At 48.3% G+C, this 115343-nt stretch carries 80 protein-coding genes and 2 pseudogenes (2 of these 82 cut by a window edge); 70 read left to right on the top strand and 12 right to left on the bottom strand.

Annotated features, from left to right (window positions below; translation table 11 throughout):
* The 13 genes and pseudogenes from NNL21_RS23040 to NNL21_RS22990 form a co-directional block, all read left to right on the top strand.
* Nucleotides 1-771, top strand: the 3' portion of a protein-coding gene (locus tag NNL21_RS23040; protein ID WP_204821634.1) for an AraC family transcriptional regulator. The gene continues 1482 nt to the left of window position 1, outside the view; 771 of the gene's 2253 nt are visible here — the last part of the coding sequence; its start codon lies off the left edge, out of view; its stop codon occupies nt 769-771.
* A 117-nt stretch (nt 772-888) separates the two neighbouring features.
* On the top strand, nt 889-1788 hold the full coding sequence (locus NNL21_RS23035; RefSeq protein ID WP_256555416.1) for an ABC transporter permease: 900 nt from the start codon (nt 889-891) through the stop codon (nt 1786-1788).
* 31 nt (nt 1789-1819) lie between these two features.
* Nucleotides 1820-2716, top strand: coding sequence for a carbohydrate ABC transporter permease (locus NNL21_RS23030; protein ID WP_204821636.1), 897 nt, complete (start codon nt 1820-1822; stop codon nt 2714-2716).
* Nucleotides 2717-2740: 24 nt separating this feature from the next.
* Entirely contained in the window at nt 2741-4375 is a 1635-nt protein-coding gene (locus NNL21_RS23025) for an extracellular solute-binding protein (protein ID WP_204821637.1), read from the top strand.
* A gap of 61 nt (nt 4376-4436) precedes the next feature.
* Nucleotides 4437-5720, top strand: a complete 1284-nt coding sequence (locus NNL21_RS23020) for an FAD-dependent oxidoreductase (protein ID WP_204821638.1) — start codon at nt 4437-4439, stop codon at nt 5718-5720.
* 11 nt (nt 5721-5731) lie between these two features.
* Nucleotides 5732-7972 carry a family 78 glycoside hydrolase catalytic domain gene (locus NNL21_RS23015; RefSeq protein ID WP_256555415.1) on the top strand — a complete coding sequence of 747 codons (2241 nt, stop codon included), beginning with the start codon at nt 5732-5734 and terminating at the stop codon, nt 7970-7972.
* Nucleotides 7973-8267: 295 nt separating this feature from the next.
* Nucleotides 8268-8594, top strand: coding sequence for a DUF7832 domain-containing protein (locus NNL21_RS37020; RefSeq protein ID WP_444875341.1), 327 nt, complete (start codon nt 8268-8270; stop codon nt 8592-8594).
* 141 nt (nt 8595-8735) lie between these two features.
* Nucleotides 8736-8890: pseudogene (locus tag NNL21_RS23010) on the top strand (helix-turn-helix transcriptional regulator); the annotation flags it as partial.
* Nucleotide 8891: 1 nt separating this feature from the next.
* Nucleotides 8892-8960, top strand: a pseudogene (locus tag NNL21_RS36600) (damage-inducible protein DinB); the annotation flags it as partial.
* Nucleotides 8961-9273: 313 nt separating this feature from the next.
* On the top strand, nt 9274-11076 hold the full coding sequence (locus tag NNL21_RS23005) for a sensor histidine kinase (RefSeq protein WP_204821639.1): 1803 nt from the start codon (nt 9274-9276) through the stop codon (nt 11074-11076).
* Entirely contained in the window at nt 11073-12212 is a 1140-nt protein-coding gene (locus tag NNL21_RS23000) for a response regulator (RefSeq protein WP_204821640.1), read from the top strand. The genes NNL21_RS23005 and NNL21_RS23000 overlap by 4 nt, the downstream gene beginning before the upstream one ends.
* Before the next feature lie 62 nt (nt 12213-12274).
* Nucleotides 12275-12667: a DUF1259 domain-containing protein gene (locus NNL21_RS22995; protein WP_204821641.1), complete on the top strand. Its 393-nt coding sequence runs from the start codon at nt 12275-12277 to the stop codon at nt 12665-12667.
* 333 nt (nt 12668-13000) lie between these two features.
* A complete protein-coding gene (locus NNL21_RS22990; protein WP_204821642.1) occupies nt 13001-14287 on the top strand; it encodes a leucine-rich repeat domain-containing protein in 1287 nt (428 codons plus the stop codon).
* A gap of 77 nt (nt 14288-14364) precedes the next feature.
* On the opposite strand, the gene NNL21_RS22985 is transcribed toward NNL21_RS22990, so the two are convergent.
* Nucleotides 14365-15723, bottom strand: coding sequence for a sensor histidine kinase (locus NNL21_RS22985; protein ID WP_204821643.1), 1359 nt, complete (start codon nt 15721-15723; stop codon nt 14365-14367).
* Nucleotides 15720-16406: a response regulator gene (locus NNL21_RS22980; RefSeq protein WP_204821644.1), complete on the bottom strand. Its 687-nt coding sequence runs from the start codon at nt 16404-16406 to the stop codon at nt 15720-15722. The genes NNL21_RS22985 and NNL21_RS22980 overlap by 4 nt, the downstream gene beginning before the upstream one ends.
* Nucleotides 16407-16567: 161 nt before the next feature.
* Between NNL21_RS22980 and NNL21_RS22975 the strand changes: the two genes are divergently transcribed.
* From NNL21_RS22975 to NNL21_RS22955, 5 genes are all read left to right on the top strand, one after another.
* Nucleotides 16568-16978: a DUF6220 domain-containing protein gene (locus tag NNL21_RS22975; protein WP_204821645.1), complete on the top strand. Its 411-nt coding sequence runs from the start codon at nt 16568-16570 to the stop codon at nt 16976-16978.
* The gene (locus tag NNL21_RS22970) at nt 16975-18423 is read left to right on the top strand and encodes a multicopper oxidase family protein (protein WP_204821646.1); all 1449 of its coding nucleotides are present in this window, start codon (nt 16975-16977) and stop codon (nt 18421-18423) included. The genes NNL21_RS22975 and NNL21_RS22970 overlap by 4 nt, the downstream gene beginning before the upstream one ends.
* 29 nt (nt 18424-18452) lie before the next feature.
* Nucleotides 18453-18659: a DUF5957 family protein gene (locus NNL21_RS22965; RefSeq protein ID WP_204821647.1), complete on the top strand. Its 207-nt coding sequence runs from the start codon at nt 18453-18455 to the stop codon at nt 18657-18659.
* 202 nt (nt 18660-18861) lie between these two features.
* Complete coding sequence (locus NNL21_RS22960) at nt 18862-19278, top strand: Rrf2 family transcriptional regulator (RefSeq protein WP_204821648.1); 417 nt, start codon at nt 18862-18864, stop codon at nt 19276-19278.
* Nucleotides 19279-19374: 96 nt separating this feature from the next.
* Nucleotides 19375-20244 (top strand): SDR family oxidoreductase, encoded by an 870-nt coding sequence (locus tag NNL21_RS22955; RefSeq protein WP_204821649.1) that lies wholly within the window; start codon nt 19375-19377, stop codon nt 20242-20244.
* A 114-nt stretch (nt 20245-20358) separates the two neighbouring features.
* On the opposite strand, the gene NNL21_RS22950 is transcribed toward NNL21_RS22955, so the two are convergent.
* Together NNL21_RS22950 and NNL21_RS22945 are read right to left on the bottom strand one after the other, a co-directional pair.
* On the bottom strand, nt 20359-20943 hold the full coding sequence (locus NNL21_RS22950) for an aminoglycoside phosphotransferase family protein (RefSeq protein WP_204821650.1): 585 nt from the start codon (nt 20941-20943) through the stop codon (nt 20359-20361).
* Between the two features lie 9 nt (nt 20944-20952).
* Complete coding sequence (locus NNL21_RS22945) at nt 20953-21279, bottom strand: aminoglycoside phosphotransferase family protein (protein ID WP_204821651.1); 327 nt, start codon at nt 21277-21279, stop codon at nt 20953-20955.
* Nucleotides 21280-21605: 326 nt separating this feature from the next.
* On the opposite strand from NNL21_RS22945, the gene NNL21_RS22940 reads away from it, so the two are divergent.
* From NNL21_RS22940 to NNL21_RS22875, 14 genes are all read left to right on the top strand, one after another.
* Nucleotides 21606-24221 (top strand): S-layer homology domain-containing protein, encoded by a 2616-nt coding sequence (locus tag NNL21_RS22940; protein WP_204821652.1) that lies wholly within the window; start codon nt 21606-21608, stop codon nt 24219-24221.
* Between the two features lie 347 nt (nt 24222-24568).
* Entirely contained in the window at nt 24569-27634 is a 3066-nt protein-coding gene (locus tag NNL21_RS22935) for a hybrid sensor histidine kinase/response regulator (protein WP_204821653.1), read from the top strand.
* Nucleotides 27624-28694 (top strand): response regulator, encoded by a 1071-nt coding sequence (locus NNL21_RS22930; protein WP_204821654.1) that lies wholly within the window; start codon nt 27624-27626, stop codon nt 28692-28694. The genes NNL21_RS22935 and NNL21_RS22930 overlap by 11 nt, the downstream gene beginning before the upstream one ends.
* Before the next feature lie 251 nt (nt 28695-28945).
* Nucleotides 28946-33802 carry an S-layer homology domain-containing protein gene (locus tag NNL21_RS22925; protein WP_204821655.1) on the top strand — a complete coding sequence of 1619 codons (4857 nt, stop codon included), beginning with the start codon at nt 28946-28948 and terminating at the stop codon, nt 33800-33802.
* Nucleotides 33803-34122: 320 nt separating this feature from the next.
* Entirely contained in the window at nt 34123-35034 is a 912-nt protein-coding gene (locus NNL21_RS22920; RefSeq protein WP_256555414.1) for a glycoside hydrolase family 43 protein, read from the top strand.
* 48 nt (nt 35035-35082) lie between these two features.
* Nucleotides 35083-36564, top strand: coding sequence for a glycosyl hydrolase family 28 protein (locus tag NNL21_RS22915; RefSeq protein ID WP_204821656.1), 1482 nt, complete (start codon nt 35083-35085; stop codon nt 36562-36564).
* Between the two features lie 451 nt (nt 36565-37015).
* Nucleotides 37016-39247, top strand: coding sequence for a hypothetical protein (locus tag NNL21_RS22910; protein ID WP_204821657.1), 2232 nt, complete (start codon nt 37016-37018; stop codon nt 39245-39247).
* A gap of 26 nt (nt 39248-39273) precedes the next feature.
* Nucleotides 39274-40443: a HEAT repeat domain-containing protein gene (locus NNL21_RS22905; protein WP_204821658.1), complete on the top strand. Its 1170-nt coding sequence runs from the start codon at nt 39274-39276 to the stop codon at nt 40441-40443.
* Between the two features lie 26 nt (nt 40444-40469).
* Nucleotides 40470-41912 carry a glycosyltransferase family 2 protein gene (locus tag NNL21_RS22900; RefSeq protein WP_204821659.1) on the top strand — a complete coding sequence of 481 codons (1443 nt, stop codon included), beginning with the start codon at nt 40470-40472 and terminating at the stop codon, nt 41910-41912.
* 32 nt (nt 41913-41944) lie between these two features.
* Nucleotides 41945-42748, top strand: coding sequence for a response regulator transcription factor (locus NNL21_RS22895; RefSeq protein WP_204821660.1), 804 nt, complete (start codon nt 41945-41947; stop codon nt 42746-42748).
* Between the two features lie 28 nt (nt 42749-42776).
* Nucleotides 42777-44129: a nucleotide sugar dehydrogenase gene (locus NNL21_RS22890; RefSeq protein ID WP_204821661.1), complete on the top strand. Its 1353-nt coding sequence runs from the start codon at nt 42777-42779 to the stop codon at nt 44127-44129.
* Nucleotides 44116-45033 carry an SGNH/GDSL hydrolase family protein gene (locus NNL21_RS22885; RefSeq protein ID WP_204821662.1) on the top strand — a complete coding sequence of 306 codons (918 nt, stop codon included), beginning with the start codon at nt 44116-44118 and terminating at the stop codon, nt 45031-45033. The genes NNL21_RS22890 and NNL21_RS22885 overlap by 14 nt, the downstream gene beginning before the upstream one ends.
* Before the next feature lie 67 nt (nt 45034-45100).
* Nucleotides 45101-46459 carry a phosphoglucosamine mutase gene (gene glmM / locus NNL21_RS22880; RefSeq protein WP_204821663.1) on the top strand — a complete coding sequence of 453 codons (1359 nt, stop codon included), beginning with the start codon at nt 45101-45103 and terminating at the stop codon, nt 46457-46459.
* A gap of 91 nt (nt 46460-46550) precedes the next feature.
* Nucleotides 46551-47783, top strand: coding sequence for a copper amine oxidase N-terminal domain-containing protein (locus NNL21_RS22875; RefSeq protein ID WP_204821664.1), 1233 nt, complete (start codon nt 46551-46553; stop codon nt 47781-47783).
* A 160-nt stretch (nt 47784-47943) separates the two neighbouring features.
* On the opposite strand, the gene NNL21_RS22870 is transcribed toward NNL21_RS22875, so the two are convergent.
* Both NNL21_RS22870 and NNL21_RS22865 read right to left on the bottom strand, forming a co-directional pair.
* Nucleotides 47944-48879, bottom strand: a complete 936-nt coding sequence (locus NNL21_RS22870; protein WP_204821665.1) for a TauD/TfdA dioxygenase family protein — start codon at nt 48877-48879, stop codon at nt 47944-47946.
* A 69-nt stretch (nt 48880-48948) separates the two neighbouring features.
* Nucleotides 48949-49872 carry a TauD/TfdA dioxygenase family protein gene (locus NNL21_RS22865; RefSeq protein ID WP_305880922.1) on the bottom strand — a complete coding sequence of 308 codons (924 nt, stop codon included), beginning with the start codon at nt 49870-49872 and terminating at the stop codon, nt 48949-48951.
* Between the two features lie 438 nt (nt 49873-50310).
* Between NNL21_RS22865 and NNL21_RS22860 the strand changes: the two genes are divergently transcribed.
* The 9 genes from NNL21_RS22860 (at nt 50311) to NNL21_RS22820 (ending at nt 59836) form a co-directional block, all read left to right on the top strand.
* Complete coding sequence (locus NNL21_RS22860) at nt 50311-51285, top strand: ABC transporter permease (RefSeq protein ID WP_204821667.1); 975 nt, start codon at nt 50311-50313, stop codon at nt 51283-51285.
* A 16-nt stretch (nt 51286-51301) separates the two neighbouring features.
* Nucleotides 51302-52168 carry a carbohydrate ABC transporter permease gene (locus NNL21_RS22855; protein ID WP_256555413.1) on the top strand — a complete coding sequence of 289 codons (867 nt, stop codon included), beginning with the start codon at nt 51302-51304 and terminating at the stop codon, nt 52166-52168.
* 57 nt (nt 52169-52225) lie between these two features.
* Nucleotides 52226-53791 carry an extracellular solute-binding protein gene (locus NNL21_RS22850; RefSeq protein WP_204821669.1) on the top strand — a complete coding sequence of 522 codons (1566 nt, stop codon included), beginning with the start codon at nt 52226-52228 and terminating at the stop codon, nt 53789-53791.
* Between the two features lie 275 nt (nt 53792-54066).
* Nucleotides 54067-54942, top strand: coding sequence for an ABC transporter ATP-binding protein (locus NNL21_RS22845; protein ID WP_204821670.1), 876 nt, complete (start codon nt 54067-54069; stop codon nt 54940-54942).
* Nucleotides 54939-57062, top strand: a complete 2124-nt coding sequence (locus tag NNL21_RS22840) for an ABC transporter permease (protein ID WP_204821671.1) — start codon at nt 54939-54941, stop codon at nt 57060-57062. Before NNL21_RS22845 ends, NNL21_RS22840 begins: the two co-directional genes overlap by 4 nt.
* Nucleotides 57059-57739 carry a hypothetical protein gene (locus NNL21_RS22835; RefSeq protein ID WP_204821672.1) on the top strand — a complete coding sequence of 227 codons (681 nt, stop codon included), beginning with the start codon at nt 57059-57061 and terminating at the stop codon, nt 57737-57739. The genes NNL21_RS22840 and NNL21_RS22835 overlap by 4 nt, the downstream gene beginning before the upstream one ends.
* Nucleotides 57740-57751: 12 nt before the next feature.
* Complete coding sequence (locus NNL21_RS22830) at nt 57752-58318, top strand: RNA polymerase sigma factor (RefSeq protein ID WP_204821673.1); 567 nt, start codon at nt 57752-57754, stop codon at nt 58316-58318.
* On the top strand, nt 58311-59120 hold the full coding sequence (locus tag NNL21_RS22825; protein WP_204821674.1) for a hypothetical protein: 810 nt from the start codon (nt 58311-58313) through the stop codon (nt 59118-59120). The genes NNL21_RS22830 and NNL21_RS22825 overlap by 8 nt, the downstream gene beginning before the upstream one ends.
* A complete protein-coding gene (locus tag NNL21_RS22820) occupies nt 59117-59836 on the top strand; it encodes an ATP-binding cassette domain-containing protein (protein WP_204821675.1) in 720 nt (239 codons plus the stop codon). Before NNL21_RS22825 ends, NNL21_RS22820 begins: the two co-directional genes overlap by 4 nt.
* Before the next feature lie 56 nt (nt 59837-59892).
* Here NNL21_RS22820 and NNL21_RS22815 read toward each other — a convergent pair whose 3' ends face one another.
* Nucleotides 59893-61842: a glutaminase domain-containing protein gene (locus tag NNL21_RS22815; RefSeq protein WP_204821676.1), complete on the bottom strand. Its 1950-nt coding sequence runs from the start codon at nt 61840-61842 to the stop codon at nt 59893-59895.
* A 143-nt stretch (nt 61843-61985) separates the two neighbouring features.
* Between NNL21_RS22815 and NNL21_RS22810 the strand changes: the two genes are divergently transcribed.
* The 7 genes from NNL21_RS22810 (at nt 61986) to NNL21_RS22780 (ending at nt 72664) form a co-directional block, all read left to right on the top strand.
* Nucleotides 61986-62807, top strand: a complete 822-nt coding sequence (locus NNL21_RS22810) for an AraC family transcriptional regulator (protein ID WP_204821677.1) — start codon at nt 61986-61988, stop codon at nt 62805-62807.
* 595 nt (nt 62808-63402) lie between these two features.
* Nucleotides 63403-66435, top strand: coding sequence for an S-layer homology domain-containing protein (locus NNL21_RS22805; RefSeq protein ID WP_204821678.1), 3033 nt, complete (start codon nt 63403-63405; stop codon nt 66433-66435).
* A gap of 216 nt (nt 66436-66651) precedes the next feature.
* On the top strand, nt 66652-67305 hold the full coding sequence (locus tag NNL21_RS22800) for a M48 family metallopeptidase (protein ID WP_204821679.1): 654 nt from the start codon (nt 66652-66654) through the stop codon (nt 67303-67305).
* A 37-nt stretch (nt 67306-67342) separates the two neighbouring features.
* Nucleotides 67343-68299 (top strand): aminoglycoside phosphotransferase family protein, encoded by a 957-nt coding sequence (locus tag NNL21_RS22795; protein ID WP_204821680.1) that lies wholly within the window; start codon nt 67343-67345, stop codon nt 68297-68299.
* A 308-nt stretch (nt 68300-68607) separates the two neighbouring features.
* Nucleotides 68608-70548, top strand: a complete 1941-nt coding sequence (locus NNL21_RS22790) for an asparagine synthase-related protein (protein ID WP_256555412.1) — start codon at nt 68608-68610, stop codon at nt 70546-70548.
* Between the two features lie 30 nt (nt 70549-70578).
* Entirely contained in the window at nt 70579-70728 is a 150-nt protein-coding gene (locus NNL21_RS22785) for a paeninodin family lasso peptide (protein ID WP_204821681.1), read from the top strand.
* 142 nt (nt 70729-70870) lie between these two features.
* Nucleotides 70871-72664: an ABC transporter ATP-binding protein gene (locus tag NNL21_RS22780; RefSeq protein WP_204821682.1), complete on the top strand. Its 1794-nt coding sequence runs from the start codon at nt 70871-70873 to the stop codon at nt 72662-72664.
* Between the two features lie 290 nt (nt 72665-72954).
* Here the strand turns inward: NNL21_RS22780 and NNL21_RS22775 are convergent, their stop codons facing one another.
* Nucleotides 72955-76503, bottom strand: a complete 3549-nt coding sequence (locus NNL21_RS22775; protein ID WP_204821683.1) for a carboxypeptidase-like regulatory domain-containing protein — start codon at nt 76501-76503, stop codon at nt 72955-72957.
* A 67-nt stretch (nt 76504-76570) separates the two neighbouring features.
* On the bottom strand, nt 76571-76933 hold the full coding sequence (locus tag NNL21_RS22770; protein ID WP_204821684.1) for a hypothetical protein: 363 nt from the start codon (nt 76931-76933) through the stop codon (nt 76571-76573).
* Nucleotides 76934-77158: 225 nt separating this feature from the next.
* Between NNL21_RS22770 and NNL21_RS22765 the strand changes: the two genes are divergently transcribed.
* The 19 genes from NNL21_RS22765 (at nt 77159) to NNL21_RS22675 (ending at nt 109591) form a co-directional block, all read left to right on the top strand.
* The gene (locus NNL21_RS22765) at nt 77159-78460 is read left to right on the top strand and encodes a glucosidase family protein (RefSeq protein WP_204821685.1); all 1302 of its coding nucleotides are present in this window, start codon (nt 77159-77161) and stop codon (nt 78458-78460) included.
* A gap of 36 nt (nt 78461-78496) precedes the next feature.
* Nucleotides 78497-79552 carry a hypothetical protein gene (locus NNL21_RS22760; protein ID WP_204821686.1) on the top strand — a complete coding sequence of 352 codons (1056 nt, stop codon included), beginning with the start codon at nt 78497-78499 and terminating at the stop codon, nt 79550-79552.
* 34 nt (nt 79553-79586) lie between these two features.
* Complete coding sequence (locus NNL21_RS22755; RefSeq protein ID WP_204821687.1) at nt 79587-81365, top strand: sensor histidine kinase; 1779 nt, start codon at nt 79587-79589, stop codon at nt 81363-81365.
* Nucleotide 81366: 1 nt separating this feature from the next.
* The gene (locus NNL21_RS22750; protein WP_204821688.1) at nt 81367-83013 is read left to right on the top strand and encodes a response regulator transcription factor; all 1647 of its coding nucleotides are present in this window, start codon (nt 81367-81369) and stop codon (nt 83011-83013) included.
* A gap of 58 nt (nt 83014-83071) precedes the next feature.
* Nucleotides 83072-84004 carry a phytanoyl-CoA dioxygenase family protein gene (locus tag NNL21_RS22745; RefSeq protein ID WP_256555411.1) on the top strand — a complete coding sequence of 311 codons (933 nt, stop codon included), beginning with the start codon at nt 83072-83074 and terminating at the stop codon, nt 84002-84004.
* Nucleotides 84005-84069: 65 nt separating this feature from the next.
* Nucleotides 84070-85803, top strand: a complete 1734-nt coding sequence (locus NNL21_RS22740) for an extracellular solute-binding protein (protein WP_204821690.1) — start codon at nt 84070-84072, stop codon at nt 85801-85803.
* A 124-nt stretch (nt 85804-85927) separates the two neighbouring features.
* Nucleotides 85928-86827, top strand: coding sequence for an ABC transporter permease (locus NNL21_RS22735; protein WP_256555410.1), 900 nt, complete (start codon nt 85928-85930; stop codon nt 86825-86827).
* Between the two features lie 18 nt (nt 86828-86845).
* Nucleotides 86846-87727: a carbohydrate ABC transporter permease gene (locus NNL21_RS22730; protein ID WP_204821691.1), complete on the top strand. Its 882-nt coding sequence runs from the start codon at nt 86846-86848 to the stop codon at nt 87725-87727.
* Between the two features lie 42 nt (nt 87728-87769).
* The gene (locus NNL21_RS22725; protein WP_204821692.1) at nt 87770-88906 is read left to right on the top strand and encodes an enolase C-terminal domain-like protein; all 1137 of its coding nucleotides are present in this window, start codon (nt 87770-87772) and stop codon (nt 88904-88906) included.
* Nucleotides 88907-89208: 302 nt separating this feature from the next.
* The gene (locus NNL21_RS22720) at nt 89209-90366 is read left to right on the top strand and encodes a glycoside hydrolase family 172 protein (RefSeq protein WP_204821693.1); all 1158 of its coding nucleotides are present in this window, start codon (nt 89209-89211) and stop codon (nt 90364-90366) included.
* A 407-nt stretch (nt 90367-90773) separates the two neighbouring features.
* On the top strand, nt 90774-92204 hold the full coding sequence (locus NNL21_RS22715; RefSeq protein ID WP_204821694.1) for an SWIM zinc finger family protein: 1431 nt from the start codon (nt 90774-90776) through the stop codon (nt 92202-92204).
* A 54-nt stretch (nt 92205-92258) separates the two neighbouring features.
* Complete coding sequence (locus NNL21_RS22710) at nt 92259-94199, top strand: HEAT repeat domain-containing protein (protein WP_204821695.1); 1941 nt, start codon at nt 92259-92261, stop codon at nt 94197-94199.
* Between the two features lie 51 nt (nt 94200-94250).
* The gene (locus NNL21_RS22705; protein WP_204821696.1) at nt 94251-95342 is read left to right on the top strand and encodes an ATP-binding protein; all 1092 of its coding nucleotides are present in this window, start codon (nt 94251-94253) and stop codon (nt 95340-95342) included.
* Complete coding sequence (locus tag NNL21_RS22700) at nt 95342-97645, top strand: DUF5682 family protein (protein WP_256555409.1); 2304 nt, start codon at nt 95342-95344, stop codon at nt 97643-97645. Before NNL21_RS22705 ends, NNL21_RS22700 begins: the two co-directional genes overlap by 1 nt.
* A gap of 116 nt (nt 97646-97761) precedes the next feature.
* Complete coding sequence (locus tag NNL21_RS22695) at nt 97762-98940, top strand: VWA domain-containing protein (protein ID WP_309145348.1); 1179 nt, start codon at nt 97762-97764, stop codon at nt 98938-98940.
* Nucleotides 98941-99695: 755 nt separating this feature from the next.
* Nucleotides 99696-101324: a hypothetical protein gene (locus NNL21_RS22690; protein WP_204821697.1), complete on the top strand. Its 1629-nt coding sequence runs from the start codon at nt 99696-99698 to the stop codon at nt 101322-101324.
* The gene (locus NNL21_RS22685; RefSeq protein WP_204821698.1) at nt 101321-103288 is read left to right on the top strand and encodes a coiled-coil domain-containing protein; all 1968 of its coding nucleotides are present in this window, start codon (nt 101321-101323) and stop codon (nt 103286-103288) included. The genes NNL21_RS22690 and NNL21_RS22685 overlap by 4 nt, the downstream gene beginning before the upstream one ends.
* Nucleotides 103281-104342: a Druantia-type antiviral defence protein DruD gene (gene druD / locus NNL21_RS22680; RefSeq protein WP_204821699.1), complete on the top strand. Its 1062-nt coding sequence runs from the start codon at nt 103281-103283 to the stop codon at nt 104340-104342. The genes NNL21_RS22685 and druD overlap by 8 nt, the downstream gene beginning before the upstream one ends.
* Complete coding sequence (locus tag NNL21_RS22675; protein WP_204821700.1) at nt 104342-109591, top strand: DEAD/DEAH box helicase family protein; 5250 nt, start codon at nt 104342-104344, stop codon at nt 109589-109591. Before druD ends, NNL21_RS22675 begins: the two co-directional genes overlap by 1 nt.
* Before the next feature lie 730 nt (nt 109592-110321).
* On the opposite strand, the gene NNL21_RS22670 is transcribed toward NNL21_RS22675, so the two are convergent.
* The 3 genes from NNL21_RS22670 to NNL21_RS22660 all read right to left on the bottom strand — a co-directional run bounded on the left by NNL21_RS22670 (nt 110322) and on the right by NNL21_RS22660 (nt 111222).
* Nucleotides 110322-110651 (bottom strand): site-specific integrase, encoded by a 330-nt coding sequence (locus tag NNL21_RS22670; RefSeq protein ID WP_256555408.1) that lies wholly within the window; start codon nt 110649-110651, stop codon nt 110322-110324.
* A gap of 116 nt (nt 110652-110767) precedes the next feature.
* Nucleotides 110768-111028: a site-specific integrase gene (locus NNL21_RS36595; protein ID WP_256555407.1), complete on the bottom strand. Its 261-nt coding sequence runs from the start codon at nt 111026-111028 to the stop codon at nt 110768-110770.
* Nucleotides 111013-111222, bottom strand: a complete 210-nt coding sequence (locus NNL21_RS22660) for a tyrosine-type recombinase/integrase (protein WP_256555406.1) — start codon at nt 111220-111222, stop codon at nt 111013-111015. Before NNL21_RS22660 ends, NNL21_RS36595 begins: the two co-directional genes overlap by 16 nt.
* Before the next feature lie 311 nt (nt 111223-111533).
* Here NNL21_RS22660 and NNL21_RS22655 point away from each other — a divergent pair, with 311 nt between their 5' ends.
* The 3 genes in view from NNL21_RS22655 to NNL21_RS22645 are tightly spaced (each overlapping or abutting the next) and all read left to right on the top strand, a layout consistent with a single transcriptional unit that may run on beyond the window.
* Nucleotides 111534-113276 (top strand): type I restriction-modification system subunit M, encoded by a 1743-nt coding sequence (locus tag NNL21_RS22655; protein ID WP_204821701.1) that lies wholly within the window; start codon nt 111534-111536, stop codon nt 113274-113276.
* Nucleotides 113273-114598, top strand: coding sequence for a restriction endonuclease subunit S (locus NNL21_RS22650; protein WP_204821702.1), 1326 nt, complete (start codon nt 113273-113275; stop codon nt 114596-114598). The genes NNL21_RS22655 and NNL21_RS22650 overlap by 4 nt, the downstream gene beginning before the upstream one ends.
* Nucleotides 114595-115343, top strand: partial view of a type I restriction endonuclease subunit R gene (locus NNL21_RS22645; RefSeq protein ID WP_204821703.1) — the 5' portion only. 2383 nt of this gene lie beyond the right edge of the window; 749 of the gene's 3132 nt are visible here — the first part of the coding sequence; it begins with the start codon at nt 114595-114597; its stop codon lies beyond the right edge, outside the window. The genes NNL21_RS22650 and NNL21_RS22645 overlap by 4 nt, the downstream gene beginning before the upstream one ends.

Genomic DNA, 115343 nt, shown 5'->3' with positions numbered 1-115343 from the left:
TGCAGTGAGCTGAGGGCAATTAATCAGTCCTTTATCGAGGGGCTGGCTACGATAGAATATCGGCTGTTGTTTCCGGAAGGGCATGTGCTGTTCTTTGAAGATATAGCCAAGCTCCAGGATCAAAATCGCCAATATTCGATGGGTGACCAGATGAAATTCACCCAAAGCCTTAGAATGGCTGATCAAGCCGTTTGCTTGGATTCCTTACATGCGATGCTGGACAATATTGCGCAGATGGAGCAATCTATGCTGCTGCTTCGCTATATTTGCTTTGATCTTGTAAATGCTGTGCTGAAGGAAATGAGAAGCCTTAAGCTTGGGCTGGATTGGCCGGAAACGAAAAAGATGATGGAGTTTCAGACTTTGGAGGATTTACGGGAAAGCATGGGCCTCGTAGTGGCGCGTATTTGCGAGCATGTGGAGGCAGGCAAAAAATCGAAGCGGGCTGATCTATGCAGCAAGATTACACAAGAGATTGATAATCGGTACAGATCGGATCAGCTGAGTTTGGAAGTGCTTGCTCAGCAATTCGATGTTTCAGCTTCCTATATAAGCAGATTGATACGTGAACAGACAGGCACGTCATTTACGGAATATGTACAGCAGCTGCGGATCGACGCAGTTAAGCAGGAGATGCTGTCAACAGATCGTCCCATTAAAGAGATTATAATTGAAGCCGGATATCAGGATATGTCAAGCTTTATTAAGAAGTTTAAAAAATCAGAGGGACTAACTCCAGGCGAATACAGGAAAAAGGAACTGAATGAATAGGTCATTTATGACGGAATCAAATATGACCTATTGAGCAAAAAGCACTTATTTACAGCATCCTCCCTTCAACCCTATAGTGAGTAGCATCAACCGATGAGGGGAGGGAATACATCTCAAATGGGCACGCTTTCAAAAAATGTCCGCAAGTATTGGCAGCTGTATGCATTTCTCGTTCCAGCACTTGCCTACTTTATTATTTTTCATTATATCCCGATTTATGGTGCACAAATTGCCTTTAAAAATTATTCGGCTGTAAAAGGAATATGGGGGAGCGCTTGGATCGGCTTTGATCATTTTGAACGTTTTTTTAATTCGTACTATTTTTGGCTGCTGTTAAAAAATACGCTGCAAATAAATTTGTTCCAGCTGGCTTTATTTCCGGTTTCGATTATTGTAGCGCTTTCCATCCATGAGGTAACGAGAGCTCGCTTTAAACGTCTTGTGCAGCTGGTCACTTATGCTCCTCATTTTATTTCTGTGGTTGTCATTTCGGGCATGATTCTAGTTTTTCTTGATCCATCGTCAGGAATAGTCAATACGATTATAAAAGCTCTAGGCGGAGATCCGGTCTCCTTTATTACAGAGCCTGGATGGTTCAAAAGCATTTATGTGCTGTCCGGTGAATGGCAAAATCTAGGCTGGGGGGCCATTATTTATTTAGCGGCGCTTGCAGGCATCAACCCAGAGCTGCATGAAGCTGCGCAAATTGATGGGGCCAGCCGCTGGCAGCGGATATTTCATATTAATATCCCGGGCATTATGCCGACCATTATGATTTTGTTTATTTTAAATCTGGGAAGCTTTATGAATGTCGGCTTTGAAAAAATCTATCTATTGCAAAACCCGCTTAACATGGAATCCTCTGAGGTCATTCAAACCCATGTATACCGGAGCGGTCTTCTTCAAGCACAGTACAGTTATACTGCGGCAATCGGATTATTTAACAATCTAATTAACTTTGCGATTCTGCTTACGTTTAACAGACTGGCAAGAAGAAGCGGCAACAGCTTATGGTAACAACGAAGCGGAAGACCGGAGGGGAAGAGGAATGATAAGACAAGCTTTTGGAGACCGGGTGTTCCAAACTATTAATAATGGGTTTCTTGTAATCCTGACACTGATGGTTTTGTATCCATTGGTGTATATTGTGAGTGCATCTATTAGTGATCCGTCGTATGTGAATTCTGGGCAAATGTGGTTATGGCCAAAGGGACTAACGCTAGAAGGCTATGAGCGGGTATTTCGAAATCCGGATATATGGACGGGTTATATCAATTCAGCGTTTTATACGGTTGCCGGTGTTCTTATTAATCTGGCTGTCACCTTGCCGTGTGCCTATGCTTTAGCGAGAAAGGATTTACCGGGACGTAAAGCTGTTACACTTATAATTATTTTTACGATGTTTTTTAGCGGCGGATTAATACCAACCTATTTGCTAGTGAAAGACTTAGGCATGGTAAATACGTATTGGGCTTTACTTCTGCCAGCAGCGGCTTCGGCAATTAATATCATTGTATCGCGTACCTTTTTCCAATCGAATATTTCGCGGGAGATGGAAGAGGCGGCTGCTATAGACGGCTGTTCTGATTTTAGAATGTTATTTGTTATTGTGCTGCCTTTATCAAAAGCGTTGATTGCTGTTATGGCTTTGTTCTATGGTGTCGGTCACTGGAATCAATACTTTGGCGCATTAATTTATCTTAGCGATAGAGGTCTGTTTCCGTTACAGCTGTTTTTGCGGGAAATATTAGTACAGCAAGAAATAGCGGCGCAAATGCTTATGGACGGCGGCGATGTAGAATTAATGATGTCGGAGCAAACCCGGATATCGGAGCTGATCAAATACGCAGTTATGATTGTAGCTGCACTGCCGCTTATTATTGTTTATCCGTTTGTACAGCGCCATTTTGTGCAAGGCGTAATGATTGGATCGATTAAAGGATAATGAAAAGAAAAGGGAGGGTTTCCTATGAAAAATAGAAAATCACGCAGTATGATTGCAGCATTAGCACTAAGTATTGCCTTATTGTCGGGTTGCTCTTCGACTGGAAATGAAGGCAATACAGGTTCGGATAATAAAGGAGCTTCAGATGCCCCGAAATCGTCCGTTTCTACGGAAGCGTTTAATAAGACTGGACTTCCCATTGTCGGCAAGCCGATTAAGCTGACCATGATGGGGGCAGAGGATATGCAGCGAAACTGGGAAGATCTCTATTTCTTTAAAGGAATGGAAGCGGATACGAATATCCAATTTGACTTTACTACACTTCCAAGCTCCTCCTATATGGAGAGAAAAAATTTGGCTTTTGCCAGCAATGAGTTGCCCGATTTATTTTTTATGGGCGGACTTAGCAGTAACGATGAGGTGAATTATGGAGCGCAAGGCATGTTGATTCCGCTTGAGCAATTAATTGCAGATTATGCGCCAACCTTAACTAAGCTGTTTCAAGATTATCCGGAGATCCGCAAATCGATCACTGCGCCGGATGGACATATTTATGCACTGCCGCAAATTGCAGATCATCCGCGCGACCGTTTCCTCAGATTATTTGTTAATGGCGAATGGCTTAAAAAGTTAAATATTAGCGAGCTTCCTAAAACCGTTGATGAATTTTATGATTTGCTAGTCATGTTCCGTGATAAGGACCCTAACCAAAACGGAAAAGCAGATGAGATTCCGCTAACAGGAGATAACAAGCTTAGTTATATTCGTCCTATTATGCTGTCTTATTTCGGATATGTAAGTGATTTTATAGACGTATCGGATGATAAAGTCAGATTTGTACCGGTGCAGCAAGGCTATAAAAACTATCTGACCTTAATGAATAAGCTTTATGCCGAAAAGCTGTTGGATAATGAAATTTTCTCTCAAAATAAAGCTCAAATGACTGCAAAAGGCGAGAATGGACTTTACGGAGTTATGGGCAACAGCTTGCCGGTGTTTGGCGGGAAGGAAAAGCAGGTCGTACCTCACAACATTCTGGACAATCCACAAATGCCGCCGCTTGTGAGCGAGGCTGGCGCAACACCTATTTTCCCGGAGAGGGATACGATACGCCGCGGTTCATTCGCGATCACTAGTGCGAATAAGCATCCTGAAGCAACGATTCGCTGGCTGGATCATCTTTACACGGAGGAAGGCTATTTGCACGCACAATACGGCATTGAAGGGGAAAGCTACCGCTGGTCCGATACGGAGCCAAAGTATATTGAGTATATCGTGCCTGAGGGAATGCTGGAAAATGATTTTAAAAATATGAAGGTATCCAATCTGGGCTATGGATTTGCTAATGAAGCGTTGGAGAGAAAGTTTTTGAAATCAGATTGGCTTGGATTTGTACTGAACGATCAGGTTGGTCAATATATTGACCATGGCAAAAAGGCATTCCCGCTTACCTATTTTACGGAAGAAGAGCTGCAACGGGTAAATGCGATTACTGTAGATCTGCAAACCTTTATTGAACAAATGGAAGCGAAAATTGTTGTTGGTCAAGAGCCTGTGTCCAAATGGGAGGACTACGTTCAAACGATGAACAAAATGGGAGTAGAGGAATTGGTAAGCATCTATCAAGCCTCCTACGATCGTTGGAACAGCGCAAACTAAAATAGGAGCGGGCGAAGCGGGCTAAGCTGCGCTCGCTCCTTTTATTATAGGGGGAAGAGTTATGTTCGTGAAAGAACGCAAAGTAAAAGAGTATGATGTAGTCGTTGTTGGCGGCGGTGCCGCTGGTTTTACAGCAGCGATTCAAGCTGCTAAAGCGGGAGCAAAAACGGCATTAATAGAAAAGAACGGGCTGCTGGGTGGAACGACGACAGTCGGAGCGGTTAATTATCCAGGATTATTTCATGCTTGGGGGAAACAGGTTATAGCCGGAATCGGTTGGGATGCGGTAGTGCGGACAGCTGAGCTTGAAGGCTTGAAGCTGCCGGATTTTTCGGTAGTGCCAGAGCGGCACTGGCAGCATCAAATACGCATCAATCGCTTTCTGTTTGCTGCTGTACTCGATGATCTGTGTGTAACAACCGGAGTGGATTTGCGGCTGCATGAAATAACAGCGGCGGCAGAACAGACAGATTCCGGAATTCTGCTGACTGTAGCTGGCAAGGAGGGGCTGAGTGTGCTGCATGCCAGCAAGGTTGTTGACGCAACCGGCGATGCCGATGTGTGCGGCTTGCTCGGTTTTGAGCGCATCCAAAGCGAGCATAAGCAGCCCGGAACTTTAATTAATGAAATTGATGGTTATGAAATAAAGGATATTAATCCGCATAAGTTGAAGCAGCTATATGAAGCGGCGCTTGCAAAAGGCGAAATTCGCATTACTGATCATCCCGCAAGTGATATTCCGTTCTATCACGATTTGAAGGGCGGCGCAATAAGTATGCATGTACCTGGTATAAACGGCGGAAGCTCATCCTTGAGAACGGCGGCAGAGCTGGAGGCGCGTCAAACCTTGATGCGCATCTACAAATTTTTGCGTACAGTACCAGGCTGTGAACAGCTTAAAATTCGCTTCGCCGCGAGTGAATGCGGGATTCGGGAAACATGGCGGATTAAAGGTGAGGAAACAATTAGCGAGGAGGCTTATTTAAATGGGTATGTTTGGCCGGACGCGGTTTGTTACAGCTACTATCCTATTGATCTGCACCACCCGAGCAGCAATGTGATTATAAAAAAATATCCGGCAGAGCATGTAGTAGCAACCATTCCTTACAAGGCGCTCATTCCTGTTCAGAGTGATCATCTTTTAGTTGCCGGACGCTGTATTTCAGGCGATCAAATGGCTAATTCTGCATATCGGGTTCAAGCAACCTGCATGGCTACCGGTCAGGCTGCTGGAGCTGCTGCTGCGCTCGCCGCAAAAAATAACGTGACGGTAAAGGATTTGTCCTATAAGGAACTTTCTGATTGCTTGAAGCAGCACGGTGCAATAGTACCAAAGAGAGGATAGGAGGCTTTGAAGTGGATAAAACTTGGACTGGGCTCTGGATTACTGATGAACGATTTACAAATATGCCTAAACTTGAATTGTTTCATAAGGAACTAGAAATTAGGCAGACGCATAGTCACGAGGAAAGCATGAAGAATGTTCATATGCTCATCCATAAAACTTTTGAGCTTAACCGGGTTGGTAAGGAAGCCTGGCTGGATATCACAGCCGATGATTATTATAAGCTATATATAAACGGGCAGTTGGTTGGTCAAGGCCCGGCGCAAAGTAGTAACGATCATTATTATTATAACCGCTATAACGTAACGCCATATTTAAAGCAAGGGAATAATGTTATCGCTGTTCATCTTTATTATCAAGGACTTATCTGCCGTGCTTATAACAGCGGGGATTATCGGCAGGGCATGATCGCGGAATTGGAGATGGACGGACGTTTGATTGTGTACAGCGATCAGACCTGGCTGTATCGAATAGCTGAAGAATACAGCAGCGGAGGCATTATTGGATACAATACTCAGTTTCTTGAAGCGATAGACAGCAGAAAAAAACGGGCTGACTGGCGGGAGCCTTCTCCTACAGGCTGGAAGCCGTGTCACACGCTCAACTCCCATGATTATAAGCTGTTGTTACAGCCAACACCTCCGGTGTCGGTCTATACAATAAAGCCGCAGCAAATTGTTCCGCTGCCAGAGGGTGGCTTCTGGATTGATTTTGGCCATGAGCTGACCGGGCAGCTGCAGCTGAAGGCATGCGGACAAGCGGGGGATGTAGTGGAAATCCGCTGCGGCGAGGAGCTGCTGGAGCTTCAAGGTGGCGTGCGGGACGGGCGGGAGGGCGAGCCGCAGCGTGTTCGCTTCAATATGCGCTGCAATTGCGACTACCGGGAGCTGTGGACCTTGTCAGGAGCGGTGGATGAACCTGACTTTTATGACTATAAAGCTTTTCGCTATGCCGAAATTATCTCGCCGGTCTCGGTTAGCATAGATCTCGATAGCATTCATGCCATTGCAAGGCATTATCCGTTGGATGGGCAAGCGAGTCACTTCCACTCCTCCAATGCCATGTTGAATCAGATTTGGTCCATTTGCAGTAATGGCGTAAAATGGGGCTCTCAAGAAAACTATGTGGATTGTCCAAGCAGAGAGAAGGGGCAATATCTGGGCGACAATACGATTATTACGCATGCCCATACTTATATATCGGGAGATTTGCGATTGTTTCGCAAATCATTGCTCGATTTTCAGCTTTACTCCCAAAAAGTATGCGCAGGCTTTACTGCGGTTGCGCCGGGACATCATATGCAGGAAATTGCCGACTTTTCACTGCAATGGCCCATGCAGCTTTTGCAATATTACAGACAGAGCGGCGATGCTGGCTTTTTGCGCGATATGCTTCCAGCGGCGGAAGGAATTCTCCAACATTTTAGACAGTTTGAAAGAGATGACGGTTTGCTGGAGCGGGTAACGGATAAATGGAATTTAGTAGACTGGCCTGAAGGCATGAGAGACGGCTATGATTTTCCACTAACGCTGCCCGTTGGAGACGGCTGCCACAATGTTTTGAACGCCTTTTATTACGGTTCTTGGAGTGACGTTTTGCAAATTCGGGAAATTTTAGCCCTTGATGATGATTTGAGGGACCGGCGGCAGCAAGCCAAAAGGCGCGAGGCATTTCGAGTGCAGTTTTATGATCAGGATAATCAATGGTTTGTTGACGCGGCAGGTTCAAGCCATCACTCTCTGCATGCAAATGCACTGCCGCTGCTGTTTGGCCTTGTTGATGAAGGGAAAGAAGAAGAGTCGATTGTGCGATTGATTCGCCGAAAAAGACTGGGCTGCGGCGTCTATATGGCTTATTTTGTGCTTCAGGCGCTTGCAAAGGCGGGAGAATATGACTTGCTCTATGAGCTAATTGTATCCGATGATGCCAATTCTTGGAGCACGATGGTGAAGGAAGGGGCGACAACCTGCTTCGAAGCTTGGTCGAAGGAAGCGAAGTGGAATACAAGCTTATGCCATCCATGGGGTAGCGCTCCGATACCGCTGTTGATTGAGCATATCGCGGGCATACAGCCTGCAGAGCCCGGCTGGACGGAAGTATCCTTTAATCCTAAAATTCCAGCAAGCCTCACAGAACTGCGCTTATCTTTCAGAACGGTTGCCGGCGAGTTTGTTCTGGAGCATGGCAAAGGACAAACACAATTAAAGGTGCCTGATGGGGTACTGGTACGCGGATGCCAGAATGGCTGGTAAGCCCGCAATGGGCGCTGATCACCATTCCCTTTGATTAAAAATGTGTTGACTCTGCTAATTCGACACATGTGGAGTGCTGTGTGTCGCTGGTGAGGAAGTAATGTTTGGGGCCACATTTACGGGGATTTATTTTGAAAGCTTTTCTCGCCGAAATTGAGTATAAGTTCCCATAATCACCCAAGCAAGTGGCCGCTTATATCCCGATAAGAAGACGACATACGAGCCATATCCCACCAAGCAGGAAGCAATCGACCGGCTGAAAGAACTGGCTGATGAACTGAAAAATAAAGGTTTTGTGGAAGGACCGAAAGATGTCTTATTTCAGATCGCGGAAAATGAAATATACGTGTACGACAAAGCGAAATGGTACTATGAAGGCGACTTTCCTCAAGAACTAGATTCCACTCAAGCCTACATTCCAACGGGCATGTTCCTATTACGAAGCATTTCCGGGACTGGAAACGCCGCAAAAGCGGGAATACCCTCTCTTAACCGAGAGGGTATTTTATTTTATATGGGGACAGAAGCAGGATACCGTAAGACACCAGGGGGATACGTACTCATCGAAAAGGTGAACGACCCGGGCATCCGTTATCCAGGTTTTACGGATTCGACAGATTGATATGTTGTGGAAGTTCTCATCTGCCGCGGCACTACAAGCGGGCCAATCTCAAGATGAGCTGGAATAAATTTGTTATAATAATGACCGGCATTACGAAAAGGGATAAAGGGTGGGGATACTTATGAAATTATGTTGAACCATCAGGGAATGAATGGCGGATATGGCATGATGGACGGATATAAAATGGATAAAAGCTTGCTCGGTTCACATGATGTCGCTTCCCTGATCACCGTGATCAGCAGCCTCTCCCCTCCGTGTTTGAAGACGAGCGTGCGCAAGGAACCATTGATCGACTGTCAAGAAGTGAACAGCTAGTTTCCCACCATCGCCCATGCCCTTAGTCATATTTATGCGGTTGATAAGGTGCGGCCCAAACCTATCGGCGTGACCGTCGATCGATTTACGTAAACCCGTCCTGTCGCAAGAAAATCCTTTTCGGTTTCATGAGGAGGATTATCTCATAGCGAATTTACGATTCGAAGGTGGGAGAGTATGACGCTAACGGGGAGCCCAAGGAAAATGTCGAATAATACGACAAGTGAATTCCAACACATGGTACAATAGGTGCGGGTCCATGTACTTATGAAAGTAGAAGATACTGCGTACGATAGGCTAATAGTTATTCATTATATCGCAGAACTAGACAGGAATATCATATCTATCACCTGGGGGTACAAGAATGAGTTTCCAAATGTCTATGTTTCTGTTATTACTGGTTGCAACCATTCTCATGCTTTTCGTTTCATATCTTTCATTTCGAAAACGAAAAATAGAAGTAGCTGCGTACAACGCTCTAGTCATGCTGAGTGCTTCCTTCTATTCCTTTGGTTATGCGTTCGAAGTGATGAGTACAGACCCGGGTCGTGTGAGGCTCTGGTTAGGGATACAATATATCGGAATCCCTTTTATATCCACTTTTTGGCTGCTGCTCGTCATATTCTATACCGGGCATCGGGCTTTATTGAAAAGATGGGTCATATTGTTGTTATTTACCATCCCCGCGCTGACACTGGTTCTTCATTACACCAACGACCTGCATCACTTCTATTACAAGGACATACAGTATGATTTCAATACCTCCCATCTATCCCCGGTCCTCTTACTGAAAGGACCCTGGTATTGGGTACAGGTTTCATATAATTATGTTCTGGCTTCAGCAGGTATGTTCTTGTTTACTGTGATGTATTTGAAGGCGGTGCCTCTTGTTCGTAAGCAGGTTGTGCTGATGATGCTCGGTGGCGCGGCGCCGTGGCTGTCCAACCTCATGTACCTTGGATTTCAAGGGATTCATTTGGATTGGACGCCGTTTGGCTTTACCTTGTCCGGATTAATATACATATGGGGAATCTACCGGTTCAATCTCCTTAGACTAGGCCCTCTTGCGCTGCAAACCGTCTTTGAGACGATGCAGGATGGCGTCATTATTGTGGATTATGACAACAACATTACGCATAGTAACGAGGCGGCCAAGGGAATTTTCGGAGAGTTGCCTGCATTACCAGATAGGTTGAAATCTATCTATGATGTATTATCTGCTCATCCAGATCTATTGTCGAAGCTTAAAGAGCCCATGAATAGTGAGAACCAAATTTCGATAAGGCAAGATGAGAAGATGCGATACTATCATGTGAAGATATCCGTCATTCGTGACCGAGACCGGCATATATTGGGGAAAATGCTTATTTTGAGCGACATCACGCAAATTACCGAGTATCAGGACACGCTTCTGTCCAATGCCGAACAATTGGCGGAATTAAATGCATTTAAGGACAAGTTATTTACGGTCGTCACCCATGATATTCGTGATCCCTTGGCCTTGCTAGTAAATTTAACAGAAATCATAGAAGAGGATTTCGTAGATGCCGGAAGTGAGGAATTTAATGTCTTCCATGAAGTAAGCAGCCAGGTAAGAGATACCTACATGTTGGTGGAGAATTTATTGGATTGGTTTCGCAGCCAGAAGGGAAAGGCCAGCTTCAGCCCGCTTGTGTGGGATTTGGCACTTATTGTCCAGAAGTCTGTTGCTACCATGGAAGCCCGCAGTGAGCTCAAACACATTCACTTGATCTCCTCTGTACATGAAGGCATTCTTGTATTTGCAGACAAGGAAATGATGGATCTGGTCCTTAGGAATCTGCTATCCAATGCAATTAAGTTTACGGAGATTGGCGGGCATATTCACATAGAAGCCAGGCAGGAAGAGGGGAAGGTCACCGTCTTGGTGCGTGATTCCGGTGTGGGGGTTGATCCAAAGGTTGGTGGGTCCTTGTTCCATGACGTCCAACAGGGTTCCAAAGCGGGTACAGACGGGGAGAAAGGCAGCGGATTAGGGTTGTATTTATGTGCAAAATTTGTTCATCTGAATGGCGGTAATATCTGGTTCGAGAGCAATACTGACCACGGAAGTACATTCCTATTCACCCTTCCTGCAAAAGACACCGTACGTGCACAGCTGCGAATAGAGAAGGAGCTTGCATTATGATGAAAGTAATCATCATTGACGATGAGTTGGCGATGCATTATGTGATGAGGAAAAGTCTTGCTAAGCTTCACCATATTGAAATTGTCGGATCCTTCCAGGACACGGCCTCCGCTTCCTTGTTCATTCAGGAGAATGACGTGCACATGGCCTTTGTAGATATTAGTATGCCAGATGAGAGCGGGATGTCGTTTGCCCAGAGGATGGCAGAGCAGCGCCCTGATCTTCACATCGTCTTCGTGACCTCGCATAAAGAATATGCGATGGATGCATTCGATGTCTATGCCTTGGATTATATCGTAAAGCCGGTGTCCTTGGAACGGATTGAGAGATCGGTCAAGAGGGCGATGGCGATCCAAAGGTTCATGGAGATGGACGAGGATGACAAGGGAAATAATCAAATTGATATTTATGGATTAGGCGGGCTGGAGGTGCGAAGCGGCACAACAGGCTATGTGAAATGGCGCTCCAGAAAGAGTGCGGAGTTATTCGGGTATTTGCTGATGAATCGCGGAAGAATGATATCTAGAGCAAGGATAGTCAGCGATGTGTTCGGTGAGATGCCGCAGAAGAATGCGGTTACCTACCTCAATACAACCATTTATCAGATGAGAAAGTCGCTTCAGCCTCACGGGTTGAAATCCGTTATTTTATCGGATCATGACGTGTATGGATTGGACATTGCTCAGGAATCCATCGACTTCGTCTTATTCGAGGATGGACTGAAACGGTTTGCGGTCATTGACGCTAACAATCTTTATGCTGCCTTGGAGATTGAAGACCTCTACGCTGGAGATTTGTTCGGTGAGAAAGCATATCTGTGGGCATTAAACGATATTGAACGGTTATCCAGCCTTTATGCCGTATTTGTTAAGAAGCTGGCAAGCGTATTGCTGGAACATCAGATGGACGACACAGCAGTCCGATTGCTGAATAAACTATTAAGCTATAACGAATGGGATGAAGAGACCGTTCAACTGCTGCTCAGCGCTTACGCTGCTCAGAAGGATAAGATTTCCTTAACCCGTGTGTTCAAGAGATATGAGAAAAACCTGCGTAAGGAGCTGGATACGGCTCCTTCGAAGGAACTCGTCCATGTATATGCCCAGCTTCAAGCGGATGTAGATATTAGGCGATAATCCGGTTCAATCCTGTTCCTGTTATTCATACCATAATTGAAAAACAGGGGAGGAAAAGAAGGATGGTGCATAACGACTCGCTTTGTGAACAGTTCTCTAGAATTATTGGGGGCATACCCGGCTTTGCTGGCGGCAAATGCGTTTCGACAATCAATCGAAATCAAATACGTGCAACCATTTTGGGCAAAAGATTTAGCGTAACGTCTTCTTTTTCGTTCGAGTCCTTACATGCTAGAACTGGCAGAGCGCTTTGTGTAGGTAGAGCGGCCTTCTTGCAGAAAGAAATCAATACATTCCTTACAGCCATTCGTAAACAAGGAATAAAGGTTTCGTCTGTCCATAACGAGTGGTTATTCGAGCAGCCCCGTTTGATCTATATCAATATTGAAGCGGTTGATCGGCCACTCGTTTTTGCAAGAAAAGTTAGGCGTGCGTTAGATGCTGTTCATGAATGAGAAGAGCGGCAAGGAATGCTCAGATCAAACAATTGCGAGCATTGCAAAAAATCCATCCCCTCTATGGTAAGATGAGCAGTCTTTTACCGTGAAGGGGATTTTATGTTGGATAAGCCTATCTCGCCGAAACTGAGCCGAATTTCCCATAATCACCCAAGCGAGCAGGTGAAAAGACCGCTGCTCTTTTCGTCACGGGAATCTATAATAAAGCTTGCGGAGGAATCTGCAACCCGCATCTTGCGAGTGGTTCGGGAACCGCCGCGCGGTTATAAACGTAAATCATCCATTAACGCAGTGATGGGCATCAAGTAAAATGCCCTTAGGAGGAGCGCCATGAATATTACCCAAGATTTCATTGATGAACGTTTCAAAGCCTACGTTCTGGAAACTTTTTGCGGAAATCGCGAATCGATCCAGACGAGCGATGTGGATCGAATCGAATCGCTCCAGCTGGCTAACCATAGATATTCAAGTCTGAAAGGGATTGAACATTTTGTTTCTCTTGAGGAGCTGGATTGCTCGTTCAATAACGTGACGGAGCTCGACATCAGCAAGAATATCAACCTGAGAACGTTGGATTGCGGGGGTAACAAATTAACTTTTCTGGACACGGGTTATAATCCGAAGCTGGAGCAGCTGTCTTGCAGGTACAATGAGTTGACCCGGCTGGATATCAGCCGTAATCCGTTGTTGAAAGAGCTTAACTGTAACAAAAACGAGATTCATTCCTTGGATTTGACGGACAATGCGAAGCTGGAAACAGTGGACTGCGGGTTTAACCGAATCCGGAATTTGGACGTCAGTCAGAATGCCATGCTCGCCAAGCTGGACTGTTATTGGAACATCATTTCGGAATTGCATTTCGATCAGAATATGAACTTAACGGAACTTAACTGCAGTTACAATTCCATATTTGACCTCAAATTGGATTCAAACACGCGGCTTACATATCTCGATTGCGGAAACAATTATTTGATCGCCTTAAACATAAGGGGCTGCTCGAGCTTGATTGAAATCCGCTGCAATAACAATCATCTTACGAATTTGGATGTAACCGGAAATCCGGTCTTGCAAAGCTTAAGATGCTTTAATAATCACATCACAAGCTTGGATCTCAGCCATAATGCGCAAGTAGTCGAGCTCTATTGCTCGGAAAATAAAATCTCGAAGCTGGATACCAGCCATAATCCAAAGCTGGAGAAGCTGGATTATTCTAATAATCTTATCGTTGAGCCGGACCATACGATCAAGGGGATCGGGACTTTTCACTACGATGTCTCGCTATCTTCCTATAAATCAACGCTTCGTTATAAGGGGAATGAGCTTTCCGTTACAGTGGATGTCCCCGCCAAGGCGGATATGAAACGGCTGTCGCCCATCATCAAGAAAGCATGGGAGCACGTTGGCGAGCTGTGTGATCGAGCGCTGGACCTGATTGCCTCCATGCATCCTGACGAGGATGTGACCGAGTTAGTTCTGTCTGAGCTGGCATTTGATAGAGAAAGCACCTTTCGATTGGGTTACGATGCGGGTGATACCCCGGCTGGACAACTATATATTTACGTGACGTTTAATAATAAGCTTGAAATGAACAGCGACCTCGTGTATGAAACGTATTAAACCCTGGACGGGGATTGCGTCTATAGGGCCTTACAATATCCATTTTTGTAGATATTTTTGTGATATTCATTGGATGCTTACCTTGTCACAATGGGCAAAGTGACGATAAAGGTAGTTCCCTCTCCCAAGGTGCTGCTGACATCCATGGTCCCGTTATGAGCCAATACGAACTCTTTGGCAATGGCCAGACCCAAGCCCATTCCACCGCTGTGCCGGGTACGCGCTTCGTCCGCCCGATAGAAACGGTTGAAAATATACGGAAGATGCTCCGGGTTGATTCCAGTTCCCGTATCGGTAATTGAGATTCGCAGACTCCCGCTCTCATCCACCGGTCTCTTATCTGCTTCGATGTTAACCGTAATCAATCCACCTGACGGTGTGTGTCGAATCGCATTGACTAAGAGATTCAAGAACACTTGAGTCATTCGGTACGGATCGATCAGGATCTCCGGAACGTTGGACGTACGATGTAGAACGATGGCGACTCGTTTGCTTTCCGCATCGTCCTCAACCCGCTCGATCATACGCTGTAACAGCGCCTCGATATTGGTAAGCTTCCGATCGATCGACAGCTTCTTGGCTTCGGCAAGCGACAGCTGATGCAGATCATCAACTAAGCGCGTTAAGCGGATTAATTCATCCTGCAACGGAAGCAAAGCTTCAGGCTTGATCGAATGTCCGAATTCTTGTATCAGGTCAAGTTTGCCTCTTAGGATGGTCAGCGGCGTTCGAAGTTCATGAGAGACGTCCGCGACAAGATTACGGCGCACCTCTTCAGCGAGCTGCAGTTGTTGGGACATATTGTTCAAGGCTCGCGCCACAGTTCCGTACTCATCCTTACTTGATACAGGGGCTTGAACGCCGAGTTCGCCTCTTCCCAACCGTTCAATAGCCGGGAGGAGCTGGCCGAGCGGCCTCGTTAACCGCTTCGATAGCCAATTGGCAATTAGCAGAGAGACCAGCAGGAAGATCAAGCTGCCGATCATTAGCAGTGTCGATACCGAGCTGCTGATGCCAATCTGAATCTTCGATAAATTGGCGACTTCCGGGTCGTGATAGTACAATACGGCAATCGTTTCGCCATTGAGCCGAATATCGCTGTGTATGCCTAATCGGGTTATCATTTCGAATGAAGCCTCGCCTTGAGAATAGAGCACTTCGCCCGTGGCGGATTTCAGCAGGATGCTTGCAGTTGGCAGGTTCTTGTAGCCGTTTAAGACGATTGGATCGTCCTGAGCCCGATCCCAAGATCCTCCGCTTTGCTTGAAATAATCTAAGAATATCTCCGACAGTTCCGTCATCTGTTCGCTTCGATCCACTATTCGAATATGCTCGAGCGCTGCTTTCACAACGAATTGTGTCACCAGCACGAATATAACGCTCATCGCTACTATGAATGAGGCAATGGAGACAAACAGCTTGCGTCTGACTGTCATGTTCGGTCCCCGAAGCGATAGCCGAATCCATAAACCGTCTGAATAAATATCGGGTTGGACGGGTCGGTTTCGATTTTTCTCCGAATTTTGCTAATATGGGCGTCGACGGTTCGCTCGTCGTTCAATATATCGTCTTCAAGAGCGGCATGCAGGAGCTGCAGACGGCTGTAAACGATACCCGGTTTGGCGGCTAGGGAAAGCAGCATTTTGAACTCCGTAGGCGTCAACGGAATTTCTTGTCCACTTTTCCATACGCGGCATTGCGATTCCGAGATGGACAGCTCTCCTCGCTCGATCGTCTGCATGGCGATCTCATTGCCCTCTATCCTGCGAAGCACGGAACGTATTCGGGCAACAAGCTCCCGCAGCGAGAAAGGCTTAACCAAATAATCGTCGGCCCCCACTTCAAGGCCGATAATTTTATCCGTTTCTTCGGCTCGCGCCGTCACCATAATGATGCCCAAGTGGTTCGTCTTGCGAAGCTCCCGGCAAACGTCCAAACCGCTCATCTCCGGCAGCATCCAGTCCAGTACGACAAGCGAGGGTTTCCTCTCCCGTACCACGCTTAGAGCTTCTTTGCCCGTTCGGGCGGTAACAATCTCATAGCCTTCCTGGCGTAAAAAAGGCACCATAAAGTCCAGAACTTTCTCTTCGTCGTCTACGAGAAGTAAAGTATGCGACAATTCGATTCTCCTTCCTCCAATCCAACATTCTTCTTAATTATACAGATTCTATGAGGGCGCGGCTTAAATTCACGACAATCGCAACAGATCTTCACAGGTTCACAACATGAGATTGCTAATATAACCCCATAAGGTATTAACAAGGATGGAGGTTAATCATTTTGAAGGATGCTGCTGCTGGCGCTTACGGGCGCAGTCGATGGATAAGTTTCGTGTTTGTATGTCTCGCTTGGCTGTTCGTCGGTTGTATTGTTATCCAGACATTTCTTGCAGGTGCGGCGATTTTTGACGATCCGGGCCGATGGAGTGATCATGCCGCCTTCGTTCACTTGTTCGAATTCGTGCCGATCCTGATGCTTCTATTCGCCTTTATCGGCCGGCTTCCGAATAAGGTGCGCTGGCAGACGGCTGCGCTATTCGTTCTTATTTTTGCCCAATATTTTACCTCTCATGTCCAAATCGCAGGAGCGCTGCACCCTGTATTAGCTCTGGTATTGTTCTGGCTTTCCCTGTCTGTGGCGAGGCAGACGGCTCGATGGACCGCAGCGGTTGGAAAAGGGGAATCCCGATGAAGGCTTGGAGAAATCGCTTTAAGAGGACCTGTTCATGGCTCATCATCCTGCTCGCTTGCATGCTGGCGATTTCAGCCTGCGGATCCATTAGCGTCAAAGTTCCGGAAGAAATCGATATGGGATCGACGGAAGAACATTCGCACCTGGAACATGGCAGCCAGTCTGCCGCGGATGCAAATGCCGTGTCCTGCGCGGATTTGACTGAACCGGCATCAACCGGTCCAGTCCGAACGTTCGACCTGACAGCAGCTGCAGCGTCTTTAGAATTGAATAACGGCAAAGAACGTAAAGCGTGGACCTTCAACGGTACTACACCTGGTCCGGAGTTGCGCGTGCGCGAAGGGGACCGTGTCGTCGTAAACTTGCTCAACAAGGACATTGAAAAGGGAGTCACCATTCATTGGCATGGCGTTGTCTTGCCCTGCTCCCAGGATGGCGTACCCGGCGTTACACAAGATGCCGTATGGCCTGGCGAACGGTTTACGTACGAATTCATTGCCAGACATCCGGGTACGTATTGGTATCATTCTCATCAACAAAGCTCCGAGCAAGCGGAAAAAGGTCTCATCGGACGGTTAATTGTTGAGCCGAAAGAAGAAACCTTCCATTACGATCGCGATTATGCAGTAACGCTCCAGAAGCTTAATGATAAGGATGTATTGACCAACGGTCTCTCCGGTGGGCTTCAATTGGATGCCAAGCCGGGTGAAACGATTCGTCTGCGGCTTATCAACGCCTACAATTTAGTACAGTGGATGGGTATCGCCGGTACCGATTTTCAGGTCATTTCCATCGACGGGCAAGACCTGAACGAGCCTGATAAACTTCGCGGCGAATGGATACCGATTGGCGGAGGCCAGCGATACGATGTTCTGTTTACGATGCCGAATCAGGGTCAGGTACAAGTATACAGTAAGAAAGTATCCGGCTGGAAAATCACGTTGGGCGAAGGCCAGGCGCCGAAGAAGCTGGACAACGATGCACCCGTGTTTGACTTTACCGATTATGGCGCCCCAAAGGCTGACGGGATCTCACCCGATATGAAATTTGACCGCACGTACGATTTGGTGCTTGGGCCGGTAAACATTAACGGCAAAAGCGGCCATCACATTCCGCCCATCATGGTGAAAGAAGGAGAATGGATTAAAGTGCGATTCGAGCATCAGTTGGGATCCGAGCATCCGATGCATCTGCATGGCCATTTGTTTAAGGTATTGACGAAAAACGGCAAGCCATTAACGGGCAGTCCGATCTATGCCGACAGCATTCTATTATTTAAAGGCGATGTATATGAAATCGCGTTTCAGGCGAATAACCCGGGATTATGGATGGAGCATTGCCATAACTTGGGGCATGCCGCCGCCGGTATGACGATGATGGTCAACTATGAGGGCGTTAAGACACCTTACCGCGTCGGAACCAAGTCGGGAAATATTCCGGATTAATGGAGCTAAATAAGGAGGAAAGGATTAACTTGAAGAACGCCGGTATAACCATACTTGCATTAATAGGTGGATTAATTGGTGGGTTCGTCCTGTTTGAGCTGATCGTGCGCTTCGGTTTGCGAATGTTCGACAGCGTTCCCATCGTGTTTATTGGAATCCTGTCAACCCTGATGCCTGCTGCAGGAGCGATTATCGCATTGCTGCTGGTTCAGCGCCGTAGACGATCTGGGAAGTGAACGTGCCTGCGCTTACACAAATACCCCTATCGCTGCAACGGCGTAGGGGTATCTTGATCGTGGAAGAGGGCCGTCGGGGAAGCCGTACACCAAGGTTGTGCGGGTGGACGCATGGTCATGTATCAGATTAACTTTTCACCGGGCTAGAGATTGACATTCTGTCAGGTTGTAACTACAATGATTACAACGGTGGTGATGCTTAGTGAAACAGATTAGTAGCCGATTTTCCATTGCTGTCCACATCCTATCTCTGATCGCCATTAGCTCCAAAGATTGTACCGGCGATTTCATTGCGGGCAGTGTGAATACAAATCCGGTTATCATCCGCAGAATTATGGGGATGCTCAAGAAGGCGGGGCTCGTGGACATTCGTCCCGGAGTGGGCGGCGCTTCCTTGCTGAAGAATCTGGATCAGATCACGCTTCTGGACGTTTACCGCGCCGTGGAAGTCATCGAGGATGGTCAACTGTTTAATTTTCACGATGAACCTAATCCCCAGTGCCCGGTTGGCCGGAACATTGAAGCAGCTCTTCGCTTTGAAATGCAGGAAGCCCAATCTGCAATGGAGCAAAGGTTGGCTCAAGTGAACATAAGTCAGCTGGCAACTCAGTTTGTGTAATAAAAGCTCTTAGAGCTTTTTTTATAATTGTCGTTGTAACCGAAGTCGTTATAACGACAGGATACGATTAGATGTGATAAATAGGGAGGAATTACGATGAAAATATTGGTGACAGGCGCAGCAGGGAAGTTGGGTTCGATTGTAATTGAGACGTTATTGGAAACCGTGCCGGCAAAGGATCTGGCGGTCAGCGTTCGCAATCCGGAGAAAGCGGAAAGCCTTCGTGTCCGCGGCGTGGACGTACGGCATGGGGATTTTGACCAACCGGATACGCTAGATCAAGCGTTCGCGGGTATCGACCGCCTCTTGATCGTATCCACGGACGGCGACAACGAAACGCGGATTCGCCAGCATGCCGCTGCCGTAACGGCAGCTCAGCGCGCTAATGTCGGTTTCATTGCCTATACTAGCCTAGGAAATGCAAGCGAGAACCCGATTTTCCTTGCGCCGGTGCATCGTGCCACGGAGGAAGTCATTAAAAACACGGGGATTCCTTATTCCTTCCTGCGCAACAACTGGTACTTGGAGAACGAGATCAGCAGCATTCAAGCGGTCCTTGGAGGAGCGCCTTGGCTGACGTCGGCGGGATCCGGCAAAGTAGGCTGGGCGACCCGTCGCGATTATGCACAGGCAGCTGCTGCGGTACTGGTTGGTGAAGGCCACGAGAATTCCGTTTATGAGCTGTCCGGCAAACTTACGACACAAGAAGAATTGGCTGCGACCCTTGCCGGTGTCTTGGGCCGGGAAGTTCCCGTTCAACAAGTAGATGACACCGCTTATGCCAGCATCATGAGCAGCGCAGGCGTACCTGAACCGGTCGTTCCGATCCTGGTTGGGATTCAGAGCGCGATTCGAGATGGCGCATTGGAAGTCGAGAGCAATGATTTTCAGAAGCTGCTAGGTCGTCCGGCTACGCCGCTCGATGAGGCTCTCCGTCAAATCGTAAACGAAATTAAGTCTAATTAAACGCGCTAGCAAAGAGGTTGTCCCAGAAGGTCCTAATACGACCGGCGGGATGGCTTCTTTTTTATATGTGCATACAGAAAGGCTGGAGAAGGTTGGGGAAAGCTAACGATTGCATTATCTATGAAGCTTGTCTACTGTTTCGTTGAAGTATGCCCAAGCGTCTTCATATTGGGGAGTATGGGCATAGAAATTCAAATGATCGAGACCGATCCATACATGAAAGGTGTTTTCTAAAGCGTGGAAATCCCCTTTTGAATGTACGGTTGAGTAATGCTCAATAAAGGTATCTCTGTATAATTCATACTCATACTCGTTGTATTTCAATTTCATCCAGTAGGTCATTCTGGATAGATCTGCTATCCAATTATACGCCATCGCATCATCCCAATCGATTAACGTCAGATCACCATGTTCATCGATCATTACATTTTTGGTTGATAGATCACCATGGCACAATACAGAGGGGAGGCTTTCGCATAAACGGAGTCTGTCGATAACCGTTTTCTTTATTTCCAGTAAGCTGACTTCATTAAATAACTTCTTTTTTATCAAGCCATTCGTTATTTCATCATATTTATCATGAATGCAATCAATAAAAGATTCGTAATCTGCTATGCCACTGCCAATATAGCCGTAGTTTTCTATAGGTATCCGATGTATATTCGATAACAGTCTTGCAAATTTCGTGTAAAACTCCATCCCCGATTTTTAATCGAACACAATACGATCCGCGGTTTCACCGGGCAGACATTCCTCGAGCAGAAACCCAGTTGGAAAATGGGCATCGCTTCTGTCGAAGGCAATCATCCGTGCACAGTTAATATGATGTTTCATCAATGTACGATTTACAAACATGAGCTTGCCGTCTTCGGGCCACGTTTTCTGCTTATAGATTTTAAAAATGTAGGGCTTGTTTTCTATTGAAACTTTATAGACTGAATTATTAGGAACGTTATTGAATTTAATAATATTTTCAACTTTTGCATGTAATAAATCCTCAACTTTATTTCTAATGTGAATAGTTTGTTCTTCCATAATCACCTTTCTCCCCTCTCATATCTCCCTATTATTACCATTGACGTTATCACCCCATAATGCACGGGTCAACGTATAGTACTTCTATAATTGATATTGCCGCCCTGTAGATAGCAGGCCGTGACTTTTCAGCTAATGACGAGAGTATGAGGGGTGAATTATATGCGCTTCTCTATTGATGGAACCCAATATCACAGTATTAAGCTGGATCAAACGATCCCTTCCAGATGTCGAAGTTTGTCATTTTGCCGTCATTGGGATGGGATATACTTGTTTTTAGCTTACATGCTTCTTAAAAAATAATACTTTAGGAGTGATAAACGTACATGAAACGACGATTATCAACACGCAGTTTACTTGTTCTTTCCGCTTTGATTTTGATTTTGTTGAGCGGATGTGTAAAAAATACGGACCATATCCTATTTTCTTTTCCAAGTGATCAGTTAAGCGGGTCCGAGCAATTATTTGTAAGATATGCCGATGGAACGACCTACCAGGTGCCGGACGCGCTCGGAGTTAACTCCGTAGAAGCCGCAACGGACATAACGAAAACTATCGTAGGCGGCTATGTGAGCGACGGCGATGTGAGTTGGGTTCCAACATACAGCTATGGGTTTGATTCGGTAAGTGTAAGTGGAATTTCAGCAGGAAAGCCCACGTATGCCGCAGATCATGTGATTCAAAATCAGCCAGTGATCGACAGCGTGCATCCGGATTATGTAAGAATGACATTTGCTGTGTATGGTACGGATGGCGAACTGGTGAATGACCGTACGGAAGTATTTGCCTACTCTACGGATTCCAGCTTAACGTTCTACAACACAGACTCGCAGGATAGCAGTGGTGGAACCCATGTGCGATCGGATACGGCGAAGGGCGGGTTCTCCACTTATACAGTCAATGGCTTAGCTACATTTCTAATTAAATCCAATCTCAGTGACATCACGACACAGCCTATTTCTTTGTACTCGGGATCTAAATTAATATGGAGTAACCCTAATAATGTACATCGGATCGGAGAAGCTGCCGTATCCATTGCTGCGCCAGTACTAGGCCAAACCCCGGAGCATACAGCAGCGGTCGAAGCAGGCTCAGCGCATATCGGTTACACCGTATCGAATGTAACCTGGAATGAAGCCTTGACAGCGGACGGCAAATTCAAGGCGGGACAAGCCTACACGGCAACAGTTGAACTAACTTCAAAGAATGCGAAGGAATTCCAAGAAGCGGCATTCATTCCGGTGGTACCGCATTCAGCTTCAGTAGGAAGTACAGTGACATCGGCTCCGGGCGAAGGAAACACCGTAACCTTCACGGTAACATACCCGGCAACGGGGGCGTTAGCTGTAGACAGCATAGCCGTCACAACACAGCCAACAAAGATGAGCTATACCGAAACGGCAGACGGCATATTAGCGCTGGACGGCATGGTAGTGACGGAAACGAATAATGACGGCTCCGTTACAACGGCAGGATTCACCACTGGAACAGCCGCGGGTTATACCACCAGCCCGGCCAATGGTGCAACGTTGACAACCCTCGGACATGATGGATTACCCGTCACCATTACGCACACAGCATCAGGCCACACTGCAACAACGGGCGATTTAGCAGTAATAGAGGATGCAACGCTGACCTCTACTATAGGAACAGTAAGCACAGGCGGAACACCGAATGAAACCATTGGGAATATCCCCTATGGAACCACATTAGCGGCGTTTAAGGCTGCCATCACACCGGCAGCGAATGCAACGTTCCAAATATACGATGCAGATGGAGTTACTGTAGCTGCTGCTTTGGCAACAGGCAAGAAGGTCATCGTTACAGCTCAGAATGGAATAACGAAGGTAACCTATACGGTGACGGTGAATGCAGCAGCTCCGCCCGTTAATAATGGCGGTGGAGGCGGCGGCTCATCCATACCAATCGTTGGTGGTTCAGCAGGGCCGAGTGATGACAAAGTCGTCTCGACGGATGGGCAACTAACGCTTGCTGCAGGTAAACAGGGCGAGGTTAGTTTAGGCGATGGGGTAACCGTCTCGATTCCGGCAGGTGCAGCAGACAAAGAGCTGAAAATAACAATCGAAAAAGTGCTGGAAACTCAGAATCTTCTACGCCATAAAGAAGTTCTGGCGAGCCCGGTCTATGAGATTCTGAAAAACTTCTCGGAGAACTTCAGCCGCACGGTAATCTTGACCTTTGCTTTCGATCCTGCAAGCTTAAAGGAAGGCCAGAAGGCGTCTGTATTCTATTATGACGAAGAGAACAAGGTATGGGTGGAAATCGGCGGACAGGCAAAAGGTAACCGTATTGCTGTGGATGTGAATCACTTTACGAAGTATACGGTATTGGCCGTGGATGAAGAGGTAACCGCGCCTGTACGTCCAGTGATAAACATAAGCGATATCTCCGGACACTGGGCGGAGGCCGTCATCAAGCAGGCGATTAATGAAGGATTCGTCACCGGATATACGGACGGTACATTTAAGCCCAACCATACCGTGACACGTGCGGAGTTCGCCGTTATGCTAATCAATACCTTGAAGCCGCAAGAAGTAGGAGCGGCGCTGGCTTTCACAGATACGGCGAAGATCGACTCCTGGGCGCAGAAGGCGGTTGCGCAAGCGGTAGAGGCAGGCATTATTAAAGGCTATGAGGACGGCACTTTCCGTCCGGATGCACAAATTACACGTACAGAGATGGCCGCGATGATCGCAAACGCACTTAAGCTGTCGATCGAATGGAACGCCGCAACCAGCTTCGCCGATGACAAGAATATCCCGTCATGGGCAAAGGGCGCAGTAGCAGCAATAGAGAGGCTAGGCCTTATGGAAGGTGCGGGGACGAATACATTCAATCCTGACGGCCTAGCAACAAGAGCGGAGGCTGTAACGGTTCTGCTTCGAATGTCGGTGCCAAGCACCAATGAGCAAGTAGAGTAATAAACGAAAGGCTTGCTGGGGCAGTCGAACAAGCTGCTTAAGCGGTGGCCCTTCAAGACCTACAGGACTCAAGCCAATAAATGGCTGGAGTCTTTTTTTTTTGCCCGCGCAACCATTCCCTCCCCCTAGTCGTGTCCAATATCGGGATGATAGCAGATCGTTATACTCAAGAGAAAGCCGGAATCATCCGATATAGGGGAGAGATGTATACGGGAATGGATCCTCGTATTATGAAATGTCAAAACTCGACATTTCTTGATATCATGAAGGAATGCGAAGTACCGGGGCCGGATCGAATGTTATGAGGATAATGAGCCTAGTTCGCTCTTAAGGAGCCATCAATTGCTATGAAACGTCAATTCGCCATGTTGTTTATTTTAAGCGGATTTTTTGCTGTCTCGCTGGCTATTCTGATTCATCAATGGATCGCGCCAAAAGCAAACTATCCTGCCGCTGTGCAAGGCGCGATGGATACCGGCGACTGGTTATTTGCGCAGGATGGGGTTATTCCGCTGGGCGGGGAATGGCTCTTCTACGAGGGTGCATTGCTTGAGCCGGACGACTTCAAGGATGGAGGCGCCCTTGTCCAGCCGACCCTAAGGATGGTGCCAGGGAAATTTACAGATGAGAAGGCTGACCATCAGGGAGTCACCTACGGGACCTACCGGCTCAAAGTTAAGGTTGAGGAGAACGGCTACTACAGTATCCGAATGAAGAAGGTTCGCTTATCCAGCCGGGTGTTCATTAATGGCGAGGAGCTTGGCGGCCGGGGACAAGTCGGCACTTCCCCGGATGGGTTTGTCCCTAACAACCAGCCTTTCTTCTCGACGATTGATATCCAATCCGGCACTGCCGATATCCTGATCCAGGTAGCAAGCTTTCAGAATATTACCGGCGGCCTTGTGCAAGCTCCCGAGTTTGGACGTTCGGAAGATATGCTGGCAAGACGTGATCAAGGGCGCCTATCCGATTCGGCGTTGATTACCGCTTTTCTATTATTTGGACTCTATTATGCAGGCATGTTCCGGCACTGGCGCCGTGAGCCCCATCTAATGTATTTCAGCTTGTTCTGTCTGGTGCTCGGCTTGTTCTTCTCCATCGACAACGAAATATTGCTGTTGGAGCTGTTTCCGGGCATTCCTTTTCTATGGCTGCAAAAAATGCTGTTCTTCCTGCCTTCGCTGACGATCTACTTTTTTGGGCAATATATATTCTACTATATGGGAAAGACGAGACACCTCCTGATGCGGATTATGCCAGGGGTGGTGAGCGTTTATTTGCTGGTTGTTCTCATGCTGCCCAACGCGTATCTCGTCCATATTCTTAAGCTGAATATGCTGATTCCGATTCTATATTTTGTCGCTCTGCTGGAGGTGATCTTCAGAAGCCGCGAACGGGGAATTCTGGGCAAAGGGTATCTGATGCTTGGCGTATTTTCTCTTGTCTCCATGTGGGTGTACGCCCAGTTTCGCTATATGCTGGCGCTTGATACGCCCTATTATATGATTTTCTCACCGCTGCTGCTGGTCCTCTCGCAGGCGCTTCTGATGACGAGCCAACTGCAAGAATCGTACCTGAGCAATGAAAGGCTGAACCGTCAGCTGCTTGCATTTGACCGGCAGAAGGATGAATTTCTTGCCAAAACCTCTCATGAGCTGAGGTCGCCTCTGCATGGCATTATTAATTTGTCGCGTCTGATGCTGGACGATCGGGTGAATCCGCTGCACCAAGCGCATACCGCTAACGTCCGCCTTGTTCACGCTGTCGGAAGAAGGCTCGCTGGGCTGGTTCACGATATTCTGGACTTAAATAAAATCCGTTACGGCCAGCTGTCCATTCATCCCAAACCGGTAGATCTTCGCATGTCAGTCCGATTCGTGATCCAGACCTTATCGATCAATAAAGATAATCCGGACATCCAAATCATCAATGACGTCCCGCATGATCTGCCTCTCGCTTGGACAGATGAGGATCGTCTCCGGCAGATATTACACAACCTGGTTGAGAACGGCATCAAATATACCGAACGCGGCTCCGTATGCGTCATGGCGGAAGCAAGGGAGGACAAGCTCGCTGTTTCTGTGACCGATACGGGAAAAGGCATTCCGCCGGATCGTATCGATTCGCTCTTCTCTCCGTTCACCAGCTATGGGGATGCAGGAGAGGGCTGGCGCAGCGGGCTTGGACTGGGACTCAGCATCGCGAAGGAGCTGGTTGAGCTGCAGAGCGGCCGGCTGGAGGTCGAATCTATGGAAGGTGTCGGCACCACCTTCACCTTTACCTTGCCCCTCGCTAATGGTGCCTTCCACAGGGATGCCCGTGAAGAGGTTTCGGTTTCTGAGGAGATCGAAGAAGGGTTCTTATTGGATGATGAAACGTCTTTTCCGCTTCCAGGGTCCCCTCATTACCGTCCGGCTGACTGCCGGCTGCTCATCGTTGACGATGAGCCTGCGAACCGCAAAATACTGATGGATATTGCCGATTCGCTGCATTATGGCTATATCGCCGTTGCAAGCGGCAAGGAAGCGCTGGCTGCTCTGCGTCAGGCCCCGCTGCCTGACTTGGTGCTGCTTGATGTGATGATGCCCGGCATTACCGGGCTGGATGTCAGCCGGGAGATCCGAAGGATGTACAGCCTTGCGGAGCTTCCAGTCCTGATGCTTACGGCTTCCGGCCGGGAGAGTGACGTGATGGCGGCATTCGAAGCCGGAGCCAATGATATTCTGCAGAAGCCGTTTGAGCTGCCGGAGCTGCGGGCAAGGATGCAGTCGCTCTTGGCGATGAAGCTGTCCTTCGAGAATGCGCTGCGTCGGGAGCTGGATTTTCTGCAGGCGCAGATCACGCCGCATTTTTTGTATAACAGCTTGAATGCCATGGTAGGGCTAAGCTACAGCAACCCGGAGAAGCTGAGAGAAACGATCGTACATCTGAGTACCTATCTCCGAGCGAAATTTACGTTTGTCTTTAAGAATGAGCTGGTTCCATTCGAGAGCGAGCTGGAGCTTGTGAAGGCGTACCTTGCGATCGAAGAGCTGCGGTTCGGTGAGCGGTTAAAGGTGCATTACCGGACCGAGGAGGGGTTCCACTGCATGCTCCCTCCCCTTATTCTTCAACCGATTGTCGAGAATGCGGTCCGGCATGGGATTGGCTCCAAGCAGACCGCCGGATTGGTGGAGATAACGGCTCGAATGACAAGCCATGGCGCCGAAATTGTCGTTACGGATGACGGTGCGGGCATGGACGCTAGGCAGCTGCAGGCTTTGGAGGAAGGAATGACCGGCAGCGTCGGTGTCGCCAACGTCAACCGCAGGCTGCAGATGCTGTACAACCGCTCGCTTGATATTCACAGCGAACCGGGCAGAGGAACCCGGGTAACGCTCATCATACCGGAGGAAGAAGAAGATGAATTATAACGCGATTCTGATTGATGACGAACCTATGGCGCTGGACGTAATGGATTATTATTTGCGGGAAATCGGCGGGGTGACGGTGGCGGGCAGATTCGGCGGGGCAGCTGAGGCGCTCTCTCAAGCCCCGTCCCTTCAGCCCGATCTGATTTTTCTGGATATCGAAATGCCGGGATCAAACGGATTGTCGGCAGCAGAGCTGTTCAGGAATATCTGTCCAGCTGCGGAAATCGTATTTGTGACCGCACATGCCCATTATGCCATGGATGCATTCGACCGCCACGCGCTTGGTTATTTGTTAAAGCCGGTCGATAAGCACAAGCTGATCAAGGTGCTCGACCGTTATGCCCAGCTGCATGCCGGCCGAGGCCATCATCGAACCGAACAGGAGGCGCCTTCGCATGTCCGGTCAGCATCGGATCTTCTTAGGCTGCAAATACTGGGAAGCTTGGAGCTATATACATCTGACGGAAGATTGCTGACATGGCGGACGAAGAAAACAAAGGAGCTGTTCGCATTCCTGTGGCACCATCAGGGGCAGCCGGTCTACAAATATACCATCCTTGAGGAATTATGGCCGGACGCTCCGGCGGAGCGAAGCCAGCGGCTGCTCCACACCTCGCTCTATTATTTGCGCAGCATGTTCAAGTCGGAAGGGTATTCCGAAATTGTTATGCATGGAGATGAACGGTACTGGATAAACATATCCGTCATACAGAGCGATACCGGTCAACTATACGGCATGATGCAGCGCAGCCTTCACGGAACGGATCTGAAGAGGGCGCTCGCGATGTACAGCGGGGATTATTTGGAGAAGGAGCATTATCAATGGGCGGATGCCCGTAGAATTGACATGCGCTTGGAATTTGTGTCCTGCATGGATCAAGCTCTGGATCAGGCACCGGCCCAGGACCAGCCGCTTATTCTTCGGAAGCTGATTCAGCTGGAACCGAACAATGAAGCGTACTATGATAGGCTGGTCAACTGCCTGAACCGGCTCGGCGATCAGGCCGGCGCCCGTCAGATGGAAGCCGCGAAGAAGCGTATGATGATGGAAGACGGATAGAGATTGGTTGGAGGATAGCGCCAAGCGGCGGGGGAAATATGGAGCGGCTAGTGGAAAAGGTCTCAGGAGACAGTCCTGACGGCCTTTTTTTGTGCCAGTCCTGCTGCATTCGGGACATTCGCCGGGCATTATGAGGAAACTTGTCGTTTCAAAGCGAAATATGTTGTAAAAATGTTGAGAACCGGTTTGTTACACTAGGACCAGAAATCCGTGCATGATCCAAATTTACAAACGAGGTGAATAGTAAACCTATGGTTCTTAACACAGAAAGAAGACCGGTGTGGCGAAAATGTATCGTCTCCGTGCTCAGCTTATTGCTGGTATGGAGTCTCATTCTGCCTGCTGTCGGTTATGCGGATCCTCAGAGCGGTACCGGGTGGACCTCCATTGACGGCGGGGGGATCGGTACAGATAATTCTAACCAGCAAATTAGTTCCAATGATCCTCACGCGGTCCTATTTAACAATCAACTGTACGTGATATTTCAAGAGCAGGGCGGCATGACTTGGGCTAGTACAATTCGAGTCATGAAATGGGAGGGCGGTGAGTGGCACATCGCCGACGGAGGAACGGCGCTAAATGTTAATTCAGATATGAACGGTTCCTCCCCTTCCTTGGCAGTGTATAATGGTGAGCTCTATGCGATCTGGGAGGAGGAAATTGTCTCTTACCCCCAGATGGCGATCTATGTCAAAAAACTGCAGGGAGATACGTGGGTATCCGTAACCGGCGGCTCAACCCCGCTCAATGGACAACCGGGCAGTTATACGGGCCGATTGCCTGTCCTGCAGGGGTACAACGGCCATTTGTACGCGGCTTGGGTCGAGGGCAGTGAAACGAGGAAAGTCACCATTAAGAAATACAACGGCGTGGAGTGGACCAGTGAGACCGGTATGAATTCGATTAAGCCGGACGGTACGGCATGGTCGCCCGAATTTGCCGTGTATAATAATGAACTCTTCCTGACCTGGAGCGAGCAGCTGTACATGAGTCCCTACAGCTACTATCTTCCTGTTAGTAAACGATCGGCAGATGGCAGCTGGGTTAATGTATCCGGTGCAGAAGGAATAAGCGGCGACAATACCAAAGTTGTCGGTGTGCCACAATTACAAGCCTATAACGGGCTCTTGTATGTGGTATGGAGAAACGATTCCGGGTATAAAATCAAAGCTTACGATGGGACCGGCTGGAGCCCGGTTGGAGACGGGACCATTCCATCGGTGCCAGGTATCATTCCTCAGGGCATGAAGCTTACGGTCTTTCACAACAAGCTGTTCGCTGCGTGGGTTAACTATAATCCAATAGCCTTCCCCATGAAAGTGACTGCCGCGTTCTATGACGGTACAAATTGGGTGCCGGCCTACAGCGGCTTGGAAACGACCGAATCGAATAGTTCAGTGGATGCGCTCGTCTCTACAGAGAATCAGCTTTATATGTTTTGGGGGAATTTCAAAGTTAGAGCGTCGGTCTACCGTGAGGGCCCTCCCGCTCCTACCGGCGTACAGGTTGTAAGAAGCGGTCAGGATTCTGCCGAGCTCAGCTGGACGGTGGAAAGCGGGGTTACCGAATATAAGGTTTACATGGGAACCGAACCGGGAACCTACAGCCCTCTTCCGCTTATCACCCTTGCGGGTACGGAGGGGAGCTACACGATTACCGGCTTGGAGGAAGGAAAGACCTACTATATTGCGGTCAAGGCCAGCAATGCCGATGGGGACAGCTCCTACTCGGCGGAGGTGAGCGTTCATATCCCTGAACCGGCGCCGGCACTAACCGGTTTTACGTGGGTAACGGGCAGCACGCCGGGTACGATCAGAGCCGCACAGCTGCCGGGAGCCGGCACGTATAAGTATGCCATCGGATTCCCGGGTGCGCTGCCGCAGCCGATGGTAGGCGATGATGCTTCCACGTATTACACACAATCGGTTCTGCGGAACGTCGATTTGGCCATGTACAGCGGCAGACATTTCTTCGCCGTCGAGGTTGACAGCAGCAACCGGATTGTCAAATGGGCCGAAATTCCGATTGACGATGACCTGATCGCTGAGGCTGCACCTCCATTAACCGGCCTCACGTGGGGGACAGGCAGTGTGCCGGGCACCACCAAGGCAGCACAGCTGCCGGACGAGGGTACGTTCAAATATGCGGTTGGCGCTGCGGGATCGTATGCGCAGCCGGTTATGGGGGCGGATGCTTCTCAGCTCGGTTATACACTTCCGCTGACTACAGGCGGAGATATTCCGGTAACCAGCGGACAGCATATCTTCGTAGCTGAAGTAGACGGCAATAACCAGATTGTGAAGTGGACCGATTACACGATAACGGAAGACCACATCGCGAAGCTGGCTCCTGCTATAACCGGTTTCACATGGAGCACGGGTACAGCTGCCGGAACAACAAGAGCAGCGCTTCCGCCGGGAGATGGCACGTATAAATATGCGGTTGGAGCAGCAGGAGCATATACTCAGCCGTTGACTGGAACGGACGCGGAATCGCTGGGTTACACCCAAGCGTTGGTGCATAACGGTAACATTGCCGTCACCAGCGGCCAGCACATTTATGTCATTGAAGTCGACAGCAGCAACCGAATCGCGAAATGGTCCGATACTGTCGTGGCTGACGAACAAATTGCGGTATCGGCACCCGTCTTAACCAACTTCGTATGGACCAAGGGCAGTGCTCCGGGCACGACAAAGGCCGTTCAGCTGCCGGATGACGGCAGCTACAAATATGCGATCGGCACAGCAGGCGCTTATACGCAGCCGGTCGTCGGAGCAGACGCTGCTGAGCTTGGGTATGCGCAGACGCTGATGGAAAACAGCAACATTGCGGTGACGAATAGTCAGCACCTCTATGTTGTAGAGGTCGACAGCAGCAACCGCATTATCAAGTGGGCTGACATAACCGTAGTGGATGACCAGATTGCGGCAGCCGCCCCGGCAATCGTCGGCCTCACGTGGGGGACGGGCAGTGTACCGGGCACCACGAAGGCAGCGCAGCTGCCAGGCAGCGGCACGTTCAAATATGCGATTGGCGCAGCGGGGGCGTATGTGCAGCCAATCGTAGGCGATGATGCGGCAGAGCTTGGCTATACGCAGGAAATTGTCCTGCATGACGACATCTCGGTAACCAGCGGCCAGCATCTGTTTGTTGTAGAGGTCGACGCAGGCAACCGGATTGAAAAGTGGGCCAACTATGTCGTGGCCGATGACCAGATCGCCCAGCTGGCGCCGGAGCTAACCGGTCTCACATGGGCAACGGGAAGCATTGCCGGTACGACGAAAGCAGCCGGGCTGCAGGAAGAGAGTATGTATAAATATGTAATAGGAGAAGCCGGGGATTACGCCCAGCCGCTGCTTGGCGATGACGCCGCGGAGCTTGGCTACACCTCCCGGCTGGAGCAGAACACCAATCTTGCTGTCATAGACGGACAGCATATCTACGTGGTTGAAGTCGACAGCGGCAACCGCATTGTCAAATGGACAGATGTGGATGTCATTGCCGATCAGATCGCGGTAGCCGCCCCGGCATTAACCGGCTTCACATGGGAACCAGGCAGCGCGTATGGCACAACAAAAGCCACACAGCTACCGCCGGGAGACAGCACGTATAAGTACGTAGTTGCAAACGCAGGAGCCTACACCCAGCCCGTTGTGGGCAGCGATGCAGAGGCGCTTGGCTACACGCTGCTTCTTGAACGGAACGGCAATATTGCCGTCCGAACCGGTCAGCATCTGTATATCGTTGAGGTGGACAGCCATGATCGGATCGTGAAGTGGACGGACATTGCCGTTCAGCCGCAGCACATTATGCAGCCGCCGATTTCAGGTTCGTATGTGCCAAGTGTGCCTCCACAAGAAGGCAGCGGAGTCGCGGTTGTCGTGAACGGCGAAACCCAAGCCAATATCGCGACGGCTCATGTTACGACTGCAAACGGCAAGAAGACGACAACGGTTACTATTGACAGCAGCAAGCTGGAAGCCAAGCTTGCCGAGAGCGGCCAAGGGCTTGTCGTCACCATACCGGTGACGGATGAATCGGCCGTTGTCGTTGGAGAGCTGAATGCCAAGACCGTTAAACAGCTGGAGGACATGAACGCCGTTCTGGAAGTGAAGACGGCGAATGCCGGCTATACGCTTCCGGCCGGCCAAGTCAATGTCTCCGCCTTGTCCGAGACGTTCGGTTCCAGCGTGGACTTGTCCGACATCCTCATCCGGGTACACATCGAGAATGTGTCCGGGGATGCTGCCTTCGTGCCGGAGCAAGGCGGTTCGGTGCAGGGTATAGCGCCTGTCGTTAATTTCCGCATTACGGCCGTCTATAACGGGCGTGAAGTTCAAGTCAGTCAGTTCAACGCTTATGTGGAACGTCAAATTGCCATTCCGGAGGGCATAGACCCGAACAAGATCACGACAGGCGTCGTCCTTCTTGCCGATGGCATGCACCATGTGCCGACGAAGGTCATCCAGACCGGCGGCACCTATTACGCCGTCATGAACAGCTTGACCAACAGTGCTTACTCCGTCATTTATAACGATCGGACATTCGGGGATATTAACGGGCACTGGGCACAGGCCGGTATTAAGGAAATGGCATCCCGGCTTGTGTTGAACGGTGTGACGGAAGACCGCTTTAAGCCGGACAATGCCGTTACCCGTGCAGAGTTCGCAGCCATGATGGTCAGGGCGCTGGGCCTGCATACGGCGAAACAACCGGTTTCGTACAGTGACGTCAACACCGGCGACTGGTATTATAACGACGCAGCGATTGCTTCTTCGTACGGGCTGCTGCAAGGGCTGCCGGATGGAACGTTCCGTCCGAACCGCAGCATCACCAGGCAGGAAGCCATGCAGATCGCGGCGCGGGCGATGTCCCTCGCAGGAGCTGGTGTCACGCTGCCTGGCGACCGCCGGAACGAGCTGTTGATCGCCTTCACCGATGCTGATCAATTCGGCGGCTGGGCGCGTGAAGCGGCAGCACTGAACATCCATTACGGCATCATCGTCGGCATGAACGGGCTGATCCGTCCTCAGGACTCCATCAGCCGTGCGGAGACTGCTGTAATGATACAGCGTCTCCTCCAGAAGGCTAATCTCATTAACGAATAGAAACCTAAGAAGAACCGTAGGGAGATTGCCATATGGCAGGATCCCCTTCAAGTAGATACTCGAAAAATGCCGTTGGACATTATAGGAAGGAATACGGAAAGCCGACCCGAGGGGGTCGGTTTTTTCTATTACTGGGATATTAAGGATGCCAGAACAAGGACAATGGACCGGAAACTTCGATATTCCAAAAATAATAGATCAAATCAAAAAAGAGTGTGCGTTGTTGGCCCGAATATTGAATCCTATAATTAATGATGGGAATGAGATCATTCATCATCTTTACCATTATAAGTATAAGTCTGTATCAGGAGGACTATTCAGTGTCGAACGAAGAGTTAGAGAACAATGAACTTATAATACATGAGAATTCGAACAATGAATGGCTGCAGACATCGGACATCCTCATTCGGGATCCCTTTATTTTGCCGGTAGCGGAAGAACGCTTCTATTACATGTGCGGAACAACGGACAAGGAGCCTTGGGATGGCAAAGCAACCGGCTTCGATGCTTACCGCAGCCGGGATCTGCAGCACTGGGAGGGGCCGTTTCCGGTTTTCCGTCCTGAAGCGGATTTTTGGGCGGATGAAAACTTCTGGGCGCCGGAAGTCCACGTGTATAGGGGTCGCTGCTATATGTTTGCCAGCTTCAAGGCAGAGGGGCGATGCCGTGCGACGCAGCTGCTTGCAGCGGATGGTCCGCTTGGGCCATTCCAACCGTTATCGAATGAGCCGCTCACGCCTCCCGACTGGGAATGTCTGGATGGAACGTTCTATGTGGATTCGGACGGTATGCCCTGGCTCGTCTACTGCCGGGAGTGGCTGCAAACAACGGATGGAGAGATGTATGCCCAGCCCCTGCAGCCGGACTTGAAGGCGGTGGCTGGCGAACCGATCAAGCTGTTTTCGGCGACTGACGCGGCATGGGTATGTGAGACAACTTTCAAAGACAGCACAGGTTATGTTACGGATGGGCCTTATTTATTCCTTTCGCCGCATAACGAGCTGTGGATGCTGTGGTCGAGCCATGCCAAGGATGGCTATGCCATGGGGCTGCCAGATCAGCTTCCAACGAAATTCAAGGACCATGGATACAGGAAAGCGAGCCGTTCTTTCGCAAGGATGGCGGGCATGGCATGCTCTTCCAAACGTTTCAAGGACAATGGAGGCTCAGCCTGCACCAGCCGAATACAAGCCCGCAGGAGCGGGCGGTATTTCTCAATGTCGAGTGGATAAATAGAAGCGATGATAAACATGACCGTTTGCATATGGAGGATAACAACGATGACGGAGCCGTTATTAGTCGAGATTGATCATGTGCTGCTGCGCATTTACCCGAAACCGCAGGAAATCGGCTATGCTGCCGATGAAGAGCGGCTGTCTGTACAGGGTAACGATGCTTACGGCGCGGACCCGGAGGGGCTTGTACTGTCGCGGGACTGGCAGCTGTCTGCGGGCGGCCATGCCATTCCGGTCTATGCAGTTCCGGTGACAAGCGGAGGACCGCTGTCGTTTGCTTCCTTCGAGTATGTTGAAGGTGAGGGAACCATCATGCTTAAGGCGACAAGCGCGCGGGCCGTGCACAGTGCAGAGGTACGACCGGCTTCTCTTGGCGTCACTGCAGAGGTAGAGGGACAGGAGCTGCGGATTCCCATAAGCGGGCCAGGCAAATACATCGTGGAGACGAATGAGGATATGGAGCGTCCGCTCTTTATTATGGTGCATGCGCCTGAGCGGGATGTGCCGGCAGAGGGAGATTCCCATGTTATCTATTACGGACCGGGGCTGCACGTGGTCAGCACGCTGGAATTGAAGTCCGGACAGACGGTCTATATCGCCGGTGGTGCGATCCTGCGGGTAACGGTGCCGGAAGGAGAAGTGCCGGATGTTTATAGCGACTGGGCAGGCAAGAAGCTGTATCAGGATACATTGACAGCCCATCATGCAGCCGATATCACGATCCGCGGCCGTGGCATTATCGATCTCTCCATGCTTGACTGGCACGCCCGAAAAGCGGTATTCTTTCAGAATTGTGAGCGGGTGTGCGTGGAAGGCGTCACTTGTGTCGGCACTTCGCATTGGACCATTCATTTGTCGCAATCCACAGATTGTGTTATCCGCGATCTGATGCTGATCGGGTACCGGGAAAACAGCGATGGAATCGATATTGTCAATTGTGAGCATGTGCGCGTCGAGAATTGTCTCATTCGTACCGGGGATGATGCCGTTGTCGTCAAGGCAATGGCCGCACCTCCAGCGCTGGGAGGCAGAGATATCCGCGTGCACAACTGCACGGTATGGAATGATAAAGTGCGCTGCTTCGGCATTACGGGCGAGACGCGCACAGACATTACCGATGTTGTGTTCGAGAATTGCGATATCGTGCACAGCCGGGCCGTCTGGACCGAGGAGCTGGGCTCACTCTGCATCATTGTAGGCGATTCGGGAACGATTGAGAATATTCGCTTCGAGAATATGCGGATCGAGGATGAACAGCGATACGCGATGGCTTGTCTGATCTTCAAGGACCGCTGGTCAGTGGATCAAGCTGCAGGCCGGATTCGCAATATTGTTTTCCGCAGCATTCATATTCCGGCCGGAGTGCCGTCTTTATTCCATGGCTTTGATGAACAGCATATCATCGAGCAGGTCGTTATGGAAGGACTCTACGTGGACGGACAGCCAGCGGAGCATGTTGAGCAAGCTAACTTATGTATGAACGATTTTGTAAAAAATATTAGCGTTTCAGCAGGTGCCAGGGCTTAATGAACGAAGCAGCTTGGGGATGTAGAAGAAACGGCAGAGATTCTCCGGTTAAGGAGCGTCTTTGCCGTTTCGCATTCCCAAATGGAAGCGGATACGTCTCTTACATTGTAAGCGCATTCTTCGGTCATTTTGCATGAAGGAAACACCTGCTTAAACATAGGTATTGAGGCTGCAAAACATTGTCGTGCAATTGGCAATTATTAAAGTTCTAAGAAATTATTAATGTTGGCAAGGCCCGGATTTATTTGAATGGGCTTGTAGCATTATGCTATCTTATTGGGGGCGCAGCATACGGCTGGATGCAGCGGCTTCAAGTTGTAGTGCGCTCCTAATAGAATAAAAACGCGAGCTGACGACGATTTCGGGTTAACCCCCTGAAATAAAACTTCACTCCGAATGATATAACCATTGCCAGACATACAACAAGATTACAAACATGAGGAAGAGTGCAATGAAAAAGCTATTCAAAAGTGGTTTTGTCAAATTGGGACTTGTTATCGTAATCGCGGGCGGAGCATTCGCTTATTGGCTGATGCCGCCTGTTGCTAAGGTGGAAAGCGCCGAAATAGATAAAGGATTTCAGGTGAAATTTAAAACGAACGGGACTCAAATGGAACAATTTCAAAACCAATCATGGAAACCTTATTTTGCTAAAGGGGTCAATATGGGAGCTGCTGTTCCAGGACATTTCCCCGGCGAACTTGAGATTTCGAAAGATGACTATATGAGATGGTTTGAAATGATTCAAGAGATGGGTGCCAACGTCATTCGCGTATACACCATTCTAAAACCGGAGTTTTACGAATCTTTGGTCCGATATAATGCGAAGCATCCGGATAATCCGCTCTTTTTCATTCAAGGGGTATGGAGTCCGGAAGAACAATTGATAGCAGGTCAAAACGCCTTTGATCCGAAAATCAAACAGAAGTTTGAAAAAGAGGTTCGAGAGGCTGTAGAAGCGGTGTACGGAAATATCGACCTTGAAGCCGAGGCGCATTCCGGAAAAGCCAGCGGTAATTACGTATTTAATGCAGGGCCTTATCTCATGGGATGGATCGTCGGCACAGAATGGGATCCTGTTATGGTGGATAAAACGAATAAGAGCAATCCGGGTGCAGCTGATTATAAAGGCGTACATTTTCAAAGCAAACCAGGGGCTAGTCCCTTTGAAAAATGGCTGGCCGAGATGGTCGACATAACAGCCGTAACAGAAGCTAAGCACGGATGGCAGCATCCGATCGCATTCTCGAATTGGGTGACCACCGACCCTCTTGAACATCCAGGCGAGCCATTGGTTGCTGAAGATATGGTCAGTGTCGATCCGACGCATATCGCAGCCGTAGATTGGGATGCCGGTTATTTTGCCTCCTATCACGTTTACCCCTATTACCCTGATTTCTTTACCTTCGACAAATCGTTTCAAACGATGAAAAACGATCAAGGTGAAGTGGATAGCTACAAAACCTATCTTCACAAGCTGAAGAAATACCATAACGATATGCCGGTTATGATTACCGAGTTTGGCGTTCCCGCCTCGCAAGGCGTTGCCCATACTGGCATGCTGGGACGCAATCAGGGAGGGCACGACGACAAGACACAAGGGGAAATGGATGCGGATATGTTCCGTCAAATCCATCAGGAGGGATACTCCGGCGCGATCTTGTTTACATGGCAGGACGAGTGGTTCAAGAAAACCTGGAACACGATGCACTACGACATTCCTGACCGACGGGCTTATTGGTATAACACGCTCACGAACGAATCCCATTTTGGAATACTCGGCATGTATCCAAGTAAAGATGATGTGATTCACATTAACGGGGATGCTTCGGACTGGGGCAAGCTCGATAATGGGGATAAGATGAAGCTTGATATGCATATCGAAGGCTTTAATGAAATATGGGCCACGCATGATGAAGGATATCTATACCTTCTGGCAAAATTATCAGAAGATTTCGATTTTTCCAAAAATTCCATCTATTTCGGATTCGATACGTTAAAAGGCGGCAATCGCCATGCGCCGCAGCTCCAAGGAAAGACGCTGGATGAAGGATTGGAAACCTTAATCGAGCTCGGAAACAAGGATAAAGGGCAGATGATGATTGCCTCCAATTATGACTTCCATACCCGATTCTATGGAAAGCTATCGAACATATTAGCTTATGATCCCAAAGAATTGCAGGACGATAGCGGACTCTTTAACCCCTGGAAATTGGTCGTGAATTATTTGCTCGAATATCCGGATTCCCGCGTCGATCATCCCTTCGGCGATATCGGAGTAGGAGACTTGCTGAGAGGAACCAGCGATCCGCAAGATCCGAACTATAATTCAAAGGCGATGTGGCAGGCAAAAGGCAATGTTTTGGAAATTCGTATTCCGTGGATGCTGCTCGGTTTCAGTGATCCAAGTTCACTCAGCGCCATTAGTTACAAAGATACGGGAACGAAAGAATTTGAATCCGTGAAAGTCGAGGGCGTTCGCATTGTTCCATGGATGGTCCCCAAGGATTCGAAGGAAATCATCGGACTCGAAGGCAACGACCCCTATCCGGTATCGAAGCTTCCGCTTTACAGTTGGAAAAGGTGGGAGGATATCGACGTCAACTATGTGGAGCGCCCAAAACAAAGTTATTCGATTATGCAAAAAGCGATGCGTGAAGTGAAACAACCGGTATCCGAGTAAAATGAAATGAAGGAAGGATTTTATTTGTGTATATCAACATCGAAGTGGCGATCAAATTTTTATATGTTCTCATTATTTTGAATCTTGTATTTGCCGTCGTGGTTTATGCCATGAAATTCAAAAGCATGAAAAGAACCAGAATGGAACGCAGGTTTGAGGTCAAAATCAAAGATTATTTCACCTATGTCCTAGTCAATATCGAAGGAAAAGAACCGCCACATGCACCGCCGTTTTCATTGAACAGAGTAGAACAAGAAGTGATGCAAGAACGCTTGAATGATATGATCGAAAACTTTACCGGCACGCCTCGCGAAAATTGCATGGAGCTCTGCCAACGCTTGGGACTGGTACAATATCATCTGGACCGTTTGAACAAAGGTTCTTATTCTGTGAAAATCGATGCGGCGTATCACTTAGGCTGCATGAGAGTTCAGGAAGCCGTTCCGGCTTTACTCAAGCTTCTCCAAACGCATAAACGGAATTCTTCCCTCTTTGTCATCGCCCGTTCGATTGCGAAATGCGCTCGCGATGAACAGGATGTCAAGGATATGGTGGAGATTCTTCTGAGACATAACAAAGGATTTTATGATTTGCTTGTAGACATGATTAAAGAAGCGGATATCGACCATGGGGCTCTGTTTGCCGAATTCATTCAACGGAAAAGCAATGAATTTATTCAAATCGGTTTGTGCGGATTGAAAGACTATACTCAGCCGACGGTGGCATCAGCTGTCTATCGTCTCATCGATTCTCCGGACAGAACCATTCAATATAAAGCCGTGGAAATCTATTTGAAATCGGTCCACTTTATACCTAGAAACGTCGTTCAAAAGCTGCTTCAGCATCCGATGGATGAAGTGCGTGTCCTCACGGTTCAAGCGATCGCCGATCTGAAACTGGTTGCTTATATCGATGTCATGAGAGACGCATTATTGGATGAAAGCAAGCGAGTATCCGATGCCAGTGCGAGAGGGTTATTGCTTCTTGGAGAAGAAGGAATAGCCAAATTGTGCGGAGTCACCGCAGAAGTAAGAGGGTCTGAGCAAGGGGGATACCTCCAAATGCTTATTGAGGAAGAAATTAAATCTCTTTCGATGCAGCTCCATGACCTTGATCAACTAACACGATATAATTCGCTCGCTTACCATTACGAAAAAACGCTCGGCAAGAACAAGCGGATCTATCGTGTTGTGTAGCTTATAGGTTTAGGAGGAAACAAAGAATGAGGATGCTGGATTATTATTTCGAACAAGCAATGGACTTCTTACGCGACTTTTTATTGGGATACGGCTACTTCGCCATGTATTATGCATTGATTATTACGTTCATTTATTTCCTGATCTTCGCTCTATCGATTCGTCATACTTACCCTCTTCAAAGAGGGATACAATATAATCGCATGCAGAAGCTATCCGGTTCTGAGCACGTACCGCCTGTGTCATTATTAGTCCCGGCGTATAACGAAGAATTAATGATTAAAGAAAATGTGCGATCCTTATTGGCCTTGAACTACCCGGAATATGAGGTCATCGTCGTTAATGACGGCTCAAAGGACGATACAGCCAAAATCATGATCGAAGAGTTTCAACTGAAAGAAATCAAGCCTTTTGTTACCAATCATATTAAAACGGAAAAGGTCAGAGGCTATTATCACAATCCTGAATATCCGAACTTGTATTTCATCGATAAAGAGAATGGAGGGAAAGCGGACTCCTTGAATGCAGGGATTAACCTTTCTCGTTATCCTTTGATTTCTACGATCGATGCGGATTCACTTTTGGAAAAGGATGCTCTGACAAGAATCGCCAGAGTGTATATGGAAAACCCCGAAGATACCGTGGCGGTCGGCGGAAATGTCCGAATCGTTAACAGTTGTACGGTAGAAGACGGGATGGTCAAAAACATCAGATTCCCCAAAAAAATGTGGCCTGCTCTCCAGAACGTAGAGTATAGCAAAGCTTTCTTAGGGGGGCGGATCGGCTGGAGCTCCATTAACGGATTGATCATTGTATCTGGCGCCTTCGGCGTCTTTCAAAAGGATAAAGTCATTGCCGTAGGCGGTTACCGTGGCGGATACCCTGGGGAAGACATGAATATCGTCATCAAGCTGCATCGTTATTGCCTGGAGAACAACATACCTTATCATGTCGCTTTTTGTCCGGATGCCGTTTGTTGGACACAAGCGCCGGATACGTACCGGATTCTAAGCAGCCAACGGATGCGTTGGGGCCGCGGTAACTTGAAAAACATGATCGAAGAAGGAATCCATATGATATTCCGCCCCCGGTACAAAGTGTTCGGGTTTTTAACACTGCCTTATAACATCCTGTTTGAAACCTTAAATCCTTACTTCCGCTTGAGCGGTTTAATCGCCATGATCGGTTACTGGCTGCTCAATATGGCGGATTGGAAAACAGTCGTTGTCTTCATGCTGGTGAACTTCTTCTCCTGCTTCATTCTTAGCCTTGGCGCTTTATTTATCGAGGAAAAAGCTTTTAGTCGTTATCCTAAACTGAGTGACCTCCATAAAATGATGCTCTATTCTGTCCTTATGTTTTTCGGTTATCGTCAAGTTGGCGTGCTGTGGAGATTCTTGGGACACATTGACTACTTCCGCAACAATAATTCGTGGGGAACGATGGTCAGGACCAATTTCAATAAATAGTACCACGTATATAGATTAAAGGAGTGGAGAATATGGCCGTTGTGCTTCGCAACAGCATTCAGGAAATCACGCTGCAGCTTCTACAATTCATTCATTCGGCGATCAAGAAGAGCGCTTCGTGCGGAGTCATTATGGCTCCTTGCGCGAACATGAACCAAAAAACGCTCGATCAGGCGAAAATGCTTATGAGCCAAAACGATGCCACTCAATCGGTCCACTTGTTCTATGACGTTCCGAATCAGGTTCTGTGCGCTGTTTTAGACTGCGGGACCTTAGGCAGTACCCATTATGCGTCTCTGGTATTAAAAGATTTTCTCCAAAATCAGCATCTGCTGCAAGGTCAATTAATTGTATCTAGCTTCCCGGAGAACGGAAACCCGACTGAGTCTGCGGTCGCGAAATTCATTCTACAGGCGATCCAGAGCAAAGGGAACGAAGGAGACATTCACTTCTATACGGAGGCCAATGCTGCGACGTCCGTACTTATTGCCGATACCGACGATGTCGTTCGCGAATTCATCAAGATCCGGCTGGAGTTAAAGGGGTATCGCGTATATGAGGCCAAGGATGGACAAGAGGCCTACAATATATTCGTTCGCGTATTGCCGGATCTCGTCATTACCGAATTGAATTTGCCTATCATGGATGGATACCAACTCATCCGCCAGATTCAGCGCAATGATTCGAATGAAGGCAAGGTGATCGTGTTGACGGACAAGCAGCTCACGGGAGACATGAGTCGCGCTTATGAGTCAGGGGCTTCCGACTACGTGACCAAGCCGCTTTCGATCTCTGAATTGGAATGGAAAATTAAGAGATTGACTACCAACCATTAAAATTGCGAATTCGAGGAGCGGATCTAACATGCATTACAACATTTTAAAAGAAAATCTGCAGAATAAAACGGCGAAGGTGGGCGTCGTTGGTCTGGGGTATGTAGGATTGCCGTTAGCGATGGAAATGGTGAAAGGCGGTTTTACCGTTTATGGCATTGATTCGGATAACCGTAAAGTAGAGTCCCTTCTTGATGGAGAGTCCTATATTCAAGATGTGCCAGGTTCTGGGGTGGCCGATGCCGTGGGCAGCGGGAAATTTGTACCGACGAACCGATACGAAACCATTCGGGAATTGGATACGATCAGCATTTGCGTACCGACTCCACTCAGCGAGAACCAAGATCCGGACACTTCCTTTATCGTGAGCGTTGTTAATGAGATCAAGAAATATATCAGGAAAGGAACCTTGATCGTCCTTGAAAGCACGACGTATCCTGGAACGACGGAAGAATTAATTCAATTTGAGCTTGAGGCTTTGGGATTAACGGCAGGCCGGGATTTCTTCCTATGCTTCTCTCCGGAGCGCGTGGACCCGGGTAATCCCAACTACAATACGTACAATACGCCCAAGGTCATTGGGGGAACCACCGAGAAATGCAAAGAGCTGGGGGTAACGCTTTACAACAACGTGGTCAAAACCGTCGTTCCGGTTTCTTCTCCTAAGGTAGCGGAGATGTCAAAGCTGCTTGAAAATACGTTTCGCAGCGTCAATATCGCTTTCGTCAACGAATTGGCCATGATGTGCGATCGAATGGCAATCGACGTGTGGGAAGTCATTCGAGCTGCTTCTACGAAACCGTTCGGATTCATGCCCTTTTATCCGGGGCCGGGAATCGGCGGTCACTGCATTCCGCTGGATCCGATGTATTTGTCTTGGAAAGCCAAAGAATTCCGTTTCTATAGCAAGTTTATCGAATTGGCCCAATCCATTAACGATAATATGCCGGAATATGTGTTGAACAAAACGGCTCAAGTCTTAAATGTATATGCGAAATCGATCCGCAACTCGAAAGTATTGCTGTTAGGCATGTCCTATAAGCCGGATATCGACGATCTGCGTGAATCCCCCGGCTTGGAAATCTATGAATTGTTCAAAAAAAGCGGAGCGAAGGTCGAATATTACGATCCGTATGCGACTTCGTTCAAAGACGAGCATGGCCACATCGTTCATTCGGTAAAATACGATCCGGTTGCACTTTCGGAGTACGATTGCATGGTGTTGATCACCAATCACCGAAGCTTCAGCTATCATGAGTTAGCGGAGATGGGCGTTCCGATTATTGATACGCGTAATGCTTTTGCAGATATCAAGTCGGATAACATTCACAAGCTGGGAACCGGAATCAATCAACAAGATGTGAAAGTTCTTGTCGGTGCTTAAGTTCGAATCTCCAAGAAAGGTGCCATCTCTTAAAATCATCATGATCGCCTTGCTATCCTGCATGGCGGTCGCAACGGTTCTTATGCTGAAATGGGGATTCGAAGATCCGCCTGTTAAAGCAACCTGGGTATGGGATACAACGGATTTGATGAAAGACAAGGACACCATACTCGCTTTTGCCCAGGAGCAAGGCGTGAACGTGATCTTCCTGCACATCGACCGCTCAAAAGACTTTGAACCGTATCGGGCCTTCGTCGAGGAAGCACACGGATCAGGTATTGAAGTCGAGGCGTTGGGAGGAGATCCGAGCTGGGGATTAACCGGTTATCGAGAGGAAATCGCTTCCTTTATCGAATGGATTGAAGATTATCAACGTGCTGCAGGTGGAGAAGCCGCATTTGACGGCATACACGTGGACATTGAACCCTATCTGCTGAAGGAATGGGAAGAGGATCAAGACGATGTCGTACGCCAATGGACGGGGAATATGAAATATTTGGTCAAGAAGGTGAAGCAGGGCGTATCCTTGCGGATATCGGCCGATCTTCCTTTCTGGATCCATAAGATTCCTGACCGCCAAAGCGGGAGCTTAGGCGCTTGGATGATCGAGCAGCTCGACCGCGTCGTGCTCATGGATTACCGGAATTTCGCCATCGGAAAGAACGGCATTATTGACAATGCTCTGCCGATGGTTAGAGAAGGAACGAAAGCAGGGAAGCCTGTTATCATCGGTCTGGAAACGGCCCCTACGGATGAAGGGGAGCACACCACTTTTCACGGACAGGGCACCTCCAGCTTGCATCGGCAAATGCGGTTGAGCCATATTTTCATGCGGTGGTATTCCGGCTATCAAGGCTTTTCCATCCATGACTACACAAGCTGGAAAGAAGTCTCGGAATCGTAAGAGAGAAGAAAATGAACGAGAGAGAAATCAATCCAGCCTGCAATTATAGATGGAAGGGACGATACGAATGGGGAAATATTTTGGTACGGATGGGGTACGAGGCGTTGCAAACGGGAAGCTAAGTCCTGAATTGGTATTTCGATTAGGCCGATTTGGCGGATATGTGCTGACTCGGAATAAGCAAGGGAACCGCCCTCAAATCGTAATAGGACGGGATACCCGCATTTCAGGAGAAATGCTTGAAGCGGCTCTTGTTGCCGGTTTATTATCGATCGGTGCGGATGTTATACGTTTAGGAGTCATCTCTACGCCAGGCGTGGCGTACTTGACGAAATTAAGGGGAGCGGATGCAGGGGTGATGATTTCCGCTTCTCATAACCCTGTGGAGGATAACGGGATTAAATTTTTTGGAGGCGACGGATTTAAGCTATCGGATGAAATGGAAGCGGAGATTGAATCGCTCCTTGATACGGATGAAGATCAAATTCCTCGCCCGATTGGTGCCGATGTGGGTGCGGTACAGGACGATCCCGAAGGTGGACAAGCCTATATCGCTTATTTAAAGTCCACGGTTAATAATCGTTTCGAAGGGCTCAAAGTGGTCGTGGATTGTGCCAATGGGGCGGTTTCGATGCTCGCACCCCAGCTTTTCCGCGATTTGGGTGCGGAGACGGTTGTACTGGCCCATCAACCGGACGGGTTGAATATTAACAAAGACTGCGGCTCTACGCACCCTGAAGCGGTTCAGCAGGCTGTTTTGGAACATCGGGCCCATTTGGGCCTTTCCTTCGACGGGGATGCGGATCGGCTCATTGCCGTCGATGAGAAGGGAACGATCGTTGATGGGGACCACATCCTTTTTATCCTGGCCGAATTCATGAAGAATAATGATCGGTTGAATAACAATACGGTGGTCTCTACCGTGATGAGCAACCTGGGCTTCTATAAGGCGCTGGAGAAAAACGGAGTGAAGGCCAAACAAACCAAAGTCGGGGATCGCTATGTATTGGAGGAAATGGTACAAGGCGGATATAACCTGGGCGGGGAACAGTCAGGTCATATCGTGATGCTGGACTATAATACGACTGGAGACGGCATGCTGTGCGCGATCCAGTTGATGGATGTGATGAAGTCCGTATCCGAGCCTCTAAGCGGGCTTGCCGGGTGCATGGCCAAATACCCGCAGCTGCTGGTGAATGTTCAAGTAGAGGACAAGTCGAGGCTGGCAGGGAATCCAAAAATCGAAGAAGCCATCCGATCCGTAGAGAATAAGATGGGCGGGAGCGGAAGAGTGCTGGTTCGCCCTTCAGGCACGGAATCGATTGTGCGAGTCATGGCAGAGGGCCCGAATGAGCAAGAGCTTGCAAGCTTTGTAGATCTTATTGTCGATGTCATTAAGGAAGAATTGGTATTCAATCTGGTTTAATCGAACTAATTGTAATCAGCCACTTGAATTGACGGAGTAATCGGAACCGCCAATGACGGTGGCTTTTTACTTAACCCTGAGGTGGTATGAAATGAATAAATGGCTATCTTGTATTTTGATTATAGCCCTAAGCGCTGTTATCTTCGTGCCCGCAGTTCTTGCTGCTTCCCAAGTCCAAGTCGTCGTGGATGGGCAGATGGTGGCTTTCCCGGATGAACCTCCGTATGTCGACCACAAATCCAACCGTACGATGGTACCGGCAAGATTCGTATCCGAAAAACTGGGTGCAAAGTTAAACTGGAACGGAAAATTAAACCAAGTGACTTTTTCGTTTAAAGATAAAACGATCATCTTGACGATCGGCCGAAACCATGCGCAAGTGAATGGTAAGGCGGTGACTTTCGATACGCCGGCGGTGGTCAAAAATAGCCGTACGATGGTTCCGCTTCGTTTTATCAGCGAAATCTTTCGAGCTCAAGTGGAGTGGAATGCGGAGCGCAATCTGGCCGTCGTAACAACTTCATCGAAAATTCCCAAAGGAACGTGGATTTGGGATAGCAGCATAATCGAAAAGGATCGAGATAAAATAATAAGCTTTGCAAGCGATCATGATGTGACGGCCATTTACCTTCAGATTAATAGGGATATGGACCCTAAGGTGTATCAAGATTTTATTCGAAGCGCCAAAGGAAAACAAATCAGAGTGGAGGCTCTGGCGGGCCGTCCCGAATGGGCTTTTAAGAAGAACCAGGACCAAATGAATACATTTATAACATGGACCCTGCAATACAATGCGTCCGTTGGACCCAAAGAACGCTTTGATGGCCTGCATTTTGATATTGAACCTTATCTCTTAACCGAATGGAAAACAAATAATAAGATGATTCTTGATGAATGGATACATAATTTGAGGTTTATAGAAAATAAAACGAAAGGAAGCGGCTTGAAGGTCACGTTAGATGTCCCTTATTGGATTAATAGCGTTAAGGTACCGGGCACCGAATATAGCTTTAGCGCATGGTTATTGGAGAAGTTCGACGGCCTGGTGATCATGGATTATCGCAATCATGCATTAGGGAAGAATGGGATCGTCGATAATGCCATTGCAATATTGAGAGAAGCGTCCACTCTTAATAAGCAAGTGATCGTTGCAGTGGAAACCGCTAAAAATACAGAAAGCGATCGCACTTCGTTTTATTCCAAGCGTGTAGATTTCATGGAACAAGAGCTGCGAACCGCCCATCAAAAACTTTCTCAACATGCCAGTTATGCTGGAATGGCTATTCACGACTACAAAAGTTGGACCGCAATGGGCGGGAAGTAGAAAAGGTCGTATACCGTGGGACACAGGAGTGGGGGCTGATAGGCCAAGCGCCAGCAATGCTTACTTGTCACGGCAAGCCTCTGCGGGCAGTGCCAAAAGGAGATCCCTCTTGGACAAGAGCCATGTACCAAGCTCTTGCCCAAGAGGGATCTCATACTTGTTAGGAAGCGCTGGGGACGTGATCAGGCTTTACTTTCCTTACATGGACACTTTGGCGGCCGTCCACGCTCACAGGCACATCGCCGTTTATGGTGACCCTGCGCACGACGCGATGCTGATCGCCGTAATCGAGGACGCCGTAATGTTGTGTGGCGCGGTTATCCCAGATGGCAATGTCGCCGACGGACCATCTCCAGCGCACGGTATTTTCAATTTGCGTGATATGGTTTTGTAAGAGAGAAAACAGTTGAGCAGAGTCGACTGCAGAGAGACCGATAATCTTTTTGACAAAATGACCAAGCACCAACGTACGCTCGCCAGTCTCGGGATGTACCCGGACGAGCGGATGCTCCGCTTCAATTACAGACGATACAAAGCCGCCATCCTGATAACGGGCCGGGTCCTTGTCAGTCGCCTCCAGATTATGCCGGGCTGCATAGTCAAAGTCATTGGTATGCAGCGCCCAGAGCCGATCGACAAGGCTCCGCAATTCCGCGGGGAGATTCTGATAGGCGGCTGCCGTGTTCGCCCACACGGTGTCTCCGCCTGCCGCCGGAATGACAACGCCTCGCAAGATGGAATACTTCGGATAGGCCACATCGAAGGTGACATCGGTATGCCAGGAGTTTGTGCCGCCGCCTCTGGAGGAATCAAGCTCCAGCAAGTATTGCGTTCCCTTTTTGGAATGGACCGTCGGATGAGGCACGGGCTCTCCCAGCAGGCTGGCAAACGCCTCTTGACCAGCGTCATCCAGATGAGTTTGAGCACGGAAAAAAACGACTTTGTATTTCAGTATAGCTTCCCGAATGATAGCAAGCTCCGATTCCTCCAGATCCGCCGAAAGGCGTACCCCGCTTATTTCCGCACCGATTCTGCCGGCTATGGGATGAATCTCAATGCCCTTGACCGTATCGTTATACACGTTCTCCTCGCTCATATTGCTTCCTCCTTGTTGGGTCCTTATGACCCGTGTGATAGGGGTGAACATACGCCTGCAGATTCCGCCTTAATACGGCCGGTCTCCGCGAATTGCGACTCGTTCAGCGACGCGCCGGTGAGGGTAATAGTCCGATATGGCATAGTGCTGAGTGGCCCGATTATCCCAGAAGGCAACGGAGTTCGGCTCCCAATGGAAGCGCACCTGATATTCGGGAATGAGAAACTGATTAAACAAAACCTGAAGCAGCTGCTCGCTTTCCTCCGGCTCAAGGCCGATGATGTATGAGGTGAAATCAGAATTGACAAATAGCGTTTTGCGGCCTGTCTCAGGATGAGTTCGTACGACCGGATGTATGGCTGCCGGAAATTCCTGCTGTTTAACAGCCAATTGCTCCGGCGACAAACGCCGGCCGAAATTATGGGTGAAATCATGAACGGCTTGGAGACCGTCGATACGCGCCTTGATTTCATCGGGCAGGTTATCGTAAGCGGCCGCCGCATCGACCCAGAGCGTATCGCCGCCAAGCGGAGGAACTTCGATCAATCGCAGTACGGCTCCAAGCGCAGGCGTAAGCCGCCAAGACACATCGGAATGCCAGTTGTTTGCCCCGCCCCTCCTTCGCTCGTCGGAGGTGAACCGGACGACATCCTGGGTATCGCCCGGGGGGAGAAACGGGTGAGTCTCAAGCTCTCCCCAAAGCAGGGCGAAGTCCCGCTGCTGCTTACTGGTGATCGCTTGATCGCGGAAAAAAATCACTTTCCATTCCAGAAGCGCCCTGTTCAGCTCGCTCTGCAGCTCGGGTGAGACAGGCCGACTCAAGTCGACACCTGTGATTTCTGCCCCGATGATCGGGCCGAGCGGCTTGACGTTGAACAGCGTATAAGGCTGTTCCTCTTGATTGTCCGGCAAACGCCGCAATTGATAGGTGCGATGGATGCCTCGCTCAGGCGTTTGAAGCGGTCTGTCTGTTGCAGGAATAGTTTCGGTCAATTGACAAGCTCCTTTCATACCAAGAATTTAGGCTTCAATAGGTCTTGGTGTTTCTAGAGAACTAGTCAACACACGTATATACATTATTCCAATTAGAATACTTGGAAATGATGTGGTAATGTAATCATAAGGATGAACAAAACGCTTTGTCAAGAGCGAAAATGGTTTCACCACAAAATAATTATTAGGATTGACAGGACATTTTTCTGTTGATACGATGGTAATCATTAATCCTATGAGAATAGTGAGGATTAAAGTGGTTGTCTACCGGTTAACTGGAGACACATGCAGCTTTACAGCTGCCTGTGTCTCTTTTTGTTTGGAATGAACGGATAGGGCTGTCTACCGGAAAGCTGGAGACGCAGATGCAACTTAAAGTTGCCTGTGTCTCTTTTCTTTTTGTCATTACATGTATAGACGGGAGGGTGAAATCGAAAGATGTCGCTGATTAATGAACAGCAGCTTAAGTTGTCATCTGCAGAATTTCATGCATCAACAAGGAGCGGGAAGAAATCGGCGTGGGTAATTATTTGGCGTCAACGCTACTTATATTTCATGCTGCTTCCGGTAATGGTTTATTATGCTTTATTTCACTATTTGCCCCTGTACGGTGCCACAATCGCGTTTAAGGATTTCAATATTATGAAAGGAATATTAGGCAGTCCATGGGCGGGGTTCAAGCACTTCGAGTACTTATTCGCTTTGGATAAATTTTGGGAGGTGATCGGAAACACACTCATTATCAGCTTTTCCAGACTACTCGTCGGTTTCCCGTTTCCTTTGATTGTCGCGCTGCTCTTAAACGAGGTGAGACTTGCGGTATTTAAGAAGAGTGTGCAGACCATTATCTACCTTCCGCATTTCATCTCGTGGGTGATATTGGGCGGGCTCATGTACAATGTGTTGTCGTTAGATGACGGCGCGGTTAACAACTTGATCCAATCGCTTGGCGGCGAAGCCATTGGATTCATGACCGATGAGAAGTACTTCCGCTTCACGATGGTGTTGTCGATGGTATGGAAGGAGTTCGGCTGGAATTCCATCATCTTCATGGCTGCATTAGCCGGCGTAAATCCGCAGTTGTACGAAGCCGCTACGATAGACGGGGCTAACCGCTGGCAAAAAATAGGGTCGATTACGCTTCCGTGCATCCGCAATACGATCGCCATCCTGCTGATTCTTAGACTCGGCAGCATTATGGAAGCCGGGTTTGAACAAATATTCGTCTTGTACCATCCGGGCGTTTATTCGGTTGCGGATATCATCGACACTTATGTGTACCGAATAGGTCTGGCGGAGGGCCGCTTTAGTCTCGCTGCCGCGATTGGGTTGTTTAAGTCATTAATCAATTTTATTTTACTGGTGATTGCCAATAAATTGACCAGAATGATGGGGGAAAATGGCGTTTATTAACGAGGAGGGTAGCGCAGTGAGGCTAAAATGGCGGTCAGGACTTACATTCGAAGTGTTCAACTATTCGTTTCTCGCATTTCTGGCTTTCATTACGTTGTATCCCTTTTGGGATTCGTTCATTGTTTCCATTATCCCAATGGGAGAATATCTAAGTGCGAATGTACATCTTTATCCCAAGAGTGTGACGTTCGAAGCCTACTCTTATTTATTGTCCATGAAGGAATTGTGGAATTCGTACGGAGTTACCTTGTTCATAACCGTCTTAGGTACCTTGATCAATATGCTGCTTACGATCATGGCGGCCTATGCGTTGTCCGTGCAGGAATTAAAAGGCTACAGGGTCATGATGTTCTTTATCGTGTTTACGATGCTGTTCAGCGGAGGCGTGATTCCTACTTATATCATTATTAAGGATTTAGGACTGATTGACTCGCTGTGGGCGCTGATGATTCCAAGCGCGATCAATACGTACAATTTGATTGTATTACGAAGCTTCTTTCAATCGATTCCTAAAGAGCTGGAGCAGTCCGCCAAGATAGATGGATGTAACGAGATGGGTGTCTTGTTCCGGATCGTGATTCCTTTGTCTCTTCCCGGCATCGCAACGATTACTTTATTTTACGCGGTTGCCCATTGGAATGAGTTTTTTAATGCCATCTTTTATATTTCGGACAAAAATCTTTACCCGCTTCAGCTGTTTCTGCGAGGCATGTTGTTTGAGAATGAATCCACTTACTCAGGTGGTGGAGACAGCCCTTACCTGTTAGGGCCGGCGATCAAGATGGCTGCGCTTATGGTCGCGACAATTCCGATCCTGCTCATCTATCCGTTCTTCCAAAAGTATTTCGCTAAGGGGGCGATGCTTGGCGCTGTGAAAGAATGAAGCTCGATACTGGATTTTAAGGTGTAGACGGTATCCTATCATGGAGGGGAATGCAAGATGAGAAATAGAATTCAGCTTATTTCCACGGTTGTATTAATTTCAATCTTTACGCTGTTGTTATCTGCCTGCGGAAACGATAAAGCGAATGAGAATCAGACGAACAATACGCAAGCGAGCAGCAATCAGACGGCACAAAATGGGGGAAAACAATCGAAAGCGGAAGAGCCTTACGAATTGACCTATTTGACCATCGGCGACCAGGCAGCAAAACCGCTGCAGCCGAATGACCGTATCATTGCTGAAATTAACAAGCGGCTTAACATTAAATTAACCGTAAAAATCGTGCCCGAAGGCTCCGCTGAAAAAATCAATGCCGCCTTCGCCACAGGGGATTTCCCGGATGTCGTATCGACCTATTTTCCTTCGAATTCCGTGTCCCAGTGGATTGATGAAGGCATTCTCATTCCTCTGAACGAGTATATCGACGATTTGCCTACATTTAAGCAGGATATCGAAGAGCTTAATCTGCAGTGGACGGCTGTCGACGGCAAATATTACGGCTATCCTTTTATAAGCGGCATAAACAAATCGAACTATTTGGTGCAATATCGTGGAGACTGGCTTGAGAAGCTGGGTATTAATCCGCCTGAAACCTTGGACGATTTCTACCATGCGCTCAAAGCCGTAGCAAACAAAGATACGTATGGCTTCACAACGAATAAACCGAAAGCCGGCGATCAATTCAATGCCTTCAACTTTGTGTTCTTCGCTTATGGTCTGCCATACGGTGACTATGCACTTGACGACAAGGATAATGTCGTTCCTATTTTTGAACACCCCGCATTTAAACAGGGAATGGAATACTTGCGGAAGCTTTGGGATGAGAAACTGATCGATCCGGAATTTATGGCCATTGACCGCCCGACCAAAGAGCAAAAGTTCTTTCAAGGTAAAGCCGGATTTACGGAAGGCCCGCTATTCAGACACGTGAATCGGATCGAAAGCGGCGTTCAGAAGGTAGACCCGGCTGCGAAGCTGGCCTGGATCTCACCTCCTGCAGGGCCGGATGGTAAACGCGGCATGGCGCAAAAACCGAAAACCGGGATATTGACGTCTGTAACAACGGCAGCCAAAAACCCGCAGAAAGCAGCGGAGTTTATCGAATTTCTGCTTTCCCGCGAAGGCAAGGATCTGCTTGAGCTTGGAATTGAAGGGCTTCACTATACGAAAGATGGCGAAACCATCCATTACATGGAAGCGGAACGTGCCAAAGACGGATTTGCCGAGAACGGCTGGGCCCATCCGCTGGCGTGGGGCAACGTAACATGGCCGATTGACGATGACTACTTGCCGCAAACCGAGCCGGCAAGAGATCGTGCGGTGCAATCGGTTCAACAAGCTTCGCAGTATTTCGTGCCCAATTTAGTGGAAAGAAGAACTGCGGAGGAAATCGAGCTGGGATCGATCGTCAACGATATTTACAACCAGTATTTCTTGAATCTTGTGAACGGAAAGCTGGATATTGATAAAGGGATCGCTGAACTGAGCAAGAAGTGGAGACAACAAGGCGGAGACAAAATACTGAATGCCGTTAATGAAGCTTATAAGAACAGTAAGTCATAACCAAAAGGGGGTCGTATTAGCTTGGGTTCAACTGCGCCTGGACCTACGGTCAAAGACAGGTATCCCCCCCGCATGAAATGAATCAATAAGCAGGAATGGAAATGTCTCCTTGCCTTAGTAACATCACATGCAATTGGAACGGCAGACAAACAACTCCTGAATATATCAAGACTCAGCCAATAATTGGCTTGAGTCTTTTTTTCACCCGCGTAACAATTCCCTCCCCTTAGTCGTGTAAAGATGAGAAAATTGATTAATGGGGTGAGCAGCAGCATATGAGTACGGTCAGAATAGACGGATTAAACAAAATGTATCGAAGCGTACCGGCGCTAACGAATATTGAGTTGGACATGGGAACGGGCGTATTCGGTCTTCTCGGACCGAATGGTGCAGGCAAGACGACGCTGATGAAAATCCTCAGTACCCTTCTTCCCTATGAGGAAGGGCGGGTGACGATCTATGACCTTGATTTGGCGAAGGAAGGCGATCAGGTGCGGGGATTGCTCGGTTATTTGCCGCAGCACTTCCATGTGCCCATGCAATTCACGGGCAGAGAGTTTCTGCATTACGCGGGGTCGATGAAAGGGCTGACGAATCACAAGGCAAGATCCGGTCAAGTGGAACGCTTGCTGGAGGAGGTCAATCTTCTGCCGCAGGCCGATAAGAAAATAAAAAGCTACTCGGGCGGCATGATCCGGCGGCTTGGAATCGCGCAAGCACTGCTCGGAGAACCCCGATTCATTATGCTGGACGAGCCGACTGCGGGACTGGATCCATCCGAGCGCATTCGTTTCCGCAACGTGATCGAGAAGCTGGGCGACAATCATACCGTCATCCTTTCCACCCATATCATCAGCGATATCGAAACCAGCTGCGGGCAGGTGGCAGTCTTGAACAAAGGGAGCCTGTTATATCAAGGGACGACCCAAGGCTTGGCGCAGAAAGCGGCAGACGGCGTTTGGGAGTTTCAAGTTCCTTATGCCGACTATGATAAGGTAGCCAAGGAGTTTGCGTTTATTTCCAGCCGAAGAGAAATGAACCATGCTATCTTTCGAGTGATCGCGAAGGAACCGCCGCATATTCATGCCGCGGCCGTACAGCCGACTATAGAGGATGGATATATGGCCGTGATTAACGGGGTGCTCTCATGAATCAGATCAAACTCATCTATCGCAATGAAATGCGTTTGCTATACCGCAACCCTTTTTTGGCGCTCCCGTTTGTTCTTATTTTCATCTCCTGGGGCTATGTGATTCTCTCCTACGAAATGGAATCGGTTCATTATGAAGATACGGCAGCCGTGTTCTATAACAACTTTCAATGGATCACGATGGTGAATTTATTGCTGGTTGGCTTGTATGCCGTCTATATGGCCGGGAAGGATCGCGAAAGCGAGTTTGAATCATTAGTCGCCACCTATAAGGTGAACAATACGGAATGGATAATGGGAAAATGGCTGGTTGCCCAAACATACGGCCTTGGCTTCACCGTGATGACGCTGCTTATTCAAGGGATATGGTTGCTCGGCGGCCGCATGGGAATGGAGGAATGGCTCAACCACCTCCTCTATGTTTTTGTTCAAATCGAGGGTGCCTTCTTTGTACTCGTATCCGTCGGGTTTCTGCTGGGTGTGTGGATCAAAAATACATTGTCCTATATCGGGATGACAGCCTTACTGGGTATTGTCTTCCTGCTGCAAGCAAACAGCTACGGGTTTGCTTACGTCAATCCAAGGCTCAATCTGTTTACGCCGTATGATTCCATGTATATCGCGACTCCCTATGAAAGCATATGGGGGATCGGCGGCGTGTTCGAGGGCGCCATGCTCCATCAGGCAGCCGTACTCATGGCAGGCGCAGTCGTAATACTCGCGACGATCCTTCTGTTTCGCCCCCATCGCAGGCTGAGAAGGGAGAAGCGTTCACTGGTAACGCTCGCCATCGCTTTAATGGTTCCTGCCGTTATTCTGGGCGGGATCCGGTATACACACTATAATAGCGCACTTGAACAATTTATCGATATGGGCAAGCAATACAAGTTAACCGAGGAAGCTTACTCGAAGAACCGTGTCGCTGGAGCAGAGCGGCCAAACTATGCCTTCTCGATGGACCGCACCCAGTTAGATGTGCAGCTATCGGCTGATAATCGGATTAAGGTCGCAAGCGAGCTGTCCATCACGTATAACGGGGATGCGCCGGTCAACGATGTTTCCCTCACCTTGCAGCGCCAGTTAAAGGTGACCGACTGCTCGAGCGATGCGAAGATAACGTGTTCACGCGAGGATGATTTTATTCGCATTCATGTACAGGACGGGTTGAAACGAGGGGAACGGCTCGACTTGAAATTGAATTATGAGGGCGACATGAAGCAGTATCGTGCCGATGGCTTGCTGCAGCAGGCCTTTGTTGAACCCGATCGGATCTACCTTCCCAAAGAATCGGGCTGGTATCCGTTAATCGGCGAACGTTATTTGGCCATAAGCTCGTATGGCCGGGTTGATGAGAGGTATGTCGGCTTTGAAGTGAACAGCGGAGGACTGGTCGAGGATCACCCGACTGTATTTGCTGTTACGATTAAGGGTAATGAAGACGGGCTTCCCATGGCGCTGACGATACCGCGCGGAGATGACGGCTCCTATAAGGGAACATCCCAATACGGCCTCTCCCTGATCGGCGGCAATCTTGAGGAGATTGCGGTCGATCGGACCAGGATCGTGGGGCATCCCGAAGTATTGGACGGTGCAAGGCAAACGGCAGAGATCTATCGGAACTATTGGGGTTATCTAGAAGAATGGCTGGAGGTTCCAGTGGCACCTGACGTGATTTATGTGCTCGATCATGAGCATAGTGAGCTGACACAATTTACACCCAGCCAATCATTCACCGCCTGGAGCTTCTATGACATTAAATATGTGGAGCCATCTGTGATGGTGTATGCTTTGGCCAATGATCTTATCCCTGACAATGCATCATTCGGTGAGGATGTGGAGGTGCTTCAGCGCGCCATTACGTGGGGATTGATGAAGCATGCACAGCTGGAGACGGGCTATAAACATTTTGGCCAGTGGTATGCTTCACTGGGGTGGTCATCTGAAGTGCCTGCAGAAGCGGTGAAACGAATCGATCGGATGAACCGGTATGATGAGCTTGGTGAAGAGGAATTCCTTCAAGCCGTTAAATATGTGTTTACCCAGTACGAGGGGCTCGAGGATAAAGCCGCATTCAATCTCGCAGCTGCATTGGCGAGATATGAAGGAGAAAGAAGTCCATGAGCGGATTGTCCATCAGGCTAAGACTTTGGTTGAAGCTGTGGTTTACATCGTGGCCCGCTGTGATCCTGATGCTGCTGCTTCCAGCCGCCGCGTATGTGAGCTACATGATTTTTTCGAATAGGCTCGCTTCCTTTGCCAGCATGTTCTATGAACAAGCAGCGCTGCTCGTCTATGTATTCATTGTGCAGTGGTGCTTCTCCATTGACTTTGACTCCAAATTTGCCCGCCAATTGATGACGTATCCGATTGCCAGATGGAGGCTCATTGCAGAGAGAGTGCTGCTGGCATCGCTTCTCTTTGCCGGTTTATTGTGCTTGGTCACGGTCGGGCTGACGCCCTTTGCGGGCAGTATGGTATGGAAGGTGCTTATCTTCACCTTCCCCGTGTATATCGGAGTGGGGGGGATCGTCGTCCTTGCTGTCGTCATTGGAAGACATTCTCTTGGCGGATTATTTGCGGGATTGGTTGTATGGATTATATCATTAAATAATGCAGCGCCATTGCAGGCTTACAGACCGAATTTACTAGAGCTGCCCAGCGTGTATGATTATCTGAACGGTAACCTGTTGACTGGAAGCCCGGATCCATGGATGATCTATAATCGCTTATGTTATACCGGCTTGGGCCTGCTGCTAATCGTGTTAGCGATCTTACAGTTGAACCGGAAGTCCGTGTGAGGATGGCAGGGAATGGAGGTGCGTCGAGTGCAGGATGAAGACTATATGAGCCAGCTGTCATTCGGCCATGACTCGGCTCTGGATGCGCTTGTTTTCCGGTATCATAAGCCATTGTACGGCTATGCCTATCGATTGCTGCAGGATGAGAAGCTGGCGGAGGACATTGTTCAGGAGACCTTTCTCAAAATTTATCAGCAGGGGAAGAAAGGTTACGTTCCGGACAAGTTCAAGCCATGGATGTACAAATTGGCTACGAATAGCTGCAAGGATTACTGGAAGAAGGCCTCCACGCAGCGGGAGCATAGTACGGATCAGGACCTGGAGGAAGAAGGGCAAGTCCATCACATCATCGACCGCCAGCTGGAACGCAAGTGGATGATCGATTCCTTGAACCAATTATCGTTCGATCATCGGACGGTCCTTTACCTGCGGTTTTATCAGGATTTAAAATATGCGGAGATCGCGCTGACCTTGGATATCCCCCTTAACACCGTTAAAGGCCGGATTGCGCGCGGATTAAAATATTTGGAAGGCATCTTAAGAGAAGATGAACGAAATGGGGTGGGGGCAAATGAGTGATGACCATGATCAAGAACTGTCGCGCTTGGAGCAAGAATGGAGAAGCCGGTTTGACCGGTATACATCCCCCCAACCGACGACAGAAAGCACGTTCCAGCTGCTGGCACGAATCAAAGAGATGGATGACAGGAAGCCGGCGGATTTGCGGGCTGAGCTGGAGACGGCCCAAGCCGCTCAATCCGCTTCTTCGAAGCTTGCAAATTTGTTCTTGTCCCAGTGGAATTTCTATGGAATGAGAAGCTGGCTGCTAACGGGAATCGTCATGCTTCTATTAACCGTAATGATTAACGTCAGCGCGCAGAATGAAATGACCGGTCTACTGGCATGGATGAAGTGGATTTCACTCGTGATGATTGCCGTGATGGGGTACGCCTTCCGCTCGAGGAACAAAGGGAACGACATTATCGAACAGTTGAGCTACTATTCCCTGATTCATCAAATGCTTACCCGGTTTATCATCATCATGGTCATGCAAGCCGTGGTCACGCTGCCGCTAACGATGGTTATTCTGGGCAAAGAAAGCTCGCTGCCGTCCCTATTAGGTTCCTTTATGCCGGTTCTCTTCTTTGGCGTCACCGGGTTTATAAGCGCGATGTGGCTTGGACATAAACGCGGCGTCATCCTTACGCTGCTCGTGTGGTTTAGCCAGATGCTGCTTGATCAGGGACACAAGGGCCCATCCATATTTCAGCTGCCTGGGGATGAACACTTTGTATGGATGAATGCTGTTATGGTAGGGCTTTCCTGCCTGCTGCTGGGCACCTTGCTGTACAAGAATGGAGCAAAGAGGTACCTCAGATGAGCGTAAGGATTGCATTAAATAACGTCGGGTATTCCATAGGACCGGCCAAGCTCATAAACGATATGACATGCGCGTTTACTACGGGAATCACGTATGTGGTCGGAAGAAACGGAGCGGGCAAGAGCTCGCTCCTCCAGCTCATTGCCACTGCGGTCAGGCCGGATCAGGGCAGTATTGTCTACAGCCAATTAATAAGAGACGATCAAGCAGGGATGTATCGTAAGCAGCTAAGCGTCGAGGAAGTTAGAACCATGATCGGATTCATGCCCCAGCACTTTACCGGACATTCGGACATGACGATCGAACGGTATTTAACCTATATGGCCTTTCATAAGGGAATCCCTTATCGCCTAGTGAAGGCTCTAATCGAGAAGTGGCTGCAGGGGAGCGGTTTGTACGAGCTGCGAAGAAGGAAGCTGCGGTCGCTGTCCGGGGGGCAGCTGCGTAGCGTAGGATTGATACAAGCGCTGTTGAATCAGCCGCGGATTTGTATTCTGGATGAACCGTTCGAAGGCTTGGATAATCACGAGAAGTCCATGTTTAAACATGCCTTGAATAGATTGGCATTTCATAGTGTTATTATTATGAGTACACATATGCTGGATGATATCGAGCAGTCGGACAACAATAGCCTGATCGATATCGAAGAGGGGACTTTACGCTATAGCGGCGGGGTGGACACGGTGGATCACATCTTGGAGAGGTTTCGGGATTAACGGTTCAGGTGTTGAAGGACGAGAAGGGCGACCCCTAAAGGGATCGCCCGGTTCGATTAGTTTTCTACTTTATGATAGGTCTCATTCATTCGGCAAATATTTTTGTCTAAGAGTAGTTTAATAAATAAACCGCCTTGTACCGTTCTGTTCTGGAAGCCGACCATCTTGGCCGTGCTTGTCGAGTACCAGTCGGTCATCGGAACGCGGCTCTCGGATTGATCATACGCATGCCACAGGCGGTCGACAATGGTTGTGAAGTCTTCTTGGCTGTCGCAAAGCGTGGCACTCCAAACCAGCCAGTCCGACTTGGTATAGGTGTCGCGATTGTCCAGCATCAGACCGAATTCGCCCGAACGCTTCTCGATATAGGCTTTTGTCTCCGCCTTGAAGGTATCCTTCGGAAACAAATTCAGGCCGAATATTTGATCCCACACGGCATTGTATTTCATGCTGAAGGAATCGGGCTGATCGAATGCCAAGCGATACGTACCGTCGTCATTGGCGGCCATGACCAGCCACTTGTCGACCATGGTACGCGCGATATTCATGAGTTCCTCTGACTTCCGCTCGTCTCCCGCCATACGGTTAAGAATGGAGAAGCTTGCGATGCCCATGATCGCCTTAATCGACAGGTTACAGTTATGGGCCAAGTGTCCGGCAAAGTCATCCGTACACAGCTGGTTATCGGGATCTACGCCATTATTGATTAAGTAATTGCACCACTTCTCAAGGTGGGTCCAATTCTCTTGTGCGAATGATATATCGTTCTCCGCAATTGCAACGGCTGCCGTACATACCAGCATGTTGCCGCATTCCTCAACCGGCATTTGCCAGGTAGGGCATGTTCCGTGACTGTATACCTGCCCATTAACGAGCGGATACTGACCGGCATCGTGGGGCGCAAAGTCATAATGCCAAATATCGGTTGCAGCGTATTTGAAAATAGGCCGGAGCATGCCCTTAACCAGCTCGGGATTATAGATCAGGAATTGCGGTATCGATGGATAGGTGACGTCTACGGTAGCGGCGCAGCCGTTGCTGAAATTCTCCTTGGATATAAACAGGACGTCTCCGTTGGTGTCCGCGACAATCTTATGAGCTGCCGCAGCTTGCCGGTAGGCCAGGGATACCAGCTCTGCGTATTTCTCGTTGCCGGATTCCGCAGCCTCCGCAAATAGCTTCGATGAGAACTGCTCACACTTCTCGAATAAGCTGTCATACTCTCCTAATGCCTGCTTAATGGCATCTTCGATAACTTCGCCGTCTTTCCTCCAATAGGCATCCAGCGGCTCCTTGAAATATTCAATCGCTTTAATATCATCGTAGGCGACCGCAAGCAGCGCCACGTTGTTCTTGTCTGTGTCTATTGGAATGGATAACGCTATGTTATTGCTTTCCGTACCATAGTCGTTGGTCGTGGCCACATTCGTTACGGCTGCATCATTATGATTGGATGCGAGGTACAGATAACCCCAGTTAATTCGAACGTCATCCCCGGATTTATTCAACACCTGCTGAACTTTGCTTCCGATCCTGCCGCAGGTAAACCCTGATTCGCTCAGATCGGTATAGACGATTGGGAATTCATATTTAAAGTTCTGGCACAGTTCATCATCGACTTGGATGTTAATGTTTACATGATGGGATTTGCCGTCGTTTGTTCCGGCTTGTACCTGAATATAAGATACCGGCCGGGACATCAGCTTGAGATCATCCATCAACAGAGGCGTCGTAAACGTCACATCCAGATAAATTTCTTCGCAGGCAAAACGGTACTTGGTTGAAAGCGCATTAATATCGACGCTTATTTGGTCCATGATGAAGCCGTTATCGCTAACGCCCATAAAAATATATTCTTTCCCGTCTACCTCGGCGGTTCCGGTCATGCGGTGAGGCTTGCCTGTCCAATGCTTGGTTTCCGATTCGTTAAGCTTATTTGCCATAGACCAGACAGAAAAGTAGGGATCAACGGTTAAAAGCGGAACAGCTGGAGCTCGCATATTCATTTTTTAAACTCCTCCTAATGGGGTCATAATGGAATAAAGGACTACATCTTGTATATTGGATTGACTTGCTATAATATACAATTTATCATACTGATTGCTCTATCGTAATAGAAGTTATCACAATAGATGTGAGGATTATCATCATGGAAGAAACGATATATAATTTCTGGCACCTGCATGATCCGAAGCTTCCGGTTAATATACTCCTGGCCGGAATATCGTATTGCGACAAGAATTATTGTATTGAGCGGCATGGCGACAACCTATATTCGTTCGAATATATTATGGACGGCAGCGGCGTGCTCGAGATTGAGTCCCAAACCTTTTATCCGCAAAAAAACGACGTCTATATTTTAACGAAAAACAGCCATCACAAATATTATTCCAGCGAAGAGAATCCTTGGGTGAAGATCTGGGTCGTGTTTAATGGGGATTTTGCAGAGGATTTGTTTCATCGTTTCTTGCCCGCGGACACCTATATGGTGAAGGATTGCAACATTCTTTCTTATATGAATGAGATTATCCATATCGCATCGGACAAACAAAAGAACTATGCGGCTTTAACCGATGAAATTTCCGTCATTCTGCTTAAGATCATCCTGCATTTGAGAAACCATCTGGAAAACAAAGTGCTCTCCGTACCGGAGCAGATTAAACTATGCTTGGATATCAATATTGAGAATGCGATTGAGATGAACGATATTTCCCTGCAGCTCGGGTATTCCAAAAACTATATTATCAAGCTGTTTCGTGAGTATTACGGCGTAACGCCCTATACGTATTTTCGCAACCGCAAGATCGAGCTCGCCAAGCAATATTTGCTCAACACGCATCTAAACATCTATGAAATTTCCGCCAAGCTGAGCTTCGCGGACCAGCATTATTTCTCAGGCTGCTTTAAATCGGTAGTCGGGATTTCCCCTTCCGAATATAGAAGGAATCATAGAGGCCAGAATACCGAATGACCGGGACGGTACGCTGACAGGCGGATGGAGGACGTCCGTTTCGGGCGTTCCGATACATCGTAGTTTGTTTATTGTAGCGTGACAATAGCGGCTTCAGGCCGTATCAGTAGTAAAGCCGAAGTACATGGAGAGCTCAACGGACATGTGCTTCGGCTTTTATTCTATTTAGTCTTTAAGTAACGCATTGGCGATAAGCTTATCAAACCTTCGAATATCTACGCCTTACTTGGTTTACTTGGATGTGACCCGCCTTTGTCCATAATTCAACCTCTGCGTTGAAATCGAATGTACCGGCAGGGCTATATGATGATGAATAAGGTCGAAAGTCCCAGTCAGAAACTCGCTTCAGAACATATATTCGCTGACAGCCTGCTTTCGTTCTCTCCTCGTATAATAGAGAGAAATCCGGTGAATTCAGCAGTTACAAAGAGAGAGGATGTGTTGGAGCGTGAGTTTGACGACAGAGTCTCAAAAATAAATGGAGAAAGTAGAAATAATATTTGGAAATTGAGTTTAATATATGATAGGATTTATTTCAGGAAATAGGTATAAGGTTCTAAGACTTAATACATATTTATTAAATGGAGGAGAGACCATGGCACCAAAGTTTCGCCGAGTTTCTATTGGACTTCTAGGACTAACTCTAGCATTATCCCCTGCAAGCGCATTCGCGGATCAATCGATCTCTGATTTCAAGGGGCATTGGGCCGAGCAACAGATTCAGGCATGGATCACAGCTGGCAACCTGGCAGGTTTCGATGATGGAACCGTCCGTCCGAATCAAGTTATTACGCGGGCAGAATTCATGACTATGGTCAATCGTTTATTCGCCTTACAGGGACAAGCGACTATCGACTTCAAGGACTTGCCTGCGACCAACTGGGCGTATTCCGAGATTGCCAAGGCAGTGAACGCCGGATATGCCGTCGGCTCAACCGATCATTTGATCCGCGCGAATGATTCCGTTACACGGCAAGAATCTGCGGTCATGATCGCGAGACTGCTTGGCTTGAAATCCACGCAGGAGAATACGCTGCAATCGTTCAAGGACGAGGGAGATATCGCCGCATGGAGCAAAGAGAGCGTGGCTGCCCTTGTCGAGCATAAGATTGTGAATGGCTTGCCTGGAGGGCTCTTCGCTCCCAAGAAAGCTCTCACACGCGCAGAAGCGGTTGTCATGATCGAAGCGGCACTGAATGTTAAGAAAGCTTCGGCAGCTGTCACCTATGACAAAGCGGGAACGTATGGACCGGCAAGCGGTACGGAGAAGGTACAAGGCAATGTAGTCGTCAGCGCACCAAGCGTGACGCTTCAGAATATGGAAATCGACGGCGACCTGATTCTAGCCGAAGGAATCGGTAACGGCGATATGACACTTAAGAACGTGAAGGTTCATGGAACTACTTACATTCGGGGTGGCGGCGCTAATTCGATTCACCTCGTCGATTCCGTTCTTGTACAAGTCATCGTGAACAAAAAGGATGGAACCGTCCGCGTTGTGGCGCAAGGATCTACACGGACAGAAAGCGTTATTCTTCAGTCTTCGGTTAAACTTGAAGAAAGCGGCGTGACGGGTGCGGGTTTCACGGATGTCGAATTGTCGGACCAGCTTCCTGCCGACTCGCAAATTGAAATCTTAGGCACATTCGATACGGTTGAAGTACAGGCTACACAAATTCATGTGAAGTTAAGCCAGGGCTCCATAGAGAAATTGATCGCTGAGCATACTGCGCTGAATAATACCATTGAGCTTGATAAAGAAGCACTCATTAATCATCTGGTCTTAGATTCGATTACGAAGTTATTAGGTGCAGGGCAAATCAAGAAGGCTACGATTAGCGAAGGAGCTGAAGGATCAACCTTCGATTATGAACCGGCTAACGTAGAAGGTCCGAAGAGAGATGAAATTATCATCCTTAACAAGCCGGTAACCGGCGGCGGCTTTGTCGGCGGTGGCAGCGGCAGCAGCGGTGGCGGCACGATCATCGTCACCAACCCGGAACAATATGTACAGACGCAGGATTTCGGCTACTGGTCGGACCAAGAAGCTTACAACGTCGGCTTCAAGATTGATCTAACCAAGCTGTCATGGAATGACATTACGAGCATTGAAGTTTCCCTCCAAGATGCACAGGGCAACGTATTGGCGAAGCGCACAGCGGCAACGTCAGCCCGCCTGAATCAATTGAAAGCCGATGACTTGCAATACGGCGACTTGGACGGCCAGTTCAGCGCAGCCTTTATCGAGCGGAACGCAGCGGCCGAGAATGACTACTGGGCCAGCACAGCGTACAATTTTGCCGCGCCATCCAAGGCTGTCATCACGATTAAGGACAAGAACAATAAGGTTTATATCGTGACTAACAACACATTGAGCCCTACAGAGCCAATCATCGTTGCCAACCCGGAAGAATATGTACAGACGCAGGACTTCGGCTATTGGGTAGATGAAGATGCTTACAACGTCGGCTTCAAGATTGATCTGACGAAGCTGTCATGGAATAACATTACGAGCATCGAAGTGTCCCTCCAAGATGCACAGGGCAATGAATTGGCCAAGCGTACGGCGGCGACGGCAGCCCGCCTGAATCAATTGAAAGCGGATGACGAGTTATACAGCGGCTTGGACGGCCAGCTCAGCGCAGCCTTTATCGAGCGCGAAGCAGCAGCCGAAAACGAATATTGGGCGAGCACAGCGTATGATTTCGCTGCACCAGCCAAGGCCGTCATCAAGATTAAGGACAAGCACTACCGGGTTTACACCGTGACGAACAGCACGTTGTACCCTGCGGCACCGGAAGAGCAAGTTGCTAGCCCGGAGGAATATGTACAGACGCAGGACTTCAGCTACTGGGCTGGACAAACAGCGTATAACGTTGGATTCAAGATCGATCAGTCCAAACTATCATGGGATGCTATCACGAGCATCGAAGTGTCCCTCCAGGATGCGGAAGGCGTTGAATTGGCAAAGCGCACGGCGGCAACGGCAGCCCGTCTGAATCAATTGAAAGACTCTGACAAGGATGGGAACGGCGAGTACGATGGCCAGCTCAGCGCAGCCTTTATCGAGCGGAATGCAGCAGATGAGAATGAATATTGGGCGAGCACAGCGTATGATTTCTCTGCACCAGCCAAGGCTGTCATCACGATTAAGGACAAGCACAATCGGGTTTACACCGTGATGAACAGCACGTTATTTCCTACGGCACCGGAAGAGCAAATTGCCAACCCGGAAGAATATGTACAGACGCAGGACTTCGGCTACTGGGTGGATGAAGATGCTTACAACGTCGGCTTCAAGATTGATCTGACAAAGCTGTCATGGAACAACATTACGAGCATCGAAGTATCCCTGCAGGATGCGCAGGGCAATGAATTGGCCAAGCGTACGGCGGCAACGGCAGCCCGCCTGAATCAATTGAAAGCGGATGACGAGTTATACAGCGGCTTGGACGGCCAGCTCAGCGCGGCATTTATCGAGCGCGATGAAGCAGTCGAGAATGACTATTGGGCGAGCACGGCGTATGATTTCACTGTACCGTCCAAGGCTGTCATTACGATCAAGGACAAGTACAATATGGTATATACCGTGACGAACAACACGTTGTATCCTACACCGGCGCCATAAAGTACTGCTTGTGTGCGTGGACATATTGACCTGCTGAGTAAAGGCGACCGAATCTCCGAATGGGGGTTGGTCGCCTTTTTTTTGTCGTATACCTGGTGTGCAGGTTCAAGTCCCGTTGGCCGTGGAGGCGAACCGAAAGGCTATGCTATAATGGTTGGGATATAGCTAATGTGATGAAGCAAAGGCAGAAATAATCTTATAGAAACGATGGTCGTTATGAAAATTGATTTTGAAAATAATACAATCGAGTGCCATGTTCAATATGGGAACACCACAAAGATATCGATTCAAATTGATCCTTCAGGCTTCATTACGCTTAAAGTTCCCAACCGAACGAGCGATGAGGTAATTCGTAGAGCAGTGGAGAAGCACGGCAAATGGATTCTGGAGAGACTGCAGCAGCTCGCGATGGCTCGAGAAGCTCCTAAGACAAAAGAGTATCAAGACCACGGAACGTTCCTTCATCTGGGGAAAGCCTGTTTGTTGCATGAGTTAATAGAGACTAGAGGGATAGATGAAGAAGAGCTCAAAAGGGATCTCAAGCGGTTCTACTTCGCAAGCTGCAAAAAAACGATAGGAGAACGGATTACTCCGTATCAAAACCAGCTGAAGGTAAAACCCAAATCCATTGAGATCGTAGAGTCGGTCACCAAGTGGGGAAGCTGCAGCTCGGATAAGAAGCTAACCTTTAATTATCGACTTGCCATGGCGCCCGTTGAAGTGATCGATTATGTGATCATCCATGAGCTATGCCACCTGCTTCATATGAATCATGACCGCTCCTTCTGGAGGCGTGTCGGAAGTATCATGCCGGATTACAAAGAAAAGGAAGCATACTTGGCCAGATATGGGCAGGCGATGACGCTGTGAAATCATGAGCATCTATGGATAAGGGTGGAGAGCTGGAATGGAGAATAAAGCAGTACTGGCTCACTTTACAAACGCAGGCATTCTTGATCGTATTGTATCGGTGACCCCGATAACGACAGGGGCAAGCGGCGCATCCGTACTGTCCATATCGACTGCCGACGATGAATTTATATTGAAGCATATCGATAAAACGAGCCTAACGGATCCGGATATGCTGGATTCATTCCGGAGAGAGTTTCATTTCTATAGCAAGAAAGACGTCCTTGGCCTTCAAGTTCTTCCCGAGATCCGCTATCTAGAAAATAGCCAGAATACCATCGCCATTCTGATGAGAAAGTATGAGACGATTCCATCTGACAAGTGGGAGTCGGATATGACGGGAAGAATGGTGGACCTGCTGACAGATGTCCATGCTTGTCCGGCTGACAAGCTCGATGAGCTCGGTATCGAATTTACTCCCCGTTCCGTCCCGGCAGAGCAAATTGAATCGGCCATGGCGGAATGGCGAAGTGTGCTCGCTGAACATAACGGGGTTTTTGACCAAATGATCCTTTGCGACATTGCGTATGCTTTCCACGACATCACGGCAATCCTCAACGCTCCGCCCCATAGTTTGAACCATGGTGATTTTCACGCGGCTAATATTTTGTTGGACGAAGGTCGGCTTCTTCTATGCGATTGGCAGAATGTTTCCGCCGGAAAGGGGATCGGCGAATTATCCTTCTTCATCAGCAGGCTGCATGCAGACGGAGTTAATATCGATGAAGAGCAAGCCATTCGCATGTACAGCCGGATGATGCATGAGAAAACCGGCATGAGCCTTACGGTTCAGCAGTTGAAGCGCGAGAAGGCCGCGGCCGCGGTAAGCACGAGCTTTCTCCATTGGGCCAACTACCTGCATCATGCAGAGGCGGATCGGGTTGGTAAGGTTTATCGGGAGATGTGTGATGCATACGAGCAGGTAATGAGGGGCGATTATTATAAAGGGGGCTAACCTATATAGGATAGCCCCTCTTATTTTGGTCGAATTTGGTCGATCGACCGTGTAGCTCTCCACGCGCTGCTCGCGGCAGATCGATAAGCATCGGACCGTACAAGGCAGACATCATCTCCAAAGCAGGTTTGTTCGTTTAAACGAATATAATGGTGAGTTATGTTTACCGCTTTATTAATAAAATAGGCCTAAATATCTTGAATTACAACTGGGTATATAGTTACAAACGAGAAAGGATATGCTACAATCTGATCAAATGCAGTTGTTCTTTATAAAGAACATCCGATCATTAGATAAAGTGGGGCGAAATGTTGAGTGCCATTGCCGGTATCTATGAACTGAACAATGAATATTCATTCGGGGAAACGATGATGCATATGATGAAGGCTCTGCAGAAATATCCAGCAGATGATGTGAATATTTGGCGCAGTGACGGACTGGCCATGGGCTGTCATGCGCAATGGGTAACACCGGAATCCATTAACGAGGAGCTTCCCCGCTATGATACAACAAGAGAGCTTGCCATTACGGCCGATGCCATAATCGACAATAGGAAGCAGTTATGTGATCAGTTGGACATTGATTATAGCGCGAGGAAAACCATTACCGACTCTGAACTTATTCTCGCGGCCTACATGAAGTGGGGGAGGCGTGCTCCGAAGTATTTAATAGGCGATTATGCCTTCGTTATCTGGGATGAACGCCGTCGTCAGCTCTTTGGTGCACGTGACCTGTTAGGCAGACGAACGTTGTATTATCATCATGTGCCGAGCAGGTTCGCTTTCTGTACGGTTATTAATCCTCTGTTTGTAGTGCCAGGCGTACATAAAAAGCTTAATGAATCATGGTTTGCCGAATTTTTGGCCATTCCCATGATGATGGATACGATCGATGTCCACTCCACGGCTTATGGCGAAATTAAGCAGCTGCCGCCCGCCCATTCCTTTACAATGGCACAGGGGGTCGTCACCATTGAGCAATACGATGAATTGGCGGCATCGTCCCCTAAGCTTAAATTGAAGACCAATGGCGATTATGAGGATGCCTTTCGAGAGGTCTTTCAGGAGGCTGTGCACTCGAAGCTGCGAACCCATCGCCAAGTCGGCGTAAGATTAAGCGGCGGGCTGGATTCAGGCGCCGTAGCAAGCTTTGCGTCGAAAGCGCTTTCGCAGGAAGGCAAGGTGCTGCACGCCTATAGCTATATCCCCTCAGCGGCCTTTGAAGATTGGACGCCGAGAAGACTCATCGCGAATGAAACGCCCTATATCCAGGCATCGGCCCGCTACATTGGCAATATTGAGGAAAATTATTTAGATTTTGAAGGCCATAATGCGATCAGAGAGATGGACACCATGCTGGAGCTGATGGAGGGGCCCTACAAGTTTTTTGAAAACTCATTTTGGCTGACGGGTATGCTGGAGCGATCCCAAGAACAGAATGTAGGCGTTATGCTGAATGGGAGCCGAGGCAACTATACCATCTCCTGGGGAGATCCCATTGATTATTACGCGCGGCTATTGCGTACTCTTCGTTGGACGAGTTTTTATCAAGAGTTAAAGCACTATGCACGGGTGATGCGAACGGGCAGATCTGTCGTTATGCCGATTATTGCCAAGCAAGCGTATGCCTATTTGATTAGAACGGCGCTTGCCAAGAGGAAGTCCGATATCCCGCTGGTTATCCATCCCGACTTTGCTGCCAGAACGAAGGTGATCGACAAGCTGATGCCTCATCATGTCGGACTCACGGACTATGCTCATGATGAGGTCACCGCAAGAAATATTCAATTTCAACGTTTATCGGTATCTAACCACATCGGTACGTCAACGACAAAGCTATCCTTGCCATATGCAGTAAGTGAGCGTGATCCGACCAGTGATCCAAGAGTTGTGCGATTCTGCTTAACATTGCCGCACGGGCAATATATCCAGAATGGAATCGACCGCTCCCTTATACGAAGATCGACGGAAGGCTACTTGCCCGATATGGTGAGGATGAATATCCATGCAAGGGGCGTACAGGGAGCGGATTGGATCTATCGGATGCTGCCGGATTGGGGAGAATTCCAAGACCAACTGCATAAGCTTTGCCGTGACTCTTCCGCCTCGTATTACTTGAATGTTCCTCAAATCAAGCGATCGCTTGAAAAGCTGGGAACAGAGCCGAAGCTGGAATATGCTTTTGATCATGATGCCCGATTATTGATGCGCAGCTTGATCGCCTATCGCTTTATAAAGCAATGGTCTTAAACCTTTTTCTGCGAAAGGAGGTGATTCTACATGACAAAAAAACAGGCTTGGCAGAAGCCAACGTTGGAAGTGCTTGAGGTAACGATGACGATGGGCGGGCCGAATTGGTGCAATCCCGACGCGAACAATGACGGGCATAACAACTCCGTCAAGTGTGAAGCTATTCTTGATCCATCTTAATCCGTTGTAATCTCTTCAGCAATTAGGAAGCGAAGCCCGTATACTTGTTCCGAGTATAAGGGCTTTTTCACTTCGATGCCGATGTGACTATCCGACCTGCAGCGCTCATTATGGAAGCGATCCACAAAGGAGTTTAGCGTCAATGGCTAATATGTTGATTTATATAAGAAAATTACATCGTTACGCAGGCCTGAAGCTGTATGTTCCTCTAGTCGGCATCATGATCGTTAGTATGATTGAAGGCACCGGCTTTTTCCTGCTGGCAGCCATGCTCGGCCTGATCGGCCTCTTTGATGCCTCATCGGGAGCCATCCCATTCCTTTCTACGATACTTGAACCGTTAAAAAAAATTCCTGCTGAGCATGCTTTTTCGATTACTTTAGTGATCTTCCTTGTGATGTGGACCGGACAAGCTCTGCTATATCGATATTTTACGGTCATGAATGATCGAATAAGTCACGGATTTGTGAAATACTTGAGACTGGAGATTTATGAATCCATTATGCGTGCAAGCTGGTCATTCTTTTTAAAAAAAAGAAGATCCGATCTCATCCATACGATGACCTCTGAGCTTCATCGCGTGAATTATGGGGTATATGTTTTTCTGGGCTTACTTCTGATCGGGCTGTTCACAATCGTTCAAATTTTTATTGCGTTATGGCTGTCGGTTGAACTGACTCTAACCATATTGCTCTGCGGTATTGCGCTTGCTCTGTATTCCCGCAGATTCTTGAAACAATCGCGTGTTTACGGTGATCAAGCTACAGCATTGACGCAAGCCTATATGGCGGGTATGACAGACCATTTCAACGGCATCAAAGAAATCAAGAGCAATTTGATGGAGCAGCAGCATGTGAGTTGGTTTCGCAACCTGTGCGAGAAGATGGAGCGCAATTCCGTTCAATTTAGCAGATTGCAAAATCGTTCAACGTTGTACCACAAAATCGTATCTGGATTTTTGATTTCATTATTCATGTTTATATCGGTCGTTTTCTATCATGTACAGGCCGAAAAGCTTGTATTTATTATTGTGATCTTCTCCCGTCTGTGGCCAAGGTTCGCTTCCATTCAGAACCGTTGGGAGCAGCTTGCGCAATCGCTTCCAGCCTTCAACAGCTTAATCGAGCTGGAAAAAGACTATAAGGCGGCTAAAGTAACGGAAATCCAGCTTGCCTCCCAGACAGAAAACATCTGCGTCGAGCAGGCTATTGAATATCGGAACGTCTCTTATCGTTATGATGCCAATCAGAAAGCCTATGCGCTGCAGGATATTAGCTTAAGAATGCCGGCCAACAGCATGACGGCTATAGTAGGGAAATCAGGCGCGGGCAAAAGTACACTAGTAGACCTATTGATCGGACTGATCGAACCGGAGAAGGGTCAAGTATGGATTGACGGCATGCCGCTAGACGCAGAGTTGGCGATGAGATTAAGGGGCTCCGTAGGTTATGTGCCTCAGGATCCATTCTTATTCCACTCCACGATTAAAGAAAATTTGTATGCGGCTGCCCCTCATGCAACGGATGAGGAAATGTGGGAGGCGCTGCGATTCGCGGCCTCTGACGAATTGATACGGCAGCTGCACCAGGGGCTGGATACGGTGATTGGTGAACGCGGCGTACGCTTGTCGGGTGGAGAGCGTCAACGAATCGTATTGGCAAGAGCGATACTGCGGAAGCCGGCTATTCTTATTCTGGACGAAGCCACAAGTGCGCTTGATAGCGAGAATGAAGCGATCATTCAAGAATCGATCGAGCGAATGAGAGGAAGCATGACGATTATTGTCATCGCTCATCGCTTGTCCACACTTCGCCATGCGGATCAGGTCATCGTACTGGATAAGGGCAGACTCATCCAGCAGGGAGGCTTTAATCAGCTATCCGCGGAGATGGGCGGATTGTTCGGTCAGTTACTGGAAATCCAGGAAGCCAAATAAGGAATCGCGATCCTTTAGCAAAGTGGCAAGGTCAGCGTGCGCCGGGAGCTGCGCATGATGCGATAACAGCCGCCGCCGAATCTTCGGTGGCGGCTGTTTCTTTTCAAAATATAAGGAAGTATAAGTTTCCGCTATACTTTGCTTATATTTCTAAGGGAAGAAACTCCGTTCGCCACGTAATACGGCGTCTGCCGTTTCTTCTTGTTTTGCTGCTTGTGGGCGGCGGGGGGGAGCTCTGCGAGAATGAGCGATGTTCAGTTCGAGCCAGACCCCATCTGCCTGCTGCTGCACTAATTGTTGTTGCGGACATTCTTGACCGAGATGGTCAAGACGCCCGCGTCGTCATCGTCTTCGTCCGTATTCGTAGTCGTGAGCGTAGCGCCGGAGGTTTGACCGACGCCCGACTGGAACGTGAGACCGCCTTGGCCGTCGAGGTCGTCGTTGTCCTCGCTCGTGCCCTCGTACAGCGTGCCCTGGACCTGAACATCGATCGTGTTGTTGACGAGCAGCCTCACCGTTATCGCATACTCCACCCGCATCTCGCCGCCCCATTTGTACGTGCGATGGGCCGAATTCACGAGTTTGTCCGGACCCAATTCAAGCTCGAAGTACTCGGGACCGGGATCCAGGATTTCATCGGAGCCGAAATTCTCTTCATCGCGGCCCCAAAAGTCGATGTAGATTTGGGCCAGCCGGTAGCGGTCCGAAGGCGGCTGGAGATGGATGTCCGCCACGAGATCGGCGACGTTCAGGTTGATGTTGACCTGGGCCGCGTACAGGACGCCGTCGATGACCTTCGAGCCCTTCAGCAAGTAGCTTCCTAGCGGAACGTCGTGAAGTGAATAGCTTCCATCGGCGCCCGAGAACGCCGTCTTGCCGTCATAAGCCTGAACCATGGCGCCGGCAACCGGGCCGGCTTCGCCGTAGACTTTGCCGCGAACGGTTCCACGGTTCAGCACCTTCTTCCACCTGCTGACCGTGTAGCTCTCCACGCGCGGTTCGCGGTAGATCGCCGGCTCCGCGAAGCCGTAGAGCCCGCCGAGCGAGGGACCGTCCCACCACAGCATGTTGTCCGGCGATACGGCATCGGCATCCGTCGTATTCTTCCACTCGTCACTGTCTTTCCCGTCGGCATCGTCATTGGCGAACGCATTGAGGAACTGATTGGCGATGTCATCCGCGCCGTCGGTCAGGATTTCGCCGAACCAGCCCGCTTTCTCGTAAGCTTGATTGTAGATCGTATCGAACAGCCAATAAGCGGCGTCCAGACGCTCTTGCGCGGAATAGTTATACAGTCCGTCAGGCGTCGTCGGCCGGACGGTTGCCCCTTGCGCAATATCGCTCGGCTCGAGGTCCGTAGGCGTCACCAGCGATTGGCCGGTTTCGAGATGGGCGCCGCGCGCCTTGGCGTGTATCCAAATATACGAGGAGCAGACCGAGGCTCGGGTGCCGGCCGCCCAGCCGGCTTCGGGGCCTTCCGGCTCGCCGAGGCCGATGGTCGGATCGGTGTAGCAGTACCACCGATAGTGATACTGCGGCTTGACGCCCGGCCGCCCGGCATTGTTTCGCGCGTCTGTCGCGATCGCATGCAGCGCTGTTCGAACCGCCGGCGTTTCCTGCATCGGATCCGGCTTGACCACCAGCGGCGGAATCATCGTGAACTGGTCGTTGTGGGTCACACCGACGGCATGCGGGCCGAACGCGGAGACTTTATAGGTCTTGTCGTACTCCGGATCGGGAAAGTCTTCCCCTTCGATCGAGTGCTGAACGGTCTGCGTGATCGCCCCCGGCCAGATGTATTTCAGAACGCTCGGCTCGAAGCCGTCGGAGCCGTCGGCGAGCACTCCGACCAGATGGTCCATCAGACGCTTCTGGCTGCCGGTGCTGTGAGTAATTTCATCGTAGTTGCGCGTCATGATCCCGGAATGGCTGTACCACTGCGCCGGCTTCACGTTCAGCATCAGACCGCCGATGATGCCATCGCCCCCGGGAGAGAGAATGCAGTCTCCCTTGCGCGCGTTCATCCATCGGGCCGGCATAAGGACATCCTTGACCTCTTCGGTGATTTGGCATACCAGCTGTCCGGCGTCGGCTGCGGCAAGATCCTCTTCGGACAGATTATCCGGGTCGCACACTTGCCCTTCAGCGATGAAGCCAGGCAGCGGCGGACCGTTGAGCGGGCGTATGACGCCTCCTAGCCCTCCGAGGGTTCCAAGGTCAAGCGTCGGCAGCTTGGGGGTGAACTTGGGGAGATTCACATTCAACGTTCCCCGCTCGAGCTCTTGCGACAGGAACCGCGCGGCCGGTGCGGCCAGGCTGCGCGCCTCAATCATCTTGTCGACCGGTGCATATACCGCGGATAACGCCCGCATACCTTGGTCGCGCGCGAGCGCCTTCGTGTTCGCGGCGCTGTTCAAGGCTCCCAGGGAGACGGCCAAGGTGCCCGTCTTCGCGTCTAGCACGGTTGCGGGAAGAACCGGATTGACGACGGGGTTGACGAGTTCCGCGAGCACATTCTCGACCAGCTCCCAGGGCCAAGGCTTGCGCTGTCTGGGCGGAAGCTCGGGCAGCAGGAGAGGCTTCGGCTTCATGCTCCATTCCGCTACCGGAACGTCGAAGACGGCGCTGCATCTTACCGGCGAAGCTCCTACCGTTCCTGCATACAGCACCGTGAAGCTCTTGACGTCGAAACGCAGCTGCCCGGCCTCCGGAGTGCCGGTAACGAACGGGACGTTGACGCCGACCATGGACGACGAGCGCGGCGCAATCGTAATCGGCTGCTTCAGATTGACGTACGGCCGCGGCAGCGTAACGGCGTCGCCGTCATCCCCCATCGGCGTGATCGACAAGCGATCGAGGACGATCGGCGTATCCTCCACGTTGTAGACCGTGAACATACCGGTCAGCATATTATAGCGCTTGTGCGCGAACAGGTCGGCCGTCACATGAGGCACAACCGTGCCCGCAGCCTTGCAGATCGCATAGGCCGAGTGAATGGTCAGCGTCCGCTTGACGGTGATGCCCGCATGCTTGACGTGACAGGATACGACGAATTGGCCGACGCCCGCCGCGTGGTCGATCGTCGGGAAATAGTCGTGGCTGACAACCGGTGTACGCGTCGTGGCCTTGCTGCCATCGCCGAAGTCCCACTCGAATTCCATGCGAGGTGCTCTGACGGCCTCCCCGAAGATTTTGTCTAGCGAGATGTTCGTCAAATCGTAGACGGCGCTGACCGCAAGCCGCTTGGCCGTCTTGGGCGCTAGCCGGATGCCATTATCCGTCCGCACGCTTGCATTCGCGCGCGTGTTCGTCATGCGCCGGGTCTCGATCCGGGTCAGCGCCTGAGGGTTCTCCGTCATCACGCGGCCCAGTGCGCCTTGCGACGCCAGACGCGCAGTTAGTGAATCCGGCGCGAAGACCTTGGTCAGCTGCGGAGATATGGAGGGCCTTGTCTGCTGCAGATGCGGGGATCGCGTGTCCATCGTCGAGCCCAGCGTGAATACCGCCGTATAGGGCTGCGTCGGCAGCTGCGAGACGCCGATCATCGCGATGTCGCTGCGGTTCTGATACGACTGAAATTCCATCGGCGCGCCGGCCACATCGAGCAGCGCGACTTGCTGGTCGGTCTCGCCGGCCGCCTTGGCGCGGACGATTAGCCTGCGCTGGCCGGCGGTCGGAAACTGCAGATAATGCAGGGCGCCCGGCTTGCCGTTGACCGATACTTGCACAGTGCTGCCGCTAAGGGGATTGTCGTCGTTGTCGAACACTTCGACACGCACGGTCTCGCCGGGACGTACGACGGCGGGCTGAAGAGCAATTCTTCCAATAATGGTTGCCATGATTTACCTCCAATTGGTTGATATACATAGAGATCGTTACTGCCGGTTCGGGATCGGCGTATCCTTCTTACGATAGCTCCATGCTGCCCGTCAGCTCCCGAATTTCTGCATCAGTTGCGTCAAGAAACAATTTGCTGTATTTCATTTTATTTTGTATATTGCGCTCGATGAAGGTATCATTGTCGGTCCAATAGTTAGTATAGAAGCGAGGGAACAGCGTAGTCTGTCGTTTGATGTAACCCGCGGAAAATTTTTTTGTATAGACGCTTGCTTGCGTGTTAAGTGCTGCTGGATCAAAAAATTGACGGCCAACTGGAGCCCGGCAGGGGATTCTGACGGGAACGGCAGATGGCCGCCGCCGGCTTGGACAGGGCCGGGCCGAGGCGGACGAACGAGCAAGAGCACCGACCAGGAATTGAAAATCAGACAACGCTTGCCGTCTTTTCCCAGGACGGCGTCTGCCGTTTCTTCTTCACATCTATCGCCACATAGCTTTCATCAAAAAACGGCACTTAAAAAAGGAATTACATACGCCGCGGTGAAGTTTTACAGGGCATCTTGATGGCAGCCGGATGGAAATGGGCATGACAATAAACTTGCGTGAGGTGCTTGCTTGCCGGGCACTTAGATGACGCGAGAACTGGAGATGAATGTGATGGACATCCAAGCACTGACGTCTGCGATTAGAGATCCTCTGATCAAGCGGGGCGTGGAGGAGGCAATACGCAAGACCCTGCTGCCCGCACTGCGGGAGGAAGCGTTTCGCGGCCATTTTATCGTCGATGCAGACGGTACGCACTTCGGCAAGGAATCGGTATTTCCCGGTTTGGATGCTTGGGAGATCGCCGGGGCTTATCTATGTCTCGGGAAGACGCGCAGCGTGCTCGATTTCTTCGAGTTCGTTCAGGCTTCCCAGCGTGCCGACGGACATATTCCGTTCGCGGTGTTTCCCGACGGACCCAATCTGGACCTCACCACCCATATGCGCGGGGTCGACTATCCGGCTGATGTGTTTGCTTACCCTTCGCCCGATCGGGAAGGGCATCCGGGGGAAGATGGCATGCGGCGCTGGGTCCGGTTGTTTAAGCACTGGGTTCCGACCAATCCGCTCGGCGTGCTGGCACCGGTCAGTTATATTCTGATGGCGGAGGAGATCATTCGGCATACCCATGACGTTCATTGGCTGCTGGAGAAGCTGGATTCGCTTGATAAGGCGGCCGAATATATCCGCTCGCGAAAGTCGGAGAACGGACTGATCGATGGAGCCGGCTTCTACGTTGAGCTGCATTCGCGCTACGAATGGGACGGGGTTACGCAATGCTATACGATCCACGTCTTCCGCATGCTTGCCCGCCTTCAACGATTAGCGGGAAATCCGGCACGCGCGGACGATTGGGAACGGGAAGCCGCGGTACTGGAGAACGATTTTCAGAAGCTGTTCTGGCAAGGCGACCATTTCGCGGAATACATTCATCCCGAATATGGTTTAGTAGACTTTCACGGCCTGACGGATGTGAATTGGGCTGCGATTGCATTCGGGATTGCAACCGATGAGCAAGCCGCCGCGGTGTGGCCGTTAATGAAAGCGGAGGAGCGGTTATGGCGCGGAGACATGCCGAGCCAGACGGTCGCGGTGCATTATTTGTTTCAAGCATGGGAGCTGCACGAACGTCTTCCTTTCGAGGGACGTAATATGGGCCCGCTGCATGATGTCTCCGCTATGGGACGTGTCTGGTATTTGGAAGCGCTTGCGTGCTTGCGGATGAACGATACCGAACGTATGATGACCTCTATACGCCTCGTTTGCCAAATGGGCGAACGGCACGACTGGTTCTGGCATGAGCGCTATCAACCGATGCAGACGTGGGATGTGCAGCCTACAGGGGCTTATAAATATTGCGAATATGCAGCGATCCTGGTGCGGCTCGTGCTTAGTAACCCCGGGTTGTTCCAGTAATTCAGACCATCATTATCATAACGGGAGATGAGATAGATGAGAGATACAAGTTTAGCGTACGCATTGACGGAGCTGCTTGAAGATGCAGCCGACAGACTGTTGGCCGGAGATATTCTTGGCACGGCCGATCCTCGGAATATCGCCGCTGCCATCGATGAGTTCTGCAGCCGGCGCTTGAATAGTGCTGTCAAGCAATGCCTGTATGCCGGCTTCAGCGTCGGCGCGTCGTTTGGGCTGGAGCTGGCGGACAGCAGGCAGGTGTTCATGAAGATCCATAAGCTGACCGGTCCGGAAACGATAACGGCCAATTCGCACCAATCGCTGACCGCTTCTTCGACGGTACAGAAGCATTTGGCGGAAAGCGGCTTTCCTTGCCCGGAAGTGCTCATCATGCCGGAGGAATTCGGAGCCGGAATCGTCACGGTCGACGCCTATGCCACGCCGGGCGAGCAGCAGGATGCGCATGATCCGCTGATTCGCAGAGCGATGGCGGAGACGCTGGCGGAGCTGATCGAGCGGGCACGCCCCTACCGGTCTCTGCCGGGACTGAATCCAGGCACGTTCTGTGCGAGCCGAACGCTCTATCCCATTCCGCACAACGCCTTGTTTGATTTCGATAAAGCCTATAAGGACTCGGATTGGATCGACGCGATCGCGAGATCGGCCAAAGATGAGATCGAAGCCAACCGCTCGAATCATAATCTGGTGCTGGGACATGTCGATTGGTCCGCCAAGCATTTTCGCTTCGAGAACGGGAAGGTCGTCATGATTTACGACTGGGACAGTCTGAAGCTGGAGGATGAGCTTCATCTGCTCGGTCTCGCGGCGGCGACGTTTCCGACGAACTGGGATATTCCCGTCGTCATCACTCCCTCACAGGAAGAATCCGCATGGTTCGTCAGAGAGTACGAAGCGGCGCGCGGGATTCCCTTCAAGGCGCAGGAACTGGCGGCCATTTCCGCCGCAGCCACGTACGTGATGTCCTACACCGCCAGGTGCGAGCTGGCGATCAATCCGAACAACGAGCGGTATGAAGGCAGTTTCCGTGAAGCGCTTCAGACGATGAAGGGAAACCGCTTTATTGCCTGGTAAACGGTGCCGCCAGCGTGTTGGAGAGGAGTTTCCAATGAGAGCGAAGCTGAAGTTTCCGTCATTATCGCTGTATTATCGGCTTGTTCTGACCTTTCTTCTCGTGCTGCTTCCGCTATACGGGTTGACCTTGACATTGAGCGAGGTCAACTCGAATGTCGTACAAGACGAGGTTACGAAATCGATGATGTCGCGGGTCCAGCTTTATCTGGATGTATTGGAGGAAGATTTCGATCGGATTCTCAAGTTTCAACAGGAATTCGTCAACAACGAGGATTTAATTAAGTTAAGCACGGCCGCGAATATCATGCCCGATTTCGAGAAGTCACAGGCGATTCTGCGGCTGCAGAGCCGGCTGTATCTGATTAAAGATTCGAGCCAAATTATCGAGAATGTCAGTGTGAATATTCCGCTGCTCGACCGGACGATTTCCTCCAATGCCCAATATGTCGAGCCGTTTGACGCGGAGGAGTATGAAGGGCTGGTTACGGAAAGCAATCGGTACGAGTCTCCTTTCGTCTATTGGCGGGACCGGCTGTACATCAGCGATTTCTATCCGTTATCGGCTTCATTAACCGAGCAGCCGCCGATCTTTGTCGTCAGCATTCAACTCTCCCGGGACGAAATACGCCAAGCGCTGCAGAAGTTTACGATCGACGGCAAAGGCGGGGCCGTACTGATTTACGATAAGGAAGCCGATCTGATCTTCGCCAATCGCGAAACCGAGTTCCGGGAAGCAGAGATCAACGCATTTCTTCAGGACCGCTTCACTAAGCCGCAGCCGAATCTAACGCTTGAATCGATGGTCGTCGGCAATGAGCCGAACTTCGTCGTCCTTGACCGCTCAAGCCAATTCGGCTTTATGCTGATGATGTACGTTCAGGAGAAGCATATTCTCGGCCCGCTGCGAACGTTCCGGATCGGCTATTGGCTGCTGTCCGGCGTTTCCGTCATCATCGTCGTCATCTTCTCCTATCAGATCTTCCGGATGATCCACCAGCCGTTGACGTCGCTTGTGCATTCATTTCGCAGGGTCGAAGACGGCAATCTCGGCATGATCAAACCGCATCAATTCAAGCATGAATTCCGCTACTTGTCCGATCATTTCAATTCGATGGTGATGCGGCTTAACGTGCTCATTCACGAAGTATACGAGCAGCGTTACCGGGCAAGACTCTCCGAGCTGCGACACCTGCAATCGCAGATAAATCCCCATTTCTTATACAACAGCTTCTTTCTTCTCTATCGTATGGCCAAGAACCAGGATTATGGCGTCATTACCCGGTTTACCAAATATTTGGGCGAGTATTACCAGTTTCTCACGCGCAGCAACACGAGCGGTGTCACGCTGCTGGCGGAGGTCAATCACGCCCGAACGTATACGGAAATTCAACATTTTCGCTTTCATGACCGCATTTCGGTGGAATTCGCCGAATTGCCTCCCGCATTCGTCTCTGTCCAGGTGCCAAGGCTGATCGTGCAGCCGATTATCGAGAATGCTTATGTCCACAGCTTGGAGCGAAAGGAAGAGAACGGACTTCTGCGGGTCTCGTTCGCCGAGGAGGACCGATGCATCGTCATCACGGTGGAAGACAACGGCGATGGATTGAGCGCTGGGAAGCTGGCCGATATGGATGCTCTTCTGCACGCGACCGGTCATGACGAGACCGAAAGCGCAGGCATCTATAACGTTCACCGAAGGCTGCAGATCGAATTCGGAATCAAGGGCGAATTGCGCTTGGCCGTGAGCTCTCTTGGCGGTTTGCGGGCGGACATCGTCATTCCTTTGACCCGGGAAGGAAAGGAGGCCGATTGACATGTACCGCGTGTTGATTGTTGATGACGAGAAATATACGGTTGACGGACTTTACGAAATGCTGCATGAGGTCGATCATATCGAGCTTGACATCTACAAGGCCTATTCGGCGAAGCAAGCCTTGCAATGGCTGGATCGGACGAAGATCGACATCGTTCTATGCGATATCCAAATGCCGGGCATGAACGGCCTGGAGCTGCAGCAGGTCATCAATACCCATTGGCCGTACTGCAAGGTTATTTTTCTGACGGGTATTAACGATTTCAGCACATCCCAGGCCGCGTTCCGGGGCGGGAGCGTCGATTACATCCTGAAGACGGAAGGCGACGAAGAGATCGTCAAAGCGCTCGAGAAGACGGTCGCCAGCCTCTCCGAACACTTTAGGAATGAACAAATTCTGCTTAAAGCCGCGGAACAGCTGTCCGCTGCAAAACCGGCACTGCAGAAAGAGTTCTTCATGAGCCTGCTGGAGAATGAAGAAGCTGCCCTCCGGTTGAAGCAAGAAGATTTCGATCAGGCATACATCCCGCTGTCCGCGGGCATGCCCGTCGTTGTCGCGTTAGGACGCGTGGATCGCTTTGGCCCTCATCTCAACACGTCGGAACGAACGATTCAGCTGTATGCAATTCGGAATATCGCGGAAGAGTATTTGAGCGGATTGCAGCTTACGGCCGTCATCCTGGACGAGGCGCGCTTCGCTTGGTTCATCCAACCGGAAGCGCACGGCGAAGAGCTGGATCGGGCACGCTGCATCCGCTTCATTCACGGGACGATGGAATCGATCCAGCGGACATGCCGGGAGCTGCTGCAGCTTCCCATCTCCTTGATCCACAGCGATTCGTTCGCCGCTTGGCCGAATGTCGCATTGACATTCAAGCAGCTGGAGAAGCTGTTGATCGTCGGCATGGGGCATGGGGGCGAGATGCTGCTCACCACCCGGACGCCGGATACGGCGCCCGCCGAAGCCGAGCCGGTAAGGACCAAGCCGGACTTGCGCGGCAAACCGTTCTATCCCGAAACGCTGCATGCGCTCCTTGCCCAAGAGCAGGAGGAGGATTTCCTCCGTGCCGTCGACGACTATATCGGAATGGACAAAATGCTCTCCTATAATAACCACGATTACCTCGAAGCCTATTACGGCATCTCGACGACGTTTCTCTCTTATATCAACCAATGGGAGCTATTCAATCGGATCGCCGGCGATATCGACGTGGACAAACTGATGAATCTTCGGGCGCACCGGTCCAAGGAAGAGGCGTTAGCTTATTTGCGATTCACAGCGAAAGTGCTGTTCAAACAAAAGAAAGACGAGCAAGCCCAGCGCACGTACAAAGTGATCGATCAGATCAATCAGTACCTCATGTCGAACTTGGGGAAGGATCTGTCGCTTACCCGGTTGTCCGAGGTCGCCCATATGAATCCGTCTTATTTGTCGCGCTTGTACAAGCAGCATACTGGCATTAACGTATCCGAGGCGATTATCGATTTGAAAATGTCAAAAGCCATAGAACTGCTTGCCAATCCGGTTTATAAAATCCATGAGATTGGAGCGATGCTCGGATTTGAGAACGCCGGATATTTTACGCGGTTCTTCAAGAAAAACATGGGTATGGCGCCGCAGGAATTCCGCGACCGGGGAAACAGGTAAAGAAAGGAGAAGAAACCGCAACATTGTGAAATAGGAAGGGCGATGGGGCTGCTCTATAATGAAACCGTATACATTTTGCTTCCTGCGGAAGCTGATGGAGGGAGATACGATAAGCATGGAGGAACTTGAATTAAGCAAGCAAGAGGGGGCCGGCTCATCTGTCTTTGAGATGGATTTGTCCAGCTTCAAGCTTTCCGACGAGCAGAAGTTTCTGTTCGATCTGAAAGGCTACTTGGTTATTCCAGGCGTATTCAGCGAGGCGGAGACAGCGGCCATGCGGGAGCAGGTATATAAGATTACACATGAACCCGGCAATCTGGCGCCTCATGAGAAGACGGTACCCGGAGGCGCTTCGGAGGTCGTTCTGCGCAATCCTGTTGTCAAAGGGGCGCTGAACGCGTTGATCGGACCCGATGTCCGGCTGGACAATCAATTCGTCGTCTGGCGCGAGAAAGGAATGAGGGACTCGCAGGGACCGCATCAAGGGGGGCCTGAGCGCAATCCGCATTTTCATTATCATGTATCGGATGGCCAGATCTACTCCGCGTTGACGCGCATGGTCGTCGAGCTGAACCCCGTCGGCAGGAGAGACGGTGGAACGGTGTTTCTGCCGGGCAGCCATAAATCGAATTTCCGCATCCCCGCTTCCGTCCGAACGAAGAGAGATGATATGTACGAGCCGCTATTCGACGCTTATGAATGCCCGGCAGGCTCGTTGATCTTCTTCAGCGAGAATACCTGCCACGCCGGCCCGGTCTGGAACAATCCCGATCATCCGCGGGTGGCAATCCTGTTCGCCTTCAACCACATCGGCTGCCGCTGGCATCGCCACCATAATGTCGCCCCCGAGGTGATCGAAGGGCTTGCTCCGGAAGCGAGATGGTATTTCCGCGATATTTGGCCATGGGACAACAATGACAAGTCCGGCAGGTTCGGCGGCCGGAACGTCGTGCAGGTGCATGCGGACGGTTCGCTGACAGCATCGCCTTGAACGTGCAAGGCGAAGGATCGCGCATTACTGAACCTACTTATACATCAATATAGGAGGGGTATAGGATGGCCGTCAAACCAAGGTATTTGCTTGCGATCGTCTTGGTATTCTTGCTGGTCGCTGCCACAGCGTGCAGCTCGGGAAACGGTAACAACGGGGGAAATAACGGCGCGAAGCCGGATAACGGAGCGTCAGGGAACGCATCCGAAGGAAATGCGGCGGGTGACGGCGGCAACGCGCCGGAGGCGGCGATTGAGCCGCTCGGGAAGTACGATCCACCTATCGAGGTGTCCACGGTGCGGATTATCAATGATACGTACAAATTCGCCGAAGGCGACACAATCGACAACAACGTCTGGTACAAGGCCTACGAAGATGAATTGGGCATCAAGATCAAGAATGATTGGGTTGTCAGCGGCGACGGCGTCGGCGGTCCGGGAGAGCAGAAGATGAACGTGTCCATCGCTTCCGGCGATCTGCCGGACATCATTCCGGTCAATGCGAACCAGCTGCAGCAGCTGATCGAAGCGGATCTGATCATGGACATGACGGACGTATTCGAGAAGTACGCGACCCCGTTGACCAAGGAAATCATGAACGCGGACGGCGGCTACGCGATGAAATCGGCAACCTCCGGCGGCAAGCTGATGGCGCTGCCGAATACGGGCTCCTCCATGGACGGGGCGGCGATGATCTGGCTGCGTTCCGATTGGCTGAAGAAGCTGAATCTGCCGGAACCGGTGACGATGGACGACGTGTATCGGATCATCGATGCCTTCACGAACGAAGATCCGGACGGCAACAACAAGAAGGATACGGTAGGGATCGCGCTTAACAAAGATATCATGGGCGGCTATGCGGGCTTGGACGGATTCTTCAACGCCTTCCATTCCTATCCGGGCATCTGGATCAAGGACGCCTCCGGGAAGCTGATTAACGGCAGCATACAGCCGGAAACGAGGGCGGCTTTGGCGAAGCTCGCCGAAATGTACAAGAACGGCCAAATCGATAAAGAATTTGGCGTCAAGGACGCCGGCAAAGCGGGCGAATCGCAGGGCGCCGGCAAGAACGGCTTCTCCTTCGGCCAGATGTGGAACCCGCTGTGGCCGCTCGTATCGAGCAAGGATAACGATAAGAACGCCGAATGGCAATCATATCCGCTCGTGTCCGTCGACGATCAACCGGCAAGGCCTCAAGTTTCCTTGGCCGTAGGCGGTTACTACGCGGTCAACAAGGATGCGAAGCATCCGGAAGCGGCCGTCAAATTGATGAATATGTTCATCGAGAAGAGCTACGGAGAAATGGCCGATCCGAATAAATACGGCAATGCCAACGGACTGGAAGTATTCAAGTATGCCGTTGAGATCGCCGCGCCCGCTACGAAGAACCTGGACGCCCATAAGGCTGTCACGGAAGCGATCAAGAGCGGAGACGCCTCGAAGCTCAATCCCGAACAGCAGTTGTATTATGACAAGATCAGCAGCTGGTTGAAGAAAGAAGACGGCTCGAACGAGCGCTGGGCATACGACCGCGTATTCGGCGAGGCGGGATCGTTCGTTGTCATCGACAAGTACGTGAGCGACAACCTGCTGATGAATAACGAGTTTTACGGGGCGCCTACGCCCACTATGGTATCGAAAGGGTCCAGCCTGAAGAAGATGGAGCTGGAAGTATTCACGAAAATCATTATGGGCTCTTCCCCGATCGACGCTTTCGACAAGTTCGTTCAAGATTGGAACAGCGTCGGCGGCGAGGCGATCACCAAGGAAGTCAACGAGTGGTATCAAGAGCAGCAATAACAGCAGCGGCCAAGAAAGAGTGAAGCAAGTTAAAAGCAGACGGGGGAAGGCTCGAGGGCGACTTTGTTTCTTCCCCCCTTTTGCATGCCGTGACACATCATTCGGCAGACGGGAGGATTGCAGCGTGGCAACAAAAAAATGGAGAAGGGAATTGCCGTTGCATCTGATGGTGATTCCCGGCCTTATCCTGGTTCTTATTTATCATTACGGGCCGATGGCCGGGATTACGATCGCGTTTCAGAAGTTTATTCCAGCCAAAGGGTTCTTCGATTCCAAATGGATTGGACTCGAAAACTTCCGTTACGTGATGTCGCTGCCCGACACATGGCAGATTCTGTGGAATACGGTCTATATCGCCGTCATGAAAATTGTAGCGGGGCTGATCGTCCCGATTACCGTCTCGCTTCTGATCAATGAAATGGGCAAGGCGCTTATCAAAAGGAGCGTTCAGACGCTCATCTATCTGCCTCACTTTCTATCATGGGTCATTCTGGGCGGCATTCTGATCGATTTGCTGTCTCCGTCCCAAGGGATCGTGAACCAGTTTCTCGGGTACCTGGGCATCGAACCGATTTATTTTCTGGGCTTGGACAACTGGTTTCCCTATACGCTCGTCATTTCGGACGTCTGGAAGGAATTCGGCTTCAGCACGATCGTCTATTTGGCAGCGCTGACGAGCATTAACCCTACGTTCTACGAGGCGGCGATCGTGGATGGCGCCAGCCGGTGGAAGCAGACCTTGTACATTACGCTGCCCGGGATGATGCCGATTATCATTCTGCTGACTACGCTCAGTCTCGGCAACGTGCTGAACGCCGGCTTCGATCAGGTGTTTAACCTGTATAGCCCGCAAGTCTACAAGAGCGGCGATATTATCGATACCTTCGTGTACCGGATCGGATTGGTCGATGCGCAGTACGGCGTGGCGACGGCGGTCGGTCTGTTCAAATCGGTCGTGTCCTTCTTCATGATCACCGTCTCGTATTATCTCGCTTACCGGCTCGCGAATTACCGCATATTCTAGGGGAGGGGGCAATCGCCTATGCAGTACATGACGCCAGGCAGGCGGCTCTTCGTCATCGTCAACTATACGTTACTGATCTTGTTATCGCTGCTGTGCCTATTGCCGCTCATTCACGTGCTGGCACTGTCCTTCAGCTCCAGTGCGGCTGCTACGGCGGGCTACGTGAAGTTCTGGCCGGTCGAGTTCACGACCAACTCGTACCAGTTCGTCTTGAAGAAGCCGGAGTTTCTCGCATCGGTCTGGGTGAGCGTTCAGCGCGTCGTGCTCGGCACGCTCGTAAACATGGTCTTGACGGTGCTGCTCGCTTATCCGCTGTCCAAGGAAGTGAAAGCATTCCGGATGCGCACCTTCTACGTCTGGATTTTCTTCCTCACCATTCTATTTAGCGGCGGACTGATTCCTTGGTATATGGTCATCAAGGAAACCGGTTTGCTGAATTCGATCTGGGCGTTGATCATACCCGGCGCCGTTCCGGTGTTCAACGTCATTTTGTTGTTGAATTTCTTCCGGGGGCTGCCGAAGGAGCTCGAGGAAGCATCGTTCATCGACGGTGCCGGCCATTGGACGACGATGTGGAGAATCTTCGTACCGCTCTCGCTGCCCGCCTTGGCGACCATTACGCTGTTTGCGATGGTCGGCCATTGGAATTCCTGGTTCGACGGCTTGATTCTGATGAATTCACCGGATAACTACCCGCTGCAAAGCTACCTGCAGACTGTCGTGATCAGGCGCGACTTGTCGCTTGTGTCGCAATCGAGCCTCGCGGACCTGGCCAACGTATCCGACCGTACCAGCAAAGCTGCCCAAATCTTTATGGGGGCGCTGCCGATCCTGCTGGTCTATCCGTTCTTGCAGCGTTTCTTCATGAAAGGAATTGTACTTGGCAGCGTCAAGGAATAGGTGTATTCTATTTCCAAATTCGTACTTAAGGAGCTGGTTCCCGTGAAAATAACCCGCGTCAGCTGTAAGCCGTTAATCCGCAAGGTTGAGAATCAATCGGCGCCGTCCTGGCTGTCCGAGACGGTCATTGCGAATCCGATGTCGATGTATCCCAAATATCATGCCCGCCGCTCATCGTGGATGGCGCCTTTTCCGAGCATGGCTGTGCTGATTGATACGGACGAAGGTATTCAGGGGCTTGGCATCTCTTATGGCGGCGATTCGATCCGCTCGATCGTCGAGGAGCATTTCGCAAAGCTGCTGGTCGGTGAAGATCCGTTCGATATCGAACGGCTGTGGGACCAGATGAATAAATCTACCTTGCCTTACGGCCGCAAGGGGATGTCCTCGTTTGCGCTTAGTGCGACCGACAGCGCGCTGTGGGATACTGTGGGCAAAGCGCTGAACCAGCCGGTATACCGCCTGCTTGGCGGCGCCACCAAGCCGGACATGCCCGTCTATCAGACGACCAACGATCGAACGGATTGGCAGGATGATTCGTTCTTCGGCGTGAAGCTGGCCATGCCTTACGGACCGTCTGACGGCCGGGAAGGGCTGCTGAAGAACCGCGATCTGGTCAAGGAGTGCCGGGAGAAAATCGGCGAGAAAAGGGAAATTATGCTGGATTGTTATATGGCATGGGACGTGGAATATACGTTCCGTATGCTTGATGCGCTCGAGCCCTACGGCGTTCGTTGGGTGGAGGAGGTGCTTGCGCCGGACAACATTCACGGGTATGAGAAGCTGGCCCGGTATTCGGGTCCGATCGCGATTGCGACGGGCGAGCACGAATACTTGCGATGGGCGCACCGCGATCTGCTGGCGACAGGCGCGATCTCGATTCTTCAGCCGGACGTCGACTGGGTCGGCGGCATTACGGAAACGAGGCGGATCAACGCCTTGGCCTCGGCCTGGGGCGTTACCGTTTGCCCGCACGCGGGCGGACTGCAGGCGCCTGCGCTCCATCTGATCAAGAGTCAGATCAACAGCCCGTTCGTCGAATGGGTCCGCACCTGGGACCGCGACAAGGGCAAACCGGAGCCCGTCGTCATCGGGATTCCCGATCCGGTGAACGGCCGGATCGCGCCGAGCGACGAGCCGGGCCTGGGCATCCGGCTGAACGAAGACATTTTGGTCTAAGCAGAGCGACGCGGACCTATGATGGATCATTCGATCGGACAAGGATGATTAGTCCGATGATGCACAGACTTGGCTCGGCTCCCGCAGTAGACCAGCCGTTAAACCCCCAATGGAACCGCGAAAGATGTGCGGCTCCATGGGGGTATTTGCTTTTGCGATCGCGGGTACCCGGTAGAAGACTTCCTATGCTGCAGCAACGGAACCCGCCATGGCTGACTGGATCGAAACAACATGGTAGTATGTTAATGATTGTAAGGAAAGGATCCGGCAATTAGGTCAAAACGACAAGGGGCGAAGAAACCATGCATCAGCTTTATCTGCGTAAGGAAGGCACCTCCCATCGGGAATCGAGCTGGGATACCACCGGAGGCAACCGGGATTTCATCGAGATCAAGGCGGGGGCGGCGGCTGTCATAGCGGATATCGAAGGCTCGGGGATTATCAAGCATATTTGGATGACCGTCGCATCAAGGGACAAGTTTGCCTTCCGTAAGGTTCTTCTGCGCATGTATTGGGACGGGGAGAACGAACCAAGCGTGGACTCGCCTGTCGGCGATTTCTTCGGTGTGGGTCACGGCGTGGCCAGCCATTACGTCTCGATGCCGCTTAACATGATCACGACGCAGGGTGTCATTGAGAACAAAGCGGCCATGAATTGCTTCTTCGAAATGCCGTTCCGCCGGCACGCGCGGATCGAGATGGTGAACGAATGCGAGCACGACATCGGTCTCTACTATTATGTGGACTATGTGAGGCAGCCGGTACCGGATGATGCTTTCTACTTTCACGCTTCGTGGCGAAGAGAGAATCCCACCAAGGGAACGGTGGATCTCTCCCTGCTCAAGGCTGAGCATGACAGACAGGACAAGGCCAGTTATTCCGACCAGAAAGTGTATGAAGTCAAGAATCTTACGGGGGACGAGAACTACGTGCTGTTGGATGCCGAGGGTGAAGGCCATTATGTAGGCTGCAATCTCAGCATCGATCATTTGAACCCCATGCCAGGGTTCAGTTGGCCCGGAGAAGGAGACGACATGTTCTTCATCGACGGGGAGCCTTGGCCGCCGCGTCTGCACGGGACAGGAACGGAAGACTATTTCTGCGCCGCATGGGGCTATCCGTCAGGCCATTACTATGCGCCTTATCATGGCTTGTCGCTGTATGCACCGATCCGGGAGAACGGCGATGCTTGGAAGGAAAGCCATACGATCTCTTTCAACGACTATTCCGGCAAAATGACACAGTACCGCTTTCACATCGTCGATCCAATCATTTTCAGAAGCGGCATTCGCTTCAGCATCGAGCATGGCCACGGGAACGCCCAGTCCAACGACTATTCTTCCGTCGCGTACTGGTATCAGCGGGAGCCGCACAAGGCTTTTCCCGAGATGCTGCCGGTTGCACTGCGGCTGCCGCTTGCCGAGAAAGACAGCGCTAGACGGTTTTATAAGACGTTCTAGCTTGGTCATCGCCGCTGCCGAGGCGGGAAGCGATTCGTAATAGATAGAACCGTCGGAGAGCAGCTTTCGACGGTTTTTCTATGTTCATTACGCAAGAGAGCTCTGTACAGAAAACAGGCGGCGATCCCGAACATTTCCCATGTCCGGTTCGTTTATATAGGTGACACGTTTCGCTTCAGAACCAGAGAGACAGGCTTCTGGAATTATTCGACGCCAATAAAGTGTTAGACTCCGAGCGGCTTCTACTCAACAAACATTAGCTGAGAGCGATGACGCGGAAGCACAAAATGTTCATATTCCTACATACTGGAATATTCTATAATCATTAATAGAGTCATATTCTTCTTTTTATATGCAGCTAGCCACCGAATCCGAAATACATCCCTTGTATGGCCAGGAGGTACATCATGCTAACGATTACGAATGAACTTATTACTATGTTAGCTCCTAATGCGGCAGCGATTGCGAATGCCAAGAAGATCTCGCAGAAGGGCGGCTTTGTCAAGCTCTATAAGTCCGAAGACAATACCTTCATGATGGGCGAATGCAGCGGCAGCGGAAAATCAAATTACAACACAACCGTAGATTCGATCAATCCGGAACAGCCGGTCTTCGGCTGCAGCTGTCCGAGCAGACAGTTTCCATGCAAGCATGGACTGGCCTTGCTGGTAGAAGCGATGGCGGGCAAGTCGTTCGAGAGCTGTGAGATTCCCGCGGACATTATCGAGAGACGGTCGAAGCGGGAAACCAGGCGCGAGAAGCAGGAGTCGAGCGAGCCGCCTAAAGTGAACAAATCCGCGTTAGCCAAGAAGATGAAGAAGCAGCTGGAAGGTCTGGATCTGGCAGAGCAATGCATGAATGACATGCTGAATGCGGGTCTTGGCACGATCAGCGGCAATTCGCTTAAGACATACACCGATCTAGCCAAGCAGCTTGGGGACTATTATTTGCCGGGTCCTCAAATTCTGATGAAGCGAATCATCCTGGAGATCGAGTCGTTAAAGGATGATCCGGGCCAAGCCGAACAGCGGTATGCACATGCCGTACGTTATCTGGTTCAGCTTCAAGCCGTCATTAAGAAGGCAAGGCATTTCCTCAGCAATAAGCTGGAGTCCGATCAGATCGAAGTAGAGGATTCTACGATCTATGAGAGCATCGGTTCAGTCTGGAATGCAGCCCAGCTGAAGCAGCTGGGATTATATAAAGAGAATAGCGAGCTGATCCAGCTCACATTCACAATCTATTATGATCAAGCCCGTGAAGAGTATGTGGATATCGGGTATTGGATGGAGCTAGAGACGGGCGTTATTTCGAAGACGCTCAATTATCGGCCGCTGCGCGCACTCAAGCATGTGAAGCAGGACGATACGATCTTCGATGTTGTGCAGGCGCGCGAGCTGTACTGCTATCCAGGTGATCTGAATAAACGTATACGCTGGGATGAATTCAAGATCCGGGATGCAAGCACCCAGGACATACATAAGATTGCGGAGCATGCTCATAAGGATATCGCATCGGTCGCCAAGCTAGTCAAGAATCAGATCAAAAACACGCTGTCGGATAATTTTGCCGCCGTGCTGCTCTCATACAAGAGAATTGGCAAGATTGGCGAGGACGTTGTGCTGGAGGATCAGAACGGTCAAACCTTACTGCTGCAAAATATGCCTGACGGTACAACCGAGCCTACGGTGGAGCTGCTGTCCTATGTGCCAAGTGATGCCTTATTGGAGCAGCAGGTGATGTTCGGACTTCTATATTATGATGCCGCGACGAAGAGAATGGCGATGCAGCCATGTGCCATTATTACGGACGAACAGATTATACGGTTGCTGTATTAGATTTGCTTACGTGAAGCTATCCAACAGTCTGATAGAGATGGGAGAATAGACACAATGAGTATTGCCGCACTTTATGATTTGCAGGAACGGCTGAACAGCTCCGCCATCGCGGGGGTGAATATGATTGGTGAGGACTTCAGGCTGCATCGCGCGATCGAGCAATTTAGCCAAGCCGCCTCAGCCTCTCCCGTATTTCAGCGAATCGCCCAGCAGCTGCAGCCTCTGACCCTGCCCGATACACCGAGCAAAGCCGCAGCTCTAATGGATGCGCTCGCCTTAATCGACGCTGTGCTCTATACGCAAGGAGCTACGCAAGTGAATGGGGAAGTGGAGCCAATCGCATCGAACGGCTCGCCCTATGTGGCAAGTCGCTATAGTGACTTGCAGCCTTTGAAACAAGCGCTGACCGAGAAAGGGTCGGGACGCTATGAGATCGTACGGTCGGCTTTTGAGTCACAATCGCCTGCGCTCCACGATTATCGGCTGAAGGCGAATCTAATCGTAGCTCTTGGCGACAGCTATTCAGATATGGCCGATCTCGTCAAGAACGTCCTCGCTGCGGAGGACGATGCGGTGATACCGCTGCTGAAGCAGCAGTTTGATCCGAAGGGTAAGCGGGAGATGGCACGCAGAGTGGAGGTCATCGAACAGATTGCGAAGGAACGCGAGAATGCTTTCTATATCAGTTTGCTTGACGGAAGCTCATCCACCGTGAGAGAGGCAGCCGTTCATGCCTTGAAGCATGAGGAGCAGAATACGGATATTTTAATTCAACTAGCAGAAACGGAGAAGGGCGCTGTGAAGACAGCCGCTTATGCCTCGCTTGTCCATATGAATAATGATCGTGCTGCAGCGCTCTGGTTGAAGCATGCGCAGAACAATCCGGCGGATGTGGAGGATTACCTCGACGATAATGTTAGTGATGCGATATCGGATGTTGTTGCCCAGAATCTCGCAGAGCTTATTGTCCCCTTGCTGGAGGAGAAGCGCTTCGAGCTGGAGCCCAAAGAGGTGGAGAAGCTGCGGACTGCGCTGCGCATGACGATTAACAAATCCTCTGCTTCCTTGATCTCCTTGTACGAGAAGCTGGCCGAGCATCAGAAGGAGCTTGGCAAGCTCCGGGATAAGCAGACCGCGCAGCTGCTGAACCTTGGCAGAGCAGACAGCAGCCTGTTGGAGGAAATTAATTTGAAATTGATCGAAGGCATGGTTAGCGGTCTGAATGCAGAGCTGCTGCCTGCAGTCGAGCGCTTGTACCGCAGCCATGGGCAGGTATATCTGCATGCAGGCTTCTCAGCCGCTCTATTAAGCAAGCCGGCTGAGGCTGTATATGATGAATTTGCGCCCATGATGCGGGATAAATCCAGTTTGGACACAGTCGTGGCTTGTCTGTCTCAGGTCCGTTACGATGAGCAGAAGCAGGCTTATTACCTATACGACTGCAGCTTTAACGGGAGCGTGCATTGGCAGAATGAAGATGCAAGGCCGCTCTTAGATTCCTTGGACCCCCGCTGGCTGGAGCTGCTGACGAGCCCTGCCGTCATTCAAGCATCGAAGTTCAAACGGTTATCACAGATGATGAGTTATGTAGATAGTGTACATACCGGCAACAAAATCATGGAGAAATACGATGTCATGCTGATGGGTCTCATCAATCCGCATAACAGGGACACCTCCGCGGTATTGTATCGTTATTTTCTGCAAGCTTCCAAGGAGCTGTACACCGATATCCATCTCTATGCACTGTATCGTCTGGGTCATCGTGAGTTCCATGACTTGCTGCTGCAGCTGGTGCAGAAAGCAAATTTCTCTGCGTATCAGTTGAAGAACGTGTGCAATGATCTGCATCTGTCACGGGAAGAGGAGATTAAGCTTCTCCAGGGTATGCTTGCGTTGATCGAGAACGGCAGTTTGAAGAATCGGTACTATACAGCGGGGCGGCTGCAGTCACTGCTGGAGCAGCTGCAAGCGGGCGAGGAAGTCACGTATTGGTAGAACCGAATCATTGTACGATCACTATTATCGAAAATAGGAGTGACTATATATATGTCGAGTACAGCAGAGTTTCAACGTTTGCCCGCTGAGGCCATGTATCAGCACGAGATGGATGCGTTAATTCAGGCGGAATCTGATCCGATACCGACAGGATGGAGCATGTCGCCCAAGTCGGTCCTTACTTATATAACAGGTGGAACGGTCAATGGCGTGGAGATTACGCCGAAGTATTTGGGCCATAAGCGGCTGATTGAGATTGCAATTGCGACGCTTCTTACGGATCGCTCCTTGCTGCTAATCGGTGAACCAGGAACAGCGAAATCATGGCTTTCCGAGCATCTGACCGCAGCCATTAACGGCGACTCTACGAAGGTGGTACAAGGAACGGCAGGAACGACGGAGGAGCATATCCGCTACTCGTGGAACTACGCGATGCTGATCTCGCAAGGGCCTTCCAATGAAGCGATGCTGAAGAGTCCGATCTATCGGGCGATGGAGAGTGGAACGATTGCAAGGTTCGAGGAAATCTCGCGCTGTGCCTCCGAGGTGCAGGATGCGTTGATCTCGATCCTATCGGAGAAACGTGTCTCCGTACCTGAGCTGGCCTATGAGCTGCCGGCGAAGAAGGGCTTCTCCATTATTGCGACCGCCAATACGCGCGATAAGGGCGTCAATGAGATGTCGGCCGCGTTGAAGCGCCGCTTTAATATCGTTGTACTACCGTCACCTGCAGACATTCAGACGGAGATCGATATCGTGAAGACGAGGGTAACTCAGCTGTCCGCGAATTTGGAGCTTCAAGCACAGCTGCCTAGCGATGAGCTGGTGGAGAAGGTCGTCACGATCTTCCGCGAGCTGAGGGAAGGCGTCACCTTGGATGGTAAACAGAAGCTGAAGACGACGAGCGGCGTCCTCTCTACAGCTGAAGCAATCTCGCTGCTTGCCAACAGTATGGCATTGGCAGGCGGCTTTGGTACGGGAACGATCACCGATTACGATGTGGCTGCTGCCCTGCAGGGTGCTATCGTCAAGGACGAGGATAAGGATAGTATCGCCTTCAAGGAGTACCTTGAGAATATTGTGAAAAAGCGCGGCGAGAAGTGGCGCGATCTGTACAAGGAGTGCAAGGAGTTGAACGGATAGTGGTGAATGAGCCTATTCTATTCGGAGTAAGGCACTTGTCTCCTGCAGGCTCGTGGCATCTGTTAGAGCTGCTGAACCAATTGAAGCCTGATATTGTCCTGGTTGAAGGACCCAGCGACCTGACGGATCAGCTTGTTCATCTATGCGCACAGGAGACGAAGCCGCCGATCGCCATCATGGCATACAGCGAGACCGTGCCGATCCGCACGATCCTATACCCATTCGCCGTCTATTCGCCTGAGTATCAGGCGATTAAGTGGGCTAATGAGCATCAGCGGGCTTGCCGTTTTATCGATCTGCCATCATCCGTGTTCTTGGCGATTCAGGAGAAGCGTGCTGTGATTGAACAGCGGCAGGCGTCGGAGGAGCCGAAAGCGGGTACGTCAGCGGTTGAGGCGGCGGAGCCTTCCTTGAATGTGAATAAGGGTATTGCAGAAATCACAGGCGAGGACAGTCAGGAGACATTTTGGGAGCGGCATTTTGAGCATAACATGGGCAGCGGGGCTTATTCCCAAGGGGCTAATGAATATGGCCGTCAGCTTCGAGAGTGGAGAGATGAAGATCCGCTGGACGAGGCCGAGAATCTGCTCCGAGAAGCGTACATGAAGCATCAGATTGAGCTGGCCATCGCGGAGGGGTATTCTCCTGAGAAGATCGTCGTCGTCACCGGCGCTTATCACGTCGATGGGATCCGCGCCATAACGGCGCTCAGCAGCGAGGAGATTGCTTCCCTGCCTGCTATTCCTGCACAGACGACGCTGATGCCCTATTCGTATTATCGCTTATCCTCACGCTCCGGATACGGTGCCGGCAACAAAGCGCCAGCATACTATGAGCTGTTGTGGGAGAGCTTGAATGCGGGCAAGCCGGAGCATACAGCCTACACCTATCTGGCTCGGCTGGCAGCTTATCAGCGACAAGCGGGGCATATGGTATCCGCGGCGGAGGTTATCGAAGCCGTGCGGCTAAGCCAGACGCTGGCTCAGATGAAGGGCTTCACCGTGCCGTCCCTACGGGATTTGCGGGATAGTGCTGTGACGTGCATGGGTCACGGACATTTCTCGGAGATTGCGCTGGCCGTTGCGGATACCGAGATCGGTACGAAGCTGGGCAGCTTGCCTGACGGCATTAGCCGTACGTCCATTCAAGCGGATTTCTACCGATTGCTTAAGGAATTGAAGCTCGACAAGTATAAGTCGACGGTAGCACAAACATTGGAGCTGGACCTGCGCGAGAACACGCGGGTGAAGTCGGAGCAGGCGGCTTTTATCGACTTATGGCGTTCCTTCTTCCTGCACCGCCTTCAGATGCTGGGCATTAGCTTTGCTGGGAAGCAGCGGATCGATCAGACCAAGGCGACTTGGGCAGAGAGCTGGAATATGCAGTGGAGTGTGGAGGCGGAGATTCAACTGGTCGAGTCCGCTCTGAAGGGTGAGACCGTAGAGCTTGCAGCGGCGTTCGTGTTCAAGGAGCGGATCGAGCAGAGTCAGACAATATCGGAAGCTGCGGCAATCATTCAAGATGCGTGCATGTGCGGCATGCCGCAATCGGTTGAGATTGCAACCTCGGCCCTGCAGAGGCTGGCGATCGATGCCGCTTCCGTGAAGGAGATTGCGGATACCGCACACAGCCTGTCCATTGTCATTCGCTACGGAAGCATTCGTCGGCTTGATTATGGGGCGCTCGTACCCATCCTGCAGCAGCTGTTCTTCAGAGCGTGCCTGATTATGGCGGATAACTGCAGCTGCGATAACAAGGCTGTGAATGATGTCATCGATGCCATGGTTCTGTTGAATGAAGTCTCCATCAATCATGACTTCGTTGATTCGCAGAAGTGGCTGGAGCTGTTAACAGAGCTGTCCAACCGGGACGATATCAATACCAAAGCCTCCGGCTTTGCGACTGCCATCCTCCTAGAGCGCGGCATCATGGACAATCAATTGCTTGCCGTAGAGGTTGAGCGCCGGTTGTCGAAGGGGATTCCGGCCGATCTGGGAGCGAGCTGGTTCGAAGGGCTGGCGATGAAGAACAAATATGCACTCATCACAAGACTTAGCCTATGGGAGAAGCTAAGCGAATATTTGGATACGCTGGACGATGAAGAATTCAAGCGTGCGTTGGTCTTCCTTCGGAGATCGTTTTCCCAATTCTCGGCCAAGGAGCGCAGCGATATCGCGGAGAACCTGGGCGAAGTATGGGGGTTGAACACTCAGCAGGTTAGCGATGTGTTGAACCGGGAAACGACGGAGCAGGAGCAAGAGATGCTGTCGGGGCTGGATGATTTTGATTTTGATGATATTTGAGGGATCAGTGAACATAGTTGGAAACCCATACCGGCCGTAGGCAGGTTGTTGTCACGGAACTTCTAGTGGGATCCGTGCAAGGTGAAGATGAAATATGGTTAAGGGGCATGATGATCATGGAGCAAGCGAAGCGTATCGCGCGATGGCGGCTGATACTGGGAGTAGACAGCAATGCCGCGCTTGAACAACTGTCCAACCAGCCATGCCAGCTCACGGCAGAACAGGATCTGATGGATCAGGCGTTGGCTGCGTTATACGACAACACCGGCGGAGGTGGTTTCGGGCAAGGGGGCGGCAAGGGACCCTCCTCCCCGCAGATTACCAAATGGCTCGGTGATGTGAGGTCGTTGTTCGACCAAGAGATGGTCACCATCATCCAGAATGATGCGATCGAGCGCAAGGGCTTGAAGCAATTAGTATTCGAGCCGGAGATCCTGCAGCAATTGGAGCCGGATATTAACCTGGCTTCAACGATGATGATGCTGAAGGATCACATTCCGAAGCGTTCCAAGGAGGGAGTCAGACAATTCATCGGTAAGATTGTTGAAGAAATCAACAAGCTGCTGGAGAATGACATACGCCGGGCTGTGACGGCGGCCTTGAACAAGAAGCAGCATTCGCCGATTCCTTCTGCCGCGGCGATCGATTACAAATATACGATTAACCGCAATCTGAAGAATTATAATCCCGAGCTGAAGACGATCATTCCCGAGCGCTTCTACTTCTACGATCGAGCGAACCGTACCAACAATTGGACGGTTATCGTAGACATTGACCAGAGCGGCTCCATGGGCGAATCCGTCATCTACTCGTCGATCATGTCCTGCATTCTGGCGAGCATGAACGCGATTAAGACGCGGATCGTTGCCTTCGATACGGAGATTATTGATCTGACCGAGAAGAGCGATGATCCGGTCGATCTGTTATTCGGCATTCAACTCGGCGGGGGCACGGATATCAATAAATCCGTGGCGTATTGCCAGCAGTTTATCGAGAATCCTTCGAAGACGATATTCTTCCTCATATCCGATCTGGAGGAAGGGGGCAATCGTGCGGGATTGCTGCAGCGAATTGAGGAGATGAAGTCCTCGGGCGTAACGGTTATCAGCCTGCTTGCGATTGCAGACGGGGGCAAGCCTTACTATGACACGCAGATGGCACAGCGAATTTCTGCCATGGGCGTTCCTTGCTTTGCGTGTACGCCTACGCTGTTGCCGCAGTTACTTGAGTTGGCTTTTAAGGGGTATGATTTGAAGGCGTTTGAGAAGAGTTTTGAGAAGGGTGCGGGGGGATGAGTATTGCCCCTTTAAGGAACTTAGCTGACTAAGTTCCTTATTTATTGTTAATGACTTTACAATGGCCTCATCGCTTTTGTTGATATTTTTAGTTATTTCAAGTAAATGAAACTTTCGAATTATAAAAGAATATGTGGAATCCAAAAATATGATTACGACTCGATTGTTTTACCTGCCTTTAGGGGGCATTGTCTGGATTCCCGTAATAAAAGATTACAATTTATGGATTGTTGCGATGCTAATCTTACACAAATCTTGCTGTATTTATTTACGCAAGACTCCACGGGATCCGCACTGATCATATTGGAAATCTTTGATGCATTGAAAGTAACAGTGATTTGTGTACTCAAATCAACGCGGGCAACTACAACAATGACAGTTGGGCTGTTCAGTTGCTTACATTCGAAGCTTTAGCGCGGCGAAAACGATTTACCGGAACCTTGGAAACACTAAGTGGTGTATAATGCTGGAAATAACCTTCTGAAAAAGGGATTTCTAGTTAGGTTGTGGAATAAGTCTAATGAACTAGTTTGTGTGAAAATGATTGCTTGGAAAATGTTATATTCAGCAGGGAAGAGCAACGCTCGGGTAGACTGTAGGACCTTGACAATCCATCATTTTCGAAGAATGTTACTTTTATAATATAGAATATGATCCGTATATGTACCTAGTGACTTTGTAGTAATTTTATACCAAAGTTTTTTTTATAAAGATCGAGATCAATAAAGCGAAAATTTCTTAAAGGAAGTGAAACCTTGGACACAGCTAGAGAAATCTTCTCGGCAGGAAGACACCGAACAATCACAGTAAAAGATGCTGAGCAGAAATTTTCTGATTCTGTAGGCGCAAGAACAGAACGCTTTATTTGTCCGGGATGTGGAGAGTATGTCGCGTTTGTTCGTAGAAATGAGTATAAATCATATTTTAAGCATGGATTTAGCAATGAGACCACAAAAGAATGTGATTTAAGAAGTTTAAGTCAGACTTATCATTCCATTTATGAAAGAATTGGACTTCCTTTGTATCTGAGAAAACTTATGGATGAAAGATTTGAGTTATGCGTAGGATTCTATACCCTTGATGAGTCATTAATTAATAAAGCAGAAAGAGAACAATTAAAAGTAACGATAAATCCGATACATAGAGAAAGCGGTTTATCAGTTAGTTATTTTGTAGATAACAATAATTACCTAATGAATGCTACAACGTTAAAAAAAATTGATTTTATTTCGACACAATATACTTTGCACTACTCTTTACCCCAATTCGAATCTTCTTTTAATGTAAGATGGGGTTTCAATATTGAAGGTATATTAAGCGATGGTGCTATTTTTACTTGCAGTGAATATGGTGGTCGTAAAATTAGGATTAATGATGAGATTACGACTGATGTAGACTATTTATATCTTTGTCTTAATGAGAATCTATTAAACAGACATAGTGGAATAATTAACGAATATTGTGGCATCATCTCATTGAAGACTAGAAACAAAGACATAACATTTAACATGTATAAGATTGTTTTTAAATCGCACAATGACGATGAGTTCAATAAGTTGTATAAGTTTTGTAGAGATCATTTTAAGATTAGTTTACTTCACAAGCCATCAAAGTTATCTGCAGTTTGGCCTCCAACTGTTATGAGTGACAATCAGATTTCATGTTTTAACAAACAAGAGGCAATGTTTATATTAAAGTGTGATGAGAGAAATGCAAGTGTTTTTTTACATAAGGGCACGGAAATTGAAGAGGTACATGGTACTGCTGTTGGAAGTAATAGACTAATAAGGTTATCTGTATCAAGAGAAAACAGGATCGTAGTAACAATAAATGGAAAATATAACTCCATTAATTCATTAGTTACGCAGTACAATGGTGAAATCAAAACGTATAGTAATATTGTCAGTGTACAAGATGAGACTGGGGAAATACTCAATAGAGGAGAATATACCCAACTACCCCATCAAAAATCAATAAAGATTGTGTCTGAAAGCAAATGCGACGTATTGCTCATCAACAATAATCGAATTGATTTATACCATATCAGAAATGCTACTCCTATTATTATAAATACCATATCATATGGAGATGAAATTGTTCCAATAATAAATAATCAATTAATTTATTATATGAAATTTGTTGGTGATAATAAGCTACGGGTTCAACTAAGTGATGATGCAATATATACAAGACTGCATCGATTAAATAGTACTACTATGATCCCCCCCCCATTTTGGATAAAAAAACTCCTAACTTTATTGGGGAATTATCCAAAAACTAAAATGGCAGTTATGACATTCATGATGACCAATAAGATGCCGGCAGGTTCGGGAAAAATATTGAGTGAGTTAATATTTTTATTAAAGGATGGCGTCGATAAATGAAGGGTAGCGTTCAAAACGATTTGATTGAAAAGTACATTAATAAATACTCTAAAGTTGAGTTTGAATTTATTATCTCATTATTACCATATGCCAAGGTTTCTGATGTGATTAAAAAAAATGAAAAGAGATTTCGAGAGTATACTAAGGGGTTTAATCTACAAAAGTTGTCATTGAAGAAATTGCAAGAGATTTATTACAAGAGTATATTCAAATCCCAAAATGATCTCTTGGTGAAACATACGGAACTGATAATCAACGAATTTTTGAGAAATATTGATGAGCATATTTCGAAAGCAATAGAACCGGCTGAATATGTACGACAAAAAGTTGAAAACAATGATATGAAGTGTTTCAAGGAACTGACAGCGCTTTTACTTGATTACAAATTTGATAGTAAGGAGAAAGTTTTGATCTATTTTAAAATGATAGATTACGAACTCTCGGAAAATCAAATCAATTATATTTCACATGATCTTGAACATTATATCTATCAAAAGAGAATAGAAGAGGATCTTAAAAAAAAAATATCTGAATCTTATGAAATTAAAATTCAAGAAGTAAGCAAACAATACGAAAAGCTTATATTGGATAAAGAGGATCAGATTATTGCGCTTAAGCAGTTAATGGAAGAATCCAAAGGGAATTATGTGAAAGAATTATCACTCAAAGATAGCCTAATTAAGGAAATAGAGAAGAACCATATAAAAATCTTAGATCGGGTTGAACAAGAGCATAGGCAGGATATTACAAAAAAAGATAAATTAGAGATTTCTCTTGAACAATTAAATACAACATCTAAAGAGAAGAATGAATTAATCAATTCATTAAGAGATATAGTAGAGTTGAAATACGATGAATATTGCGAGATCGCAAACAAACGATGGATAGAAGATAATGACAAGTTAATTGTTGAGAAGAATGCGATTCAGAGTTCGATTAATACTCTAATGTCTGAAAAAGGTAATCTTGTCTATGCAATCAATGAACTAGAAACTTTAAAATCAAGCTTAGAAGAAATGATTACTTCACTAGAAGGTACGGGGTCTGGATTTTTGCATAACATGCAAAACCTTATTCAGACTATTGGTTATAAAAGTGAATCACCTATGAATCAAAGTAGACTACATATTATACCCAGCAAAGCAATAGAAATAGATCAGGAAGTGACTACTGACAAGTCATTTTTCGTTGATGATTTAGCTGATAATTTGCGAATTTCTGGGATCAGTAATGAATATTCTAATGATCTAGCTCAATACATATTTGCGTCTATATCCAGTAAAATGAGCTTGCTTTTGGTTGGTTGCAATACTAGAAAGGTAGCGAATGCACTTTCTAGTATTATTAATGGGGCTAATGCTGAAATTATAATAATTCCGGTTGGATACGATGATTGTAATGAATTGATACTAAATGTAACTATTTCAACAAGTAAAGTTATCTTAATCGAGAATGCAGTTGATAATATTTCTGAAAGTATATACCTCCCACTCTTAAAGGAAAACACGGATCATATCTTGCTGTTCTCGATGGAATCGGCAGAGCATATCAGTATGATCCCAAAAAGTCTAATGAACTATATGATAGTAGTGGACATTGATTCATTAGTAAATTATGAACCTAATCCTGGAGAATTGATAAAGAGTGTGATCGACCCAAATCTATTTAATGTAAAATTAGAACCGGTATCAATAAGAACCAATTTAAGGCATATCAAGCCAATAGATAGGTTTATTAAACTTAGTCAAGTAGCCATAATTAAACTAGCAGAAGTAATGAGTAGTATTGATAAACAAAATACTCCAAATGCATTGTACGATATTATTATGTTCTCGTTAAATATGTTATGTAAACAAAGCGGTAAGACAAACGAACTATTAGAATTTGTTGAGCAACAAGAGTTTAGTCCTGTTCTCAATAATATGTTACGTGCAGCTATAGGAGATAACAATAATAATGAGTGACTTAACAATAATAAAACGAATTGGTTCTGATTTGAAAATAGGGAAATTTTCTACAGAGAAGAGAAGTCAGTTTTTTTCTAGAATTGTTTATTCTGCATTATCGATGTGGATTAGAATAAGTACGTTGGATGAAGATATCTTTCAACAGAATTTCGATAAAGTTGGTGTGAGTAAAGTACATATTCTAAATCGGTGTCAGCCCTTCCTGGAGAATATGATTGAAATTTATCCGGAAATAATGAATTGGTTTTATCCAGCCGATAATGATGAACATCCAATCTCCTTAATAAGAGAGAGATTATATTCAGGGGGAGAATTAGTTGATGTCGGTTTCAATACGGATATTGCGTTACCTTATTACGAGGAATGTAAGGTGGATGAAAGGATTAGATTGGTAAGAGGGATACAATCAGGAGATTTTCAAAAAGTATCGGGATTAGTGCAAGTAGTAACTACACAAGAAAATAGTGATAGTGATAGTGATACTAAAATGAGGAATGCCATTGGGTTTTATGGTTTACAGGATAAATTGGCAAATCAACACTTACATGATTACTTAAAATTGATTAAGTGGAATAGGCGTAAGGAATCCAAGGCGCAAATCTTTAATAAATATAGTTCAAATGTTTTTTCGAACAGCTGGGAAGATGAATGTAAACTTAAGAACTCAGATATCTCAATGTATAGAAGTCCTTTCTACGATAGAGGTAACAAAGATTTTGGATTTATTAAAAAAATGAACGGCAGCATATATACATGCCAAATTAATGACTATCTGATTAATCAATTTGAAATAAGAAGATTTATGTATGGTTTGAAAAGTGAGGCTAATAATCCGGTAAAGGCCAAATTTAAAAAGCATAAAGAGGTTCAATTAGTTGAACTGAACCTCTTTAATAGTTTGCCATTGAAGGAAGAAAAAATATTATTACTATTGGGATGGCCAATTAAGAATATTAATGATAAGCACAACTTAATATTCGACCTGTCGATATGGGTCTTTGTAGTGAGGATATTATCGAATTTAAACATCACGTTAGAGGAGGTAATATAATGGATAAGTATAGCGTATATGGAACACATAATGCATTAAAAAAGAAACTTATTGATTATATTCGTGCACAATATTTAGGTGAGAATAAACTCTTACTCCATGCTTGCAAAGACATTCTTGAAAAACAAGGTGTGTTATTTCAAGAGCCATTTATTGAAGCCAATCCAGCATATAAAGTGATGGAGAATGGTATCGAACATGCCGATATTCCAGAAAATATAAAACGGATATTAGTTGAAATGTCGAAAAAGAAACTAGGTGTATTTCAGAACCCATTCAAACACCAAGTAGAGGCACTAGAAAGTTTCTATAAGGGAAAAGATTTATTTATCACTACTGGAACAGGTTCAGGAAAAACGGAGTGTTTCATGTGGCCAATGGTTAGCAGCATTGTAAATGAAGCTGTCAGCAGACCTAAATCATGGGAACAAAGAGGAATTAGAGCGTTAATGCTCTACCCTATGAACGCATTAGTATCAGATCAATTAGGACGATTACGTAAAATGATAGGTGACGCAAGTGGAGACTTCAGGAAGTTGTTTTATGATCAAGTGAAAAATGATAATTGTCGCATTCCACAATTCGGAATGTATACGGGTAGAACACCCTATCCAGGAGAGATCGATCATGAGAAAGATAAAGAGCTCGCTAAAACTTTTTTGGATAATTTGTCGGGTAGAGAAAAGTCAGCAATGCATAAATTAGTTGATATTGGTAAATACCCATCCAAATATAATCTGGAAGAATATATTGATAATCTTAAGCAGGGAAAGCATATTACACATGATAATGATGCGGAATTATTAACTAGACAAGAAATGCAACAATTATGTCCTGATATACTAATTACGAACTATTCTATGCTTGAATACATGTTAATAAGACCTATTGAAAAGAGTATCTGGGATAAGACTACAGAGTGGCTCAATATGTCAGAAGATAATAAACTACTTCTTGTAATCGATGAGGCACATATGTACAGAGGGTCCTCTGGGGGTGAAGTAGCTCTATTAATTCGCAGATTATTACATAAATTAAATGTTACTAGAGATAAAATCAGATTTATATTGACAAGTGCTAGTGTTCCTGCAGACGGAGAGTCAGATATCAGGGAATTTTCAAGTAATTTAACCGCACAAAACGTAAATAAAACAACATTTGACATTATATATGGAAAGCAACATGAACTTACAGACACAGATTCCATTGATATGACAGCTGAGCAACTTGCGAGCATACAAACAGATGATTTTATGAAAGATGAGCAATCAAAGCAGATAGCGATTCAAAACTTTATTCATTTATTCGATAGTTCGAAGAAGATTGAATTCGGGACTTATGCAGAATCCCAGTACTGCTTATATGAGTGTTTAAATAGATTCAAACCAATGATTGCTATTATGAAGGCGTCTAGAGGGAACGCTATTTCGTATCAAGAATTAGCACAGAGAACTTTCCCAAACAATGATGTGAGTGTGGCACGTAGAGCAACAGAGACATTGCTAGCAATCGCTCCTCTCGCCAAGAATAAAGATAATCAGGTACTATTTCCTGCAAGGCTTCACATGATGTTTAGAGGGCTTCAGGGGATATTTGTTTGCATTAATCCAAACTGCGATAAAGGAAATGCTATTGAAGGTTTTAGACTGGGGCAAATATACTTTGGTAGTAGGCAAGATAAGTGTGATTGCTGTGGTAGTAAAGTTTATGAACTTCTAAATGATAGACGTTGCGGAGCATTATTTTTAAAGGGTTATTTATATCAAAATACGAAGACACGTGACTTTATTTGGAATACAATTGGAGAATTATATGACGATACTCTAAAAGAGATTCACTTGTATATCATCCCTAAACACGGTCCAAATAAAAAAATGAATGAGACTAAAACAGGTTGGCTAAATGCGATAACAGGGAAATTTTTTGAGAATGATAATTATGCGGATCAGAAAGGGTTTTTACATGTTGCATATAACAATAAAGAACTGAAGGGAAAACCCGGAAAGTTAACCTATCATGTATGCCCTAAATGTGAGAAGACGCATCTGAATCCCTCAGATTTTGTTACAAAAGGTAATGAGCCATTCTATAATTTAGTTTCCGAACAACTGAACATTCAACCACCAACGATTTTCGATAAACAATTGCTTGAGAAGTTACCTAATGCAGGCCGCAAAGTATTGTTATTTTCAGATAGCAGACAGAGAGCGGCTGGGCTTGCAAAAGATTTGACAAGGGCTGCAGATGATGAAGCAGTGAGAAAAGTAATGGTTATTGCAGCTAGAAATCTAGAAAGCTGGGCAATTACTAATCATAAAAATCCAACTATGAATTTATTATATATGGCGTTCTTAGAAGTAGCTGTTAAACATAATTTGCAACTGTTTTATGGAGAACAAAAGATGAGTTTTATTAAGGATATGAGTAAAATTCGGGAAAAAATGATAAGAGCTACTCGAAGAGGTAGAGAAATAGACTACGAGTCTTTAAAAACTGACTTTAATTCTACCCCCGGGCTTTATGATGAACAGTTATTGAAACTAATGTGCAATAGTTATCGGTCTTTAACGGATATTGGGTTGTGTTATATCAGACCATGTAATCACGATAAAATGGAAGAAGTTGAAGATGAACTAGATGACGCTAACATTGATATGTCATTTGACGAATTTAGCATTCTATTTTCCGCTTGGGCCAATATTATAATGAAGGATAGTTACGCTTTAGGTGACACGATAAATGATGAGGTGAGAGAGAATGCGCGATCAACAAGTTATGATCGATTTGGCTTACCTACAACATCAAAATTACCCTCTGCAATTGCAAAAATTCTAGAAGAAAAGAAATTCTCTAAAGATAAGTTAGATAAAATAAATAAATGCTTATTGAAGTACACTGCATCACCACAAGGTAGTGAACAGAGATATCTTAATTTAAATCTTATATCCTTACACTATAACGAAAAACATCAATGGTATCACTGCAGAAAATGCTCTGGTGTGTTTGCATATACATTATGGGGGATGTGTGCACATTGCAGTGATTTACATGTTGAAATAATGAATAATGAAGATCTTCTTCGGTTTCAATTTTGGCGCAAGCCTGTAATTGATGCTTTGGATCATGATAATCCCTCGTCAATTACTAGTATAAATACGGAGGAGCATACGGCTCAGTTATCACATAAAGATCAGCGGCAGAAAATGTGGTCAAAAACTGAAGATTATGAGATGCGATTCCAAGATGTAAATATCAATAATGATGCACCAGTCGATATATTAAGTTGTACGACAACCATGGAAGTCGGTATTGATATTGGATCTTTAACTGCTGTTGGTTTACGTAATATACCGCCTATGCGTGAAAATTATCAACAAAGAGCAGGACGAGCTGGCAGACGAAGTTCATCTATTTCAACGATAGTTACATACACGGATAATGGACCCCACGATAGTTACTATTTTCATAATCCATCTGAAATCATATCGGGTAAAGTAAGGAAGCCTTGGATTGATGTTAATAATGATAAACTAATTGATAGACATATGAATATGATCATGATAACTGAATACCTATCAAAAGTTAATCAGGGGATGGATAAACTCAACATAGAGACATATTTTAATCATTTTCATATAAGTTTCAGTGAGTTTTTAAGTACTTACTATAAAACGGATGATAATATGGAAGTATTAGTGCCCGACGTTAGTTCAATTGATATGTCATTGATTAAAAACTCATTGGGGGTTCAACTGGATAACATTCATGAAAAATGGAAGTTAAATTCTAATGATTATGTGAATGAAAGAGGAGATCAAAAGTCTTTACTTGATGTTTTATATGATGAAAGTGTACTTCCAACTTATTCTTTTCCTAAGAATGTCGTAGGTTTTTATATTGAAGATAAAAATGGTGGTAATATCGAGCAAAAGCCTGATCGATCACTAGATATGGCAATAAGTGAATATGCTCCAGGGCGTATTATTGTAGTTGATAAAAAGACATATAAATCGGGCGGAATTTATAATTTTCATTCCAAATTTAAAGTCAACAACTACGATAAACCGGCAAAAGCATATTTTGAAAATCGTGATTATTTTAGAGAACTATACCTTTGTCGTAACGATTCTTGTGGTTGGTTCGGGATTGAACTTCCAGAAAAAAATGAATGCCCTTTCTGTAAAGAACACGATATCGGCGTTCAACATATGCTAAAACCATGGGGGTTCGCTCCGCTCAACGGTAAAAGCATACCAGAATCAGAAGCTGAAAATGAGTTGTCATATGCAGAAGCACCTTGTTATTCGGCCACTCCATCTCGAAATGATATGTTACCTACTGATTATAGTAATATTAAAGTAGCAAAACGTGCTGATCAAACGTTAATTGTCTTAAATAAAGGACCCAAAGGAAAAGGTTTTAATATATGTAAGGATTGTGGTGCTGCAGTTACTGGCGAGGAGGAGCTTAATAAAACAATTAAGAAGCCATTTAAACATCCTAGATCATATAAGAACTGTAACCACTATGATAATGACAATATGGTGTTGGGGCATAATTTCAATACCGATATGGTAGTTTTTGAAATTGCAGTTGATCGCAATCAAATAAATACAAATCTTAATGATCTGTGGATTGAATCCGCTGCTTTAACTTTATCGGAAGCAATGGTACTAGGTGCTGGCAGATTGTTAGATGTCGAGTTTAATGAAATTAGAAGTGGATATAGATTAAGATATTCACCAGACACTGTATTTATTGATATATTCTTGTTTGATAGTCTTTCAAGTGGAGCAGGTTATAGTTCAGAAGTTGCTAATAAGACCACTGAGTTATTGATCGAAACAGAAAAAATACTACAAGACTGTAAGTGTACTTCTTCATGTCACGAGTGTTTGAATCACTTCTGGAATCAGCGGCTACAAATCAAATTAGACAGACATTTGGCTTTACAACTACTTCAATGGGGCCATAGAGGTGTCATCGCTGATAAATATGAGGCGAAGAAACAATTAGAGTTGTTCAAACCTCTGGAGGAACTGTTGGCACTTGATGGGCAATATTCAGTGTCTTTAATTGGTGGGGTCATTACATTATCGAGAGCCAACGTACAAAGAAAGGTGTTTGTCTATCCTTCGATGTGGAATAAAGTAAGTGATAAGATTCCAAAAGATGTAATTGCTCTATCCGATCGTTTAATAAATAGATCATTACCTGAAGCTTATAATAGATTAATAAATAGTAGATAAAGATACTAGAGAGACTGTCGATTAACTCTAGGAGAAAAAAGGGCTTGACGACGAAGAAGAAAATCCAGTACGTTGGATTACCAAGAAGATGCGATTAAAGTCAAATCACCGTTTAAAACTGGTTTAAACACGATTCAAAGCCCTTTGAGAGGTAAACCATTTAATCGACAGTCTCCTAAAATAAGCTATCGATGGATGTTGAATAATTTTAGATGAAGTTGACAAAGAGTTTTAAGAATTGGTGGTAAACCATAAAATACACTCATAAAAACTGGGGGCGAATTGGGGACGAAAACTGTCATTTGCGAGCATACAGCAACCATATAGAACAATACTCGAACGTTGAAAACCCTTTTAAATCAAGGATTTGGCCTTCCGCGGCCGATGGGAACCCAATAACATGTTCCCGCATACGGTGCATGTGGAGTCAGTTGCACTGCTTGTGCAAAATAAAACAGATTTTCTAAAAGCCTTATTAATGCTTGTTTTTCCAGCTAAAACAGTGAGTTAGATTTAGTGATACAGAAGAGATTTTCAGCACTTGTTGCAAAACTGGTGTGAAAATTCAACATAAATGAGCAAAAATCAGCGGATATCTCCCTAAAAGAACCTAAAACAGAACGCATTTTGAGTAAACTGTTATAGTCCTTAAGAAAAGAACCCGATCGATTAGTGCTACAATCGTTCGGGTTCTTATGCTTCTTTGCTTTTTCTGAACGGAATGATCTGATCATTTATTTGCTGCTTCTTTATCGGCTTTTGATAATACATGGCCATAAATGTTCATCGTTGTCGTGATGTTGGCATGTCCAAGACGTTCGGAAATAATTTTTGCATAGACGCCTTGGTTGATGAGTAAGGTGGCAGAAGTATGTCTTAAATCATGAAATTTGATGTATTTTAAATTGTGCTTCTTTAAGAAACCGCGAAACCATAAATATGGGCTCTGCGGGTAGAAAGCTCTCCCGTACTGATTAAAGAATACAAAGAAATGATCGTTATCTCTTGTTGTCTCCAATTCACCCCATTGCTGTATGCAATATTCATGATAGTGTTTCAATGCCTCCCAAACTGCATCAGAGAGGTTGATTTTGCGTGTGGTTTGGTCTTTGGTTCTTTAATAATTGGATTACCTTTATTGAAATCAGAGATGCTTTGTTTTACATTAATCGTACCTTACTCCAAATCAACGTTTTTCCATTCAAGTCCAACTAACTCACCGCGGCGAAGACCGGTAGTTAAAGCAAGAGTGATCATCATTCGCCAATGGTAAGCTCCATTTTCTAAAGCTTCAAATAATAACTGTATTTCATCTTCATCGTAAATCTGACTTTCCTTATACACGACTTTTGGTGACTTTACATCCCCAACAGGATTAGTTTGGATGAGTCTCCATTCGACTGCTCTCGAGAAAATGTTTTTTAATACTCTGTACACGTATTGAATGGTTCCCGAAGAAAGCTTTCCATCTTTCCCGTCTTGCCTGTGCCTTCTTTTCCTAATTCACTTATTAAAGAAGCAACGTGCAAGGGTTTAACTTGATCTAATCGTAAATGACCAATAGCAGGAAGAATTCTGTTGTTTAGAATTCGAAGGTAGATGGATAATGTCTTTTTTTCAAGTTCTTGCATCGCATAAGTGAATGTGTGAAAAAAATACAAAATAGTACATTTGCGAAGTGTTAGGATAAATTAACATTACGCATCCGGACGTCAATCCGAATGGACAAAGAATGGTGGAGCAATCTTTCATCAAAGTTGGAGTTGATTATCTTGTCTTGGGTCTTTCGGTCTATGTCATAAATAAAAAGCAGGATAATTGATGGGAAATGTAGAAATCAATAGAGCTTATTGTAATCCTGTTTGGGGGATACAGATAATCATAAGCTTAAAGTGACCGAAACAAAGAACAAAATGTTAACTGAAAAAGGAGCCCTTATTCAATGAATCAACAAAACCTTTCCGCTTTTATTTGGTCCGTCGCTGACCTTCTAAGAGGCGATTATAAACAATCTGACTATGGCAAGGTCATCTTGCCTTTCACCGTGCTGCGTCGGCTAGACTGTGTTCTGAAAGGTACAAAACAAGCCGTGCTGACCGAGTACGAAGAGAAGAAGGCAATGGGCATCAACCCTGAACCGTTCCTACTTCGCAAATCTGGTTATAGCTTTTATAACACCTCACCCCAGGACATGAAAATGCTTATGGGCGATCATGATCATATACGCGATAACCTTTACAGCTACATTCAAGAATTTTCGCCTGCGGTACGTGACATCTTCGAGCGCTTCGAGTTCCATACGCAGATCGAGCGATTAAATAAGTCGGGGCTGTTGTATCAAGTGACAGAGAAGTTCGCGCAAATTGACCTGCACCCCGAAAACGTGGACAACCATCAGATGGGTCTAGTGTTCGAGGAACTGATCCGAAAATTTGCCGAAATCTCGAATGAAACAGCTGGGGAGCACTTTACTCCACGTGAAGTTATCTCCTTAATGGTGAATCTTCTGTTCATTGAAGACGATGAAGTGCTTTCTAAACCAGGCGTAGTGCGCACGATATACGATCCCACGGCCGGAACCGGTGGAATGCTCTCTGTTGCGGGAGAATATTTAGAAGAGCACAACAGCCAGGCGCGGCTCACCGTTTTTGGTCAAGAACTTAACCCTGAGTCCTATGCAATTTGCAAGGCGGACATGCTCATCAAGGGTCAGGACGTTGCCAACATCGCTTACGGAAATACGTTATCTGACGATGGTCACCCGCAAAAGCATTTCGATTACATGCTATCAAATCCGCCTTTTGGTGTGGAGTGGAAAAAGGTCGAAAAGGATGTGCGAAAGGAACATGAGCAGCAAGGGTATAACGGGCGATTCGGTCCTGGACTTCCGCGCGTATCCGACGGCTCTATGCTGTTTCTGCTGCACTTGATCTCAAAGATGCGCCCAGTGAGTGAAGGCGGTAGTCGCTTTGGTATCGTCCTAAACGGTTCTCCACTGTTTACCGGCGGCGCGGGAAGCGGTGAAAGCGAAATCCGTCGATATGTGCTTGAGAACGATCTGATAGAAGCGATTGTGGCATTACCGACAGATATGTTTTACAACACTGGCATATCCACTTATGTTTGGATTGTATCAAACCGCAAGCCGGAGCATCGCAAAGGTAAGGTCCAACTGATTGACTCCAGTGAATTCTGGCAAAAGATGCGCAAATCACTTGGTAGCAAGCGAAAGGAACTTTCGAACGATCAAATCGAAGAGATTACCCGACTCTTCGGGAGTTTTACGGAAGCCGAGAAAGATGGTAAACCTATTAGTCGTATCTTGAATAATAGTGATTTCGGATACCACACCATCACAGTTGAACGTCCATTGCGCGACGAGAATGGCAACATTGAACTTGGAAAAAAAGGGAAACTTAAAGGAATGAAGCAACCCAATGTTAGCTTGCGCGACACCGAGAATGTCCCGTTAGTTGAGGAAGTAGAAGCGTATTTCAAGCGTGAAGTGCTGCCCCATTTTCCGGACGCTTGGATTGATAATGATAAGACAAAGGTTGGATATGAGATTCCCTTTAACCGGTACTTTTATATGTTCCAACCGCCGCGCCCACTGGAAGAGATTGATGCTGAACTTATGGCGGTTACTGAGCGAATCAAGGGCATGTTGGAGGGGATGAGGGCATGAGCTTACCGCAATATCTGGAGTACAAGGACAGTGGTGAATCATGGCTCGGAGATGTTCCGGATCATTGGGAAATCTATCGGCTTAAATTTTTATTCGAGTTGATGAAGAGACCACCAGAAGAAGAAAACGAAATAGTAACAGCTTTTCGCGATGGCGAAGTAACACTTCGGACTAATCGAAGGGTGGATGGGTTCACCAATTCCATTAAGGAAATAGGTTATCAAGGAGTTCGTAAAGGGGATCTTGTTATTCATGCGATGGATGCTTTTGCTGGTGCCATCGGAGTGTCTGATTCAGATGGGAAATCAACTCCTGTTTATTCGGTATGTTGTCCTCGAAACGACAAGATCAATACCCGGTACTATGGAAAACTCCTTAGATTCATGGCTCTTAGTGGCTTTATCAATTCACTAGCAAAAGGAATTCGCGAACGATCTACAGAATTTCGATGGGTGGAAGCCGGAAACGTTAGTATTCCGCTTCCACCCTTTGCGGAACAGTCGGTCATTGTTGACTTCCTTGACCGAGAAACAGGTAAGATCGACATGCTAGTAGCAGAGCAAGAAAAGCTCATTACACTACTCAAGGAAAAGCGCCAGGCTATTATTTCACACGCAATCACCAAGGGGCTTGACCCGGCAGCGCCAAAGAAAAATTCTGGTATTGAATGGTTGGGTGAGGTGCCTGAGCATTGGAGCCTCAAGCGGCTCGGTCATTTCGCAAGTTCAATCGGAGGCGGTACGCCTTCGCGCGATATACTTGAATTCTGGGGCGGCGGAATTCCTTGGATTACTCCAAAGGATATGAAATCTGAATTTCTCAATGAATCAGAAGAAACAATCACTGAGTTAGGAGTAGCGAGTAGTTCTGCTTCGATTATTAATTCAAACCATGTTCTTTTAGTCATGCGTTCGGGTATCCTTAGACACACTATTCCTGTTGGAATTAATCTTGTATCAACAGCTATTAATCAGGATATAAAAGCTATTGATGTAACTAAGGAATTAGAGCCAACTTATTTCTTGAGATTCATTCAAGGGTTGAACCGTGAATTATTAATGGAATGGGGTAAACAAGGTGCAACTGTTGAGAGCCTTGAGACGAAACTATTAATGAATTCTTATGTACCAATTCCCCCTAGGGAAGAACAACATGACATTCTAAGATTCATTAATCGTGAGACATCTAAGATGGATGCGCTAGTGACCGTAGCAGAAAATGCTATAGTTCTGCTTAAAGAACGCCGTAGTGCACTTATCTCCGCCGCCGTTACCGGCAAAATTGATGTGCGCAGTCTCACTGAACAAGAGGTGACGGTATGAGCCTGCACAAAGAAATTGAATTTGAGAACGACATATGTGCTCATTTATTGGCACATGGCTGGCTGTATACGGAGGGTGATGCGCAGCGTTATGACCGAGTCAATGCACTGTTTCCGGAAGATGTGTTGACTTGGATGCAGGAAACCCAGCCCAAAGCCTGGGAGGCACTTTCTAAGAGTCATGGCTCGTCGGTAGAAGCTGTATTACTGAACCGTCTGCGCAAGCAACTGGATGACCGTGGAACGCTCGATGTGCTGCGCCATGGTATGGAGATGCTGGGCCTACGGCAGCCAATCCAATTCGCTCAGTTTAAGCCCGCGCTGGCGATGAACCCAGATTTACAAGCGAAATACACAGCCAACCGATTACGCGTAGTACGGCAGGTACGTTACTCCATTCAAAACGAAAACGCTATCGACCTTGTGCTTTTTTTGAACGGAATACCGGTTGCGACGGTGGAATTGAAGAGCGATTTCACGCAGGGCGTGGAAGATGCAGTAGATCAATATCGATTCGACCGTGACCCCCGTCCGAAAGGCAAGTCTGCCGAACCATTGCTAAATTTTCCAAGCGGGGCATTGGTGCATTTTGCGTTGAGCAACAGTGAAGTGCGAATGACCACGAAGTTGCATGGTTCAGCCACTACTTTCCTTCCATTCAACCAAGGAGACAACGGTGCGGCGGGTAATCCTGTTAATGAATACGGACATCGTACCGCTTATCTGTGGGAGCTGGTATGGGAAAG

It is taken from the genome of Paenibacillus mendelii (assembly GCF_024498075.1).
In the GTDB taxonomy this organism is placed as follows: Bacteria; Bacillota; Bacilli; order Paenibacillales; family Paenibacillaceae; genus Paenibacillus_Z; species Paenibacillus_Z mendelii.
Note: the sequence above shows the minus strand (reverse complement) of the source record. Positions and strands in the feature narration are given on the sequence as shown.

Excerpts from the sequence above, each read along its gene's own strand:
- NNL21_RS23035 (WP_256555416.1), top strand. The coding sequence starts at position 889 with ATGGGCACGCTTTCAAAAAATGTCCGCAAGTATTGGCAGCTGTATGCA.
- NNL21_RS23030 (WP_204821636.1), top strand. The coding sequence starts at position 1,820 with ATGATAAGACAAGCTTTTGGAGACCGGGTGTTCCAAACTATTAATAAT.
- NNL21_RS23025 (WP_204821637.1), top strand. The coding sequence starts at position 2,741 with ATGAAAAATAGAAAATCACGCAGTATGATTGCAGCATTAGCACTAAGT.
- NNL21_RS23020 (WP_204821638.1), top strand. The coding sequence starts at position 4,437 with ATGTTCGTGAAAGAACGCAAAGTAAAAGAGTATGATGTAGTCGTTGTT.
- NNL21_RS23005 (WP_204821639.1), top strand. The coding sequence starts at position 9,274 with ATGAGTTTCCAAATGTCTATGTTTCTGTTATTACTGGTTGCAACCATT.
- NNL21_RS23000 (WP_204821640.1), top strand. The coding sequence starts at position 11,073 with ATGATGAAAGTAATCATCATTGACGATGAGTTGGCGATGCATTATGTG.
- NNL21_RS22995 (WP_204821641.1), top strand. The coding sequence starts at position 12,275 with ATGGTGCATAACGACTCGCTTTGTGAACAGTTCTCTAGAATTATTGGG.
- NNL21_RS22990 (WP_204821642.1), top strand. The coding sequence starts at position 13,001 with ATGAATATTACCCAAGATTTCATTGATGAACGTTTCAAAGCCTACGTT.
- NNL21_RS22985 (WP_204821643.1), bottom strand. The coding sequence starts at position 15,723 with ATGACAGTCAGACGCAAGCTGTTTGTCTCCATTGCCTCATTCATAGTA.
- NNL21_RS22970 (WP_204821646.1), top strand. The coding sequence starts at position 16,975 with ATGAAGGCTTGGAGAAATCGCTTTAAGAGGACCTGTTCATGGCTCATC.
- NNL21_RS22955 (WP_204821649.1), top strand. The coding sequence starts at position 19,375 with ATGAAAATATTGGTGACAGGCGCAGCAGGGAAGTTGGGTTCGATTGTA.
- NNL21_RS22950 (WP_204821650.1), bottom strand. The coding sequence starts at position 20,943 with ATGGAGTTTTACACGAAATTTGCAAGACTGTTATCGAATATACATCGG.
- NNL21_RS22945 (WP_204821651.1), bottom strand. The coding sequence starts at position 21,279 with ATGGAAGAACAAACTATTCACATTAGAAATAAAGTTGAGGATTTATTA.
- NNL21_RS22940 (WP_204821652.1), top strand. The coding sequence starts at position 21,606 with ATGAAACGACGATTATCAACACGCAGTTTACTTGTTCTTTCCGCTTTG.
- NNL21_RS22935 (WP_204821653.1), top strand. The coding sequence starts at position 24,569 with ATGAAACGTCAATTCGCCATGTTGTTTATTTTAAGCGGATTTTTTGCT.
- NNL21_RS22930 (WP_204821654.1), top strand. The coding sequence starts at position 27,624 with ATGAATTATAACGCGATTCTGATTGATGACGAACCTATGGCGCTGGAC.
- NNL21_RS22925 (WP_204821655.1), top strand. The coding sequence starts at position 28,946 with ATGGTTCTTAACACAGAAAGAAGACCGGTGTGGCGAAAATGTATCGTC.
- NNL21_RS22915 (WP_204821656.1), top strand. The coding sequence starts at position 35,083 with ATGACGGAGCCGTTATTAGTCGAGATTGATCATGTGCTGCTGCGCATT.
- NNL21_RS22910 (WP_204821657.1), top strand. The coding sequence starts at position 37,016 with ATGAAAAAGCTATTCAAAAGTGGTTTTGTCAAATTGGGACTTGTTATC.
- NNL21_RS22900 (WP_204821659.1), top strand. The coding sequence starts at position 40,470 with ATGAGGATGCTGGATTATTATTTCGAACAAGCAATGGACTTCTTACGC.
- NNL21_RS22895 (WP_204821660.1), top strand. The coding sequence starts at position 41,945 with ATGGCCGTTGTGCTTCGCAACAGCATTCAGGAAATCACGCTGCAGCTT.
- NNL21_RS22890 (WP_204821661.1), top strand. The coding sequence starts at position 42,777 with ATGCATTACAACATTTTAAAAGAAAATCTGCAGAATAAAACGGCGAAG.
- glmM (WP_204821663.1), top strand. The coding sequence starts at position 45,101 with ATGGGGAAATATTTTGGTACGGATGGGGTACGAGGCGTTGCAAACGGG.
- NNL21_RS22875 (WP_204821664.1), top strand. The coding sequence starts at position 46,551 with ATGAATAAATGGCTATCTTGTATTTTGATTATAGCCCTAAGCGCTGTT.
- NNL21_RS22870 (WP_204821665.1), bottom strand. The coding sequence starts at position 48,879 with ATGAGCGAGGAGAACGTGTATAACGATACGGTCAAGGGCATTGAGATT.
- NNL21_RS22860 (WP_204821667.1), top strand. The coding sequence starts at position 50,311 with ATGTCGCTGATTAATGAACAGCAGCTTAAGTTGTCATCTGCAGAATTT.
- NNL21_RS22850 (WP_204821669.1), top strand. The coding sequence starts at position 52,226 with ATGAGAAATAGAATTCAGCTTATTTCCACGGTTGTATTAATTTCAATC.
- NNL21_RS22845 (WP_204821670.1), top strand. The coding sequence starts at position 54,067 with ATGAGTACGGTCAGAATAGACGGATTAAACAAAATGTATCGAAGCGTA.
- NNL21_RS22840 (WP_204821671.1), top strand. The coding sequence starts at position 54,939 with ATGAATCAGATCAAACTCATCTATCGCAATGAAATGCGTTTGCTATAC.
- NNL21_RS22835 (WP_204821672.1), top strand. The coding sequence starts at position 57,059 with ATGAGCGGATTGTCCATCAGGCTAAGACTTTGGTTGAAGCTGTGGTTT.
- NNL21_RS22830 (WP_204821673.1), top strand. The coding sequence starts at position 57,752 with ATGGAGGTGCGTCGAGTGCAGGATGAAGACTATATGAGCCAGCTGTCA.
- NNL21_RS22825 (WP_204821674.1), top strand. The coding sequence starts at position 58,311 with ATGAGTGATGACCATGATCAAGAACTGTCGCGCTTGGAGCAAGAATGG.
- NNL21_RS22820 (WP_204821675.1), top strand. The coding sequence starts at position 59,117 with ATGAGCGTAAGGATTGCATTAAATAACGTCGGGTATTCCATAGGACCG.
- NNL21_RS22815 (WP_204821676.1), bottom strand. The coding sequence starts at position 61,842 with ATGAATATGCGAGCTCCAGCTGTTCCGCTTTTAACCGTTGATCCCTAC.
- NNL21_RS22810 (WP_204821677.1), top strand. The coding sequence starts at position 61,986 with ATGGAAGAAACGATATATAATTTCTGGCACCTGCATGATCCGAAGCTT.
- NNL21_RS22805 (WP_204821678.1), top strand. The coding sequence starts at position 63,403 with ATGGCACCAAAGTTTCGCCGAGTTTCTATTGGACTTCTAGGACTAACT.
- NNL21_RS22800 (WP_204821679.1), top strand. The coding sequence starts at position 66,652 with ATGAAAATTGATTTTGAAAATAATACAATCGAGTGCCATGTTCAATAT.
- NNL21_RS22795 (WP_204821680.1), top strand. The coding sequence starts at position 67,343 with ATGGAGAATAAAGCAGTACTGGCTCACTTTACAAACGCAGGCATTCTT.
- NNL21_RS22790 (WP_256555412.1), top strand. The coding sequence starts at position 68,608 with ATGTTGAGTGCCATTGCCGGTATCTATGAACTGAACAATGAATATTCA.
- NNL21_RS22785 (WP_204821681.1), top strand. The coding sequence starts at position 70,579 with ATGACAAAAAAACAGGCTTGGCAGAAGCCAACGTTGGAAGTGCTTGAG.
- NNL21_RS22780 (WP_204821682.1), top strand. The coding sequence starts at position 70,871 with ATGGCTAATATGTTGATTTATATAAGAAAATTACATCGTTACGCAGGC.
- NNL21_RS22775 (WP_204821683.1), bottom strand. The coding sequence starts at position 76,503 with ATGGCAACCATTATTGGAAGAATTGCTCTTCAGCCCGCCGTCGTACGT.
- NNL21_RS22765 (WP_204821685.1), top strand. The coding sequence starts at position 77,159 with ATGGACATCCAAGCACTGACGTCTGCGATTAGAGATCCTCTGATCAAG.
- NNL21_RS22760 (WP_204821686.1), top strand. The coding sequence starts at position 78,497 with ATGAGAGATACAAGTTTAGCGTACGCATTGACGGAGCTGCTTGAAGAT.
- NNL21_RS22755 (WP_204821687.1), top strand. The coding sequence starts at position 79,587 with ATGAGAGCGAAGCTGAAGTTTCCGTCATTATCGCTGTATTATCGGCTT.
- NNL21_RS22750 (WP_204821688.1), top strand. The coding sequence starts at position 81,367 with ATGTACCGCGTGTTGATTGTTGATGACGAGAAATATACGGTTGACGGA.
- NNL21_RS22745 (WP_256555411.1), top strand. The coding sequence starts at position 83,072 with ATGAAACCGTATACATTTTGCTTCCTGCGGAAGCTGATGGAGGGAGAT.
- NNL21_RS22740 (WP_204821690.1), top strand. The coding sequence starts at position 84,070 with ATGGCCGTCAAACCAAGGTATTTGCTTGCGATCGTCTTGGTATTCTTG.
- NNL21_RS22730 (WP_204821691.1), top strand. The coding sequence starts at position 86,846 with ATGCAGTACATGACGCCAGGCAGGCGGCTCTTCGTCATCGTCAACTAT.
- NNL21_RS22720 (WP_204821693.1), top strand. The coding sequence starts at position 89,209 with ATGCATCAGCTTTATCTGCGTAAGGAAGGCACCTCCCATCGGGAATCG.
- NNL21_RS22715 (WP_204821694.1), top strand. The coding sequence starts at position 90,774 with ATGCTAACGATTACGAATGAACTTATTACTATGTTAGCTCCTAATGCG.
- NNL21_RS22710 (WP_204821695.1), top strand. The coding sequence starts at position 92,259 with ATGAGTATTGCCGCACTTTATGATTTGCAGGAACGGCTGAACAGCTCC.
- NNL21_RS22705 (WP_204821696.1), top strand. The coding sequence starts at position 94,251 with ATGTCGAGTACAGCAGAGTTTCAACGTTTGCCCGCTGAGGCCATGTAT.
- NNL21_RS22695 (WP_309145348.1), top strand. The coding sequence starts at position 97,762 with ATGGAGCAAGCGAAGCGTATCGCGCGATGGCGGCTGATACTGGGAGTA.
- NNL21_RS22685 (WP_204821698.1), top strand. The coding sequence starts at position 101,321 with ATGAAGGGTAGCGTTCAAAACGATTTGATTGAAAAGTACATTAATAAA.
- druD (WP_204821699.1), top strand. The coding sequence starts at position 103,281 with ATGAGTGACTTAACAATAATAAAACGAATTGGTTCTGATTTGAAAATA.
- NNL21_RS22675 (WP_204821700.1), top strand. The coding sequence starts at position 104,342 with ATGGATAAGTATAGCGTATATGGAACACATAATGCATTAAAAAAGAAA.
- NNL21_RS22660 (WP_256555406.1), bottom strand. The coding sequence starts at position 111,222 with ATGCAAGAACTTGAAAAAAAGACATTATCCATCTACCTTCGAATTCTA.
- NNL21_RS22655 (WP_204821701.1), top strand. The coding sequence starts at position 111,534 with ATGAATCAACAAAACCTTTCCGCTTTTATTTGGTCCGTCGCTGACCTT.
- NNL21_RS22650 (WP_204821702.1), top strand. The coding sequence starts at position 113,273 with ATGAGCTTACCGCAATATCTGGAGTACAAGGACAGTGGTGAATCATGG.